Raw genomic sequence first — 112,170 nt, 5'->3', positions numbered from 1 at the left:
TGCGAGCCCGCTTTGGCCTCATGCGAGGCTTGGTTTTGGCTTTGGCCAGAGGCTGATTGCGATCTTTTTCATGTTTTGGGCGGCGGCTGCGATCAGGCACTGGCAGGCGACGCGTGTTCGCCCTCGGAAGCGTGCATAGCGATGGCCGAAGAGCTGCTTGGCATCGGCGAAGGATCGCTCGACCGTCTCCTTGCGGCGTCGATAGATCGCCTTGCCCCATGCGGTTAAGCGGTTGGCATCGACCCGCTCGCGGACATCCTGCCAGACATGGCGCGTGATGGTGCGCTCGGCCTTGGCGTTTGATGTGCAAGACGCCAGCAGCGGACAGTTGCGGCAGATCGTCGGGTCGCTCCTGTAGTGGCGATAACCGCCGCGATCTGTGGTGGCGTAAGTGAGCAACTGGCCCTGCGGGCAACGATAGCCGTCAAGGTCCGGCTCATGGACGAAAGCGCCCTTCCTCATCTTGCCAGGCTTTGGCCGGGGCGGGTTGCGATAGCCGACGACACCCTGGATGTTCCTGTCCTCCAGGCCCTTGGCGATGCCTGGCGTGGCATAGCCGGCATCCAGCCCCGCCGCCGTGACGTCGAAGCCGAAACGCTCCACCTGGCGGTCGAGCCGGTCGAGATAGACGATCGAGTCATGCACGTTGGCCGGCGTGGCAAACGTGTCGGTGATGATGCCGAAGCCGCCATCCACCGTGCGGTGATCGAGATAAAAGAAGCCCTTCGGCTTGCCCTCGCGCACCATATAGCCTGCCTCAGGATCGGTGCGCGAGACCTTCGTCTCTTTCACCGCAGGCTGCCGCTCCTGCTCCTTCAGCGCCTTCTGGCCGTGCAGCGCCCGTTCGGCATCGATCGCCCGGTCGAGTTCGCCCCAGTAGTCGGCACGCGACTTGGCGACCATGGCAAGGTCGTACTTGCCCTTGTTGGCATTGGCCTTCAGGTGCGTGCTGTCGGTGTAGAGCACCGTGCCGTCGACCAAGCCTGCCCCGATCGCCTGCTCGACAATGCGGTCGAAGATCGCCTGCGCGATCGTCTCGTCCTGGTAGCGCCGGCGGCGGTTCTGCGACAATGTCGAGGCGTCGAACACCTTGTCCGTCAGCTTCAGCCGCAGGAACCACCGGTAGGCGACATTGACCTCGATCTCTCGCACCAATTGCCGCTCCGAGCGCACCCCGAACAGGTAGCCGATGAACAGCGCCTTGAACATCAAGGTCGGATCGAGTGGCGGGCGACCCGAGTGGCGGGCGACCATTGTCGGCGCAGTAAAGCGGCGCTGTCAGATCGTGGATGAACGAGAAATCGATAACACCATCGATCTTGCGCAGAAGGTGATCAACTGGAACCAGTTGATCAAGCGTGACGATCTCAAGTGCGGTTTGTTCAGGGCCAGCTCGCTTCAACATCACCCACTGAATCACAAACCCCCAACTCTCGCCAGGGGTTTGTCAGCAGTCTGAAGGCGCCGGTCAGACCGGCGCCTTTTCGATTTTGCAACCGCGTTTTGGCGATCAGGCGTTGACGGCTTTCTTCACTGGAGTCGGTGCGCTCTTGCGGAGCAGTTCCGACACGAGGAAAGCGAGCTCGATCGCCTGGTCGGCATTGAGGCGCGGGTCGCAATGGGTATGGTAGCGGTCCTGCAGTTCCTCGGCCGTGATGGCACGGGCGCCACCGGTGCATTCGGTGACGTTGTTTCCGGTCATCTCGACGTGGATGCCGCCCGGGTGCGTGCCCTCTGAGCGGTGGATGTCGAAGAAGCTCTGCACTTCGCTCAGGATGCGGTCGAATGGACGCGTCTTGTAGCCGGCAGCGGTGATCGTGTTGCCGTGCATCGGATCGCACGACCAGACGACCTTGCGGCCTTCCTTTTCGACGGCGCGGATCAGCTTCGGCAGGTGCTCATCGACCTTATCGTGGCCGAAGCGTGCGATCAACGTCAGGCGCCCAGCCTCGTTCTCCGGGTTGAGCAGGTCGATCAGCTTGAGCAGGTTGTCAGGCGTGATCGACGGGCCGCATTTGAGGCCGAGCGGGTTCTTCACGCCGCGGCAGTACTCGACATGCGCGTGGTCGACCTGGCGCGTACGGTCGCCGATCCAGATCATGTGGCCCGAGGTGGCGTACCAGTCGCCCGAGGTCGAGTCGACGCGGGTCAGCGCCTGCTCGTAGCCGAGCAGCAGGGCTTCATGGCTGGTGTAGAAGTCGGTCTCGCGCAGCGCGTAGTTGGTCTCCGAGGTGATGCCGACGGCCTTCATGAAGTCCATCGTCTCGGTGATGCGGTTGGCCAGTGCTTCGTAGCGCTCGCCCTGCGGACTGTTGGAGACGAAGCCGAGCATCCACTTGTGCACGTTCTCCAGGCTGGCATAGCCGCCCTGGGCGAAGGCGCGCAGAAGGTTCAGCGTCGCCGCCGACTGGCGGTAGGCCATCTCCTGGCGCGCCGGATCGGGAATGCGCGACTTCTCGTCGAAAGCCGGGCCATTGATGATGTCGCCGCGGTAGCTCGGCAGCGTCACGTCGCCCTTGGTCTCGTTGTCGGACGAGCGCGGCTTGGCGAACTGGCCGGCGATGCGGCCGACCTTCACCACCGGCTGCGCGCCGGCGAAGGTCAGCACGACCGACATTTGCAGGAAGACGCGGAAGAAGTCGCGGATGTTGTCGGCACCGTGTTCGGCGAAGCTCTCGGCACAGTCGCCGCCCTGGAGCAGGAAGGCTTCGCCATTGGCAACGGCAGCAAGCTGTTTCTTCAGCTTGCGCGCCTCACCTGCAAAAACCAAGGGGGGAAAAGATGCGAGACGAGCTTCCGTTTCCACGAGCGCCGTAGCGTCCGGATAAGCCGGGACCTGCTGGATCGGCATGCTTCTCCAGGAATTCGGGGACCATTTCGTCATGTTCGCACCTAATAAAGTTCGCTAACGGGCACCTCACCCGCGCCACAACCCGCCATTGCGGGAACGCGGCTCTTTACACGATGAGGAGCCCCTAATCTACCCCGGAACACGTCCGAGATCGAACGTTTCCCTGCGGCAGGTCCGAGAGGCGACCACGTCAGTTGTCGACGCGGACGCCGTCCTTCACCAGATAGGTCGGCTTGTACATCGTCACCAGCTCTTCAGCAGCCGTCGGATGCACGGCCATGGTGCGATCGAAGTCGTCCTTGGTGAGCCCTGCCTTGAGCGTAATGCCGAGTAGCTGCGCCATCTCTCCGGCGTCGGGGCCGAGCACGTGAGCGCCCAGGACAAGCCGCGTGTCGCCGTCGACGACCAGCTTCATCAGCATCTTTTCCTGCCTGCCCGACAGCGTGTGGCGCATCGGCCGGAAGCTGGTGCGATAGATCTCCAGATGCCTGAACCGCTTGGCGGCGTCTTCCTCGGAGAGACCGACGGTGCCAATCTCGGGCTGCGAGAACACAGCTGTCGGGATGCAATCGTGGTCCGGCTCAGTCGGATTGTCCTTGAACGCCGTTTCGACGAAGCACATTGCCTCATGGATGGCGACAGGGGTCAGCTGGACGCGATTGGTGACGTCGCCGACGGCCCAGATGTTGTCGGCGCTGGTGCGCGAATACCGGTCGACGACGATCGCGCCCTGCTTGTCCATCTCAACGCCGGCGGCCTCGAGGCCGAGGTTCTCGGTGTTGGGTGTGCGGCCGATCGCGAGCAGAACCTGGTCGACGGTGAGCATCTGGCCGGTGTTCAGTGTGACGTCGAGACGGCCATCGCCGCGCTTGCTGACGTCCTGCGAAACCGAATGCAGCAAGATCTTGATGCCCTTCTGCTCCATCGTCTCGTGCAAGGTGCGGCGCAGGTCCATGTCGAAGCGGCTGAGGATTTCCTTGCCGCGATAAACCAGCGTGGTGTCGACACCGAGGCCATGGAAGATGTTGGCAAATTCGACAGCGATATAGCCGCCGCCCTCGATCATGATCGCCTTGGGCAGTTCGGGGAGGTCGAACACTTCGTTCGAATAGATGCAGTGCTCATGCCCCGGCAGTGCGGGATGCACCGCAGCCCGTCCGCCGGTTGCGATCAGGATCTGATCGGCGGTGACGGTGCGGTTTTCATCGACGATCCGGATCGTGTGGCTGTCGACCAGTTCGGCACGCGAATGGATCGTCTCGCCGCCGGAACCTTCGACATTGCGCTTGTAGATCGCCTCGAGCCGCGAAATCTCGCGCTCCTTGTTGGCTACAAGCGCCTTCCAGTCGAACTTGGCCTCGCCGACCGTCCAGCCGTAACCGGCAGCATCTTCGAAATGCTCGGGAAATTGCGAGGCGTAGACATAGAGCTTCTTGGGCACGCAGCCCCTGATGACACAGGTGCCGCCGAAACGGAACTCTTCAGCAAGTGCGACGCGCTTGCCGAGTGCGGCCGCAACACGTGCCGCACGCACACCGCCCGAGCCGCCACCGATGACGAAGAGATCGTAGTCGTACTGGGCCATGGGTGTCCTTCCTGCGGGAGAGCAGCACGCCAACGACGCGCGCCGCTCTTCTAAGTCCTTGAAACTGCGCACCGCACGGGATGCGCCTGTGATGCGGTCACAGGTAGTGGCAGAGACATCAAAAGAAAAGCCCGGCGAATGCCGGGCTTTTGCATCGTGACCGTTGGTCGCGGCGGATCAGTTCGCCGGTGCTGCCGGGGCTGCAGGCGCAGCACCCTCGGCCGGAGCCTTGGTACCGATGACTGCCTTGAGCTGCTCACCCACCTGCTCGGCGAGATCGCGCGCGATGCCGTTCTGCCAGATCTCGGCAGCCTTGACCAATTCGCGCGAGGCGATCGGGCCGTTCTCGATCAGCTTCTTGCCGGCTTCCGAATTGTAGAAAGCAGCAATGTCGTTGAGGTTCTGTTCGGAGAACGACTTTGCGTAGGCGAGCGCCGATTCCTTTTCGAGATCGGCACGGCGGGCGGCCAGCGCCAGCGTCTTTTCGTCGACGGTCTGGGTGATCACTTCCTGCATATCCGGATTCTGCTGGATCAGCTGCTGCTTAAGTGCCGCGGCTGCCTGCGGCAGGATCGAATCGAAAGAGTCGGTCGCGTGGATCGAAGCGATCGCAGCATGTGCTGCCTTGAGGTGGGATTCGCTGATTTCCTGCGCCTGGGCCGAGAATGCGACGGCCGCGAATGCCGAAGCCGCCACCATGACGGAGAAGCGGCGAAGCCGGTTTGTCGAAATCATGATGAATAGAACTCCTGTTTAGCGTGCCGGATGAACGGTTCTGACCCCGTCCGAGCCGGCGATGACGGCAACGGTGGCCAGCCCCAGAAAGAGACCGTGCTCCACGACGCCAGGAATGGCGTGCAGGGCATCCGAAAGCGCTCTTGTATCTGGAATGCGGCCAAAAGATGCATCGATAATGAAATGTCCACCGTCGGTTACGAAGGTCTCGCCGCCGACTTTGCGCAGCACCAAAGGCCCCGAAAGCCCGAGCTTTTCCGCAGCTCTCGCGATAGCGATCTCGGTGGCCTTGAGGCCGAACGGATTGACCTCGATCGGCAGCGGGAAGCGCCCCAGCGTGTCGACGAGCTTGGTCTGGTCGGCGATGACGACCATGCGCGTCGACGCCGCGGCCACGATCTTCTCGCGCAGCAGCGCGCCGCCGCCGCCCTTGACCAGCGTCAGCTGCGGATCGATCTCGTCGGCACCGTCGATGGTGAGGTCGAGCTCAGGCGTCTCGTCGAGCGTCGACAGCGGAACCGACAGCTCGCGGCAAAGGGTTGCGGTGCGTTCAGACGTCGGCACGCCGATGATCTGCATGCCGTCAGCTACCTTCTCGGCCAGCAGCCTGACGAACTCCTCGGCCGTCGAACCGGTACCTATGCCAAGCCGCATTCCGCTCTCGACATACCCCAAGGCAGCGCGCGCCGCCTCGATCTTCAAAGCCTTGGCATCCATGACTTGTTCGCAAAATCCTCGAATATCAGGCTTGGCTCCTAGCATTTTTGCCCGTTGGGTCAAAGGCTTTATGGCCGGGCTTGCGTCCTGCCGGGTCCAAGGCTATCGCCTCTTGCAATGCACAACTCCACAAAAGGCGGAGCCATGTCCAAGCCGATCATCGTTTTCGACCTCGACGGGACGCTCGTCGACACCGCCCCCGACCTTTTGGACAGCCTCAATCACACGCTCGTCGCCGGCGGCCTCGCCGAAGTCGACGACCGGGCGTTCCGCCGCTTCGTCGGCCAAGGCGGCCGCATCATGATCGAGCGCGCCTACAACGCCCAGCAAAAGCAGCTGGCCAGCGTGGAGCACGACCGCCTGCACGACATCTTCCTCGATCACTACACGGTCAATATTCCGGGTCGCTCGCTGCCTTATCCCGGCGTGGTCGCCGCGATGGACCGCTTCACTGATGCCGGCTACCTGCTCGCCGTCTGCACCAACAAGTACGAAAACCTGGCCAAGGGGCTCATCCATGCGCTCGGCCTGTCCGATCGTTTCGCCGCCATCACCGGCCCGGAAACCTTCGGCATCCGCAAGCCCGATCCGCGGCACCTTACCGAAACCATTGCCAAGGCCGGCGGCGACGCGTCCCGCGCCGTCATGGTCGGCGATTCGGTCACCGACATCGACACGGCAAAGGCCGCCGGCATTCCTGTGGTTGCCGTCGATTTCGGCTACACCGACCGTCATGTCAGCGAATATGAGCCGTCGGTGGTCATCTCGCACTACGACGAACTGACGCTTGGCATGGCCCAGAAGCTGATAGAGGCGGCAAGTCGCTAAAGCCGCCTTGACACCACTCCCACCCCTCCCCTATATCGCCGTCACGTTCGGCTCTCGGGCCTCGGACGGGCGATTAGCTCAGCGGGAGAGCACACCCTTCACACGGGTGGGGTCATAGGTTCAATCCCTATATCGCCCACCATTACCTTGGCCCCTCCGCAGCCGTCTCCAAGCAATACGCACAGTCATGCCAAACGATGCCGGAACGTGTACGATTCTGGCATCGAATTGATATGGCCCGTTCTCCTTCCGCAGATCTATCGACGCGCAAGGAGATGTCATGAGCGAAGATTGGGAAGTGTGACCCGAGCCGCTGGCTGAAAACGTGCTGTTGGCCGAGGGCCATACGATCATCTGGCGACCGAAGGTCAAGCTACCCTGGCGATTGCCAGCACGGCCGTCCCGCGTGTTGATCGAACATGATGTGTTCTGGCCGGCTGCAAGTGCGAGAGGGACCGCACGCGGTTACACTTACCACGTGAAGGCGGTCGGTGATCAGGCGGACGATCCAGTTGAGCGTGCCGTCGAGCCTGGCCGCCGCCGCGCCTGGCGGACTGGGAGCCTGAACCAAGCTGGCGCTATGGAAAAACCGGTCCCTCTGGTTCGGGCTCAGTCGGCGTCACAGGCTTTTCCCTGACCTGCCTCTCCGGCCGATCGCTGCCTTCAGCTGGCTTTGCCGCACGCCCGCAGTTATCGCTCTTTCGATAGGTGGCAGCGCCGCCCGTTTCGGTTTCGCACCGCCGCCTATCGGTCTGGCAGGCCGTCAACAGCATAAGTGACGCAAGGACGAGAATAATCTTCAGTACAGAAGGCATGCATTCCTCCAGACATACAGCGAACCCTTGCCGGCACCTTAGGTACAGCACATTACCACAAGATTATATTGTCACATAATTTTCAAATAACATCACGTAATACGCATAAGAATATTTTCCACTGCATCTTTACTCCCAGTCAGAACGCCAAATCACAGTTCGATATCCGAATACATAACCGAACAACGGCAATGCCGCTCTCCCTTACACGTCCCGGATCACTGGCGACGAACACTACGCTACCTGCCCCGATCAGGAGACAAACGCAGTCTCCGACAAGATGGGACCAGAATTCGTCGTTTCGCCGTTACGATATTCGTGTCATTTGCCGTGCGACGGTAACCAATTCAACTACCTGGACTAAACATCGAGACCGGCCAATACATTGCCACGTGCGATTCGAATAACCTGAGAGACTCTGTTTTTTGATGTGATTTTCCAGACGACCTGCAGATGAAATTTACAGATATTCTTTTGAAGCGAAGCTACGCGCTCTATTTCGTGGTTATCTACGTTTTGTATCTCGCCCTCCTGCTGATTGCCCTGCGAGAGCGGAATCCGGCATTCACCGTCGACGTCACCACAATCTTGCTGCCGGCGATCGAGCTCGCGTTCTTTTGCGTGCTGGGACTTGTTGCCTGGCATGCCCAGCGCAGCGGCTGGGTGGCCTTGCCGGCGTTGTTCGTCTCTCTCGCCGTGCCCCTGCTGGTGATGCTGATCTATCTGGTGCAGGGATTTTCCGCCTATCTGTCGGGGCACTACATCTCCGTTCTGGCGTTGGAAAACCACACCGACGGCAGCCAGTTTGCGGCAAAGCCCCTGTTCTTCGTCATCGCAGCCCTTGGCTTCGGAAGCTGGATCTGCCTTTCGTTGTTCGCCCTCAAGGCGCGCAAGCAAGCGGCGCTCCACCGGCCCGGAAAGAGCTTCGTTTTCGCCGCGACACTTGCCTGCCTGCTCTTTGCCGGCATGTTCGACAGCTCTTCCTTCACCGAAAGAACCCTCGATCTCCGTCCGGATATGGCTCCGGCCACATCTCTTGCCCGCAAATTTCGCGATCTGCGCAGGGCCCGCAACAACCTCTCTGACATGGCCGACACGCTGGATCGGCAAGGCATCAGCCTGCCGATCAACGAGCACTACCCTCTGTTGCGGGATCAGGCCTATTCCAGCCCTTTGTCGTTTGGCGCCGCACAATCGGCGTCAGACAGGCCCAACATTATCGTGGTCTTTGCCGAAGGGCTGTCTGCCCGCTTTCTGGGAACCTATGGCGGCAAGCATCAGGGATTGATGCCCAACATCGACCGCTTTGCCGCGCGTTCAATGACTGTCTACAACTACTTCAGCCACACTGCGGCAACCTATCGAGGAATCCAGGGACAGCTGGTTTCCGGATATCCGAGGAATGGCGGCGCTGAAAGCGGCGGCTGGGAAGCCGAAGGGGAAAACAACACAGCGCTGCTCACCAGCATCAACTACCGGACGATACCAGACATCCTGCTGGACCGAGGCTACAAGACGGCATTTCTGTCCTCCAGCCCGCAGGGCGCCAGTTTCAACGCCATGCTGCGATCGCTCGGCGTTGACACCGTCTACGCCGTGGAGACGCTCCCTGAACTGTTGGGTGATAGACCTGCAGCACTCAGTTCCGGCACGTCTGACGCAGCCGACGCGGAGATATTTTCAGGCCTGAAAGGCTTCCTGGAGAAACAAGCCTTAAGCGGCAACAAGCAGCCGTTCTTCGTTGCGACCTACAATGTCGGCACCCATGCCTTCCTGGATTCCGACAGCGCCGGCGTGACCTATGGCAGCGGTGATAACCCCGCTCTGAACAGGATGCACAATTTCGATGCGCAGCTTGGAAAATTTCTGGACTACTTTCAGAGCTCGAGCTTTTCCGACAACACGATCCTGATCATCACTGCCGATCATGCGACCTATCCTGAGCCCGCCGTGGTCGAGGCCCTGCAGGGGGACGACTACCAAGCCTATTTCGTCGACCGCATCCCTTTGATCGTTCATCACAGGGGATTGGCACTGCCGGCGACCTTCGACGCCGACTATCGCACATCGGTCGATTTCGCGCCCACGCTGCTGCACTTGCTTTCATTGCAGGACGCCAGGAACGCCTTCATGGGATTTTCGATTTTTGAGCATGCGCCCGCGCACCATGTGCCGTTGGCCGCGATGGGAGAGGAGTATTATTACATCGGCCCGCATGGGATTTCGAAGGCGACAGGGACGGTAGATGAGGATGCGAAGCACTTGGCCTATCAAAACTACGTCCGGATGTATTACTGGCTCGAAAGCCAGAACCGGGTGTTCCCGCCTGAAGAAACTGCATCGAATTGACCGGCACCGACCGTTCTGCGATCAGCAGGCGAGCGGGAAGATATCCAATGCGGTGCTTCGTCATCAACCTTGATCGGGAGACTGGACAGCTGGCCTGGATGACCACGGCCTTCCGCGGGATGGGCCTGGGCTTCGAGCGCTTCAGCGCCATCGACAAAACCGCAATTGATGACGACATCATCAACCGGCTGGTCCTGCGCGATCATCACAATTGGTCGCCGGGCGAAGTTGCCTGCTTCATGAGCCATGTCGCTGTGTGGCGACGGATTGCCGAAGGCAGCGACTCGCATGCGGTCGTGCTCGAAGACGATGTCTATTTCAGCCGGGATGCCGCCGATTTTCTGAGCGACGACACGTGGATTCCTGCAGGCGTCGACCTGATCAAGCTCGAAACGACGCTGAATCCCGTGTTGGTCGGCCGGCGCGGCGGCACGATCAGGACACACCGCCTGCTGCCGCTGTTCAGCTTCCACAATGGCGCTGCCGCCTATGCCATCTCCAGGCGCGTGGCCGCGCAATTGGTGACGCTGGCCGGCAGGATCGACCGCCCGGTGGACGATTTTCTCTTCGACATGACCAGGCACGAGACGCCCTGCTGGCAATTGTCGCCCGCCATCAGCATCCAGGAAATGTTCCTGCCCGACCAGGAGATCACGCTGCCGAGCGACCTCGAGCCGGAACGGTTGGCGACACCGCGTCTGCCGCGACCGAAAGTGCGGCTGTCGCGATCCGAAAAGGCAATCCGCGAAATCCGGCGGCTGTTGTGGAGGACCCGGCACCTTCCCCGCCGCGCCATCATTCCGATGGGCGCGCGGGACCGGCAATCCGGTCAGGGCACGCGGACGCCTGGCTGAAACAGATGCTCGGCTGACCCGGACCTTGTCCTGAGCCTGCATGCAGCCGATCAGATGCTCGGTGCCCTCGCCGCATCTGTACGAGCCATGGCGTCCTTGAGCTTGGCGTCGCGGTCATAGACGTCGCCGAAATACTCGACCTTGCCGTCGAGATCAGGCCAGGCGGTGAAATAGGCGACGTAGACCGGGATCTTGCGCGTCACTTTCTCGAAGGAATGGCCCTGCTTCAGCTTGGCCGCGATGTGATCTACGTCGGTGCCAAGCACGGCGGCGGCCATGCCGCGCGGATCGGCCAGGCGGATGCAGCCATGGCTGAAGGCGCGGTTGTCGCGGTCGAACAGCGCCTTCTGCGGCGTGTCGTGCATGTAGATGGCGTGCTTGTTGGGGAACAGGATCTTGAGCTCGCCCAGCGCATTGGCCTCGCTCGGCGCCTGGCGCACGCTGTAGGGCACCTTCGAGCCATACTGGCCCCAATTGATCGCCGACGACGGAATGCGCTGGCCGCGCGAATCGGTGACTTCGTAACCGGCGCGGTCGAGATAGCTGGGATCGTTGCGCAGGCGCGGCAGCATCTCGTTGACGATGATCGACTGCGGCACGCCCCAATACGGGTTGTAGTCGACCTGCTCGATTTCGTCCTGGAAGAAGCTGGTCTGGTTGGTGGTCTTGCCGATCACCGTCCGCATCTTGAGCTTTTCCGTGCCGCCGTCGATGTAGCTCGCGGTATAGGCCGGCTGGTTGATGAAGACGCGTGGGCTGCCGAGCTCGGATGGCAGCCAGCGCAGCTGTTCAAGCGCGACGACGACCTTGTCGAGGCGATCTGCCTTCGACGTGCCGGCAAGGGTTGCCACCGTGCGCGGACCGACGACGCCGTCGGCCTTGAGCCCGGCACGCTTCTGCACCGCCTCGATGACCGGCACCAGTTCGGGTGTATAGGTTTCGCTGCTGCCGAGCCTGGCCAGCGTTTCGCCGAATTCGCCACCCATCTCGTCGTCGAGGTCGCGGGCGATGAGATGCAGCAGCTTGGGCAGCTCCGGGCTGGTCTCGCCGGGCTTCAGCAAAAGCTTGGCGTCAACGACGATGTCGTTTTCCTCGCTCGCCTTGAGCGCCTCGAGTTCGACGCGCAAAGCCTTGTATTCGGGATTCTGCGGATGGAATGCCTCAAGCAAGGCCCGCGTGTCATTCGACTGGCTGAGGCTCTTCAGCACGCCGGCCATGTCGAGCGGCTTGGCGGCGAAATCATAGTAGCCGGAGATGCGGTTCGGATCGATGCGGCCGCCTTGTGCATCATGCACGTAGCGCAACACGCGTGCCGACATCGCCATCTCGAAACGGATGAGCGTCTTCATCCGGCCGACGGTGTCGTCAAGCGCATAGGCTGCCGGCGGCACGGAGACCGCATAGTCGGCCGGCATCAGCCCGTGGCTGGCGGCGTCGCTCAACGTCCTGATCGCCTCTTCAGCGCGGCTGTTGGCGGTCTGGCCGGTGACCCAGATGAAATCGGGATTGGCCGTATAGTAGTCGAGCAGCCCCTTGGCGATGTCCTTTTCGGCAACAAGGTCGAAGGCATCGAGCCCGGCCAGCGCCTCGCGGAACGCCGTACCGGCAAGCGACGGCTCCAGCGACACCGACTGCGTGCCGGCGATCAGCTTGGCAAAGTCGACCGTCACCATCGCGTCGGTCTTGTAGGTATAATAGGACGGCGCGCTGATCTTGGCCGCCGCTACGGGTGCCCGCTTCTTCTGCACCGGAGCCGGCGGAAATTCGCCCTGCTGCTGCTGGCGCGGGGCGCGGTTGCCACCACCGAACAGGATGTCGAAGAAGTTCTGAGCACCAGCCTGCGGCGCGCCAAGCGACACTGTCGCAGCCAATGCAGCCAGCGGAAGCGAGATCGGCCTGCTCAGGAGAGAAAATTTCATAAAGACACCATCCCTGCCCGGAAACTGCTCTGGAATCGCCATGCGCCGGTGGAAGAATTCCTGTCCACAAATGGCTGATGTAAGGCGCTGCTCTCTCGATTCATACCGATAACGTTAAGCTTTCATAAATTTCCTGGCAGCTGTTGCCGAACAGTTTCACATCATCGTGAGACAAGCCGGCAGGTGGCACAATTCATCGGCGATGACAGCCTCGCCGCTTCATGCGATCACTTGGCCTTGCAAGCTGAATTTGGGCAGGATTGACGCGAGGGCAAGGTGAAGAAGGGCTACAGGGAACTGCTCGACGAGGCCAATGCAGTGGTCGAGGTGGTGTCGCCCGAGGAAGCGGCAACCCTGCTCGACGACACCGAGACCATCTTCGTCGACCTTCGCGATCCGCGTGAGGTCGAGCGCGAAGGCAGGATTTCGGGCGCCCAGCATTGCCCGCGCGGCATGCTCGAATTCTGGATTGACCCCGACAGCCCCTATCACAAGCCGTTCTTTTCCAGCGGCAAGAACTTCGTCTTCTTCTGCGCCGGCGGCTGGCGCTCGGCGCTCGCCGCCAAGACCGCGCAGGAGATGGGGCTGGAGCCGGTCCGGCACATCCTTGGCGGGTTCACTGCGTGGCGCGCGGCGGGCCTGCCTGTAGTGCCAGGCAACAAGAAGGGCTGATCGGCGGGCGGCAGCGACAGCAAATCGCGCGCTTGACCTCGCCCCTGGGGCCAGCCCTAGACACGGCGTTATGACCGATTCCTATCTCCTCGCCGGCCGTTTCGGGGCCGCCACGCGGCTGTCGCCAAAGGCATTGCGGCTCTATGCCGAGCAAGGCCTGCTGGTGCCGGTCCACGTCGATCCGCAGACCGGCTATCGCTATTATGCCTCCTCGCAGGCGCCACGGGCGCGTATGATCTCGCGGCTGCGCCAGCTGGGGCTGCCGATCGCCCGCGTCACGCAGTTGCTGGAGTTCACACCGGAAGCACGCGTCGTAGAACTGCAAAGCTGGCTAAGCGCGCAGAACGACAGGCTTGCCGACCAGGCCGAACTCGTGCGCGCGCTTTCCCGCCAAGCCGAAGGCGGCGAACCGGCATTGACGGCGACGATCGGCCTGCGTGAGGTACCGGCCGCGAAGGTCGTGTCGCGACAGCGCCAGATCGGCGTCGAAGGGCTGGACGATTTCATCGCCGCAGCCGAAGCCGACATCCGGACGCATTTGCGCGCCTCGGGATCGGCTTGCGACGGATTGATGAGCGTGCATTTTCACGACCTTGTCAGCCGCGACAGTGAAGGTCTCGTCGAGGTCGCCATCGCCTGCGCGGGAAAGCTCGAGCCGGTGGGCGACCTGCTCATCAGACTGCAGCCAGCGCGGCGCGAGGTCTATCTGCCGGTTCCCAAGGTCTATGAGGATTTTCCCCGGGTCATGCACGTCTACGACGCCCTTGAAGCGTGGCTCGACGCGCGGAGCGAGCTGAGTTGCGCCGGCAGCCCCTGCGAAACCTATCCGGGAACCCAAGGCGCCCGTTTCGACGTCGCCTATCCCCTCATCTGACAAGAGGTTAAGACATGACGCACTTTGCCTACACGGGCTCGGGCCCGTATTGCTATGCCAATTCCTTCGCCATGATGTTCGGCGCCGATGGACCGTCGACCGCCGTCATCGAGGTGGCCATTGGCGGCCCGTTCGGCATGCAGCTGATCGGCAGCACGTTGCCCTTCTTCGACCCCTATGGCTGGGACCCGGAGAAAGGTTTCGAAGTCGCGCTTTCAGCGCTCGGCTGGACATCTGATGTCACGCAAGGGGGCGAAGCCGAAGAGGCCCTGGCGCGCCTCAAGGCGGCATTGGCCGCCGGCCCGGTCTGGATCGGTCCCGTCGAGATGGGGCATCTCAGGCATCAGCCACGCATGCGCGGCCCGATTGAGGCCGATCATTACGTCGTGGCGCTCGAAGTCGACGACGAGAGCATTCTGATGCACGATCCGCAGGGCTATCCCTATGCCCGCCTGCCCCTCGCCGACTTCATGGCCGCCTGGAGCGCAAAAACGCTGATCTACGGCACGCCCTATACGATGCGCACCGCCTTCAGGCGGATCGCCGACGTCGCCGAAGTGGACATGATCAGGGCGTCGATCCCTTCGGCGATCCGCTGGCTGTCGATGGCGGGTCAGCACGACATGCCGGCGGGAAGCTCGGGCAACGCCGCCGCCGCCGAAGCGCTGGCGCGGCTGATCGAGCGTGGTTGCGGCGACGACCTTCGTGGCCACATGATCCGTTTCGCCGTCCGGGCAGGCGCTCGCCGCGCGACAGACGCCGCGACCTGCCTGGAACGCGCGGGATATGTCGAGGCGGCTCGGATTGCGGGACGACAGGGCCGACTCATCGGCGCGCTGCAATACCCCCTTGTCGCGGGCAAGGATGGCGAGGCCGCGGCATCGCTTCGCGAACTGGCGCCGACCTACGACATGCTGAGGGCCGCGCTGGAGGGCCAGGACTGAGCCCTGGCGATCGGCGTGGCGCGCCTAGTGGACCGTGTCGAGTTCGCGCGCGGCCTGGAGAAAGCCAACTGCCTCGGCCACGACCTTGGCGCTCGACAGGATGCGGCGGTGACCGAGGCCGTCGGCCCAGAACAGCCTGACATGGCCGCCGGCGCCGGCCATGGAACGCGCTTCGTTGGCCGACACTTCCCTGTCGTCGGGGGCGTGAATCACAAGCGTCGGGGTGGCCAGGCGCATCAGCAGCCTGGAACCGACGAAGTGGCCGATCGGGGTGCCGGTCACACGCTGCACCTGCCCCGAGATCGCACGCTGCGTCCTGGGGCCAAGGTTCAGATAGCGGCCGAAATCGTCGAATAGCTTGGGCATCGAATCGGGCGCGGCCACCAGCACCAACCGCTTTGCTGCAACCGGCTCGAACCCCACTGGTTCCGGCAGCAGCGTTGACTGCAACCGCGCCGCCGAAGGAATGGCCGACGATCGCTTCGAACGGCCCGAACCATTGGCCGGCAAGGGTTGCCGCCTCGACGGCCTTGGCCATGTCGAGCGCGCGGCCAAGCGAGCCACCATGGCCCGGCAGGTCGAGCGAGATCACGCGCATGCCGGCATTCCTGTAGCCTTCGATCAGCGCCTGCATGTATTCGGTACGCGAGCGCCAGCCGTGGATGACGAGCACGGTCCCCCTGCTTGCTCCCTCAGGGCGAAACTCGTGCATCGCCACGCAGCTCTTTTGCGTCTTGATTCGATGATGACGCGCCTCGGCCATGAAGCTCGACGCGTTGCCGATGGCGCGCTTTTCACCTGACGTCAGGGAGCGCTGGCTCGGCGTTCGCCGGAAAAGCTCGAATGCGGCGCGACCGGCGAGACGTGGCGAAACCAGTTCGGCCGCACCGAACAGCCGCCGGATGACCTTGAGCCCGATTGATGCCATAGTGATTGTCCATCCATAAGTTCAATCATGAACAATAATAGTTCAATCATGAACAATAAGCAAGATTTGCCGTGGGATAACCCGCGGTTCCGCAACTGGGTTGCCGTGGCCAAGGCGTGCCACTCGATGGAGCGTGCCCTGGCGAGCGCGCTGCAGCCGCACGATCTCAAGCCGGCGCAGCTCGATGTCCTGATGAACCTCTATCGCCATCCCGGCATTTCGCAGCACGACCTGGCGCGCAAGCTGCTGGTCGGCCGCTCGAATATCACCATGCTGCTGCCGCAGTTGGAAAAGCGTGCCCTGGTCACGCGGGAGGGCGACGCCAAGGACCGCCGGGTGATGCGGCTGACGCTGACCGAAGACGGCGCCGCACTGCTGATGCGGGCGCTGAAAGCCTATGGCGCTTTGATCGAAAAGGCGATGAGCGCATCGACCCCCGAACAATGCGACCTGATCGGCGCGCACATGCTTCGCGTCGCAGACGCACTGAAGGAATAGCCGCTCAGGCTGCTGCCCTGGCAGCTCGCCTGCCCCGCGGCGCCTCCGCCTTGCCCATGGACCTGACGAAGCCGAGCAGGGCTACGGCAAGGCCGGTCGCCAGCACCCACCAGCCCGGCCGGATCGTGTAGGAAAACTGCAGGTTGGCCCACAGCACGCGGGCGGGCGGCACGCCGGTCGCCAGCCCGTACCAGGCCGCCTCGACTATCACTGTCGACAATGCGGCGACGACCGCGATCGCGACAAGCACGACAGGCGATGTCAGGCTCAACCCCCGCCAATGCGCCAGCCGGTAGAACATCAGGAGCATGAACAAGCCCGCCATCAGCGTCGGCTCATAGACGTCTGCCTTGGACTGCATGAAAAAATGCAATGCCGCGAGAATGCCGATGGCGTAGACGATCTTGTGCAGCCGGTTCCAGTTGCGCCCGAGCTTCCTGATCGCTGCGTCCGTCGACGTCAGCCCGAGAGCGACAAGCCCGAGCAGCGCAACGAATCCGATGGTGAGATAGATCCGAAGCGCGATCTCGCTGACAATCCGGACAACATCCCAGTTCTGGTCGAAGAAATAGAGCACGAGATGACCAATGGCGTAGGCAAGCGCGGCAATGCCGAGCATGCGCCGGATGAGTATCAGCTTCGGCCATTGGCCGATGCGGCGCAGCGGCGTCACTGCCAGCGACATCAACAGGAAGCGGATCGCCCAGTCGCCGGTTTCATGGATGGCGGCGGTGAAGGGCCGCGGGCCGAGCAGCGTGCTGGCGCCGGCACCTTGCGGAAAGCCTTTCACCGCGTAGTAGCCAAGCAGCAATGCCGGCACCAACGTTCCGGTAAAGGCCAAAGCCTTGAGCGGCGAGAGTTTTCCGGCGCGGTCAGTCCAGGGCGTCATTCCATCCAGCTCCAGCAGTTTTGCCGGTATACGCGGAGAACGGCCGCTGAGTTACATCAGCACAATCACTTTGTTTTGAGCCGGGCAACGTCGCAAGTCGCGTCACAACTGCTGTCGAACCATCCGTTCGACGGCCTACCACATCGACTTCCTGGCGCGCTCCGGCCATTCGCGGTCATAGGTTTCGCCATCGATGCTGGCTCGGCTGGTGACGGCAAGGATCTGTCCCGGCGTCGGCAGCGCCTTGGGATCGACATGGCGCTCGGGGTTCCACAGTTCCGACCGCACGATGGCGCGCGCGCACTGGAAATAGACGGCATCGATGTCGATCACCGTGACCGAACGCGCTGGTTTGCCTTCGACGGCGAATGACGCACACAGCTCGGCATCGACACTGATATGGGCTCGCCCATTGACGCGTAGCGTCGTGCCGGAACCCGGCACCAGAAACAGCAACGCGACGCGCGGATCGCGGATGATGTTCTTCAGCGAGTCGGCGCGGTTGTTGCCGCGGCGGTCCGGCATCATCAGCGTGCGTGGGTCATGGATGCGGACGAAGCCCGCGAGATCCCCGCGCGGCGAGCAGTCGAGCCCCTCGGGCCCGCTGGTCGCCAGCGAGACGAAGGGCGAGGCCTCGATAAAGACGGCATATTCAGGAATGACGTGATCGAGCTCCTTCACCAGCGAGGTTTCGCCTGGAACGCCGTACAGCGCCTCGAGCTGTTCTACCGTTGAAATGAGCGACATCGTCAGTCCCCTCTTCCTGCGTCCATGCTGCTGCGCTTAGCCGGCCCACGTGAACAGCCCAAGACAACGTGAACGGCCAAAGACAATCAGCGGTCGCGGCTCAATCCTTTTTGCGCCAGCTCGTCGAGATATTCCTGCCAGCGCTTGTCCTTGTCATGGCCAAGCGTATGCAGATAGTTCCAGGTGAAGATGCCGGTGTCGTGGAAATCGTCGAAGGTGATGCGTACGGCATAATTGCCGACCGGCTCGACCTTGAGGATGGCGACCTCCTTCTTGCCAGGCACCGTCACCCGCTGCTCAGGCGAATGGCCCTGCACCTCGGCGGAGGGCGAAAGCACACGCAGCAATTCGGCCGAAAGCTCGAACGGACGGTGGTCCGGGAACGTCACCGTCAACAGCTTGCGGTCCTTGGAGACCCTCAATTCCTTCGGTGCCGTCATGATCCGTCCTGCCGTTATGAGATGCCATTCACTACTGCGCTTCGGACGTCGCGGAAAGCGTTAAGACGGCCTCGGGACGGCAAACCAAGGAGAGTCACTCCGGGGCAACAAACTTTCATCTTGATTGACATGCACAAGCGTACAACATAGCCGTAATATGACAGTGCCGGCCAAGGCACCACGGAACGGGAAACGGAAGCGCAGTCCATGGATATGATCGATCCTTTCGGTCGCTCGATCAGTTATCTGCGCGTGTCGGTTACCGACCGCTGCGACTTCCGTTGCACCTATTGCATGGCCGAAGACATGGCCTTCCTGCCCAAGAAGGACCTGCTGTCGCTCGAAGAGCTCGACCGGCTGTGCACCGTCTTCGTCGAAAAGGGCGTCAAGAAACTGCGCCTGACCGGCGGCGAACCTTTGGTGCGCAAGAACGTCATGCATCTCATTCGCCAGTTGTCGCGCCATCTCGACAGCGGCGCATTGGAAGAATTGACGCTGACTACCAACGGATCGCAGCTGTCGCGTTTCGCTGCCGAACTGGCCGATTGCGGTGTCAAGCGCATCAACGTCTCGCTCGACACGCTCGACCCCGACAAGTTCCATGCCATCACGCGCTGGGGCCACCTGGCCAAGGTGATGGAAGGCATCGATGCCGCCCAGGCGGCGGGCCTGCACATCAAGATCAATGCGGTTGCCCTCAAGGGCTTCAACGATCTCGAAATTCCCGGGATCCTGCGCTGGGCCAATGGTCGCGGCATGGACCTGACGGTCATCGAGACGATGCCGATGGGCGAGATCGATGCAGATAGAACCGACCAGTACCTGCCGCTGTCGCTACTGAGGGCAAATCTCGAGCGCCAGTTCACGCTGACCGACATCCCGTTCAAGACCGGCGGTCCGGCGCGCTACGTCAATGTCGCAGAAACCGGCGGCAAGCTCGGCTTCATCACCCCGATGACGCATAATTTCTGCGAGAGCTGCAATCGCGTGCGCCTGACCTGCACCGGCACGCTCTATATGTGCCTCGGCCAGGAGGACGCGGCCGACCTCAGGGCGCCGCTGCGCGCCTCCGAAGGCAACGAGCTTCTGTCCAATGCCATCGACGAGGCAATAGGACGCAAGCCGAAGGGCCACGATTTCATCATCGACCGCCGCACCAATCGTCCGTCCGTATCGCGCCACATGAGCGTGACAGGCGGCTGAGCGCTATCGACCTTCGCCACCCCGACAACGTCCTCGTGAGGCCATGAGCATGCTTACCGGCTCGCCGCGACGTTCTCCGCCCCGACCTTCTCCGCAATGACGCTGGCGAAGCGTGTCGCCCGCAAGCTGCAAGCGCTGTGGCGCCGTGTGTTTCCGCTTGCGCCGGCGTGCTGCGTCGAAACCGTCGGCCGTGCACGGCTTGCATACGATCCGCGGTATCCGGCGTTCGTGCGGGAATACTATTTGTACTGTGTCGCATTGTTCCGTGAGACGCTGGCCGTGCGCGACGCGCCGGTCAATCTCGTGTTCGGCGACTGCGAGGTCGACTGCGGCAACGCGAACCGCACGCACCGCGTCGATGTCCAGTGGGAACATACGCTGGTCAAGCCGGGCGGGCGCGACAGCGACGGCGCGCCGACCGGTACCGTGCCATTGCCGGACGGCCAAGGACACTATCTCGCGCGCGTGGTGAACCGCGCGGTGATCGAATCGGCCGACGTGATCGTCGACTACAGCCGGCCGAATGTCGAAAACCTGCGTCGCGCCGGCGGCTTCGATGCGTATCTGGCCAAGACGATCGTGCTCGCGCCGCTGCTGTATGACACCGACGTCACCCCAGGCACGCGGCGGCGCGACGCGATCACGCTGTTTGGCGACGTCGCGCAACCGCGCCGCGCGGCGTTTCTTGAAGCGGCCCACACGGCGCGCCTGTCGCTGCTCAATGTCAGTGGTGTCTACGCGGGCGCCGCGTTGTGCAGACTGTACCGCGACACGCGCGTGCTCGTGAACGTGCATCAGACCGGCCAGCACCACACGTTTGAGGAATTGCGCGTATTGCCGGCGCTGCTGTGCGGTGTGGTCGTCGTCAGCGAAGACGTGCCGCTACGCGAGTCGATCGCGTATCACCCGTTCGTGGTGTGGGCGCGCTACGGCGAACTCGCCGACACGGTGCGCGCGGTGCTCGCCGACTACGCGGCCTATCGCGAACGGATCTTCGGCGACGGGCGATTCGAGGCGGTCGTCGAGCGAATGAGGCGGGACAATCGCGATGCGGTGAAGACCGCGCTGCAGCGGTTGTGTTAGCGTCGCGACGCGGCCGACCTCCGGCCGCCGCTGCGCGCCTCCGAAGGCAACGGGCTTTTGTCCAACGCCATTGACGAGGCGATCGGGCGCATCATCGACGCCGCACCAATCGCCCGTCCGTCTCGCGCCATATGAGTGTGACAGGCGGCTAAGTTGCAGCTATCGTCGCCACCCGACAACGTCCTCGTGAGGTAATGGGCATGGCTTACCGGTTCGCCAGGACGTTCTCCGCAATGGTGCTGGCGATGGTGCTGGCCGCGCCTGCTTTTGCCAAGCCATTCATCTACACCAATGCCCGCTTCGGCACGTCGGTGACTTTTCCGCATGAAATCTTCGTCAGCAGGGCCGAACCGCCCGAGAACGGCGACGGCATGACATTCCTGGCGGCGGACGGGGCGAGCCTCGCGATCTACGGCTCCAACAACGCGCTCGAGCAGACGCCCAGGCAGCTTGCCGACATGAGTTCCGAAGGCGTGGAGGTCACCTACCGCAAGCTGGGCAAGGACTGGATCGTACTGTCGGGCCATGACGGCAACGACATATTCTACCACCGGCTCGAATTTGGCAGGGGCGGCGTCATTCATGCCTTCCTGCTCAAATACCCAGCGTCGTCCAAGGCCAAATACGACCCGCTGGTGAGCGCCATCGCCGAGAGCCTCAACGGCCCGTGAGGCCAATCGACATGTCTGGTCCATCCGATTGGCATTGCTGTTTCACGCACCGGTGCTAAAGCCGTAAGCAACAGCAGCAACGGAAAGCCGAAGTGCCACTTTCCTCGAATGTTCGCGGCGCCACCTTCATGGTCGTCGCGATGGCAGCCTTTACCTTCAACGACACGTTGAGCAAGCTCGCCGCCCAGACGATCAATCCGGGCCAGCTGATGCTGGTTCGCGGGCTGTTCGCCACCACGCTGATCAGCCTTCTCGCCTGGCAGCAGGGTGCCTTGAAGGGCTACCGGAACTACTGGCATCCGATGGTGTTCCTGCGCCTTGTCGGCGAGGTTGGCGGTACGGTTTGCTTCCTCGCCGCCCTGCCCCATCTACCGTTGGGCAATATCTCGGCCGTGCTGCAGGCGCTGCCCTTGGCGGTGACGATGGGGGCAGCCCTTTTCCTCGGCGAAGCCGTCGGCTGGCGCCGCTGGCTGGCCATCGCCTCGGGCTTCGGCGGCGTCCTGATCATCGTCCGGCCGGGGTTCGAAGGCTTCAACGCGTTTTCGCTGCTGGCCCTGCTTTCGGTCGCCTTCTGCGCCGTGCGCGATCTGGCAACGCGCAAAATCCCTGGGCACATCCCGTCGCTTTTCGTCTCGACCACCACCACCGTCATCATCACCGTCACCGGGGCGCTGACCATCGTGCCGTTCGGCGGCTGGGTGCCCATGTCGGTCAATCTTGTCGCGTTCCTTGCCGGAGCCGCAGTGCTGGTGCTGTTCGGCTACCAGTTCGTCATCATGGCGATGCGCGAAGGTGAAATCTCCTTCATCGCGCCGTTCCGCTACACCGCCCTGATCTGGGCGCTTTCGCTTAGCGTCTTCGTCTTCGGCGATATCCCCGATCTGGCCATGATATCAGGCGCTGCCGTCATCGTTGCGTCCGGCCTCTATTCGCTTTATCGCGAACGCGTTGTCGGCAAGGGCCGGCCGGCAGCCGAGAGCACCAGTGCCTCGATGGCGCCCGACGGGATCTAGGTATGGCAGAGCACATCGCAGGGCTTATCCTAGCCGGCGGCCGTTCCAGCCGGATGGGCGGCGCAGACAAGACGCTTCTTGCACTTGCCGGCCATCCCCTGACCGGCCTGGTGCTCGATCGCCTGCGCCCGCAGGTCGGTCGGATCGCCATCAACACCAATGCCGACCCCGCAGGTTTCGTCGGCTTCGGCGTCGACATCATCAGCGACACGATTGCAGGTTATCAAGGACCGCTGGCCGGCATCCTGGCAGGCATGGAGTGGGCGGCAGGCAAGCCTGATGTCACGCACATCCTCAGCGTTGCCGGCGACACGCCCTTCTTCCCTGAAGATCTCGGCAAGCGACTGGCCGCGCACGCGGTCGCCGGACGGGTCGCCGCAGCCGCCTCGAACACCCGTGTGCACCCGACATTCGCGCTGTGGCCGGTTTCGCTGCGCAAGCCGCTTGCGGCCTTTCTGGAAAATGGCGATACCCGCAGGGTGATGACGTTTCTCGAGCAGGCAGGTCTCGACGTGGTGGATTTTCCGGTGACACAACGTGGTTCCGTTGAAGTCGACCCGTTCTTCAACATCAACACGCCCGACGACCTTGCCCAGGCTGCACGTATGGTCGACGAGGCCAAGTGATGACGCATCGCGTGTTCGGCATCACCGGCTGGAAGAACTCCGGCAAGACGACCTTGACCGAGCGCCTGGTGACGGAGCTGGTCGGACGCGGCTGGCGGGTCTCGACCATCAAGCATGCTCACCACGATTTCGACATTGACAAGCCGGGCGCCGACAGCTTTCGCCATCGCGAGGCCGGCGCTACGGAAGTCGCAATCGTATCGGGTCGACGCTGGGCGCTGACGCATGAATTGCGCAACGAAGCCGAGCCGACGCTCGACGACGTCCTCAAGCGAATCGCCGCTTGCGACCTGGTGCTGGTCGAGGGCTACAAGCGCGAGCATCATCTCAAGATCGAGGCACGTCGGCTGGAGGCCAAGGACCGCACCCCGCTTTCGGCGAAAGACCCCTCGATCGTCGCCATTGCCGCCGACCATCCGGTCGAAGGCGAGCAGCTTCCTGTCTTCGGCATCGACGACATCAAGGCCATCGCCGACTTCGTTGAAGCGCGGACAGGCCTCGCCGCGCACTGACGCTGCGTCACCGCGCTCACCTGCTCCCTGCGTCGCAAAACCCCTTTTCGCGATTGATTTTTAACTGAAAACAGTGGGAGTATCGCCGCCAGCGGCGGAGTTCATCCGCTCAACGGCCGCCATGGACGGGAACCGGCCGAAGCGAACAGAGAGGAACATCATGGGTATTTCCAAGCGTATTGCCCTGGCTGCGACCGCGGCCCTGGCGCTCACCATCGGTATGGCGCAGGCGCAGGAAAAGACAATCAAGATCGCCACTGAAGGCGCATACCCTCCCTACAACAACCTGACATCAGACGGTAAGCTGGTCGGCTTCGACGTCGACATCGCCAACGCGCTCTGCGAAGAGATGAAGGTCAAGTGTGAGATCGTCGCCCAGGAATGGGACGGCATGATCCCCGCGCTCCAGGCCAGCAAGTTTGACGCCATCATCGCCCAGATGTCGATCACGCCCGAACGCAAGGAAAAGATCGACTTCTCCAAGAAGTACATCAACACGCCGGCCGTCATCGCCGCCGCCAAGGACAGCGACATCAAGGGCGTGACCAAGGAAGACCTCGCCGGCAAGACCATCGGCGTCCAAGGCTCGACCATCCATTACAACTACGCCGAGAAGGTGTTCACCGACAGCACGATCAAGTCTTATCCGACGGCTGACGAGTATAAGCTCGACATGGCCAACGGCCGCCTCGACGCGGTCAGCGATGACGCTGTGACGATGGGCGCCTGGCTGGAAACCCCGGATGGCGCGTGCTGCAAGATCGTCGGCACCATCCCGAACATGCCCGAGATCCATGGCGACGGCGCCGGCGTCGGCGTGCGCAAGGGTGACCCGCTCGCGGATCAGTTCTCGGCAGCCATCGACGCCATCCGCGCCAACGGAAAATACAAGGAAATCAACGACAAATACTTCAAGTTCGACGCTTACGGCAGCTGAGCCGTCAATGCTGTGAAAACTGAACAAGCGGCGGGACAAGTTCCCGCCGTTTGGCTAACATAAGCTCAACGACAAGCCGTCGACAAAGACGGCGGCACTCCCGCCAAGGGAGGCCGATGGGGGCAGCATACCGATGCAAAGCGCGTGGACGCTTCTGAGTTTCGGGCCTGACGGATGGGGTGACGATCTCGCTCATGGCGTGCTCGTCACGGTTTCGCTCGCCCTCGTGACATTGCCGCTGGGGCTGCTTATCGGCTTTCTGGTCGCCCTCGCCAAGCAGTCCGGCGAACCTTCGATGCGGCTCGCCGGCAATATCTACACCACCATCTTCCGCGGCCTGCCGGAACTGCTGACGCTGTTTCTGGTGTTCTACGGCGCCCAGATCGGCATCCAGCAGGTCGTTCGGCTTGTGAAGCCCGACGCGGTTGTCGAGATCAACAGCTTCGTCGCCGGCATGGTTGCTCTCGGCGTCGTCTTCTCGTCCTACGCCAGCGAGGTTTTCCTCTCGGCCTTCCGCGCCATTCCGCGTGGCCAGTATGAAGGCGGCTATTCAGTAGGCCTGTCGCCGCGCCAGACGATGCGGCTGGTGATCCTGCCGCAGCTCGTACGTATCGCCCTGCCCGGCCTGTCCAATCTCTGGCTCATCCTGCTCAAGGACACGGCCCTGGTCTCGGCCGTCGGCCTGACCGACATCGTGCGCCAGAGCAGCATCGCAGCCCGCGTCACCAAGCAAGCCTTCATGTTCTTCGGCGTTGCCTGCCTCATCTATCTGGCGCTCGCCATCATCTCCTCATTCGGCATCGGCGCCATCGAGCGCTGGGTCGGCAAGCGGGCGGCCCAGCGATGAGCGCGACTGACGGAACCACTGTGAAAGTGCAGCGCCCGGCAGCACCGCCGCGCGGTTGGTCGCGTGAACGCATAGTTGGCTGGGTCCTGGTCTGTCTCTGGATCGCGCTCGGCGCCGGCCTGGCCACCTATCTGTTCAGCGCCTGGAATCCCGAACTATTCGCCAAATATGCGCCGTCCTATCTCTCGGGCCTGCGTGTCACCCTTGTGCTGGTGGCGATATCCATCGTCCTCGGTGCCATCCTGTCGGTTCCGATCTGCTACGCCCGCATGTCGAAGAACCGCGTGCTGAACGCGATTTCCTACGGTTATGTCTATTTCTTCCGCGGCACGCCGCTGCTCGCTCAGACCTTCCTGATCTATTACGGCTTCGGCTCGTTCCGGCCCCAGCTCGAGGCCATCGGCCTGTGGGGCTTCTTCCGCGAAGCCTGGTATTGCGCGGTATTCGCCTTTGCCCTCAACACCGCCGCCTATCAGGCCGAGATCCTGCGCGGGGCGATCGAGAGCGTCGGCAAGGGCCAGTGGGAGGCAGCATCCGCGCTTGGCCTGTCCAAACTGCAGACGCTCTACAAGATCATCCTGCCTCAGGCATTGATCGTCGCGCTGAGGCCATATGGCAACGAGATCATCCTGATGATCAAGGGTTCGGCCATCGTCGCCATCATTACGGTCTACGACCTGATGGGCGAGACGCGCCGCGCCTTCTCGCGCACCTTCGACTTCCAGACCTACCTTTGGGCTGCCCTGCTCTATCTGTCCTTGGTCGAAACCTTGCGCCATCTGGTGGACTGGATCGAAAGGCGCATTACCCGCCACCTGCATCGTTGATCTCAGGCGCTGGTCCAACCATCGTCGTCTTGACGAATCCGTTCCATGGCATAGACCACGGACACCAGAGCATTTTGCACTTCGAAAGGGTAAGCCATGGCATCGGTCGCGTTCCTTGGTCTCGGCGTCATGGGCTACCCCATGGCCGGCCATCTCAAGAACAAGGGCGGCCATGACGTCACCGTCTACAACCGCACCACCGCCAAGGGCGAGAAATGGGCAACCCAGCACGGCGACGCATTTGCCGTGACGCCGGCTGAAGCAGCAGACGGCAAGGACTTCGTCTTTGCCTGCGTCGGCAATGACGACGACCTGCGCGAAGTCACGACGGGCGCCAAGGGCGCATTCCGCTCGATGAAGAAAGGCGCCATCTTCATCGACAACACCACCGCCTCGGCCGAGGTGGCGCGCGAGCTCGACGCCGCGGCCAAGGCAGGCGGTTTCCATTTTCTCGACGCCCCGGTCTCCGGCGGCCAGGCCGGCGCCGAAAACGGCGTCCTGACCGTCATGGTCGGTGGCGAGCAGGAACCCTTCGAGCGCGCCCGGCCGGTGATCGATTCCTTTGCCCGCATGGTTGGGCTGATGGGGCCTGCAGGCGCTGGCCAGTTGACCAAGATGATCAACCAGATCTGCATCGCCGGCCTCGTCCAGGGCCTCGCCGAGGGCATCCATTTCGGCAAGAAGGCCGGCCTCGACATCGAAAAGGTCGTCGACGTCATCTCCAAGGGTGCCGCCGGCTCCTGGCAGATGGAAAACCGCCACAAGACGATGAATGCCGGCAACTATGATTTCGGCTTCGCCGTCGACTGGATGCGCAAGGATCTCGGCATCTGCCTGGAAGAGGCCGACCGCAATGGCGCCAAGCTGCCGGTGACCGCCCTTGTCGACCAGTTCTACAAGGACGTGCAGGGCATGGGCGGCAAGCGCTGGGATACCTCGTCCCTGCTCGCCCGCCTCGAGAAATAGAGCGGCAGCATGGCGCTTTCGTCGGCTTCGACCGTCGATGAGATCATCGCGCATCTGCGCACGCTGGCCTCGCAAGAGAATCTCGCCGGCATGGCCCGCTTCGGCATCGCCACCGACCGCGCACTCGGCATCCCCAATGCCGTGACCAATCCCATAGCCCGCCTGCTCAAGCGCGATCACACCCGCGCTCTGGGCCTATGGGCGACGGGCATTCGCGAAGCGCGCATCCTGGCGGCCGCGACCGACGAGCCGGCAAAGGTGACCCGCGGCCAGATCGACGCGATGGCCGCCGAGTTCGACAGCTGGGAGATCGTCGATCACGCAGCTCATCTCATCTGCGCTGCAAATCTGGCTCACGAGATCATCCCGGCCTATGCCGCCGATGGGCGCGAATTCGTCCGCCGTGCAGCCTTCTCGACGATCGCGACCGCCGCGGTACATCTCAAGAAGGAGCCGGACGAGACCTTCCTCGGCTGGCTCGGGCTTGTCGAGGCACAGGCGGGTGACAGCAGGAACTTCGTCAAGAAAGCCGTAAACTGGGCACTGCGCCAGACCGGCAAGCGCTCGCCTGCTCTCCACGCACCCGCCTTGCGGCTGGCGGAGAAGCTGGCGGCGTCGACTGACAAGACGGCGAAATGGATCGGCAAGGACGCCGTGCGCGAACTCACCGATCCCAAGATTGTCGAACGCGTGAGCGCGAAAGCTTGATCAAGCCGCCGACGCGCCGCTCTCCTTGTCGAGGATCATGTAATCGAGCGGCATTTCGGTCGTGTACTTGATCTGCTCCATGGCGAAGGACGACGACACGTCGCGGATCTCGATCTTGGCGATCAGCCGCTTGTAGAAGGCGTCATAGGCGCCGATATCGGGCACCACGACACGCAGGAGATAATCGACGTCGCCGCTCATGCGGTAGAACTCGATCACTTCAGGAAACTCCTGGATCACCTCGGAGAAGCGGCGCAGCCATTCATGGCTGTGCGAATTGGTGCGGATCGCCACAAACACGGTGACGCGCGCATTGATCTTCTCAGGATCGAGCAGCGCCACGCGGCGCTTGATGACGCCCTCTTCCTCAAGCTTCTGGATGCGGCGCCAGCACGGTGTGGTGGACAAGCCGACTTTCTTTGCGACGTCGGCCACGGCCAAGGTCGCGTCCTCCTGGAGGAGGCGGAGGATTTTCCGGTCAAGGCGGTCCATATCTGGGCTCCGTTAGAAAAGGTTCGCCATAATCCTGTCATTTACGCCATCATACAAGAAAGGAATTCTCCGCACACCCTGTATCTTCGGTATCGAATTCCACTACACTTGGGAAAGGCGACGTTGGATTTCCGCCTTGAGAAAAGGCAGCAATTCCATTTCGAACCAGGGATTCCGCTTGATCCAGCCGGTGTTGCGCCAGGACGGATGCGGCAAAGGCAGCACATGCGGCGAAGACGAACGCGCCCAGACAGCCCGCCAGTCGGCAACGGTGTCGGTCAAGGACGCCGCGCGCGCCGCGCCCATGTGCCAGCGCTGCGCGTACTGACCGATCGTCAGCACGAGATCGATCTGCGGCATCAGCTTCATCAGCCGGGCACGCCAGGCCATTGCGCATTCCCGCCGCGGCGGCAGATCACCGCCCTTGGCGTCCTGGCCCGGGAAGCAAAAGCCCATCGGCACGATGGCAAAGGCGTCCGGGTCATAAAAGGTCTCCGACGGCACACCCAGCCAATCGCGCAGCCGGTCGCCTGATGCGTCGGTGAAAGGCGCTCCGCTCAGATGCACCCTGGTGCCCGGCGCCTGCCCGGCAATCAGAATGCGCGCAGTGGAAGACGGCACCACCACCGGCCGCGGCTCATGCGGCAAGGACTTGCCCAGTGGTTGCTCGACGCAGATGCGGCAAGCCTTGATCTCGGCGACGAGGCTGTCGAGTTCGGCCGACATGATCAGGCGACAGCGCTCGGGCGTGCCGCCAGCGCGCGATACCAGCGCTGCACGTTGGTAAACGCCTCCGGCATCACGATCTTCGCCGGCTTCATGAAGTCGATGGCGCACAATCCGGTGATGTCGGCGATGGAGTAGTCGTCCCCGGCGACGAATTCGCGCGCGGCGAGTTCCTTGTCGAGCAAGGCCAGGAACTCGATGGCCTTCGGCCGGTTGACCTCGCCCCATTCCGGCACCTGGGGGATTTCCCACTCCTTCATCGCCGGATGCGTATGGCGGAAGGCGAAGGCCACCGGCTGGAACAGGTTCTGCTCGATCCGCCTTTGCCACATCTCGACCTTGGCCTTGCCGAGCGCACTGCTGCCGAACAAGGCGGGCTCGGGATAAAGCTCCTCGAAATAGCGGCAGATGGCGACCGTTTCGGTGAGGATCGTGCCGTCGTCGAGTTCGAGCACCGGCAGTCGCTGCAGCGGATTGCGCGAGGACACATCAGCCTTCTTGTGTTCCATCGCTCCCATGTCGATGGAAACCCTGGGCACATCAATGCCTTTTTCGGCCAGGAACACGCGCACGCGCCTCGGATTCGGCGCCCTTCCCCCGTCAAACAGCTTCATATCTGCCTCCTCAGACTTGTACCGATCTTGCAAGCATAAGCCGCAAGCTACGAGAACCGAAAGATTTCCCGCAGCCAGTTGAGTATGCGCCCATAGCTGCCATGTTCGATTTCAGCCATGTCGCCATGCATGTTGCGCCAATCGCGCGGACGGTCGAAGTCGCCGCCCCACACGCCCTTTCGGCCAAGCCGCGCTGTGGCTTCCTCCGCTTCATAGCCACCATAGGCAACAGCCCAGCCGGCTTCCACCTGCGAACGGTTGAGATCGGTTCCGGCAGCCGTGCACTCGCCAAGCAAACGACCGTAACGGTCGCGCTCCCAGCCGGCGCAACGCACCTGGCGCCCAGCGACAAGTTTCGACAGCGCCTCGCGCGAACGCCGGCCGCAGGGATAGTCAGCGCCGTCCTTCCGGCAAATCTGGGAATATTCCGGCGCATCGATGCCGCGCAGGCGGATGCGCTCGCCGCCGAGCGTGATCGAATCACCGTCACTGACGACGGCGACCCCTTCCGTCCTGCGCGTTTCCACCCGGTCGAGGCGCGCCGAAACCAGGATCAGCAGTCCGAGGACGGCAAACGCCAGCGCATAGTCGAAAAGCTTGCGCCAACGACTGCGCGGGCGCCTGAAATACCGCTGCCGCGGCCTGCCCGACCACGAACGGCTCATATGGCAAACAATCCCTTAATCATTCGGACGTAGCGTGCGGACTTGAAGACAAGCGCGCGCGAAAACTGAATTATCACATGCCGTTGCAACGCTCTAACACGGCGGACAAGATCATTGTGGACCGCAGGAAACGCCATCGCAACAGCGATGTCGCTCGTGCTGTGCGCAAGACACGCGATCAATTGGCCCAGCAGCCGGGCGGCCTGGCTTTCGACCGCGAACTGCTGAAGCTGCACGCTCGTTCGATCAGGGCCAATTCGGCAACCCTGCCGCTTCTCGTCGTCATCTTCGCCGGCATCGGGTTCTTGCTCGGCGCTGACGATGCCATCCTCAAATGGTCGCTGGTCGCGATGATGGGTTATGTCGGGTTGGCCTTGCTTGCCCGCCGCGCCGACGAGGCAGCGCCTGCGGCGATGACGCCGTCGGCCATCCGGCGCAATTTCTTCATTGGCCATTTCGTCTCCGGCCTCGCCTGGGCCTATCTCGCCGCCATGACCTGTGCGGCCTGCGAACCCGGCCTTCTGTCGGTCGTCAAAGGCGTCTTCCTGCTCGTCGCCATGGCCGCGACCGCAATCGTCGCGTCGTCGCTGCGCGGCGCACTGGCCGCAACTTTCGTCGTTCCCGTCGCCGCCTATGCCGCCTTCGGCGTCAAGCTGTCCGAGCCGCTTGGCATCGTCATGGTCGCGCTGCTGGTCGCTGCCTTGCCCTTCTTTTCGCTCGTTGCCGGGATCAAGAAGCGGTCAGCGCTGCTGCTGATGGCCGCCCGGTCCGAAATGGACGCGCTGATTGCCGAATTGGAGACGGCAAAATCGATGTCGGACGAGGCCCGCCGCCGTGCCGAGGACGCCAATCTCGCCAAGTCGCGATTCCTGGCCACGATGAGCCATGAGCTGCGCACGCCACTCAATGCCATCCTCGGCTTTTCGGAAGTGATGGCCGGCGAAGTTCTCGGCCCGATCAACAGCCCGACCTATCGCGAATATTCCCGCGACATCCACCAGTCGGGCCAGCACCTGCTCGACCTCATCAACGAGATCCTCGACCTGTCGCGCATCGAGGCCGGCCGCTATCAGCTCAACGAGGAGCCGCTGATGCTGCTCCAGGTGGTCGAGGATTGCTGCCACATGATGGAGCTCAAGGCACGCAACAAGGATCTCAAGATCGTCGAGCAGTTCGAGCCGACGCTGCCGCGCCTGCTCGGCGACGAACGCGCCATCCGACAGATCACGCTCAACCTTCTGTCCAACGCCATCAAATTCTCGCCGACGGGCAGCGAAATCCGCGTCCGCGTCGGCTGGACCGCCGGCGGCGGTCAGTACATCTCGGTCAAGGACAAGGGCCCGGGCATTCCCGCCGACGAAATCCCCGTCGTGCTGTCGGCCTTCGGCCAGGGCTCGATCGCCATCAAGAGCGCGGAACAGGGAACCGGCCTTGGCCTGCCCATCGTCCAGGGCCTGCTTGCCTTGCATGGCGGCGAGTTCGAATTGCGCTCGAAGCTACGCGAAGGCACCGAGGCCATCGCGGTCTTCCCGCCGGCCCGGGTCATCGACGACCTGCCTTCGCTGGCGCGCAGCACCGCCGGCCGCCGCTAGGGCAATTCAGGGAAAGCGGGAAGCGGGTTTCCCCCTAGGGAATCGCGCGGAATCAAGAAGCTGGAGCCTGTTCGAGGAAGCGTGGAAATGGGCGATATCAGCGGATAGCTGCTGCCATTCCCGAGCTGATCTGCGCCGCCGTCCTGACCAGGCCTGCGGCAAGCCCAGCACCAACCGCCTCGCCATGGTCGATGCCAAGCCCGAGCAAGGGCCGCGCGCCGAGCTTGGCCAGCAGGCGGGCATGGCCCGGCTCGGTCGAGACATGCGAGAACATGCAATGGTCGAGCGCCGTCCGGTCGACTGCGTAAAGCACGGCGGCGGCAGCGGTCGTGGCGAAGCCGTCGAGCAGCACCGGCATCTTTTCCATGCGCGCCGCAAGGATGGCACCGGCAATGGCCGCGAATTCACGCCCGCCGACCCGACGCAAAGCATCGAACGGGTCCTTGATGTGAGGGCCATGCAGCGCCAGCGCGCGGTCGACCATTTCGGCCTTGCGCGCCTGCATGGCGGCATCGGCACCGGAACCCGGCCCGACCCAGTCGGCGCCCTTGCCGCCGAACAATGCCGCGCAAAGGGCCGCGGCAACCGTCGTGTTGGCAACGCCAAGGTCGCCGATGCAGAACAGATCGCTGCCGCCGGCAATCGCCTCCATGCCGAAAGCCATGGTGGCGGCGCAGCCGCGTTCGTCCAGCGCCGGCTCGACGGTGATGTCCGATGTCGGCAGGTGCAGCGCCAGGTCGAGCACCTTCAGCCCGAGATCGTTGGCAAGGCAGATCTGGTTGATCGCAGCACCGCCGGCAGCGCACAGCTCGACGCGCTGGGCCGTCGCTTCCATGGCTCGCGGCGACACGCCCTGTGCGGCGACACCGTGATTGCCGGCAAAGATCGCGACCATCGGCTTGAGCACCGAGGGTGGCGCGCGGCCCGTCCAGCGCGCCAGCCAGGCCGCGATGTCCTCGATGCGGCCGAGCGAGCCTTTCGGCTTGTCTGTCTTGGCAAACAGCGCCCAGACCTTGCCTGCCTGGGCGACATCGCCCTCGGGCAGATGCGCAAACAGGTTGCGGAAATCGTCAAAGGGGGAAGCGCTGGTCATGGGTGCTGCCTGCCGTTCGTCATGGTCATGCGCGGCATAGCCGCCCCGACGAGCGAAAACAATCGCGAGATCGCTTCAAGGCGGCGAGACGTGACGTCGCGGGATAGCGCTTGCAATGACGCGCAGGCTACATCATCTGTGGCGGGCCGATGTTATACATCGGCAAGAGGCCCATGGACGAGACGATGACGGCAATAGAAACCCCTTGCATCATGTTGTGCTCGATTGACGATGCGACGGGCTATTGCTTCGGTTGCGGCCGTACCCGCGACGAGGTCGGCGCCTGGTACAAGATGACGCCGGAAACGCGCCGCGCCGTCATGGCCACCTTGCCCGCCCGCCTCGAGACCATCGAGCGCAAGCCGCGCCGCGAAACGCGCCGCGCGCGGATGGCGCGCGAAAATGCGCCCAGCTGAGGATACCAGACAGAGATGAGCCGGCTTTACTGGGTCGTCATTGCCGTACTCGGCGGCGGGCTGCTGCTCTTGCTGCTCAACCATTCGTCGGGCGAAACGCTCGGCCTCAACAATGACAGCTTCGGCCAGTTGATCTACGCCGGCGCGCTGCTGCTGGTCATCGGCGCCGGCGTCCTGCGCCGTGGCACGCGCTTCGGCGACACGGTGCGCGGCCTGGCAATGTGGGTGGTGATCGTTCTGGTGTTTGTCGCCGGCTATCAGTACCGCTACGAACTGCAGGATGTCGCCAGCCGCGTCACCGCCGGCCTCGTGCCGGGAAGCCCGATGTCGGCGCTGGATGGCGATGGCCGCGCGACCGTCACCCTGGACAAACTGACCAACGGACATTTCGGCGCGCGCATGCAGGTCAACGGCCAGACCATCGATGTCATGGTCGACACGGGCGCCACAACCACCGTCCTAACCGTGGCCGATGCCCGCCGCGCCGGCTTCGATCTCGAAAGCCTGAGCTTTACCGTACCGGTCTCGACTGCCAACGGCATTGCGCATGCGGCACGGGTCACGGCGGCGAGCGTCCAGCTCGGCACCATCGAACGCAGGAACCTGCCGATGCTCGTCGCCGACCAGGGGCTCGAGCAGAGCCTGCTCGGCATGAATTTCATCGGCTCGCTGTCCGGCTTCGACGTGCGTGGCGACAGGATGATCCTGCGCGACTAGGGCTCTAGTGGCCGATCGACCATTTCTTGCGTGTCGGCACGGGTTTGTTGCCGATCTTGCACAAGGCGCAGCCACAACCGGCAAGATGCGCCTTCTTCACCACTTTCGGTTCGCTTCCGCTGGCCTCCGACCGGGCCAATGCGCGGCGCAGCTTGCCGTTCATCAGGCTCAGGCGCGGCGCCGCCACATCCCGGCTGCTCTGTTCCTCACATTGCGGGCACGCGCATGCCCGAAGCGCGTCCTGCATCGGCACCCATTCTTCAAACGGTCCGCAATCGTCGCAAACATAATTGTAGAGCGGCATGACCAGTCTCCAGAAAGCATCAATTGAAACGGTATGGCGGGCAAAACAGCCCTCGCCCGCCCGCACGCGGCCAGACGCACCGCCGCCTTGCCGGAAAAGCCGGCGTCAGAGCTTGCCGTCGAGCAGCAGGAAGCCCGGCACCCAGCCGGTGACGATGCCGGCAAGCAGCGTGACCACCGCCGTCAGCCGCAGGATCGGACGCTGCAGCGCCAGCAGCAGGAAATACAGGAACCACAGCACGCCCCAGATCACCCAGTTGGACGCGAGCCAGAAATCGGTCGACGTCTGGGCGGTGGAAAGTCCTTGTACCGCGACCGGGATGGTGGTGATGGCGACGAACAGGCTGAACCAGCCCAGGCCGCGCCCGTCGACCTTCACCACCCTGTTATAGGCCACCCAAAAATAGGTCGCCGAAAACAGGATCGTCAGCGCCGCCCCCTTGATCGAGGCAGCATCGGCAGCGGGTCCGAACGCCCAGGCGAGCGACGCGCACAGCGTGACGACACCCGAGACCACGTTGATGACGACGATTTCCCGGTCTTCGATCTTTCCGAGAAGCCAAAGTCCGTTCAGAAACAGGACGGCACCGACATAAAGCAAAGCAAATCCAAGCAGCATGAATCCCTCCCAGGAGAGCGCCGGCCAGGACCGGGCCTGACCGTCGCTTCATTGTTGTTGTGCAGCCTGATCAGCTCGTCTTGGCGACGTCGGCCTTGAAGTCCTGCTTCTTGGGCCCGAGCGCATTGGGATTGATGTCGAAGTCGAAGATCGCCGTAGGAATGGCCAGGGTGGCGCAGACGTTGGGGATGTCGACGATGCCGGCGATGCGCCCCTCGACCGGTGCCGTGCCGAGGATCATGTAGGCCTGTTCGCCCGAGTAGCCGAATTTCTTGAGGTACTCGATGGCATTCAGGCAGGCCCGGCGATAGGCGACATGAGCGTCGAGGTAATATTGCTCGCCGGTATGCTCATCGACAGAGATGCCCTCGAAGATGAGATAGTCGTCGAAATGCGGGTCGATCGGGCTCGGCTTGAAGATCGGGTTGATGACGCCGTATTTCGCCATGCCGCCCTTGATGACGTCGACGCTGATATCGACCCAGCCAGCCATTTCAATGGCGCCGCAGAAGGTGATTTCGCCGTCGCCCTGCGAGAAGTGGATGTCTCCCATCGAGAGGCCGCCACCTTTCACGTATACCGGGAAGTAGACCTTCGAACCGCGCGACAGGTTCTTGATGTCGCAGTTGCCACCGTGTTCGCGCGGCGGCACCGTGCGCCAGGCTTCGGCCGCGGCCGTTCGAGCGGCATCGCCCTTCATCTGGCCCATCAATGCCGTTTCGGCATATGGCAGGGCTGCCAGAGGCGGCACGCGAGCCGAATCGGTCGCCACCAACGCGGCTTCGCGCCGGTTGGCTTCGGCAAGCAGCTTGTGGTCCGGCAGGCAGCCGATCAGGCCGGGATGGATGATGCCGGGGTAGCGCACGCCAGGAATGTGGCGCGACGTCGTGTAGATGCCGTGGAAATCCCAGCAGGACTTGCTGGCCTCCGGATAGTGCTCGGTCAGGAAGCCGCCGCCATTTTCCTTGGCGAACAGGCCGTTGAAGCCCCATTCCGAATCGGGCTTCGCGCCGAGATCAAGAATGTCGACGACCAGCAAATCGCCGGGTTCGGCGCCGTCGACGCCGAACGGGCCGCTGAGATAATGCACGCGCGTCAGGTCGACGTCGCGGACATCGTTGGCGCTGTTGTTGTTGCCGATCTGGCCTCCCGTCCAGTCATGGCACTCCACCCGGTAGGTGCGCCCGGGCTTGAGATACTCGACCATCGGGATATCGGGATGCCACCGGTTGTGGGTCTTGATGGCATGGTCTTCGGGCGCCTTGTTCAGATCGACTGAGAATACTGTCTGTGGCATGCGGCTGTTCCTCCTCAATGCCGGCGTGCAGGAGGGCGGCTTGCGCGCCGTCCCCGTTGCTGCGCCGGGCAGCGCGACGCCGCCCGGCATCACCGTGCGCCGCCAAGCTAGGAGCGGCATGTAATCGCCATGCATCGGAAAGCGGGCCGTATTGTAATTTTTTGTAACCAAACGGACGGCTGCAGGCATGGGCCGCGCAAGCCAGACCGTCAATTTTAGCTAGAATTTTCAGTGTATTAGACAAACATTTCCGCGCAGGAAGGATGCCGATCTGCCCGCACCCGCGGATCCGCGGCACCGACCGCGACCAATGGCCATCTTCCCTTCTCGACCGGGCCCATGAATTGCGATTATCGTAGCTGCCATGTCAGTTGCCGAGCCAAGACCACGCATTCTCATTGTCGATGATGATCGTCGGCTGTGCAGCTTTCTGGAAAAATTCCTGACCAGCGAAAGTTACGCCATCGTCAGCGTCCATGACGGACGTTCGATGCGGCGGGCGCTGGCCGACGAGGCCTTCGATCTCGTCATCCTCGATCTCGGCTTTCCCGTCGGCGAGGACGGTGTGACGCTGGCGCGCAGCATGCGCTCGCAATACGACCTGCCGCTGATCATGCTGTCGGGCAAGAACAGCACGATCGACAAGGTCGTCTGCCTCGAACTCGGGGCCGACGACTACATCACCAAGCCTTTCGAACCGCGCGAGCTCCTGGCGCGGGTGCGCACGGTGATGCGGCGTTTTGCCAAGCGCATCAACCTGCCCGAGCAAGTGGAGACGGATCGCTCGGCGGCGGTCTGTTTCGATGGCTGGCGGCTCGATCCCGCACGCTACAAGCTGTCGTCGCCGAACGGCGAAAACGTGCGGCTCACCAGCCAGGAGTTCCAGATCCTGTCGGCGTTGATCGAACGGCGCGGCCGGATCCTGTCGCGCGAACAGATCCTCGACATCGTCGCCAACCGCAACTGGACGCCTTACGACCGCAGCATCGACGTGCTGATCGGCAAGATACGCCGCAAGTTGCGGGACAATGCGCGCGACACCCAATTCATCAAGACCATTCGCGGCGTCGGCTACATGTTCGCCCCTCAGGGCCGGGACTGAACTGCCCGCGGCAGATAGAGATTGATCCGGGTGCCCTCGTCCGGCTTGCTGGAGATGCCCAGGCGCCCGCCCGACTGTCGCACGAAGCCATCGACCATCGGCAGGCCGAGGCCACTGCCCTTTCCCGCTGCTTTGGTGGTGAACAGCGGTTCCAGCGCCCGGCGCCGCACTGCCACCGGCATGCCGTGGCCGGTGTCGATCACCGAAATGACGACATATTGACCGGGCAACAGGCCCGAGGCGACGCGGGCGTCATCGGGCCGGACGACAAAATTGCAGGCCTCGAACCGAAGCAGGCCGCCATCCGGCATTGCGTCGCGCGCGTTGAGCGCCAGGTTGAGCAGGCTGGTTTCCAATTGTGCCGGCTGAACTTCGACCTCATGCAGATCGTCCGCCAGTTCGAGCGACAGGCCGATCTTGTCGTCCAGCGTGCGACGCAAGACGCGCATCAGGTCGGGCAGCGCCTCACCCGGATCGACACGGGCCGTGTCACCGCCCTCGCGGCGGCCGAAATTGAGCAGGCGCGAGGTCAGCTCCGTCCCTGCCTTCACCGCCTCCAGCGCATCGTCGACCATCTGCGCCAGCTGAGGCTCGGTCTGCACGTGCTCCTGCAGCCAGCGCAGATTGCCGAGCAGGACAGCCAGGATGTTGTTGAAGTCGTGCGCGATGCCGCCGGTCAGCTGTCCCATCGCCTCGATGCGCTGCATCTGGCCGAGCCGCTCGGCGACCAGGCGCTTTTCCTCCATCAGGCGCGTGCGTTCGAAGCAGCGCTCCAGCGTCGCCAACAGATCGGCACTGTGGAACGGCTTGCACAGATAGTCGTAGGCGCCGGCCTGCAACGCCTCCACCGCCGTTTCGACCGAGGCATAGGCTGTGACCATCAGGCAGATGAGATCGGGGCTTTGCTGGCGAAACGCCTTGACCAGTTCGACCCCGTTGCCGACGCCCAACCGCACGTCGACAAGGGCCACCGCGGGCAGGTGCAAGGCCAAAGCGCGCTGGGCTGACGGCGGATCATGCGCGATGATCGCCTGATAGCCTTCGAGCTCGAGCAATCCGGCGAGGCTTGCGGCAAAATCCTCGTCGTCGTCGACGATGAGAACACGCTTCTTCTCGGTCGGCTCGGCTGCATGCGGAATGACGTCGTCGCCGATGAAATCGGTCTGCAGATCGGTCTGGTCGGTCATGACGAACCAGCGCCCGCGCGCGGCAACACGATCGAGACGCGCGTGCCGGCGCCCTGCTCGCTGTCGATCAGCACCGAGCCGCCATGCTGCTCGACGATGCGCTTGACCAGCGGCATGCCCAATCCGACGCCGAACGCCTTGGTGCTGAACAGCGGCTCGAACACCCGCGCCGCCGTCTCGCGCGACATGCCGGTCCCATTGTCGGCAACGCAGATGATGGCGTTGTTGCCCTCGCAGCGGGTCGAGACGACGATTGCCGCGTCATCCGCCGTCTCGCAGGCCTGCAGCGCGTTGGCCAGGACGTTGGAAAAGGCCTGCCGCAACCGCTCGCCGTCGGCCGATATCCTGCATCCGGCGGCAAGTTCCAGCTGTATCGGTCGCGCAGCCTCCTGTTCGGCGACATGCTGGGCCACCCATCGGTCGATCAGGATCGGCGAGACGACCAGGGCGTGCTTGCGCGAGAAATCGAGCAGGTCCTCGATGATCCGCACACAGCGCCAGGCGTTTCGCTGCAGCCGTTCCAATTCCGAGAGTACCGGTGCGTCCGCGCTCTTCAGCGAGCGGCGCAACACGTCGGCTGACGTCACCAACGTGCCAAGCGGATTGCGCAGCTCGTGGCTGACGGTTGCCGTGATCTGACCGATGGCGGCGAGGCGCTCGTTGCTCGCCAGGTCTCGCTGCGTCTGCCGCAACTTTTCCAGCGAGGCGACAAGATCGCGCTCGGCAAGTTCCCGACTCTCCTGCGACAGCACGATCCACCAGGCGCCGATGCCGAGCAGCGGCAGCAGCGCGAGAAAGACCCTGAGAAGCAACTGGCCGCTTGCCAGATGCGGCTGCTCCGCCCCGGGCTCGATCAAGCGATAGGTCAGCAGAAACACGCCGCCCGATATCACCGCGAGCGCAAACAGCACACCCGCCACCTTGAGCAGGCGCTGGCCCATGCGCGGGGCGATCTTGTCGCGAATATGCGGCAGCGCCTGGCCGAAATAGCGCGAGCGCGACGTCTGCAACTCGCCCCCCGGCGACTTGCAGACATCATGGCAATGCGAATCCAGGCTGCAGCACAGCGAACAGATCGGCTGCTCGTAGAAGGTGCAATGCACCATGTCGGAGCCTTCGTAGGTGACGCCGCAGATGGCGCACAGATTGGCGTCCGACGGCGCCGCCGGCAGATCGACGGGCTGGCGCGCCAGATAATACCGCCCCTTGGTGGCAACACCGATGGCCACAGCGGAGCCGAGTGCCGTGACAAAGGCGATCGGCGCGGCATAGGCCTGCGCCATGACGCCGAAAATGCCGGAAAAACACAGCAGGGCAACGAACGACGCCAGCGCCATCGAACCGCAGCCGACGGGGTTGAAGTTGTAGAGATAAGCGCGCTTGAACTCCGGGAATGCCGGGCTGACTCCGATCGGCTTAAGGATGGCGAGGTCGGCAAAGATCGAGCCTATCCAGGCAGCGGCGATGATCGAATAGACCGCCAGCACCAGCTCCAGCGTCTGGAAAATGCCCAGCAGCATCAGAAGCAGCGAGATCAGGATGTTGAACACCAGCCAGACGACCCGGCCGGGGTGGTAATGGGTGACACGCGAGAAGAAATTGGACCAGGCCAGCGAACCGGCATAGGCATTGGTGACGTTGATCTTGACCTGCGAGATCAGCACGAAAACAGCGGCCAGGGCGAGCACGACGCGCGGGTCGGCGCTGACATATTCATAGGCGATGATGTACATGTGGATGGGTTCGAGCGCCGTCGAGCGCGACAGCCCGGCCTGGATGGCGAGCACCGCAAGCAGGCTGCCGCACAGGATCTTGAAACCGCCGACGACGATCCAGCCCGGCCCTGCGGCAATCACCGCCGCCCACCAGCGGAAACGGTTCTCACGCGTCCTGTCAGGCAGGAAGCGCAGATAGTCGACCTGTTCGCCGATCTGGATCGACAGCGCGCACAGAACGCCGATGGCCGAGCCGAAGGCCAGGACGTTGAACCCCTCGCCTGCCACATCGCTGCCGACGAAAGCCGCCCACTCGTTCAGCGTGTCGGGATGGGCAAACAGGATGTAGGCGAAGGGCGCCAGATGCATGGCGATCCAGATCGGCTGCGACAGCAGCTGCAGCTTGCTGATCAGCGTCACGCCCATGAAGGTGATGGGGATGATGACCACCGAGGAGATGACATAACCCAGCACCAGCGGCACATCGGCGAACAGGTGGAGCGCCTGCGCCATGATCACGCCTTCGAGGGCAAAAAAGATGAAGGTGAATGTCGCGTAGATCAGCGAGGTGATCGTCGACCCGATATAGCCAAAGCCCGCGCCGCGCGTCAAAAGGTCCATGTCGATGTTGTGGCGGCTGGAATAATAGGCGATCGGCAGGCTCGTCACGAAAACGAACAGGCAGGTCACCAGGATCGCCGGAAAGGCGTTGGCGAAGCCGTAGCTCAGCGTGATCGCGCCGCCGATGGCCTCAAGGGCGAGAAATGAAATGCCGCCGAGTGCTGTGTTGGCAATGACGAATGGCGACCAACGGCGAAACGACCGGGCCGCGTATCGGAGTGAATAATCCTCCAGCGTCTCGTTGGCGATCCAGGAGTGGTAGGATCGCAAGGCCGGCAGTTGCGGCGTTTCCATCACGCAAAGCCTTCATGCGCCATAGCTCCGCCCGGCAATCGGCACATGAAAACGCCCCTCCTCGAACATGCCCCCGCCAAATGATCACACAAACCAAATGGCGAGGCCAGCCCGCCCGGCAACGTTGGAGCGGCCGTCGCAACAAACGGGCTGGATGGCGCATCGACGCGCTGCTGCGGAAATCGGCGTCATCGCGCCGCCCGGCTGGCCGGACAAAGCAAAGCGATCCTGAACCTGCCCTCGCCGGACCAGGCTAACGCCGTCGAGACTATGCCGCTTCGCTGCGGCTCGTAAGATCGACCGCAGCGAAGGCATCGCGCAAGACCTGCGGCCCGGCACCCGGCTTGTTGGCGTCGGTCGACAGGATCTGGCGATAGCGCCGCGCGCCGGCGAGGCCATGGAACAGCCCGACCATGTGGCGGCTGACATGGCCGAGGCGACCTCCGCCGGCGATATGCCTGCCGGCATAGTCGGCCATGACCTCGATCAGCCCGGCAAAGTCGAAATCCTGCGCCGGCTCGCCCTGCAGCACGGCGTCCGCGCCGGTCAACACACCAGGCGTGTGATAGGCGGCACGCCCAAGCATCACGCCGTCGACATGCTCAAGATGCGCGCGCGTTTCCTCGAGCGTCGGGATGCCGCCATTGATGCCGATGTACCGATCGGGCATGCGGGCCTTCAGGCGATAGACACGTCCATAGTCGAGCGGCGGGATGTCGCGGTTTTCCTTGGGACTCAGCCCTTCCAGCCAGGCCTTGCGCGCATGCACCCAGAGTGCGTGCGCACCGGCGGCAAAGACGCCATCGGCAAGCACGTCGAGCGCCGGCTCGGGATCCTGGTCGTCGACGCCGATGCGGCATTTCACCGTGACAGGGATCTTCACCGCGTTCTTCATCGCCGCCAACCCTTCGGCGACGAGATCGGGCGTCTTCATCAGGCAAGCGCCGAAGGTGCCGGACTGGACACGGTCCGATGGACAGCCGACATTGAGATTGATCTCGTCATAGCCGAATGCCTCGCCGATGCGCGCGGCCTCCGCCAGCTTGGCTGGATCGGAACCGCCGAGCTGCAAGGCAACCGGATGCTCGCAGGCATCAAAGGCAAGCAGCCGATCCCGCGCACCGTGGATGACGGCATCAGCCACCACCATCTCGGTGTACAGCAGCGCCTTGCGCGTCAGCTGGCGGTGGAAGAACCGGCAATGCCTGTCCGTCCAATCCATCATCGGTGCGACGGCGACGATTTTCGCGCCGTCGGCGTAGAGCTTGGTCATGAGGTCTCGAATGTATGTGGGGCGGCAATCGCCCTTCAGATAAGACCGCTCCCTACCACAACAAGGCACGGAAGGCCAAATCCGACCGGTCCCGCCCAAAAGGCGACGCGACAGTCTCGGACGTCAGTCGTCCGCTTGGCTTGGTTTGGGCTCGGGCCGCGTGCCGACATAAACGGCGCCAGCGACAAAGACCAGTGACACGCCGACCGCCACCCACGGGCCAGGCTTGCTCAACCAGAACAGGCCGTAGCCGAGGGCCATGCCTGTCCAGGCCATGATCTTGGCCCGGCGCGGGATGGCACCCTGCTCGCGCCAGGCGCGTAAGGGCGGGCCGAAAGTCGCATGGCCGAGCAGCCATCCCTCGAAGCGCGGCGACGAGCGACCAAAGCACCAGGCAGCCAGGATAATGAAGATCGTGGTCGGCATGACAGGCAAGAAGGCGCCGACAATGCCGAGCGCCAGCATCAGCAGACCGAGCGCGAAATAGACGCCGCGCTTGGCGCTCGAACTCATCGCACCAGCGCGTCGCAAAAGCTGCTTCATCGCGTAGCCGCCAGCCCAGCCGAACCCTCAGCGCCGGGCGATGATGCGGCTGTCGACGTCCTTGATGTCGCGCAGGCCGCAGAAGGCCATGGTGACATCGAGCTCCTTGCGGATGATGTCGAGGCACGCGGTCACGCCCGCCTCGCCGCCGGCGCCGAGGCCATAGAGGAACGAGCGGCCGATGAACACGCCCTTGGCGCCAAGGGCCACGGCCTTGAGCACGTCCTGGCCGGAGCGGATGCCGCCATCCATCAGCACCTCGATGCGGTCGCCGACCGCATCGACAATGCCGGGCAGCGCCGAGATCGAGGAAACCGCGCCGTCGAGTTGGCGGCCGCCATGGTTGGAGACGATCAGCGCATCCGCACCGCTTGCCACGGCCTTCTCGGCGTCCTCGGCATCGAGGATTCCCTTGAGGATCAGCTTGCCGCCCCACTGGTCCTTGATCCACTTCACGTCGTCCCAGCTGAGCGCCGGGTCGAACTGTTCGGCGGTCCATGACGACAGCGACCGCAGATCGGTGACGCCCTTGGCGTGACCGGCGATGTTGCGGAAGGTGCGCCGGTTGGTGCGCAGCATGTTGAGGCACCAGCGCGGCTTGGTCGCCAGATTGATGATGTTGGCAACCGTCATGCGCGGCGGCGTCGACAGGCCGTTGACAATGTCCTTGTGGCGCTGGCCGAGAATCTGCAGGTCGAGCGTCAGCACCAGGGCCGAGCATCTGGCAGCCTTGGCGCGACGGATCAGGTTCGAGACGAATTCGCGGTCGCGCATCACATAGAGCTGGAACCAGAACGGCTTCGACGTATTCTCGGCGATGTCCTCGATCGAGCAGATGCTCATCGTCGACAGCGTGAACGGAATGCCGGCCTTCTCTGCAGCGCGTGCGCCATGAATCTCGCCGTCGGCATGCTGCATGCCGGTAAGCCCCGTAGGCGCGATCGCCACCGGCATCGACACTGTCTCGCCGGCCATCGTCGTTTCAAGCGTGCGGTCGCGCAGGTCGACGGCAACGCGCTGGCGCAGCTTGATCGGCACGAAGTCGCTCTCATTCTCGCGATAGGTGCTCTCGGTCCAGGAGCCGGAATCGCAATAGTCGTAGAACATGCGCGGCACCCGGCGCTTGGCGATGGCTCGAAGATCGGCGATCGAGGTAATCGGACGCGCCATTCCACTATGCTCCAGGATGCTGATGACCGGCGGCATGTAAGCCGCCTTCGCGACCGATGCCAAGGCCTGACCGGCAAGATGTCTGTCCTGCTGTCGCAGACTTTCGTTCTATGCCTGGTGTTCGAGGATGTTGACGATGTTGCCTAGGGGATCGCGGACAAAAAACCGCCTGACGCCCCAGGGCTCATCGGCAAGATCGTAGACGATCTCATGGCGTGCAGCCTTCACCCTGTCATAGAGCTCATCGACATTGTCGACCTCGATCGAAAGCACCGGCACCGGCGTACCCGCCCCACCCTCGCTGGCAACGCCGAGCTGCGGTGTCATCGAGCCGCCGGTGCCGAAGGTCAGGATCCAGCCGTGATCCATGAGAATGTCGAGCCCGAGCAGGTCGCCGTAGAATGCTTGTGCTGCACTGGGCTCGGCTGCGTGGAGATTGGCGACGATGCGACGAACAGCCATGTCTTGTTTCCTTTCTGACGTCAAAAGGGGCCCGGAGGCCCCTCTCGGCATTTTGCGTTTGCTGGCTCAGGCGTTGGCGGCCATGACCGCACGTTTGGCCATCACCACCACCAGGTTGGCGCGATACTCCGGTGTGGCATGGATGTCACCCATCAGACTGCCTGATGGAACCGTCACCCCCTCCAGCGCCGATGCCTCGAACCTCCTGGTCAGCGCCGCCTCGATCTCCTTGGAGCGGAACACGCCATCGTCGCCTGCCCCGGTGACCGCCGCGCGCACGCCATCCTTGCCCTTGGTCACGAACACGCCGGTCATGGCATAACGCGACGCCGGGTTCGGGAACTTGGCGTAGCCCGACCTGGCCGGCGCGGTGAAGGTGACGGCAGTGACGATCTCGTCGTCCTTGAGCGCTGTTTCGAACAGGCCCTTGAAGAACTTGTCGGCGGCGATCTGGCGCTTGTTGGTGACGATGGTCGCGCCCAGCGCCAGCAGCGCCGAGGGGTAGTCGGCCGCCGGATCGTTGTTGGCGACCGACCCGCCGATGGTGCCGCGATGCCGGACGGCGGGATCGCCGATGTGGCTGGCGAGATGCGACAAGGCCGGGCAGACCTTTTTCAGCTTCTCGTCATTGGCGACGTCGAAATGCGTCGTCGCCGCACCGATGGTGACGTTCTTGCCCGAGACCTTGACGCCCTTGAGGTCGGCGATGTGGTTCAGGTCGACCAGGTCCGAGGGCGCTGCGAGCCGTGTCTTCATCGCCGGGATCAGCGTCATGCCGCCGGCGAGATATTTGGCGTCACCGCTCTTGATCTTCTTGGCGGCGTCCGCGACCGAGGTGGCGCGATGATAGCTGACGGAATACATGGTGCGTCCTCCTCAGTGCTTCGTGCCGGCGCGCAGGGCAGCCCAGACCTTGCCCGGCGTCGCCGGCATGGTCAGGTTGTCGTGGCCGAGCGCATCGGTGATGGCGTTGATGACCGCCGGCGGCGAACCGATGGCGCCGGCCTCGCCGCAGCCCTTGATGCCGAGCGGATTGCTCGGACAGGGCGTGTTCGACGTCGATATCTGGAATGACGGCAGATCGTCGGCACGCGGCATGGTGTAGTCCATGTAGCTTGCCGTCAGAAGCTGGCCGCTGGCGTCATAGACAGCGCCTTCCAGCAGCGCCTGGCCGACGCCCTGGGCGATGCCGCCATGCACCTGCCCTTCGACGATCATCGGATTGATGATGTTGCCGAAATCGTCGGCGGCGACGAACTGGACGATATCGGTCTCGCCGGTCTCGGGATCGATCTCGACCTCGCAGATGTAGCAGCCGGCCGGGAAGGTGAAGTTCGACGGATCGTAGAATGCCGTCTCCTTCAGGCCGGGCTCCATGCCTTGCGGCAGGTTGTGTGCGGTATAGGCGGCAAGCGCCATCTGGAACCACGGCACGTTCTTGTCGGTGCCGGCCACCTTGAGCTGGCCGTTCTCGATGACGATGTCACCCTCGTCGGCCTCGAGCAGATGTGCTGCGATCTTCTTGGCCTTGGCCTCGACCTTGTCGAGCGCCTTGACGATCGCCGACATGCCGACGGCGCCGGAGCGCGAGCCATAGGTGCCCATGCCCATCTGCACCTTGTCAGTGTCGCCATGGACGATGGAGACACTGTCGAGCGGCACGCCGAACCGTGAGTTGACGAGCTGGGCGAAGGTCGTCTCATGGCCCTGGCCATGGCTGTGCGAGCCGGTCAGAACCTCGATGGTCCCGACGGCATTGACCCGTACCTCGGCGGATTCCCACAGGCCGACACCTGCGCCGAGCGACCCCACCGCCGCTGACGGCGCAATGCCGCAGGCCTCGATGTAGCAGCTCATGCCGATGCCGCGCAGCTTGCCTTTCTTGGCCGCCGCAGCCTTGCGCTTGGCAAAGCCGGCATAGTCGGCCTGCTTCATCGCAGCGTCGAGCGAGGCGCCGTAATTGCCGGCGTCGTAGCACATGATGACGGGCGTCTGGTGCGGGAACTGGGTGATGAAGTTGGTGCGCCTGAGTTCGGCCGGCGACACGCCGAGCTCGCGCGCGGCAATCTCCATGGTGCGCTCGAGCACAAAGGTGGCTTCAGGCCGGCCTGCCCCGCGATAGGCATCGACCGGTGCGGTGTTGGTGTAGACGGTGCGCACATTGCCGTAGATCGCCGGGATGTTGTACTGGCCCGACAGCAGCGTGGCGTAGAGATAGGTCGGCGTCGCCGAGGAAAACAGCGACATGTAGGCGCCGAGATTGGCGACCGTGTCGACCTTCAGCCCAACGATCCTGTTGTTCTTGTCGAAACCCATCTCGACAGTGGTGTGATGGTCGCGGCCATGGGCGTCGGTCAGGAAACTCTCGGTGCGGTCGGCCACCCACTTGACCGGCACGCCGGTCCGCTTGGAGGCCCACAGGCAGACGATTTCCTCGGGATAGATGTAGATCTTCGAGCCGAAGCCGCCGCCGACGTCAGGTGCGATGACACGCAGCTTGTTTTCCGGCGCGACATTGTAGAACGCGCTCATCACCAGCCGGGCGACATGCGGGTTCTGCGAGGTCGTCCAGCAGGTGTAGTGATCCTCGGCCTTGTCGTAGTGGCCAAGGGCCGCGCGCGGCTCCATCGCATTCGGAACCAGCCGGTTGTTGACGATGTTGAGCCGGGTGATGTGGGCAGCCGACTTGAGGGCAGCGTCGGTCGCTGCTTCGTCGCCGATGCCCCAGTCGAAGATCAGGTTGCCGTCGGCTTCGGGATGAAGCTGCGGCGCGCCCTTGGCGAGCGCATCGACCGCATCGGCAACCGATTTGCGTTCCTTGTAGGTGATCTCGACAGCTTCGGCGGCGTCGCGCGCCTGGCCCTTGGTGTCGGCCACCACCACCACGACGGCATCACCGACATAGCGCACCCGGTCGACCGCCAGCGGCGACCACGCACCCATCTTCATCGGCGAACCATCCTTGGAATGGATCATCCAGCCGCAGATCAGGTTGCCGATGCCGTCGGCCTTGATCTGCTTGCCGGTCAGCACGCCGATGACACCCGGCATCGCCTCGGCCTTTTTGGTGTCGATCTTCTTGATGTCGGCATGGGCGTGCGGGCTGCGCACGAATGCCGCGTGTTTCATGCCCGGCACGACCATGTCGTCGACATAACGTCCGGCGCCGGTGATGAATCTCTTGTCTTCCTTGCGCGCAACCCGCGCGCCGATGCCTTGGATTCCCATTTCAGTTCCTCCCGAACTCAAAAAGCAGATGGCGAATGGTGGCTATGGAGGGAGACCGCGACGGCGTAAGGGACCATGTCCCTGCTCGCCCTGCGCTCCCCGGTCCCTATGCCGCCTTTTTCGCCTTGCTCTTGGACGCCTTCGACATCGTTTTCGAAGCGGCGAGGATCGCCTTGACGATGTTGTGGTAACCGGTGCAGCGGCAGATGTTGCCTTCGAGCTCCGCGCGCACGGTCGCCTCGTCGAGGCCTTCGGGATGCCTGCGGATCATGTCGGTCGCCGTCATGATCATGCCCGGCGTGCAAAAGCCGCACTGCAGGCCATGATGTTCCTTGAACGCCGCCTGGACGGGATGAAGGTCGGCGCCGTCGGCGAGGCCTTCGATGGTGGTAACGGTCGAACCCGAGGCCTGTACCGCAAGCATCGAGCAGGACTTCATCGCCTTGCCGTCAATGTGGACGACGCAGGCACCGCATTGCGACGTATCGCAACCGACATGCGTTCCGGTCAGCCCCAAATGCTCACGCAGGAAATGAACGAGAAGCGTGCGGTCCTCCACCGCGCCGCTGACCTTTCGGCCATTCACGACCAAAGATACCTCCGACATGAAACCTCCCATGTTGCCGCGACCGGCTAGGCAGACCCCGCACCAGTCAGGTGAGCAAATCCTATCTGTGCAAATGCAGGCTGCAAGCGCCTTTTTGGATCCAGACACGCAATGCGTGCATGCCAGCGCAGAAAAGACGCCTGATCGCGGCCGCTTCGACTTCAGCCAGCTTGCAGCTCAGCCAGCAACGGCCACTTCCCAGGCTGCAGATTGCAAGTGGCCAGACTTCAGATTGCAAGTGGCCAGACTGCAGATTGCAAGTGGCCAGACTGCAGATTGCAAGTGGCCAGACTGCAGATTGCAAGTGGAATGCGCGCGCGGATCGTGCCAAAAGCCGTCATCACGTTTGCGGGAGGCCCTGCTTGGTCAACTTCGTCATCTCTCCGCCCGAGCCAGCTTCGGTCGCCATTTCAGGATCTTCGCAGCGGTTTCCGGTACGGCGCATCTTCTGCGTCGGCCGCAACTACGCAGCGCATGCCCGCGAAATGGGCAAGGATCCCGATCGCGAGCCGCCGTTCTTCTTCGGCAAGCCGGCAGATTCTGTCGTCGACAGCGGCACGACGATCCCCTACCCGCCGCTGACCGGCGACCTGCACCATGAGATCGAGCTTGTCGTCGCCATCGCCAAAGGCGGATCGAACATCGCCGCGGCCGACGCGCTCGACCACGTCTGGGGCTACGGCGTCGGCATCGACCTGACCCGCCGCGACCTGCAGGACGCCGCCAAGAAACTCGGTCGCCCCTGGGACTGGGGCAAGGGTTTCGACCGCTCGGCACCATGCGGACCGCTGGTACCGGTGTCCGACATCGGCCACCCCGACAAAGGCCGGGTGTGGCTCGCCGTCAATGGCGAAACCAGGCAGCAAGGCGACCTCTCCGAACTGATCTGGTCGATCCCCGAAGTGATCGCCATCTGCAGCCAAGCGATGGAGCTGAAGGCCGGCGACCTGATCTACACCGGCACGCCGGCGGGCGTCGGCGCGGTCAAGCCAGGAGACCGCATGACAGGCGGTGTCGACGGCGTCGGCGAGATCGAGATTTCGATCGCTGCACGGTAACTGGCGGGCGGCGGCTCAGGCCGTCGCCTTCTTGCGCTTTTCGTAGAGCATGACGAGCGTTTCGGCGACGAGCGCCGGCTTGTCCTCGCCTTCGATCTCGATGGTGTTTTCGGCCTTGAGCAGATATTGGCCCGGGCCCTTGTCGTCCATCGACATCAGTACGGTACGCAGGCGCACCCGCGAGCCGACCTTCACCGGCGAGATGAAACGCACCTTGTCGAGGCCATAGTTGAAGGCGGCAAGCGTATTCTCGGGCACCACGCCGATTTCCTGGACCAGCGCGCCAATCAGCGACAACGTCAGGAAGCCATGCGCAACCGTGGTGCGGAACGGGCTGCGCCGCTTGGCCCTTTCGGGATCGACGTGGATCCACTGGCGGTCGCCGGTGCAGTCGGCAAAGGCGTCGATGCGGCTCTGGTCGACAAGCACCCAATCGGAAACGCCGAGTTCCTGCCCGATGTTTGCGCGCAATTCCTCATAAGTCTCGATCGGCTTCCGCACGCTTCCCTCTCCTGACATAAGCTGGCCAAGTGGGCGTTGGGGACCATAAACGAGGCGCGCTTGTCAACCTCCAAGGGCTGTGGAAAGGGCTATTCCGCCGCCTCGCGCTCGGGCAGATCGTCGGTTCGCTCCGGGTCGCCAGGGGCTGTTTCGCAGCCGAGCTCGGGGAACGCCACTGAGCGTTTGCCGTGGAAATCGGTGCGCACGACAACCAGCCCCTGCTCCTCGAAATAGGTGAGCAGCCGCCGCGCCCGCCGCGCCGAATGGCTGCCATAGGCATGTGCGATCGCGGCGTCGGATGGGCAAGGCGCGCCTTTGACCGCGGCCTGGGCGACGATCAGGAACACCGCCTGCAGATCCTCGGGAAGCGCAACCGACATGCCGAGCGCCTGCTGCCAAGTGTCGCTCGACGCGGTTTCTTCATCGATGCCCGAGCGTGCCACGGCGTAGCGGCGGCGGAACATCGACAGCGCCGGCGGCTCGCCCTGCATGCGCTTGATGCGGCAGCGGACGAGAAAATCCTGATAGAGCACGGCATCGGTGCGGAACGCCGCATCGGGATCCTCGACCATCTCGCGCACGATGGTGTCGATCAGCGCCTCGCGCTCGGCTTCATCGAACAGCGGGAAGATCGGCTCGGCAACGGGCGCCGAGGCCTCGGCGCGTACCTGGGAAAGCTGGGCGATGATGTCGGCCGTGGGCGTCGGCGCAGGCGGTGCCGTGCGCCGGACCGTCTGGCGCGTTTCCAGCGGCGCCGGCGCAAAGATCAGGTCGCGCGTGTCTTCGCTGGCGTCGGGCAGTGGCATCAGCTTGGGGCTAACCGAACGTGCCGAGGTCTCGACCGGGCCGATGGCGACCGGCAGCGGCCGGCGCGACATCGCCGGTCCAAGCGCGATGAAATTGCCGCGCGCCAGATCGCGGAACATTTCGGCCTGGCGCCGCTCCATGCCGAGCAGGTCGGCGGCACGCGCCATGTCGATGTCGAGAAAGGTGCGCCCCATCAGGAAGTTGGACGCCTCGGCGGCAACGTTCTTGGCAAGCTTCGCCAGGCGCTGGGTGGCGATGACGCCGGCCAGGCCGCGCTTGCGGCCGCGGCACATCAGGTTGGTCATCGCGCCAAGCGAGATTTTGCGGGCCTCGTCCGACACCTCGCCGGCGATGGCCGGCGCAAACAGCTGCGCCTCGTCGACGACGACCAGGACCGGGTACCAGAAATCACGCTCGGCATCGAACATGCCGTTCAGGAACGCTGCGGCACCACGCATCTGCTGCTCGACGTCGAGGCCCTCGAGATTGAGCACGACCGATACGCGATGCTGGCGGATTCGGCCGGCAATGCGGGTCAGTTCGGCTTCGGTGCGCTGGGCATCGACGACGACATGTCCGAACTTGTCGGCGAGCGTGACGAAATCACCCTCGGGGTCGATGACGCACTGCTGCACCCACGGCGCGCTCTGTTCGAGCAGGCGACGCAACAGATGCGACTTTCCCGAGCCCGAATTGCCTTGAACCAGCAAACGGGTCGCCAACAGTTCTTCGAGATCAAGCTGAGCCTTCGTCCCGCCGGACGCCGCCCCCATCTCGATGCCTACCTTCATCCTCTACCCCAGTTGAACCCTGCTGCGCCGGTCCGCGAATCCGTATCGATTCGCGGAAGCCACAATAGCCGGATTCAAAGTGTTAAAGCGTCTTTGTGCGCCCGGACGGACGCACCACGCTCCGATGGTGATCGCCCTTCAATAGCATCCGACCGTGGACAATGCGCGAGCGCTCTCGCGAAACCCACAGGAGAGCTGAGGTCAGGACTGGATCGGCACGGCTACTTCTTCTTGTCGAAGCTGTCGCGGATTTCCTCGATCGATTCATGGATGCGGCTGCGCAGGATATCGACGGATTCCGTGCCCGACTTGCGTACGATGGAGGCTACCTCGCCGGCATTCTTGACGGCAGCCTCGAATGAGCGCTTGGCGAAGTCGGCCTGCCTGGAAATCAGCTCCTGCGGATTGCCTGGAGCCCTAAGCCCCTGGGCGGCCTCGGTGATCTCATGCAAGGCTTCCTGCAGCATCTCGCGCTGCTTCGCCACCAGCGACGAGGCTCCGGAGGCCGTCGCCTTGACCGATTGTTCCAGCGCTTCGAGATTCTTGCGGTGATGGCCGATGATCGTGTCGACATCGACCGCGGGCATCTTCAGGTCGCGCCCGAATTTCGAAAACATGTCCATGAAGGATTCCGGTTCCGGCTTCTTCGCCATGGCTCGCTCCCGTTTGGCTCCGGGCGTCCCCCGGAGGTCGCCAGGTCAGCATAGACGAGCAAGGCTGCCGGTCAATTCGCAAGCACCAGCAACTCGAGTGAATACAGCGCCAGACCGGCGAGACCGCCGATCAGCATGCCGTTGAAGCGGATATATTGCAGGTCGCGGCCGATGTTGATCTCGATCAGCCGGGTCAGCTGGCCGAGATCCCAGCGCTTGACCTGTTCGGAGATGAAACCGGAAACACCGCTTTTCTGGCTTTCGACGAACGAGGCGAGTGCCACGACGAAACCGGCATTCATGTCGGCGCGGATATGGGGGTCGCGCGCCAGGTTCTGGCCGACTTCAACGAACAGACTGGTCAGGTGCCTTCGCGTCATCGAATTGGGCGACGCGACGTCCTGCTCGATGAAGCCACGCATGCTTTTCCAGACATCCTGCGCCAGCCCGCGCAACTCCGGTCGGGCGAGGAAGTTGCGCTTCAGCTGCTCGGCGCGCCTGGCATAGTCAGGCGAATGGCGAAGCTGGTCGATGAAACCGTGGACGAACTGGTCGAACTCGCCGCGCAGCGGATGGTCGGGATCGCCCCTGACATCTTCAAGCAGGGTTGCAGCCGACGCCACGATCCGCTTGAGCAGATAGGCATCGGCCCGGAACAGATTGAACACCGACGGCAGCTCTTCCCTGATCTTTTCGCGCAGCACGGCCAGAGCCTGCTCGTCGCTGAGGAAATTGCCGATGATCTTGGTGAACTCGTCGAGCAGGCGCTGGTGGCGGCGGTCTTCGGTGAAGGCTGTCAACAGCTCCGCCGCCAGCGGCGCGACCTCGACCTTGCCGATGCGCTCCAGCATACGGCGCGTCGCGAAATCCCGCAGGCCCGAGCCTTCGATCGCCTGCAGCATCTGCGGCACCAGCCGGCCGACAAAAACCGACAGCCCCTCCGCCCTTTGGCGGTCCGACAGCCAATCGGCGACGAGCGCTGCGAAATCCACTTCCTTGAGCTTCTGCCGCACCGGCTCCGGCGCCAGGAAGTTGGATTCGATGAAACGGCCGAGATTGTCGGCGATCCGGTTCTGGTTGGATGGAATGATTGCCGTATGCGGGATCGGCAGCCCGAGCGGCCGCTTGAACAGCGCCACGACCGCATACCAGTCGGCGAGGCCGCCGATCGTCGCCGCCTCAGCAAAGGCGGCGACAAAACCGAGCCACGGCCAGCGCCCCTGCAGCGACTTGGCGAGGGCAAAGATCGCAACGCAGACAACCAGTGCGCCCGTTGCGATGAACTTTGTCCGCCGCAGGGCGGACAGTTTGGCAGTCTCATCGGAACTCAACGCGCGAACAGCCGCGGGCATGACGTCGCCGTTTGCTGCAGCCATTGCAGGTCCATCCTTGCTCATGTTCCGCCCTCGCATGCGGCGGCCGGGTCGACGCGACAAACATGTATCATGCCGGTCAGATATCGAGACGGCGCGCCCGATTACAACCCTTCCGGCAAATCAGATATCCTCATCCTGAAAAGCCTGTGCTTGAAAGGGTGATGCCGGGAGCGCGCAAACCCAGGCGACCGGGATCGCCGATCTGCGACGCATCGCTGAGCGCAGCCGCGCCTCGTCGAGGCAGGTCAGGCAGCAATGGCCTTGCCGGCACCGCGCCTGCTGAGACCGGCAGGCCAGTCGGCATCGAGACCTGCCTCGCCGTCGAGTTCGATGATGCCGTTGGTCTCGCCCTGCTGGAAGCTGAGCTTGGCATCGAAACGCCGGGCCAGGGCCTTCATGGCGCTGTTGTTGGCGTGAGTCGTCACCTGCAGCCTGAGGTAGCCGAGCCCCCTCGCCTGGGCAACGAGGCGCTGGAACAACCGTCCGCCGATGCCCCGGTTCTGGATTTTGTGCTCGACGCTGAAGGCGATTTCGGCCGTCGGCTCGCTCTCTTCGGCGCGTTCGTGCAGCTCGGCGGCGGCAAGTACCTTGTCGCCCTCGACATAGCCGATGACCGTCGCCCCCTCGCGAAAGCTGCGTTCGGCGTAGGCTTGGAGAAAGCCGTCATGGGTCAGGCCGTTGAAGCGGTCGCGCCGGCTCTGGTCGTCAAGTCTCAGCAGATGTTCGGCAAAGCGGGGCAGATCGGACGGCCGCAACTGACGGATTACGCCCGTCAATGGCCTTTGTGTGCGTACGATCTGTTCCATGTCGCAGTCCTCATGGGTTCCTCCCTGAGTCTCCCACTCCCGACACGGCCAATATTGTGCAGCGCAGCATCAAAATCAACCGTTTTGACCTTTACGTAAATGCAAGGCTGCTATGCGCCACAAATATGACTATCGTCGTCATATATAATTTGAAACCCTGTCTGGAATTGTTCTAAGGTATGGGCCATATTAGCCGGACTCGCGGACTCAACGCAGAGCAAGGAACACGCAATGCGCCTCACACGCCAGACCAACTACGCCATGCGCATCCTGATGTATTGCGCGGCCAACGAAGGACGGCTGAGCCGCGTTCCTGAAATCGCCGCTGCCTACACGGTGTCGGAACTGTTCCTGTTCAAGATCCTGCAGCCGCTGGTCGAAGCCAAGCTGGTCGAGACGGTGCGTGGCCGCAATGGCGGCGTACGCCTTGCCAAGCCGGCCGACCAGATCTCGCTCTTCGATGTCGTCCGCGTCACTGAAGAGAGCTTCGCCATGGCTGAATGCTTCGAAAACGACGCCGCCGAATGCCCGCTTGTCGACAGCTGCGGCCTGAATTCCGCTCTGCGCGAAGCGCTCAACGCGTTCTTCGAGGTGCTGGCGCGCTACACCATCGCCGATCTGGTTGCCGCACGTCCCAACATGCGTGACCTGCTCGGGCTGCACTTCCCCGAGCCCAGCGCCCTGGCGAGCTGATACGGGCTCAGGCGACGGCCGACTGCGGCAGCACGAACGGGATGTTTTCCTGAGGCACGGCGCCGACGCGCAGTCGGCAGCCAAATACTTTTTCGATCAGACCATCGGTGAGCACGGCCTGCGGGGCACCCGCGGCCGCAAGCTTGCCGCGATGCATGACGCAGATCTGGTCGGCATACATCGCCGTCAGATTGAGGTCGTGCAGGATCGCGACAACGCCGCCGCCGCGTCGCGCGAAATCGCGGGCGATGTTCATGATGATCAGCTGGTGCTTGATGTCGAGGCTGGACACCGGCTCGTCGAGGAACAGATAGCGCGGCTGCCCGTCCAGCACCGGCGCCCACACCTGGCACAAGACACGGGCAAGCTGCACACGCTGCTGCTCGCCGCCCGAAAGCTCCTGATAGAAGCGTCCGGCAAAGCCTTCGAGATCGACCCGGGCCAACGCCCGCTCCGGCAACCTGTCGCCCTCGCCCGCCAATGCGCCTGAGCGGCCGCCCGTCACGCCAAGCTTGACGATCTCGCGGACGGTGAACGGGAACGACAGAGCCGTCGACTGCGGCAGCACCGCCCGGATGCTTGCCGATTCCCATGGCTTCAGCTTCGCCGCATCGCGGCCATTGAGCGACACCTGGCCCGAATAGGCCAGTTCGCCCGTCAGCGCTCTCAGGAAGGTCGTCTTGCCGGAACCATTGGGTCCGACGATCGCTGCCAGTTCACCCGGACGCACGGTGAAATCGACATCGCTGACGATGCGCGTGCTGCCGATCGACACCGAAACCTGGCGTGCTTCGATCATGAGTACCTCACAGTTCGCCGCATCAGAGATCGACGACGCCGCGCTTGCGCAGCAATATCCACAGGAAGAACGGGCCACCGACGGCCGCGGTGATGATGCCGATCGGCAACTCGGCGGGTGCTACTATGGTGCGGCTCACCGCATCCGCCAGCAGCAGCAGGCATGCGCCCAAAAGCGCCGACGCCGGCAAAAGGTAGCGGTTGTCGGGTCCGATCGCCAAGCGCAGCAGATGCGGCACGACGATGCCGACAAAGCCGATGCCGCCGCTGACCGCCACCGAAGCGCCGATTGCCGCCGAAACCGCAACGATCGCCACATATTTCAGCCGCTGGACCGGAACGCCGAGATGGCTTGCCGTCGCCTCGCCCAAGGCAAGTGCATTCAGCCCCTTGGCCATGAAAGGTGTCGTCGCCAGGGCCAGGACGATGATCGGGCCGGCACCCGCGATCTTCAGCCAGGTCGCGCCGGCGAGCGAGCCGAGCTGCCAGAATGTCAGGTCGCGAAGCTGCCTGTCGTCGGCGATGTAGACCAGCACGCCGGTCAGCGCCATGGCCATCGCGCCCAGTGCGATGCCGGCCAAAAGCATGGTGGCGATCGAGGTGCGGCCCTGTCGCGTCGCGACATTGTAGAGGATGATGGTGGTGAGCAGGCCACCGCCAAATGCCGCAAATGGCAGCGCGTAGCTGCCGAGCAGGGCCGTGAACGGTGCAAGCACGGTTGCGCCCAGCACGATCACCGAGACGGCGCCCAGGCCCGCGCCGGCCGATACACCGACCAGGCCGGGATCGGCCAGCGGGTTGCGGAACAGGCCCTGCATGACGGCGCCGGAGACGGCAAGCGCGGCCCCCACGAGCATGCCCAGCACGATGCGCGGCAAGCGAATGTCGTAGACGATGACGCTGTCGCGCATCGACAGCGCCTCGTTAACCGGCGTCGCGCCGAACAGCCAGCTGCGGACAAGCCCCAGCGCCGAGGCGTCGGAGGCGCCCCATGTCAGGCTGAACAGCGCCGTTGCCGCCAGCGCCAGGGCAAGCAGGCCGATGACCAGCAAGGCACGAGCGGAGCGGTCGCCGTCGACACGGCGACCTCTCTCCTGCACGCCGGCGCCGCCGACGATCGTTTCATCCACCACTGTCCCGGCCTTACTTCTTGACCGCGTCGCCATAGAACGCAACGGCGAGATCCTTGATTGCGGCTGCCGTGCGCGGGCCAAAGCCGAGCAGATAGGCACCGTCCATGCGGATGACGCGTCTGGCCTGGCCAGCAGGCGTCGAGGCGATCGCCGGATGGGCGAACAGCTCGGCATCCGGAACGGCGCTGCCGCCGCCACGATCCATCATCAGGATCACGTCGGGCTTTGCCGTGATCGCGGCCTCGTCGGTCAATTGCTTGTAACCGGGGTAGCCCTCGACCGCGTTGACGCCACCCGCAAGTGCGATGATGCCATCGGCAGCCGTATGGTTGCCCGACGCCAGGATCTTGCCGCCCTGCATGCTGAGAATGAACAGCACGCGCGTGCGCTTTTCCTGCGGAATGTCCTTGGTGAGCGCCTCGGCATCGGACAATTGCTTGCCGACGTCGGCGGCGAGCGCCTCGGCCTTGGCGTCGGCGCCGAGCGCCTTGCCGACGATACGGATCTTCTGGAGGATGCCGTCATGGCTGAAGCCTTCAGGCACCTGGATGTAGGGAACGCTCGCCTTCTTGAGGACGTCGATCGCTTCCTTCGGCCCACTGCCTTCGAGCGCCAGGATGCCGGTCGGATTGACCGACAAGACGCCTTCTGGCGACAGCGCCCGCATGTAGCCGACGTCGGGCAGCTTGAAGACTGCTTCCGGATAGACGCTGGTTGAGTCGCGGGCAACCAGTGCCTTCTCTTCGCCGAGCGCATAGACGATCTCGGTGATAGATCCGCCGACAGAGGCGACGCGAGCGCGGTCAGGGAAAACAGTGGCGCCCTCGACCGCCATGCTGGCGGTCCCGGTTGCCAGCAAGACCGACAGGCTGAGTGCGGCCGAGCGAAGCAGCCGTTGGGGTGTCGACATCTTGTGCTCCTCAGGCCGCGTTCTGCTGCGCAACAGGCAGGGCTTCGACCAGCTCGCGCCAGTCGGCGCGCTCGTCGTGGCCTTCCTTACGCTTGCCGAAGAACTGGATGATCATCTCGCCGTTTTCGTCATAGGCCTCGACCGAGGTGACATGGCCATCCTTGGTCGGCTTGCGAACCGCCCAGAGTTCCTGGACGTGATCGGTTCGGAGATGCAGGTGGAACGTCTCGTCCATCACATTGAGCCACGGGCCCATCGGCTTGATGTTCTTAACCGAGCCGGAATGGATCTGGATGCAGCCATGATTACCGACGAAGCACATGATCAGCTGGCCGCTTGCCGCCGCCTTGTCGAAGACGGCCGGCAGCGCGTCATGTTCCAGCCTCCAGGCATAGTCCTGGCCAACCATGCGCATGGCCTGCTGGCGGCCGAGCTTGAGCGACTTCAGCATACCGAAGAACTCATGCGTGTCGGTCAGTTTGCTCCAGCGGTCGCGCAACTCCTCAACACCGGTCGACGTCTCCTCGTCCGGCGACTTCACCATTGAAGGAACCGTCACGATCGACGGGTCCTGATTGTCGCTGATCAAGGTTTCGACCAGCTTCTGATATGCATAGAGGTTGGAGGCCGGACGCAGGTGGATCTTGTGCACCGCCGTGCCGGCGGCGTCGAAGAACTGCAGGCTGCGGCGGATGTCGTCGCCATCGCGCTTTTCGACGGCGAAGCCGTGAACCCAGGCCCTCGGAAAGATCCGGAGGTCGATCTGTTCTCCGAGCACCATTGCGGCCTGGGTGCCGGGCACGACCTTGTCGTAGATGCCGATCTTCTCATGGACCGCGCTTTCGTTGCGGGTCAGGGCCATGACCTCGCCGACGGCCTCGATGCCGGCGAGCAGGTCATTGACGCGCGGTTCGATGCGAACGACACCCTCGCCGCAATGCGCGGCCACCAGTTCAGCTTCGGAAATGCCGAGCTGGCTGGCGAGATCGCGCTCGCGCATCTTGGGGTTGTCAGTTCGCGCCCGCCTGATTTCGTGTGGGTTGGGCCTTACGCGCTGGTCCATTTGAAAACACCTACTTGTTGAGAATGAGTTTGCCCTGACGGGTGATCTTGAGGCGGTAAAGCGCACCGCCATGGTCGATGCCGATCTCGAAATCACCGAGGAACAGCGACTCGCTGGTCAGCGTCCTGGCAGCCGATCCGGCGATCGGACGCGGCGCCACCTGGGCGTCCGGCCGGCGATAACCCTGCCGGAACTGACCAGAACGGAAATGGTTCGGATTGTGTGAATTCATCTCATTCCACTCCTTCATCCGTCCGCCGCGCCGGAAAAGTCCGGTCGAGGCCGTCATGTTTGAATCTATTAGTTGACTCGTACATTCATGTTTACTAGTCAGTGCAATACCGGAGTGATCAAGTCAAGATTTAAGACGTGGCCGGCGAGCGAAAAATTGCTAGCGAGCGAAAAGCAAGCCAGCACGGGACATTTTTGGAGTGGGACATGGGGCTAGTGGGTCGGAATAAGGCAGCTCTGCTGGGCGGAGCTGCAATGGCGGTGTTCGTGGGCGCGCATGCGGGCTACGCGCAGGAAGCCAAAACCACTGAGCAGGACAAGAAGCCGCGCGTCACCGTCCTGCAACGCCTCGTGGTCAGCGCCGGCGTCGCCAAGGTCGCCATCGACACGCCACAGGCGGTGACCGTCGTCGAGCAGGAAGACATCGACCGCCTTCAGCCCGAGACGATCGGCGAGATCATTCGCGCGACGCCCGGCGTCAACGTGACCGGCTCCGACAGGCTGCTTGGCCAGAGCTTCAACATCCGTGGCATCGGCGCGCCCGAAAACACCGGCGACGGCGGCCGCATCATCGTCAATGTCGATGGCGCGCAGAAATTCTACGAGCAATATCGCCTGGGATCGTTCTTCTCGGACCCGGAACTCTACAAGCGCGTCGAAGTGCTCCGCGGGCCGGCCTCCTCGACGCTCTACGGTTCGGGCGCCCTCGGCGGCGTCATCAATTTCGAGACCAAGGATGCCTCCGATTTCATCGCCGAGGGACAGACCGGTGCCCTGCGCCTGAAGAGTTCCTGGAACAGCAACGGCAATGGCTACCTGGTGAATTCCGTGCTTGCCCAGCGGCTTGGCGACAACGCCGAGTTCCTTTTGACCGGCAACTACCGCGCTTCCGACCCCTACGAATCCGGTAACGGCAAGGAAGTCATCGGCACCAATTTCAAGGCCTGGTCCGGGCTCGCCAAGGGCACGTTCAATGTCGGCGACGAGGGCAAGCTTCGGCTTTCCTACCAGCAGTGGGATTCCGACCTCGAAGATCAGCAGCTGTCGCAGACGAGCGCCGCCGCGTTCTTTGGCCTCATCGACCGTCACATCATCGACCGCACGGCCGTGGCGTCTTACGAGAATCCATTCTCCGACAACGACATGCTCGACGTGAAGGTGTCGGCATCATATTCCAATACCTACAACGAGCAGCGCAACGCGGACCTGCGCAACCCGGGCCCGGGAAACCCGGGCTGCGGCACCGGCTCGTTCGCAGTCGTCTGCGACTCGAACTACGGCTATGAAACCTGGCAATTCAATGCCCAGAACACCATGGAGTGGGCTGGCAACAATTGGGAAAACCACCTGACGCTCGGTTCGCAGTCGAGCTACCAGACCCGCAAGGCCGAGGCTTTCCGCAATGATGGAACGCAGTTCCCGGTCACCTTCCATCCCCAGGGCACGGACCTCAAGACAGGTGTGTTCGTTCAGAACGAGTTCGTCTGGGACGATCGGCTGACCGTCATCCCCGGCATGCGCCTCGACTGGCACAAGCTGACACCGGACGATGCCTTGAACGCGCCATCAAGTGACGACACCGCCTTCTCGCCAAAGATCGCCGCCCACTACAAGATCAATGATACCCTCGCCGTGTTCGGTTCCATCGCCCATACGGAGCGGTTCCCGACCATCGACGAAGTGTTCTCCACCGCAAGCTCGTCATCGACGTTCCTGCCAAGCCTTGGGCTAAGGAAAGAACAGTCGAACAATTTCGAGGCCGGTATCGCCCTGTCCGGGTTCGACCTCGCGCAGACTGGTGACAGCGGCCAGTTGAAAGTCACCGGCTTCTACAACGACGTGAAGGACCTTATCGCCCTGAACCGTCCCTTCCTGCCAGGATTCAACAACAAGCAGGGTTTCACCAACATCGACCAAGCCGAGATTTATGGCTTCGAGATCGAGGCGGCATACGATTCCGATTATGTTTTCGCCAATGCGGCCTATTCCTACGTGGTCGGCAAGAACAAACTTACCGATGCCTATCTGACGACCGTGGCGCCACACGAGCTGGCGTTGACGCTTGGAGGCAAGCTGCCTGATTACGACCTTTCGTTCGGCTGGAAGGCACGCATCGTGGCCGGCCCGCAGGATGCCGCCCGCGACGGAACCTCCGCCCCAGTCAGCGATCCCACCTCGACACGCTTCGCCAAGGCCTTCAACACCCACGATATCTTCGTCACCTGGAAGCCGCAGGACGGCCAACTCGCCGGCTGGGAAGCCAATTTCGGCGTCGATAACATCTTCAACAAGCAGTACAAGGAGTTCCTGATGAACGACGATGCCAAGGGCCGTACGTTCAAGGTCTCCCTGTCCAAGCAGTTCGGGTGGTAATCGTGCGCTTTGGCGTGAACGCGTTGTCGCCTCTGGTCGCGGCAGCACTGGTTGCCGCCACAGGAATGGCGGGCGCCCAGAGCGCCCCGCCGGCCCCGGCACTTGTGCTTGAGCTCAACGCAGCCCAACCGTCCGACAAGGGCTGCCGCTTCACCTTCATCGTCACCAACAATCTCGGCGCCGAGCTGTCCAAGGCGGCGTTCGAGATTGCGCTGTTCAACGAGGCGGGCGTCGTCGACAGGCTGACGGTGCTCGATTTCAAGGACCTGCCGGCCGGCAAGACCAAGGTCACGCGCTTCGACCTGTCAGGCACCGACTGCGCCAAGGTCAGCCGTGTCCTGATCAATCAGGCCACCGATTGCACCGGCGGCGGGATCGACGCGGCGGCCTGCCTCAAGGCGCTGCGGACCGAAACCAGATCCGGCATCGCCTTCGGCATCTGAGACCAGCCTTGCCCAGACTGCTGTCCCCCGGCGCCCGCCGCATCGAAAGGCATAAACGCATGTTCGGACTGAACAAATTCGATCAGATTGTGAAACGCCGGGGCGACGGCCTGCTGACCGAGATGCGCGAGCTGTTCGACCGCCTGGCGGCGATCAGGGCAAGTGAAAACGTAACTGACCTGGCCAGCTACCGCGCCCAGTCGCCGGTCCAGGCCGGCCCGAGCCCAAGAACCGCCGGTGATGGCACCGGCGCCAATGTTGTGTCGCTACGCAGCGCTCAAAGGACTACAACAGCGCAACGCAAGGCCCGTTGAAAGGAAGACAATGTACATCGCAATGAACCGCTTCAAGGTACAGACCGGCTCCGAGACCGCCTTTGAAGACGTCTGGAAGAACCGCGACTCGTCGCTCAACGAGATGACGGGCTTTCGTGAATTCCACCTGCTGCGCGGCCCGGTGAACGAAGCCGAAGGCTATACGCTCTACGCGTCGCACACGACCTGGGCGAGCCAGGACGACTTCGTCGCCTGGACCAAGTCGGAAAACTTCCGCAACGCCCACAAGAACGCCGGTTCGTCCAAGGCATCCTATGTCGGCCATCCGCAGTTCGAGGGTTTCTCGGTCGTCGAAGGCGCCTGACGATTGACCGACCTCGCCCGCAGCATTCCGGTCATGCCCTCGCCCGACATCGGCGAAAGCCGCGATTTCTATCGCGACAGGCTCGGTTTCGAAGTCATCGCTCCCGAAATGGACGACTATCTGATCGTGCGGCGCGGCGAGATCGAAATCCATTTCTGGAAGTCGGACGACCGCAAACTGCCGGAGGTGACATCCTGCTACATCAGGGGTGGCGAGGTTCCCGCCCTTCACGCCGAGTTTTCGGCGCGCGGCGTGGAACGGCTCAGCCCGTTCACCGTGCGGCCATGGAACATGAAGGAATTCTACGTCCACGACCCGCATGGCAATCTGCTGCGCTTCGGCTGCGCGCCGGAAGAATTATGAAAAAGGGGCAGGCCCACGCCTGCCCCTTTCGTATTGTGCGAGCGTGATCCTGCTCGGCTTTAGGCAGAGGCCAGCAGGCTGGCATTGCCGCCGGCGGCCGTGGTGTCGACGCAGACAGCGCGTTCATGGGCGTAGGCAGCCGGGTAGATCACCTCGCTGATCAGCGGAACGATCGGCCCCTTGCGCTCGGCGATGACCTTGCGGACGATGCGCGTGCTTTCTTCCGTGCCCGAATAAGCCACGACATCGACATCAAGTGCGCGCGCTTCCACCGGGTCGGGGCGACCGTCGATCGCGGCGATCGGCAGATCCTTGCCCATCAGGGCATGGACGGCGGCCGGCGCACCGGGCGCAACGGCCAGGACCGCATTGCCGGCGGCCAGCGCCTGGATCGCCTGGGCAAGCAGGGTCTCGGCGTCAGGGCCAAGGCACAGAACGCGCCCGCGCGGGTTGAGCGACAGCGTGTTCGCCTCGCCGGTCGGTCCGGGCAGGTCGACCTGGCCGAAGTCGATGCTCGCCGCAGCCGCGATGGCCGCCGCACCCTTGCCGCGCAGATGCTTGCGCAGCACGGCGATGCGATCGGTGCGCGTCGCCCACTCGCCGGCATCGACGAGATTGTCGACCAGCTCGGTCGCCGTGACCTTGCGGCCCTCCGGCAGCACAGCGCCCGCCTCCGGCGACTTGCGGAAACGGCGGAGATAATGCGGTCCGCCGGCCTTGGGCCCGGTGCCCGACAGCCCCTCGCCGCCAAAAGGCTGCGAGCCGACGACGGCGCCGATCTGGTTGCGGTTGACATAGATGTTGCCGGCATGGATGCCGTCGACGATGTGCTGGACGCGGCCCTCGATGCGGGTGTGCAGGCCGAAGGTCAGGCCGTAGCCCTTGCGGTTGATCGCCGAAATGATGTCGTCGATCTCATCGGCCTCGAAGGTCGCGACATGCAGCACCGGCCCGAAGACCTCGCGCTCCATCTCCTCGATGCCTTTCACCTTGAAGACATGCGGCGCGACGAAGCGGCCATCGGCCGGCGCGTCGAGCTTGGCGATCAGCTTGCCCTTGGCTTCCATCGCAGCGCAATAGTCGCGGATCGAGCTCTGCGCTTCTTCGTCGATGACTGGGCCAACGTCGGTCGACAACTGCCACGGATCGCCGATGGTCAGCGCATCCATCGCGCCTTTCAGCATCTCGACCATCTTCTTTTCGACATCGGTCTGGACGTAGAGCACGCGCAGGGCCGAGCAGCGCTGGCCAGCACTCTGGAACGACGAGGCCAGCACGTCGCGGATGGCCTGCTCGGGCAATGCGGTGGAATCGACGACCATCGCGTTGAGGCCGCCGGTCTCGGCGATCAGCATCGCATCGGGCGCCGCCGTCTCGGCCAGCTGCTTTTCGATCAGCTTGGCAACGTCCGTCGAGCCGGTGAAGCAGACACCAGCGATGCACGGATCGGCCGTCAGCGGTGCGCCGACGGTCGGGCCGTCTCCCGGCAGGAGCTGGATCACGTCTTCCGGCACGCCGGCCTCGCGCATCAGGGCCACCGCACGCGCGGCAATCAGCGGCGTTTGCTCGGCCGGCTTGGCAATGACCGAATTGCCGGTGACCAGGGCCGCCGCGATCTGGCCGGTGAAGATGGCGAGCGGGAAATTCCACGGCGAAATGCAGACGATGGCACCGCGCGCCTCGGTGCCGGCCTCGGTCTTCTCAGCCTCGGCAGCGTAGTAGCGCAGGAAGTCGACCGCCTCGCGCACCTCGGCGACGCCGTCCGACAGCGACTTGCCGGCCTCGCGTGTGGCGAGCGCAAAGAACTCGGCGGCATTGGCCTCGTAGAGATCGGCTGTGCGGCGCAGGATGGCAGCGCGTTCGGCAACGGGCTTCTTCGCCCAGGCCGGCTGTGCTTCGATGGCAAAACGCACGGCCGTCGGCACCTGCTTGGCCGCAGCCTCGGTCACCGTGCCGACGATGTCGTCGGGCCTGGCCGGATTGGTCACCTTGCGCGACGCGCCGTAGCCGGCGGCGCGGGTAACCGGCTTGGCGCTCCAGCGGTCCGGCCCCTTGAATTCCGCCTTGGCCTTGTCGAGCGCTGCCAGCGTCACCGGGTCGGTGATGTCCCAGCCCTTGGCGTTGATGCGGCCAGCGCCGAAGATCGCCGAAGGCGTCGGGATCGACGGATTGGATGCCGTCCCTTGCGTCTCCACCGTGTCGAGCGGGTCGCGGGCGATGTCCTCGGGGGCGACGTCCTCGTCGGTCAGTTGGTGGACGAAGGACGAGTTGGCACCGTTCTCCAGCAGGCGGCGGACCAGATAGGCAAGCAGGTCGGAATGGGCACCGACCGGCGCATAGATGCGGCAGCGCGTGCCCTCTGCCTTGCGCACCGTCTCGTGCAGCGCCTCGCCCATGCCGTGCAGGCGCTGGAACTCGAATGAGGTGCGATCCGTGGCCATCGACAGGATGGCGGCAACGGTGTGGGCGTTGTGGGTGGCGAATTGCGGGTAGATGCGGTCCGTCATCGACAACAGCTTGCGGGCACAGGCCATGTAGGAGACGTCGGTGTTGGCCTTGCGGGTGAACACCGGATAACCCGGCAGACCCATCGTCTGGGCGCGCTTGATCTCGGTGTCCCAATAGGCGCCCTTGACCAGGCGCACCATGATGTTGCGGTCGAGCTTGTTGGCGAGCGCATAGAGCCAGTCGATGACAAAGGCCGTGCGTGGGCCGTAGGCCTGGACGACGACGCCGAAACCGTTCCAGCCTTCGAGCTGCGGACTGGCCAGCACGCCCGCAATGACGTCGAGCGACAGGTCGAGCCGGTCAGCTTCCTCGGCATCGATGTTGAGGCCCATGCGCGCATGCTTGGCGGCGAGGCACAGCGACAGCAGGCGCTCAGTCATGACAGGCAGCATCTCGTCCTTGTGCGAGACCTCGTAGCGCGGATGCAGCGCCGACAGCTTGACCGAAATGCCGTGATTGTAGCGGATGTCGGGGCCGTTGGTGCCATTGTCGAGCGACGAGATCGCCTCGGCATAGGCACGGTGATAGCGCAGCGCGTCAGTCTCGGTGCGGGCAGCCTCGCCCAGCATGTCGAAGGAATAGAGATAGCCCTTCTGGATCATCGAGCGGCCGCGCTTGACCGCCTCGGTGATGGTGCGGCCAAGCACGAACTGTTCGCCCATCTCGCGCATTGCGGCTGCAACCGCGGTACGGATCACCGGCTCGCCGAGGCGGCGGACCATCGAGCGCAAGGTGCGTTCGATCGAACCCTCGCCTTCGTCGAGCACGCGCCCTGTCAGCATCAGCGCCCAGGTCGACGCATTGACGAAGATCGAGCTCGAACCGCCCGAATGCGACGACCAGTCATGCGGCGCGATCTTGTCCTTGATCAGGTCGTCCATCGTCTCGGTGTCGGGCACGCGCAGCAGCGCCTCGGCCAGACACATCAACGCCACGCCTTCCTTGGTCGACAAGCCGTAGGCGGAGAGGAAAACCTCCATCAGCCTGGGATCGGTCGAGCCGCGCACGGCACGCACGAGATCGGCGGCACGGGCCGAGATCGCCTTGCGGTCGTCCTGGGAAAGGTTGGCGAGAGCTGCCAGCCGCTTCACAGCGGCGGCTTCGTCGGGGAGATAGTTGGCGCGGATTTCCTGGCGGATGGCGTCGAGCGCGGGCATGGCGATCCTGTAGAGCTGTTGCGGCTGCGCCGGGCGAACCATCGCTCCCGGCATTTGGTCGAAAACTACCACATCGTCGTGAAACCAGCCGGTCCAAACAATTCGACTCTGCAGACCAAAACGCCTAGTGTTGGCGCAATTCATTCGCCAAACGAGCCGTTATTTTCATGCCTGAAGACCAATTGGACCGCATCGACCGCAACATCATGTTCGCCCTTTCGCGCGACGGCCGCTTGTCGATGGCAGAGCTTGCCACAAAAGTGGGACTTTCCAAGACCCCCGTACAGGCGCGCGTCAAGCGGCTGGAGAAAGAGGGCTTCATCCGGGGCTACCAGGCGGTCATCGACAGCGAGCGCATGGGCGAAGGCCACGTCGCCTTTGTCCAGGTCAAGCTGTCCGACACCCGCTCGGCTGCCCTCGACGATTTTAACCGCGCCGTGCATGCGGTGCGCGAGATCGAGCAGTGCCACATGATGGCGGCAAGCTTCGACTATCTGCTCAAGGTGCGAACTCGCGACATCGCTGCCTACAGGCGCGTACTCGGCGAGCGCATATCGGCCCTGCCCCATGTCGCCCAGACATCGACCTTCGTTGCCATGGAAACGGTCAAGGACCGCTGACTAGTCGCTGAGCGTCTTCAGGAACGCCACGAGTGCCGCCCGCTCCCCCTCGGACAGCGCCACGGCATGTATCTCGCTCTCGCCTTCTACCGATTTCGGCGCTGTCGCGTAGTGGTTCACGACCTGCTCCAAAGTGGCGAACTGCCCCGCATGCATGTAGGGCGGGCGCCCGGCGACATTGCGCAGCGATGGGGTCTTGTAGGCGCGGACGAGCTCGGGCGACCTCTTCTGCATGAAGCGCAGCTCACCGCAGGCCTCCTCGCCGCCGTCGCGAAATTTTCCCACGCAATTGAACGGATCGGCCAGAACCTCGTCGACAACTGCGATGCGTCCACGATCGGCGGGCAATCCGGCGACTGGCGGCACAGCGGTGTTGTGGAAGTGATTGTCGGTGAAACGTGGCCCGGTATGGCAGGTCGAGCAATTGGCCTTGCCGATGAAAAGCCTGAGGCCTTGCCGTTCCTCGGCCGACAGAGCGTCTTCGGAGGACGGCGCCCCTCCCTGCGCCACGGCATCGGCGAAGCGGTCGAAGCGGGTCTTGCCGTGGACCAGCGAGCGCTCGAAGGCAGCGATGGCTTTGCCGATGTCGGAAAAGATGCGGTCGACACCCTCGCGCTGCGCATCGCTCATCCCGGCCCAGGCGGCCTTCTCCGCCGGCGTGCCGAACGGCCCGGCACTGGCCGGCAATGTCGACAGGTCGGGCAGAGGCCGGAAAATGCGTTCGTAGCGCTCGCCGAAGCGGCGCTTGAGATAGTGCACATAGGCGGTGCGCGTGCCGGCATGCTCGAGCACATTTTCCAGCGGCACCAGCGCCTGTGACCACAGGCTGTCGCGCCGGCCGTCCCAGAAAAAGAACGGATCGCGCGCCACACCGGCCAGCGGCATGGTCCGTCGATTTGTCTCGCCGACTCCGACACCGCGCGGCAGGTCGTCCTGGAACTGTCTGTCGATCTTGTGGCAGGTGCCGCAGGCGACATTGCCGTCGCGGCTCATGCCGGTGTCGAAGAACAGCGTTGCACCCAGCGCGGCAGCCCCGGGATCGTCGGCGAAGCTGTTGGTCGGATCCGGCGCCAGGGGGGCAAGTGCAGACAGCGACATCGATGCGATGGTGCGCTTTTCGGCGTCGGTGAAATCGGCTTCGCTGCAGCCTGCCAGCGCTGCCGTTATCGTCGCAGCGGCGATCAGCTTGGTGAGCAGGCCGCGCGCCATCGCCTCACAGCACCAGGTTGAATGTGGCTTCGTCGGCGCCGGCAGGCGCGCTGACGCCGAGTTTCAGCTGCCACCAGCCGGTCATGGAAAACTTCATCCCTTCGATACGGTAGCGGCCATCGCCGAGATAGGCCGTCGCTTCGGGGCTCGTCGGCAGGCCATGCGCATGCTCGGGCATGCCGCCGCCGACGCGGATCGCAGCCCCCTCCACCGGCGCACCTTGCCGCGTCTTCACCGTCACCACCCAGGCATGCAGCTCGCCTTGCCTGGGCTCACCGGCCTCTGGCGCGATGGACAATGCATAGAGGCCCTTGGCCGAATTCTTGGACCTCGCGAGGTCGGGCCCCGGCGCCGCAGGCGCCGTCAGGAAAACGACCGACAGAAAGCCGATGGCCAGCGCCACCAGCCCGAACGCCCCGACGACCATGCGCCACGCTGAAACCATTCCTGTTCCTCCCGCCTGCCGACAACGTTTTTCCGACAGCGCGCCTTCCCGGCGACATCAGATTCTCGGGACCGCAAGATGGCCCGTTCTCGAGCACTTGGCCATTCCAAACGCGACACCGAAACCGAACCAGCCGAACTTAACGATTACAGCACGTTATGCCGATTTCCGGATTCTTCCGGTCAAAGACCCAAGAGAAAACGCGCGCCCCCTTCGGAGCGCGCATTCGATCATTCCAGCGGCCAGATGGATCCGGAGCCCCTTAGAGGCCCAGCCCGCCGATGCAGACATATTTGGTGTCGAGATAGTCCTCGATGCCCTGATGCCCGCCTTCGCGGCCGAGGCCGGACTCCTTGACGCCGCCGAACGGCGCTTCCGGCGTGGTGATCAGGCCTTCATTGACGCCGACCATGCCGTATTTCAGCCCTTCCATGACCCGGAAGGCACGGCCGAGGTCACCGGTGTAGAAATAGCTGGCGAGGCCGAACTCGGTGTCGTTGGCGAATGCCACCCCCTCCTCTTCGGTCTCGAATTTGAAGACCGGAGCGACCGGGCCGAAGATCTCGTCCTTCATGAACAGCATTGCAGGCGTCGCGCCCGAAATGACCGTCGGCTCGAAGAACGAGCCGCCGAGCGCGTGGCGCTTGCCGCCGGCAACCACCTTGCCGCCCTTGGCGGTGGCGTCGGCGATGAATTCCTCGACCTTTTCGACGGCCTTTTCGTCGATCAGCGGGCCCTGCTGCACGCCGGCATCGAGACCCGAGCCGACCTTGAGCTTGCTGGACGCCTCGGCCAGCTTGGCCACGAACCTGTCATAGATGCCGGCCTGGGCGAAGAAGCGGTTGGTGCAGACGCAGGTCTGGCCGGAATTGCGGAATTTTGCAGTGATCGCACCTTCGACGGCACGATCGATGTCGGCGTCGTCGAAGACCAGGAACGGCGCGTTGCCGCCCAGTTCCATCGAAACCTTCTTCACCGTCGAGGCCGACTTGGCGATCAGCATCTTGCCGACTTCGGTCGAGCCCGTGAAGGTGATCTTCTTGACGAGCGGGTTGGCGCAGATTTCGTCGCCGATCTCGCCGGCCGACCCCGTCAGGACGTTGACCACGCCCTTGGGGAAGCCGACTTCCTCGCACAGCGCACCCCAGGCCAGGCCCGAATAGGGCGTCTGCGACGCCGGCTTGACCACGGCGGTGCAGCCCGCGGCAAGGGCCGGTCCAAGCTTGCGCGACAGCATCGAGGACGGGAAATTCCACGGCGTGATGGCGGCAATGACGCCCACCGGTTCCTTCGTGACGAGGACACGGCGATCCGCCCAAGGCGATGGCACGACGTCGCCATAGGTGCGGCGCGCCTCTTCGGCAAACCACAGCACATAGGCGGCCGACGAGCCGATCTCGCCCTTGGCTTCGGTCAGCGACTTGCCCTGCTCGATGGTGAGCAGTTCGGCCAGTGCGTCCTGATTGTCCATGATGGCGTCGTGCAGCTTGCGCAGCAGCTTCGAGCGCTCGAGCGCCGAGGTCTTGCGGAAGGTCTTGAACGCCTCGTTGGCCGCTTCGATGGCGCGACGCGTCTCGGCCGCACCCGAACGCGGCACGGTGCCGATCTTGAGACCCGTCGCCGGATTGGTGACGTCGATGGTCTTTCCGGAATCGGCCTGGACCCATTCGCCGTTGATGAGATTGGCCTGCCGCATGAAATGACTGGTTTTCTGAAGCATGGCTTCACCTCCTGAAATGGCGTCCGTTGCGACGCAGGCTACTCTGAAAATCGTCGAAAAGCGCGCGTCCGGGACAGCTTACGGCCCGATGCGCCAGGCAGTTTAGTAGCGTGCCGCCGGGTCGGCGATCAACCGCATTATGGCACAGATGCGTTGGTCCAGCCTAACCGCATACCCGGCTGCCCTTCTACCCGAACACCGCCCATCTACCCGAAGACCATCGTCGCAATCGTCAGCCAGAATGCGGTCGTGACCACGGCGCAGGCGGTGGCGATCGTCATCTGGTTGGAGGCCAGGGCTTGGCCGGTGCCGAACTGCGTGGCGATGAGATAGGAATTGACGCCCGAAGGCAGGCTGGCGGCCGCCACGGCCACCTTCGCCGACAAGGGCGGCAGACCGAACAGCCAGGCAAACAGCAGCGCCACGGCCGGCATCAGCATCAGCTTGAGCACCGACAGCGCCAATGCCGGCTTGATGTTGCCCGAAATGCCGAACTTCTTGAGCCCAAGCCCCATCGCAAACAATGCGACCGGCCCGGCAATGTTGGCAAGCGCGTCGACAAAGCGGGTGGCAAGGCCCGGCAATGGCACCCCGGTCGCCCGCCAGGCAAGCCCGGCCACGATGCCGACGATCAGCGGATTGGTCAGGATCTTGCGCAGGAAATCACGAATGATCACAACAGGATGCATAGGTTCGCTGCGTCGTGGCCCGAATATCTCGAACAGGATGATCGACGCCATCATCATGGTCGGCAGGTGGACCGAGACGATCAGCGACAGGACCTCGAACCCCTCCTGGCCGAAGACGCCGAGCATAAAGGGAATGCCGAGCAGCACGAGATTGGAAAAGGCCGAGGACACGCCGCCGACCACGCCGGCCTGCCCGTCGCGGCCGAACATGCGCGTCGTCACCAGATGTCCCGCTGTCCAGGCGACCGTAACCGCAATGAAATATGTCGCCCATAGCGACCAGGGCGCCGAACCGTGGAAATCGGCGCCAATCATGGTCCGAAACAGCAAGAGCGGCAGCGCCACGCCGATGGCGAACTCGGAAAGCGCGTCCCCGGTTTCGCTGCGCAGATAGCCGCTGGCACCCGTGAGATAGCCCAGTGCCACCAGGCCGAAGACGAAGAGCACGGTTTCTACGAGAGGTGACATCGGCACTCGGCAAATGGGAATCGGCTTACCCGAGCATTGCCCCGCGGTCACGTTCGATCAAGTCACGACACAAGTTCAGCAGTCGGCGCACGGTATTTGGCGTCGCCTTGCCTTTCAATCCACTTTGGCCTCCCTATATCCGCATCGCCTGTTCGGGATCATTCATGCTCAGATTCATCATTGCGATCATGCTGTTGCTCGGCGCCCTGCCCGCCCAGGCCACGGAAGCCGGCTGGGCGCTGCTGCGAAATGGCGGCCATGTCGTGCTGCTGCGCAACGCCATGACAACCGGCACGGTCGAGCCGCCCAATTTCGACATCGAGAAATGCGCGACCCAGCTCAACCTGTCCGACCGCGGCCGCCAGCAGGCGCGCAAGATCGGCGCGCTGTTCGACGCCCGCGCCGCGCCGGTCGAGCGCATCCTGGCCAGCCGCTATTGCCGGACGCTGGAAACCGCCCGCCTCGCCTTCGACGACCGCAAGGTCGAGCCGACTGCGGCCCTCGACAAGCCGACGGATGCCACCCGCGAGGCCGACGTCGCCGCCGTGCTGGACATCATCCGCAACTATTCCGGCTCCGACAACATCGTGCTCGTTACCCATCTCGAGAACATCCAGGCATTGACCGGTGCGGCCGCACGCGAAGGCGAAGCGCTGATCGTCGGCCTGCAAGGAGAAAAGCTGCATGTGCTTGGCCGCATCGTCTTCTAGAGCTTCAGGCGGCCTGCCTTCCCTTGCGTTCGGGGCCGGACGCCTTGACGAAAGCGCAGGATTTGGCCTTTTCCTGTCCGGAAAAACCGATTAGACAGCGCCTCAAAACTATGCGCGTAGAATCTGTCCCGGGTTCATGATCGCCCTCACCAAAGGAAAAACCGTGTCCACGACCTTCGACAAAGTCGCCAAGATCATTGCCGAGACCAGCGAGATCGACATCGACACCATCACACCCGAGAGCCACACCATCGACGACCTGGGCATCGACAGCCTCGACTTCCTCGACATTGTCTTTGCGATCGACAAGGAATTCGGCATCAAGGTGCCGCTCGAGAAGTGGACGCAGGAAGTCAACGATGGCAAGGCTTCGACCGACGAGTACTTCGTCATGAAGAACCTCTGCGCCAAGATCGACGCGCTCGTCGCTGCGAAGAACGCCTGAGCACGCTGAAGCCGCCCATGGCCAATCGCGACGTCGTCATCACAGGCATCGGCCTCGTCTCCTCGCTCGGAGAAGGCGGTGCAGCCCACTGGGACAAGCTGACAACAGCGGGCACCGCCCCGGTGATCGACGCCGAGCGCTTCCAGCCCTATGCCATCCATCCGCTTCCCGAGATCGACTGGGGCCTGCAGATCGCCAAGCGCGGCGACCAGCGCCAGATGGAAACCTGGCAGCGGCTTGGCACCTATACGGCCGGCATGGCGCTGGATGATGCCGGCATCAAGGGCAATGACGAACTCAGCGCGACCATGGACATGGTGGTGGCTGCAGGTGGCGGCGAACGCGACGAAGCGGTCGACGCCGGCGTGCTTGCAGCATCCGAAAATCGCGCCGACCGCGATGTGCTGATCAATGAGAAGCTGACGACGGAACTCCGCCCGACGCTGTTCCTGGCCCAGCTTTCCAACCTGCTCGCCGGCAACATCTCGATCGTCCACAAGGTCACCGGCTCTTCGCGCACCTTCATGGGCGAGGAAGGTGCCGGCGTTTCGGCGATCGAGACGGCAGCGGCCCGCATCCGCTCCGGCCAGTCGACGCATGTGCTGGTCGGCGGCGCCTTCCAGACCGAACATTCCGACATGCTGCTTGGCTACGAACTCGCCGGTTATCTCCATCGCGGCCCGTGGAAGCCGGTATGGCAGCGCCAGGGCTCGGAAGGCGGCGGCGTCGTCACCGGCTCCGGCGGCGCGTTCCTGGTGCTTGAATCGCGCGATCATGCCGAAGCACGCGGCCAGAAGATCTATGCCGAGCTCGGCCCGGTCCTTTCCGGTCGCACCAGGCGCCGGAATGGCGGCCTCACTGAGAACATTGCCGAACTGTTGGCCAAAGCCGAGTTGCCGGACGGCGACCTGCTCGCGATTTCGGGTGCATCGGGCGCACATGCCGCAACGGCTGCCGAAAAATCGGCACTCGACGGCAATCCGGCGATTGCGGCCCGCGCCCTTTCGTCGCTGACCGGCCACATGAAGGAAGCACAGTTTCCGTTCGCGGTGGCGCTTGCCGCCCTGGCCGTCGACCGTGGCGCCGGCTATCCGGCGTTCGAGGTGGGCGAAAGAGATTTCTCCGGCCAGCCACTCAATGTTCTCGCAACGGCGATCGGCTATCACCAGTTTGAAGGCATGGCGCTCGTCTCCGCGCCGCGCTGAAGGGTGTCAGGACAAAACATGGCCAATCTGAAGGATCACCTCGGCAGACCCGTCGTCGCCGTCACCGGCATCGGCGTCGTCACCTCGCTTGGCGTCGGCAAGGCCGACAACTGGGCCGCGCTGACCGCTGGCAAGTCGGGTATTCATCCGATCACCCGCTTCCCCACCGATCTGCTCAACACCCAGATTTCCGGCATGGTCGACTTCCTGCCGTCGAGCACCAAGGGTGCCAGCGCGCTGACTTATGAGCTGGCCGAGACGGCCGCACTCGAAGCCGTCGAGGAGGCCGGTTTTGCCGGCGCCGACTTCGACGGGCCGCTGTTCCTCGCCTCGCCGCCGGTCGAGCTCGACTGGCGCGACCGCTTCACGCTCTATGCCGGCGACGATGAAGGCTCGGCCTCCGAGCGCCTGCTCAAGGTGGCGCGCAGCCAGAACTCGCTCGACATGTTCGACACCTCGCAATTCGGCTCGATCGCCGACCGCCTCGCCGACCGGTTCGGCACGCGCGGCCTGCCAATCACCACCTCGACCGCCTGTGCATCGGGTGCCACCGCCATCCAGCTCGGCGTCGAGGCCATTCGTCGCGGCGAATGCGACCGCGCATTGTCGGTCGGCGCGGACGGTTCGGCGACGGCCGAAGCGCTGATCCGCTTCTCGCTGCTGTCGGCGCTGTCGACCAACAACGACGTGCCGGAAAAGGCCTCCAAGCCTTTCTCCAAGGACCGCGACGGCTTCGTGCTGGCCGAAGGTTCGGCAGCCCTTGTGCTCGAATCGCTGGAAAGCGCGCTTGCCCGTGGTGCCGAGGTGCTCGGCATCCTCAGGGGCTGCGGCGAAAAGGCCGACGACTTCCACCGCACCCGCTCCAAGCCCGACGGCTCGCCGGCGATCGCCGCGGTCAAGGCCGCCCTTGCCGATGCCGGCCTCGCCGAAGACGAGATCGATTACGTCAATGCGCATGGCACCTCGACGCCCGAAAACGACAAGATGGAGCATCTGTCGCTGTCGACGGTGTTCGGCGAGCGCATCCGCAAGATTCCGGTGTCGTCGAACAAGTCGATGATCGGCCACACGCTGTCGGCAGCAGGCGCCATCGAGGCCGCCTTCTCGTTGATGACCATGCGTGAAGGCGTCATTCCGCCGACCATCAACTACGACAATCCCGACCCGTCGATCGAGCTCGACGTGGTGCCGAATGTGAAGCGGAAGGCCGAGGTTCGCACCGTGCTTTCCAACTCCTTCGGCTTCGGCGGTCAGAACACCTGCCTTGTCATGGCGCGGGAACCGGTCTAAGCGACCGCCTACACGAAATCAGGTACTGCGACGCCGCGCGCATCGAATGCGATGCGCTGCGCCGCAGCGACAAGGATTAGCGACACCATGCGCGCATTGCAGCTCGTTGAGGACCGCCGGCTCGAGCAGGTCGACATCGCCCCGCCTCCCCCTCCCGGCCTCGGCGAAGTCACCTTGCGCATCAAGGCCGTGGCGCTCAACCACATCGACGTCTGGGGCTGGCGCGGCATGGCATTCGCCAAGCGCAAGATGCCACTGGTCATCGGCGCCGAGGCCTCCGGCGAGATCGACGAAGTCGGCCCCGGCGTCACCGGACTTACGCCCGGTCAGCTCGTGTCGATCTACGGCGCCCGCACCTGCGGGCTTTGCCGCCCCTGCCGCGAAGGCCGCGACAATCTCTGCGAGCACGTCTCGGGCGTGCACGGCTTCCACCTCGACGGTTTCGCCCAGGAAAAGATCAACCTGCCCGCGCGACTTCTGGTCCCCGCCCCGCCCGGCGTCGACGCTATCGGTGCTGCGGTCGCGCCCGTCACCTTCGGCACTGTCGAACACATGCTGTTCGACAACGCCAGGCTCGAGCCGGGCGAGACGATCCTGGTCCACGCCGGCGGCTCGGGCATCGGTTCGGCCGCGATCCAGCTCGCCAAGAAGATGGGCTGCACCGTCATCACTACGGTCGGCTCCAACGACAAGATCGAGAAGGCCAAGGCGCTCGGCGCCGATCACGTCATCAACTATCGAGAAGACCGCTTCGAAGGCGTCGTCCGTAAGCTGACCAAGAAGAAGGGTGTCGACGTCGTTTTCGAGCATGTCGGCAAGGACACCTGGGCCGGCTCGATGTTCAGCCTCAAGCGCGGCGGCCGCCTCGTCACCTGTGGTTCGACCTCGGGTGTGTCGACCGAAATCAACCTGATGATGCTGTTCCAGCAGCAGCTCAAGCTGCTCGGCTCTTTTGGTTGTCGTATGGAAAACATGGCCGACGCGATGCAGAAGATGGCCGCCGGCCTGGTCAAGCCGATTATCGACACCGAGGTCGACTTTGCTTCCATCGACACCGCGCTGAAGCGGATGGAAGGTCGCGACGTGTTCGGTAAGATCATCCTGCACATCGACTGAGGACGCCAGCGAATTGCCCCGCAGGAAGGCCAGCAAGATCCCAAGCCCCACAATGATGCGCATCATGGGGCGGCTGCGCATGCTCAACTACTGGCTGGTGGCCCAGGTCGCCCTGGTTGCGCTCAAGCTGCTGCGCCTGCTGCCGGTCGACAAGGCCCTCAATTTCGCCGATCGCGCCGCCCGCACCGTTGGTCCGTGGTTTGGCCGTCACCGCGTTGCACTCTCCAACCTGCGCGCCGCCTATCCGGACAAGAGTGAAGCCGAAATCGAAGCCATTGCCTTGGATATGTGGGGCAATATGGGCCGGCTTGGCGCGGAATACATCTTCCTCGAGCAGATTTTCGACCACGATCCTGAGGCCAAGACGCCTGGTCGCATCGAGGTGACCGGCCGCGACCATTTCCTCAAGATCGCCAGCGAGGCCAGGCCGCACATCGTCTTCACCGGCCATCTCGGCAATTTCGAGCTGCTGCCGATCGCCGCCGCCACCTTCGGCATGAAGATCACGTCGCTGTTCCGCCCGCCGAACAACCCCTATCTGGCCGAATACATCTTTTCGACACGTGCTTCGAACATGGGTGACCTGCTCGCCTCGCAGCGCGGCGCGTCCTTCGCGCTCGCCGGCATTCTCGACCGCGGCGGCAATGTCGGCGTGCTCGTCGACCAGAAGTTCAAGCGCGGCCTCAGGACGACCTTCTTCGGCCGCGAATGCGAGACCAATCCGGTGCTCGCCATGCTCGCCCGCCATTATGATTGCGACGTCTATCCGGCGCATTGCATCCGCCTGCCCGGCGGGCGCTACAGGCTGACGATCGAAGACAAGCTGGCACTGCCGCGCCGCGACGATGGCGCCGTCGATGTCCAGGCCACCACACAGATGCTCAACGACACCGTCGAGCGCTGGATTCGTGAGGATCCGGGCCAGTGGATGTGGTTCCACAAGCGCTGGGGCTTGACCGAAGGCCGACGCCGCAAAGTCAACAAGTCAGGCAAGCTCGCGGCCGATAGCTGAAGCCCCTATCTGCCGTAATAGGTCATGACCGCATGGCGGGCTTCGGCGAAAAACAGCCAGCGCTCGACGACAAGGCCCAGCGCATAGCAGAACACGGCCAGCAAGACAGCCGGCACGGCGGCCGACCCGCCGGCAAGGATCGCCACCAGCAGCAGCAGAACAGGCACCAGCCCGCCAGACAGGATCGCCAGCCTGGACAGCTTGAGCGCGTGCTTGCGCGCGACCTTGAAGCCCATTTCACGGGTCAGGTAGTTCTCATTGACATGCGGCCGCTCGAACAGCCTGACATGGCCGATATGGCCAAGCCCGGTGGCGCTCTCGGGCGTCGACAACGGCGCGAGTGTCCGCAGCCTTGTCCACCACTTTTGCTTGGCGGTCCATGCCGCCACGACAAACAGGATGGCGATTGCGGCGCAAACCGGGCCGCCGCTGCCGGATGAATAGCCGGCGACGGATGCGAGCAGTAAGCCCCCGGCTGCGGCGAACAACAAGTAGCAAAGCGGCGTTAGCCCTGTATTCCAGGCCTGGATCGAGCGCAGCGAACCGTAGATCATCGCCGTGCAGTAGACGGTGACGCCACACATGACCGTGCCTGCCAGGCCCGCAACCGCGAGGTAACGCCCCTCGACGATCGCAATCCATGCCGTGACAGTCAGCGGCACGAAGCTGGCGATTGCCATCACGCCTTCGCGCGACAGCCAGCTCGAGCGCCATTGCGACAGCGCCCGCCATGCCCGTTGCGGGTTGCCGAGATGCAGCGTCGACGCCAACAGGCCGGCTGCGATCATTGCCAGCGCGCCGATGTGCGCAAGCTTGACCGACAGGGTCGAGGCATCGAGCAGGCCAAGGCCGAGCACAGCCGCCAGGCCGTAGCCGAGCCCGGAAAGCGTGGTGAACACGATGATGGAGAAGGCGGGATGCATGGTTCAGATCCGGTCCAGCATGCCGTCGAGCCAGGCAAAGAACCCTTTGGCGCCGTCGGTGTTCTCGGCCAGCACGGCAGAACCGGCACTTGCGGCCAGCGGCTTGCGCGGGCGTGGCGGCAGGTACTTGTTGGTCGGGCGCGTGCCCTGCTCCGGCATCAGTTCGTAGCCGCCGCGCTCGGCCACCATGCGCGAGACCTCTGAAGAGGCATCGCCGAGATCGCCGAAATGCCGGGCATTGGCCGGGCATGTGCGGACGCAGGACGGCACCCGGTCGACCTCCTTGAGCGTCTCGTTGTAGATGCGGTCGACGCACAAGGTGCATTTCTTCATCACCCCGGCGGCCAGATCCATCTCGCGCGCGCCATAGGCGCAGGACCAGGCGCACAGGCCACAGCCGATGCACTTGCTCTCGTCGACAAGCACGATGCCGTCTTCGGCGCGCTTGTAGGAGGCGCCTGTCGGACAGACGGTGACGCAGGGCGCGTCGTCGCAATGCAGGCATGACTTGGGGAAATGCACGATGCGTGCCTCTCCCGCCTCGCCGATCACCTGCCCGCCCTCCGGCACGACCTCGAAGGTGTGGATGCGATTGAGGAACGTGCCGGAGACATCGGCCCCATACGGGTCCTGGTCGGACAGCGCCGCGCCATAGCCGCCAGTATTCCACTCCTTGCAGCTGATGACGCAGGCATGGCAGCCGACGCAGACGTCGAGGTCGATGACCAGGCCAAGCTTCTTCGGTGTCGGCAGCGACGGCAGGCTGGTCATTTCGCCCACTCCTGGCCGTAGCGCAGCTCGTCGACATGCGGACGCACTCCGCCGGGTTGCGCGACGGCGGCAAGATGCGGCTCGCTGACCTCGGCCGGTTCGGCTTTCTCGATGCGGACGCGCAGGTCGTACCACGCCGCCTGGCCGGTGACCGGGTCCGAGTTCGACCAGCGCATCCCGTCGCCCTTCGGCGGCAGAAGTTCATGGATCAAGTGATTCATCAGGAAGCCTTTTTTGGCTTCGGGCGCATCCTTGTCGAGCGCCCAGGCGCCTTCGCGCTTGCCGATGGCATTCCATGTCCAGATCGTGCTCGAATTGACCGCCTCCATCCGCGCGACCTCGACCTTGATGCGGCCGTGATGCGAAATCACCCAGGCCCAGTCGCCGTCGACGAGCCCGATCTCGTCGCAGATCGGACCAGGCACATAGAGCGGGTTCCGTGTATGGATCTGCCTGAGCCAGGCATTCATCGAGCCCCAGGAATGGTACATCGCCGCCGGCCGCTGGGTGATGGCATGATAGGGATAGTCCTCGCGGCTGACCGCCGCCTCCTCGAACGGCCGATACCACATCGGCAGCGGATCGAAGGTTGCGAGGATGCGCTCACGATGCGTCTCGGGCGCAACCGGTTCACGCAGGCCTTCGGCCGAGAGCCGGAATTTCTGCAGTGATTCCTGGTAGAGCTGGAAGGTCACCGGATTCGGCTCGTCGAAGAAGCCCATGCGCACGGCAAAATCCTGATAGGCCTTGTTGGCGTGCTTGAAGAACTGCGCCTCGAGCGGAATATGCGCAGAGAAGAACGAGCCGTTCTCGATGTAGCGATCGAGCTGGTTACGGTTGATCGCCCCGCGCCCGGCACGGTCGCCATTGCTGCCGCGGAAGCCGGCAAGCGGACCGATGCCCGGCCGCCTTTCATGGCGCACGATGTAGTCGGCATAGTCCTGATAGAGCGCCTTGCCGCGGCTGTCGACGAACCCGGGCAGCTTGAGCCGCGCGCCAAGGTCGATCAGCACGCTCTGGAAGCCGCGCACATCCCGATCCGGCTCTACCACCGGCCAACGGATGGCGTCCTGGACCGCATCCGGCTCGGAGATCGGCCGGTCGAGCAGCGAAATGCAGTCGTGCCGCTCGAGATAGGTCGTGTCGGGCAGCACCAGGTCGGCATAAGCGACCATTTCGGAGGAATAAGCATCCGAATAGATGATCTTCGGGATGCGGTACGCGCCCGTCACAGGGTCCTTGTCCTCGAGCATCCTGATGACGCCCGCGGTGTTCATCGACGAGTTCCACGCCATGTTGGCCATGTAGAGGAACATCAGATCGATCGGGTACGGATCGCCGGCGTGCGCATTGGCGATCACCATGTGCATCAGCCCATGGGCAGAAATCGGCGCATCCCAGGAAAACGCCTTGTCGATGCGCATCGGTTTGCCGTCGGCGTCGATCAGCAGATCTTCCGGCCCACGGGGAAAACCGAGATGCGGGCCGGACAGCGGCTTGTTGGAGCCGAAATGCTCGGCCTTGCCGTGCGGCGTCGGATGCGCCTCGATCGGCTTGGGATAAGGCGGCTCGAAGCGGAAGGCTCCGGGGCAGTCGACAGCGCCGATCAGCACCTGCAGCATGTGCAGGGCGCGCGCCGTCTGGAAGCCGTTCGAATGCGCCGAAAGCCCGCGCATGGCATGGAACGACACCGGACGCCCGACAAACGCCTCATGGCGCTCGCCATTCATGTCGGTCCAGGGCTGGTCGATCGTGATCGCCTCGTCGAAGGCGACGCGCGCGATCTCGGCAGCGAGGCCCCGGATGACGTCAGCAGCGACGCCGGTTTCCGCGGCGACCGCCTCCGGCGCATATTGCGGGTCGAGGTATTTTTCGGCGAGGAGTTGGAACGACGGCACGGCAAAGCGGCCGTCGGGCAGCTCGACACGCCCGGAAAGTGCGGCCCGCGCGCCTTTGCTGCCCAATGCCACGACCTGTTCGGTGACGGATTCGAAGATCTGCGGCTTGCCCTCGGCATCGCGGACGAAAAGTCCGTGCTCGGCGGTTCCGGGCGCATCGACGACCAGCCAGGTCGCGTTGGAATAGCGCACGATGTAGTCGACATCGATTTTCCGGGCTTTCAGCAGTTCATATATCACGGCGAGGATCAGCAGGCCGTCGGTGCCGGGCCGGATGCCGATCCAGTTGTCGGCGACTGCCGAATAGCCGGTCCGCACCGGATTGACCGAGACGAAGCGCGCGCCGCGCTTCTTGAGCTTCGAAATGCCGATCTTGAGCGGGTTGGAATCGTGGTCTTCCGCGACGCCGAACATCACAAACAGCTTGGTACGGTCCCAGTCGGGCGCACCGAATTCCCAGAAGGCGCCGCCGATGGTCATGATGCCGGCGGCCGCCATGTTGACCGAGCAGAAGCCGCCATGGGCGGCGTAGTTGGGCGTGCCGAACTGCTGGGCCCAGAAGCCGGTCAGCGACTGCGACTGGTCGCGGCCGGTGAAGAAGGCCAGCTTCTTCGGATCGGCCTGGCGCACGCCGTCCAGCCAGCCGGTCGCCAGCTCCAGCGCCTCGTCCCAGGAAATCTCCTTGAACTCACCCGAGCCGCGCGGCCCGGTCCTGAGCAGCGGCACGCGCAGCCGCGCCGGCGCGTAGTGCTGCATGATGCCGGCCGAACCCTTGGCGCACAGAACGCCGCGATTGACCGGATGGTCCCGGTTGCCCTCGATGTAGCGGACCTTGCCGTCCTTGAGATGGACGTCGATGCCACAGCGGCAGGCGCACATGTAGCAGGTGGTCTTGCGGACCTCGTCGGAGACGGGTTCCGAAAGCGCTACATGCGGTTCTGACTTCATCCGGCGGCCTCCCTGAACAAGAGTCCTAGCGAGGCAGCGGCTGAAAGGAAATGCCCGAAAACGGCTCTCTACGGCAAAATTTGTCTATACCGAGACAAGAACTTAGACCAGACGGCTAAAGTCACGCCAGAAATGAAAAGGCCGAGGAGCCCCCACTCCCCGGCCTTTTCGCAGGCACGTCGCCCCGAAACTCAGTTGGCGGTCACATTAGCACCGTCTTGATCGACGGCAATTCTTGAGCCGTTCAGCTCAAGCTCTTTCATCGCGGCATGAAGCAATTCTGCAACAGAAATGCCGATATCGGCGCAAATGGCATGTATGTTTCCGCCAGCAAACGCTAGTTGGTGACGACGATCCGCGTGTTGCTCGCACCGACTTCCCTGACCAGCGAATAGAACCTCGCGGCATTCGCCGTCTGCAGCCGGACGCAGCCATGTGATGCCGGACGGCCCAGTTGCCTGACCGCACCCGTGCCATGGATGGCGTAGCCGCCATTGTAGAACACCGAATAGGGCATCGGCGAATTGTCGTATTTCTGCGAATACCACATCCGATGCAGGCGCTTCGGCCGCCAGCTGCCGCGCGGCGTGACATATCCCCTGCGTGCCGTCGAAACCGGCCATTGATGGATCACCCGTCCGTCGAAGCTGACGGTCATGGTCTGCGTCGCGATACTGACCCGCGCGACAAGAACATCTGCAAGTGCCTGAGTTGGAACGCCAGCAAAGCCCAATGCGGCGACCATGAAGAGAGCCTTGTACATTCTTCGCACACTCCCCGAACCGGCAGTATTTTCCCTGCCCACCGAAGATGGGAGCACGAAAAGCTGTACGGTTGGTAAAACTGAACGCGGAAGATGAATACAACCAGACCGGCAACCTGAGATAGAAGGCGCGAATTTTCGTCGGCTTTCAGGTGGCCCAAGTCAGCGCCCCTCGCCGCCCCGTCTGGCCCAGTTGACTCGACCCGGTATGGGCATAGGCTGCCCGTCGCAGCTGGAGCCACGTTCCAAGATGCTCCAGCCGGATAACGTGCGGCCCACGGCGGACCGTCGCCCGGAGGATCTCAAAAATGCAACCATCCCAATATTTTAGCGGCCAGTACTTGAGTGGAATGAGCAGGCGAAACCTGCTGTCGTTGATCGGCCTCACGGCAGGTACTGCCGCGATGTACCAGGCGATGACCAGCCTCGGTCTCGCGGTCGAGTCAGGCTACAAGGGACCGGTCAAACTGGAGGGCGATCCGAAAGGCGCCACCGTACTCATTTTGGGTGCAGGTCTTGCCGGCATGACGGCCGCACTCGAACTTCGACAGGTCGGATACAAGGTAAAGATCCTCGAATACAACAACAGATCGGGCGGACGGAACTGGACGCTGCGCGGCGGCGACACCTACACCGAACTCGGCGGAGCGACGCAGAAATGCGAATTCGACGAGGGCCTCTACATCAATCCCGGCCCATGGCGCATTCCTTATCACCACAACGGGCTTCTGGCCTATTGCCGACGCCTCGGTGTCACGCTGGAGCCGTTCCAGCAGCTCAACCACAACGCCTTCCTGCATTCGTCCAAGGCGTTCGGCGGCAAGCCGCAGCGCGTGCGCGACATCAAGATCGACTTCCAGGGCCATGTCTCCGAACTGCTCGCCAAGGTTGCCCACACCGGCAAGCTCGAAGGCGGCGTCACCAAGGAAGACCAGGAGATGCTGGTCGAGGCCCTGCGCTCCTGGGGTGCGCTCGACAAGGACTATGCCTACACCAAGAGCGTGGCGACCTCCGAATTCCGCGGTTTCGCCAAGGATCCCGGCGGCGGCCTCGGGGCTGCCCCCGTTCCGAGCGATCCAATTGCGCTGACCGACATATTGAGCTCGGGCCTGTGGGGCAGCCTCGCCAATTTCGCCCTCTACGAGTTCCAGACGACGATGTTCCAGCCGGTTGGCGGCATCGACATGATCGGCAAGGCCTTCACCAAGGAGGTCGGCGACCTGATCACCTACAATGCCAAGGTGTCGAAGATCCATCAGGACGACAAGGGCGTCACCGTCACCTATGAGGACGTCCAGAAACCGGGCACGATGGCCGAGGAGAAGGCCGATTGGTGCATCTGCACCATTCCGCTGACCATTCTCAGCCAGATCGAGATCAATGTCGGCGCCCCGATGCAGGCGGCGATCGAGGCCGTGCCTTATGCCTCGTCGGTCAAGGTCGGCCTGCAGTTCAAGCGGCGTTTCTGGGAACAGGACGAGCTGATCTTCGGCGGCGTCAGCTACACCGACCTGCCGATCACCCAGATCTCCTATCCGAGCACCAGCTTCAACACCAACGGCAAGGGCGTGCTGCTCGGCGCCTACACCTGGAACGGGCCGCATTCCTATGAGTTCACCTCGATGGCGCCGGAGGAGCGCGTCAAGCGCGCCGTCGAATACGGAACGATGATCCACCCGCAATACAAGGACGAGTTCGAGAACGGCATCTCGATGGCCTGGCACCGCTCGCCGTTTACGCTCGGCTGTGCCGGCGACTGGACCGAGGAAGCGCGCAAGGAGCACTACGACAATCTTTGCCAGATCGATGGCCGCATCGTGCTCGCCGGCGAACACGCCTCCTACATCCCGGCGTGGATGGAGGGTGCGATCCTGTCGTCGCTCGATGCGATCACCAGGCTGCACCAGCGCGTCGTGGCCGGATGACGGCCGCCGCCGCTCATCCTTCATCCTCATTTTTCGCAAGGCATGTCGACATGACCCAGCAATCGAAACTCTTAACCGGCCAAATCGCCGCCGCCGTCATCTTCGCTACATTCCAGGCAAGTGCTGCCCTGGCCGACTCGGCCGGCGCAACCTTCAGCGACGGTGACAATTTCTCCGAAAAAACCGGCCAGGAACTCTACGCCAACGTCTGCCAGGCCTGCCACATGGACCAGGGCCAGGGCGCGGTCGGGGCCGGCAAATATCCGGCACTTGCCAAGAACGAGAATCTGGAATCGGGCGGCTACCCCGTCTACGTCATCCTGCATGGCCAGAAGGGCATGCCGCCCGTCGGCAGCATGATGAGCGACGACCAGGTGGCTGCCGTGGTCAACTATGTCAGGACCAATTTCGGCAACGACTACAAGGATCCGGTGACGGCGGAAGACGTCGCCGGGGCACGCTGACGGATCGACGCCGGATTGGCCACCAGACGGCCTGGATCCACCAGGTTTGGAGCGCCAGCTCCAGCGACCGAAGCAGCCGGTGATCCTGCTGGCTGCTTCATTTCATGCGGCAAAAGGAGAAAGACATGACAACACTGCGGATCTGCGCCGCCACGCTCTTGGCCAGCCTGTTGCTCTCGGGCAGCGCGCTGGCTGAGGATGTGGTGCGCCACAAGAACCCCAATTCGGACTTTCCGATCGCCCAGGCCGTCGAAGTCCCCGCCGACAAGACGACGGTCTATGTCAGCGGCGCGGTACCCTCGGTCATCGACGAGAAGGCCGAGAAGGGCAGCCTTGCAGCCTATGGCGACACCAGAACGCAGACGGAATCGGTGCTGAAATCGATCGAGAAGACCCTCGAAGGGCTCGGCCTCAAGATGGGCGACGTAGTCAAGATGCAGGTCTTCCTCGTCGGTGATCCAGCACAGGGCGGCAAGATGGATTTTGCCGGCTTCATGGACAGCTACACCAAGTTTTTCGGCACCAAGGAACAACCGAACCTGCCGGCTCGCTCGGTCGTGCAGGTCGCCGGGCTCGTCGCGCCCGGCTGGCTGGTCGAGATCGAGGTCACCGCCGTCCGCCCGTGAGTGCTACGGCTTGCGCGGGTTGCCCCGAAACAGGCAGCCTGCGCGCTCGACAGCAGCTGACGGATGCGCAAGACTGGCAACGATCCGGGCAAGGTGAAGCCAGACAAAGTGAACAATGTCGACCGCATGTATGACAAGCTTTTCAAGATCATAGACGACCGTCGTGAAGAACTGGCGGAACTGACTGCGGAGCTGATCCGTTTTCCCACCATCAACCCGCCCGGCGACGCCTATCGCCCTTGCGCGGAATACCTCGGCAATCGACTGGCCAGGCGCGGCTTCGGCGTCGAATACATCAGAGCCGAAGGCACGCCAGGCGATACTGATCGCTATCCGCGCATCAATGTCGTTGCCCGTTTCGACGGTCGGGTGGCCGGACCCACCGTCCATTTCAATTCCCATATCGACGTCGTCGAGGCGGGCGAAGGCTGGTCGGTTGATCCATTTGCCGGCACGATCCGCGACGGCCGCGTCTATGGCCGCGGCGCCTGCGACATGAAGGGCGGGCTGGCGGCCTCGATCATCGCCGCCGAAGCTTTCATGGACGCCAACCCGGATTTTCCCGGCGCCATCGAGATATCAGGCACTGTCGATGAGGAGTCGGGCGGTTTCGGCGGCGTCGCCTATCTCGCCGGCAAGGGATATTTCTCCAGGCCCAGGGTTGACCACGTCATCATTCCCGAGCCGCTCAACAAGGACCGTATCTGCCTCGGTCATCGCGGCGTCTGGTGGGCGGAAATCGAGACCAAGGGCGAGATCGCACATGGCTCCATGCCGTTCCTCGGCGACTGCGCCGTCCGCCACATGGGGGCCGTGCTCGAAGCCTTCGAGCGGGAGTTGTTTCCCGCGCTCGACCGCAAGACGACGCGCATGCCGGTGGTGCCGGAAGGCGCCAGGCGCTCGACGATGAACATCAACTCGATCCATGGCGGCCAGACCGACGATTTTCGCCCCGGCCTGCCCTCGCCCAACGTGCCCGATTCCTGTCGCCTGACCATCGACCGTCGCTTCCTGCTGGAAGAAGACATCGTCGACGTAAAAGGCGAAGTCACCAGCATCCTCGACCGCCTCAAGCGCGAGCGGAAGAAGTTCGACTACGAGATCCGCGACATCATGGAGGTCCAGCCGCTGATGACCGAGCGCGACGCGCCGGTGGTGTCGGCCATCGCCAGCGGCATTCGCGAGATCTTCGACAGGGAGCCGGAATATGTCATCTCGCCCGGCACCTACGACCAGAAGCATGTCGCCCGTATCGGCCATTTGTACGATTGCATCGCCTATGGCCCGGGTATTCTCGACCTCGCCCATCGGCCGGACGAATGGGTCGGCATCGACGACATGGTCCAGTCGGCGAAAGTGATGGCAATAGGCCTCGACATCTTGCTGCGCGGCCAGTTCAACGGCTGAGCGGGCAAGCAACGGCTGTTGGGCGGTGAGAAAATCATTTCCGCAGCACTGCTGCAATTGTAACAAACGCGATTTACTCGGCCGGGAAATCACGCTTCTATCCGGCCCGTCGAAGTCGAAGCGGGGAGATCTGAGCATGAAACAATGGAAAACCATACTGGCAGCCGCAGCGCTGGCGCTGGCCTCCAGCACTGCCGCGATGGCCGCCCGCACCGACCTCGTGCTCGGCATGCCTTTGGAGCCGCCGCATCTCGATCCGACCGCAGGTGCGGCCGCCGCCATCGACGAAGTCTTCTACGCCAACGTCTTCGAAGGCCTGACCCGCATCGGGTCGCGCGGCGAGGTGCTGCCCGATCTGGCCGAGAGCTGGACGATTTCCGACGACGGCAAGACCTACACCTTCAAGCTGCGCTCCGGCGTGAAATTCCATGACGGCAGCGTCTTCGACGCCTCCGACGTAAAGTTCTCGCTCGACCGCGCCCGTGGCGAAAACTCGGTCAATGCGCAGAAAGGCCTGTTTGCGCCGATCGACACCGTCGAGGTCGTCGATCCGGCCACCGTCAAGGTGACGCTCAAGAACCCGCTCGGCTCGTTCCTCTACAATCTCGGCTGGGGCGACGCGGTGATCGTTGCGCCGGAGAGCGCCGAGACCAACAAGGAAAAGCCTGTCGGCACCGGCCCGTTCAAGTTCCAGAACTGGGCCAAGGGCTCGTCGATCACGCTGGTCAAGGCCGAGGGTTACTGGGGCGATCCGGTGGCGCTCGACAAGGCCGAGTTCCGCATCATCCCCGACGCCGCCGCCGCCATCCCTGCCCTGCTTTCCGGCGACGTCCAGGCTCTGCCCAACTTCGCGCTCGGCGACGCTCTTGCCCAGGTCAAGGCCGACCCACGCTTCAAGGTCGTCATCGGCACGACAGAGGGCGAAACGGTGCTGTCGACAAACAATAAGAAGCAGCCCTTCGACAACCTCAAAGTGCGCCAGGCGATCGCGCATGCCATCGACCGCAAGGCGCTGATCGATGGCGCGACGGGTGGCCTGGGCACGCCGATCGGCTCGCATTTCGCGCCGCATAACCCGGCCTATATCGACCTGACCGGCACCTATCCGCACGACATCGCCAAGGCCAAGGAACTGCTCAAGGAAGCCGGCTTCGCCGATGGCTTCAAGGCGAAGCTCAAGCTGCCGCCCGTCGGTTATGCCCGCCAGGGCGGCGAGATCATAGCCTCGCAACTGCGCGAGATCGGCATCGATCTGCAGATCATCCCGGTCGAATGGGCGGATTGGCTCAAGCAGGTGTTCACCGACAAGGACTACGACCTCTCGATCGTCTCGCACACCGAGCCCAACGACATCGATATCTATGCCCGCAAGGACTACTACTTCAATTACGACAACCCGGCCTTCAACAAGGTCATCGACGAGCTCAACCTGACCTCCGACGAGGCCAAGCGCACCGAGCTCTACAAGCAGGCGCAGAAGATTCTCGCCGACGATGCCGTCAACGGTTTCCTGTTCGAACTGCCCAAGGTCGGCATCTGGGACGCCAAGGTCGAAGGCCTGTGGGAAAACTCGCCCATCCAGGCCAACGACCTCACCAAGGTGAAGTGGGTCGACTGATGACAAGGTGGCGCGCCTTCGGGTGCGCCACCACCCGCTTCGCGGAAGCACGGCATGTCGTCTGCCGATATGAAGGCACTCGCGACGAACTGCGTCGCCGTTATTTCTGGGAGCATCGCAAGAGTTCTGTGAACTGCGCCCGTCCGCAACCCTGGCGAGCTTTCGAAGCGGCATTTTCTCGGGCAGTTTGCGCTTGATGACGATCTATCTGCTCAAACGCCTGTTGATCGGAATTGCGACCCTCGTCGTCGCCTCGCTCGTCGTGTTCCTGATGCTCGAGGTTGTCCCCGGAGATCCGGCTCGGCTGATGCTGGGCATGAACGCCAGTGACGCGCAGGTCGACCTGCTGCGCGAGCAGATGGGGCTGAACCAGCCGCTGATCCTGCGCTACCTCGACTGGATCCGCGGCCTGCTTCGGCTGGATTTCGGCAAGTCCTACACCTATTCGGTGCCGGTGATCGACCTGATCAGGGAGCGGCTTGTCGTCTCCTTCCCGCTTGCGGTGATCTCTCTGACGCTCTCGACGCTCATTGCCATCCCGGTCGGCCTGTTCGCCGCCGCGCGCCGTGGCAAGGCCGGCGACGCCGCTGCCATGGCCGTGGCACAGGTCGGCGTCGCCATGCCCAATTTCTGGTTCGCGCTGCTGCTTGTCTATGTTTTCGCCGTCTGGTTGCGGCTGGTGCCCGCCGGCGGCTTTCCCGGCTGGGGCAACGGCATCTGGCCGGCGCTCAAGGCGCTGATCCTGCCTGCCCTCGCCCTCGCCTTGCCGCAGGCGGCGATCCTGGCCCGCGTCGCCCGCGCCGCCTTGATCGAGGTGCTCAACGAGGACTACATCCGCACCGCACGCGCCAAGGGCATGCCGATGCGCGCGGTGCTGTGGCGGCACGCGCTGCGCAACGCCATGATCCCGGTGCTGACCATCATGGGCCTGCAATTCGCCTTCCTGCTCGCCGGCACCATCATCATCGAAAACGTCTTCTATCTGCCGGGCCTGGGACGCCTTGTCTTCCAGGCGATCACCCAGCGCGACCTGATCGTCGTCGAAAGCGTGGTGATGCTGCTGGTCGCCGCCGTGGTGCTGGTCAACCTAATCGTCGATCTGTCCTATGCGCTGGTCGACCCGCGGCTGAGGGCACGGCAATGAACGAAGCGACACCTCACGGCGAAGGTTTCGGCGAATTCGTCGGCCGCGCGTTCGGCAACCGCTCCTTCGTCATCGGCCTCGTCATCACCTTGGTTGTCGCTGCCATGGCGGCCGTCTCGTTCTTCTGGACCCCCTTCGACGTCACCAGGCTCGTCGTCGCCGACCGCATGCAGCCGCCCTCCGCCGAGCACTGGTTCGGCACCGACCATTTCGGCCGCGACGTGCTGTCGATGATCATGATCGGCGCGCGCAACTCGATCGCCGTGGCGCTTGTCGCGGTCGTCATCGGCATGGGCATCGGCGTGCCGCTCGGCTGCTGGGCGGCAGCGCGTGGCGGCTGGGTCGACGAGGCGCTGATGCGCTTCAACGATCTCGTCTTCGCCTTTCCCGCATTGCTGTCGGCGATCATGATCACCGCTGTCTTCGGACCGAGCGCGATCAACGCGATCATCGCCATCGGCATCTTCAACATCCCGGTCTTCGCCCGCGTCGCGCGTGCCGGCGCGTTGTCTATCTGGCCGCGTGAATACATCCTTGCCGCCCGTGCCGCCGGCAAGAACAAGACCCGTATCACCGTCGAGCATATCCTGCCCAACATCGCCAACTTGCTCCTGGTGCAAGGCACCATCCAGTTCGCGCTCGGCATCCTGGCCGAGGCCGCCCTGTCTTATGTCGGGCTCGGCACGCAGCCGCCGATGCCGAGCTGGGGACGCATGCTGTTCGACGCGCAGACGCTGATGATGGTGTCGCCATGGCTGGCATTGTTCCCCGGCTGCGCGATCCTGATCACCGTGCTTGGGCTCAACCTGCTCGGCGACGGCATCTCAGATATCTTTGATCCGCGGTCGAGGCGCCGCCCATGAGCCTGCTCGAGATCGAAAAGCTGTCGCTCAGGATCGGCCGGACGCAGGTGCTGAAGGAGATCGACCTCGCCATCGAACCCGGCGAGGTGATGGGGCTCGTCGGTGAATCCGGGTCGGGAAAATCCATGACGGCACTTGCCGTCATGCGCCTGACGCCTGCGGCAACGCAGATGAAGGGGCGTGTCACCTTTGACGGCATCAACATTCTCTCAGCCGCCGAGGCCCAGATGTGCGCGCTGCGCGGCGACGACATCGGCATGGTGTTCCAGGAGCCGATGACAGCGCTCAATCCGGTCAAGACGATCGGCGAGCAGGTCGCCGAAGGCATCAGGTGGCACACACGGGCAAACCGCGCCGAGGCCGAGGCGCAAGCGCGGAAAATCCTCGACCGGGTCGGCCTGCCGGAGCAGAAATTCCCGCTGTCGCGCTATCCGCACGAATTGTCCGGCGGCCAGCGTCAGCGCGTCGCCATCGCCATCGCCTGCGCGCTGAAGCCCAAACTGCTGATCGCCGACGAGCCGACGACCGCACTCGACGTCGTGCTGCAGGCGCAGATCCTCGACCTGCTCAAGGAACTGGTCCGCGAAAACCGGATGAGCCTGCTGTTCATCTCGCACGACCTGGCCGTCGTCACCGAAATGGCCGACCGGATCACCATCCTGCGCCAGGGCATGGTGACGGAGTGTGGCGACACCGCACGCACTCTGTCGGAGGCAACCCATCCCTACACCCGCCAACTGGCACTGGCCTCGATGCACGTGCCGGCCCGCGTCAGGCCTCATATCGACGAAACCGCACCCGACATCCTGCTCGACGTCGCCAACCTGACCAGGGACTATCCCGGCCGGCGACGGTCGCTGTTTTCGAAGCCGGAACCCGTCCGCGCCGTCGACAACGTCTCGCTGAAGATGAAGCCGGGTGCTTCGGTGGCGCTTGTCGGCCGCTCCGGCTGCGGCAAGTCGACCCTTGCGCGGATGATCCTTGCGCTCGACACCCCCACCGATGGAACCATCAAGTTTCGCGGCATGGACATCACCCGCGCCGACGAGGCCGCCATGCGCCGCGCCCGCCGCAACATGCAGGTGGTGTTCCAGGACCCTTACGGCTCGTTCGACCCGCGTCACACGGTCGAGCGGCTTGTCGGCGAACCGCTGCATCTTCTCGAGCGCAAGCCAGACCGCAAGGAGCGCCGCGACATGGTCGGTCGCGCGCTGCATGAAGTCGGCCTCAGCCGTTCCGACATGGAGAAATACCCGCACGAGTTTTCAGGCGGCCAGCGCCAGCGCCTGTCGATCGCCCGCGCCATCATCACCCGGCCCAAGCTGGTGGTGGCGGACGAGCCTGTGTCGGCGCTGGATGTCTCGATCCGCGCGCAAATCCTCGACCTGTTCGCCGAGCTCAACCAGAAGCTGGGCGTGGCCTATCTCTTCATCACCCACGACCTGACCGTCGCCCGCGCCATAACAGACGACGTTCTGATCATGCATGAAGGGCGGATCGTCGAGCGCGGCAAGACGTCCGAGGTGCTGGACCATCCGCAGACGGAGGCCGCGCAGGCACTTGTCTCGGCAGCACCCGACCTGCACCGGGCAATCGCCCGGCGGCTGCAGGAACAAGGGTGAGCAGCCGGTTCGCGCAGCGAATTCATCGTGCCAGTGGCACGATGAAAGGCTAGCGAACGCCGGGACGATGCGAAGCAGCGGGGACCCGGCGATCAAGCCTGGAAAAAACCTAGGTCGCCGGCTTCACCACATCGACAGGGCTGATGCCAAGCAGATCGAGCGTGCGGCGCAGCAGCTTGACCTCGTTTTCCGCCAGATGGGCGTCGGCCTTGGCGATCTCGGCCATATGGCGGGCCAGTTGCCGGCGTCGTTCGACGTCGAGATCGCGGAACATGGCGATGGCCTGCGAACCGTTGGTCTCGTAGCCGAACTCGTTGAGATATTCGATGACGCCATCGATGCTGCTCTCGGCGATGCCGAAAGCTTCGGTGCAGATCCGGCGAAAGGCGATCATCTCGGCTTCACTGGCGACGCCGTCGGCAAGGATCATCCGGAACAGCAGCAGCAGTTCGGCCGAAAGCACGGGGTCGTCGGCGACCTTGCGGACGCCGGGGTCGCCCTCGAACATGTTCAGAATCTGGGTCAGCAATCCTGTCACCATGCGAATCCCTTCCGTCGAGGCAACTGCAGTTCCGATATAGAGCAATGCACGGCGAAAAACACTTGGCCCAATGGCTGGGCCAGCATTGCCGCCGACGCGCACTTGCGCAAGCGGGGGCGCTGTGGTCGAAGGCCTCATCCTCCTGGACAGATCTCCGCACCGATGTTCGACATAGCCACCGAAACCCTGCTGATCCTGATCGCGGCTGCCTTCATCGCCGGCTTCATCGATTCCATAGCAGGCGGCGGCGGCCTGATCGCCATTCCGGCACTGCTGCTCGCCGGCCTGCCGCCGCTTGAGGCGCTCGGCACGAACAAGCTGCAATCGCTGTTCGGCTCGGGCTCCGCCACCATCAGCTACGCCGCCAAAGGCCATGTCGACCTGCGCAAGCAATTGCCCTTCGCTGCCATTTCATTCGTCGGCGCGATGCTCGGCGCCATGCTGGCGACGGTCCTGCCCGGCGACATCCTGCGCATCTTTCTGCCGTTCCTGCTGATCACGATTGCGCTGTACTTCGCGTTCAAGCCCAACATGGATGACATCGATCGCGTCGAACGCCTGCCGCCCCTGCTGTTCGGACTGACAGTGGTGCCGCTGATCGGCTTTTATGACGGCGTGTTCGGCCCCGGCGCCGGCTCGTTCTTCATGCTCGCCTTCGTCACCTTGGCCGGCTACGGCGTGCTCAAGGCCACCGCCCATACCAAGCTGCTCAACTTCGCCTCCAATGTCGGCAGCTTCGTCATGTTCGCCCTTGTCGGCGTCGTCGCCTGGAAAATCGGGCTGCTGATGGGGGTTGCCCAGTTCCTCGGCGCTCGCCTTGGCGCGCATATGGCGATGCGCAACGGCGCCAGGCTTATCAAGCCGCTGCTGGTCTGCACCTGCGTCGCACTGGCCATCCGCCTGCTCATTGACCCCACCAACCCGCTAAGGGTGATGATCGGTTTCTGACCACGCATTTTGACCGTGCGTGACAAGGCTGGTAGCGTTCTGCCGCCCAGTGGAGCCAGCATCATGGCAAGCGGCCAAGCAGCCAGCGAACCGTCGACCCCGCAGTTCGAGTTCGTGCGGCGAGCACCATCGCTGGCCCTCGCGGGCATCGTCACCCACCTCATCGGCTTCCGCGAACTCACGCCCGTCTATGTCAGGCAGACCGAAGCCGCTTCGCTTGATGTCCCTCTGGTCATCAGCTTCGGCGAACCCTTCGCCATCGGCCTGAGCCGGGCGCCCGGCGACAATGATCGTTTTGCTAGCTTTGCCGCGGGTATCCATGCAGGGTCGGTGGTCATCGATTCCTTCGGCCGGTCTTGCTGCATCCAGGTCAATTTCACGCCGCTCGGCGCGCGCCGCTTCTTCGGCATGCCGATGAGCGAACTGGCCGACCGCATGGTGCCATTCGACGAATTGCTTGGTGCCTCGGGTCATCGCCTGCGCGAACGGCTTGGCGAACAGGCAGACTGGCATCGCCGCCTCGACATCGCCGAGAGCTTCATCGTCGAGCGCATGATGACCGCAAGGCTGCCGTCGGCCGAAGTCAGCTGGGCTCTTGAGCAAATCATGGTGAACGGTGGCCGCAGCCGTATTGCAACACTTGCCAACGAGATCGGCTGGAGCCGGAAGCACCTGGCCGCCCGCTTCGCTGACCAGGTCGGTGTCGGGCCGAAAGCCATCGCGCGCATCGTCAGGTTCAACCGCGCCGCAAACCTGTCGAAACGGGCAGATCGCACGAGCTGGGCCGATCTCGCGGCCGAGTGCGGATATGCCGACCAAGCGCACATGCTGCGCGAGTTCCGCGAGCTCGCCGGCACAACACCGACCGGGCTCGTCTGACCCGGTTACATTTGTTCAATACCACCATCAGGCACTCGGCCAGACTGGGTTATCGTTCAACGCCACAGGATGCGCCAGATGCCCACCTCGGAAGCTCCCCGCATATTCCCGACACTGCGCTACACCAATGCCGCCGGCATGATCGACTGGCTCGGCAAAGCCTTCGGCTTTTCCGTCCACGCCAAATACATGGATGGAATAGATGTCGGCCACGCCGAACTGGCGCTGGGCACATCGATGATCATGATCGGCTCGGTACGCGCCGACGCCTATGGCAGGATCGTCGGCGAGCCCGGCCAAAACGGCGGCAAGTCGATCTATCTCGCGGTCGAAGATGTCGACGCCGTCCATGCCAGGGCCAAGGCGGCAGGCGCCGACATCGTCCAGCAACTCACCGATCGCGATTACGGCAGCCGCGAGTTCATCTGCCGCGACCCCGAAGGCAATGTCTGGAGCGTCGGCACCTACTGGCCGAAAACAGGCGAACCGGCAGCCTGACAGCGGTCAACGCGCGGCAGCAAAAATCGCGTCGCAGTCGAGGTGGCGTTCGAGCTGTTCGGCAATCTCGTCGAGGGCGCGCTCGACTTCGGCGCGGTAGTCGATGCCGCCGCCCCTGATGCCGAGACTTTCGAGGAACCGCCCGCGGAAACCGTCTGCGCCGAACAGGCCGTGCATATAGGTGCCGAACACCTTGCCGTCGGCCGAGGTCGCACCATCGTCGACGCCGTTGATGACGGCTGTCGGCCTCACGCAATCGGCGCCCGTGGTCTTGCCGAGATGGATTTCGTAGCCGGACAGTGGCTCGCCATAACGCACCGAGCGCGCCTCGACATTGCGCACGGTCTTTTCCGGCGCCATCACCGTCTCGACGTCGAGCAGGCCGAGACCCTCGGCCCTGGTAACGCTGCCTTCGATGCCCAGCGGGTCGTGCACGACACGGCCGAGCATCTGGTAGCCGCCGCAGATGCCGACGACATGACCGCCGCGCCGGCGATGTGCCTCGAGGTCACGGTCCCAGCCATTGTCGCGGAATAGCAGCAGGTCGCCGATCGTCGATTTCGAGCCCGGAATGACCACCAGCCCGGCATCCTCTGGCAACCGCTGCCCTGGCGGCACGAACACCACTTCGACCTGCGGTTCGGCACGCAGCGGGTCGAGATCGTCGAAATTGGCGATGCGGCCGAGCATCGGCACGGCAACCTTGAGCGCCCGCTCTTCCCCGCCAGCCAGCCTTTCGAGGATCACCGAATCCTCAGAGGGCAACAGCGCCGCCGCCTTGAGCCACGGCACGACGCCGAAGCAGGGCCAGCCGGTGAACTGCCCGATCGCCTTGATGCCGTCGTCGAACAGGCTGGCATCGCCGCGAAACTTGTTGATCAGATAGCCGACGATCATGCGCCGATCGTTTTCCGGCAGGATCAGATGTGTGCCGGCAACCGAGGCAATGACGCCGCCGCGATCAATGTCGCCGACGAGAATGACGGGGACGTCGGCACGGGTGGCAAAGCCCATATTGGCGATGTCGCGCGGACGCAGGTTGATCTCGGCCGGCGAACCGGCGCCCTCGACGACGATCAGCTCGGCGCCCTCGCCCAGCTTCTGCCAGGAATCGAGCACGGCGCCCATCAGCTTGGGCTTCAGTTCCTGATAATCGCGCGCCTTGGCGTGACCAAAAACCTTGCCCTGCACCACAACCTGGCTGCCGATGTCGCTCTGCGGCTTGAGCAGCACCGGGTTCATGTGGATCGACGGCTTGACCCCGCAGGCTATCGCCTGAAGCCACTGTGCGCGGCCGATCTCGCCGCCGCCTGCTGCGCCGGGAATGTCGGCGACAGCGGCGTTGTTCGACATGTTCTGCGGCTTGAATGGCCGCACCTGCATGCCGCGATTGCGCGCCGCCCGGCACAGGCCGGCCACCAGCACCGTTTTGCCGACATCCGAGCCGGTGCCCTGCAGCATGATCGCCTTGGCCATGGTTCAGGCCCTTCCGCCAGCGGCTTTTCCTGAAACCGTCGACCTGGCCGCCAGCGGCCCGCCGCGCCAGAGATAGAGCGCCAGCAGCGGCTCGCCGCCGGTGCGCATGGCGTGGTTCACATTGGCGGCGTGGTGGATCACTTCGCCTGCATCGCGCGGGCCAAACGGCGCATCGCCCATTCGCCACGCCGTGCCGCCGGTCAGCGGGATGTAGATCTCTTCGGCAAGGTGGTGGTGGTCGGGATATTCGACATCAGGGCCAAGCACGAGGAAGCCGCCCGCCACCGTGTCGTTGGCATAGTGGCCGCGCGTGCCGAACATCTCCGCCCAGCCGTAATTGTCGAGGAAGCGCTGCCCGAAATCCGCTGCCGTGTAGGTCTGCCCCCAGTGCAGTGCGCCGCGATGCAGCGCCAGAAGCTCAGCCAACGGACGGCAACCGGCAGGCGCCAATTCGACGGCCCGGTCGAGAAGGCGTGCGCACGCGACAGCATGCGGCCTCAACGGACGCACGGGCATGTCCCAGTCGATGTCGCCGAGGAATTCGCCCACTGGCGCCACCGAATCGGTTGCCTCGAGAAAGCCTCTGAAGGCCTGCAGCAGCCCATCAAAATTTGTCGCCACGTTCGTTCTCGCCCATGCATTTGCGCACAGCCGCTCTGTTGAAGGTCGGGTTGCGCAGCCGCATCATTGGTCTAGATTGAGCCCCGCGCATAGCCAAAAAAACGACAGGGAGGCCGACATGGACGCCGCAATCGACGCGACCGCCGGTCAGTTTGAGCTCAACGAAGATCAGCTGGCCATCCGCGAAATGGCGGGCAGTTTCGCCGCCGAAAAGGTGGCGCCCTTTGCCCTTGAATGGGACAAGGCCAAGCACTTCCCCGAAGACGTCATCCGCGAAACCGGCCAGCTCGGTTTCGGCGGCCTCTACGTCAAGGAAGATGTCGGCGGCTCCGCCCTCACCCGCCTCGACGCCGTGCTGGTTTTCGAACAGCTGGCGCATGCCTGCCCGGGCTTCTCGTCCTTCATCTCGATCCACAACATGGCGGCTTCGATGATCGACCGCTTCGGCAACGAGGAGCAGCGCCAGCGCCTCCTGCCCAGGCTGACATCGATGGAATGGCTCGCCAGCTATTGCCTGACCGAGCCGGGTTCCGGTTCGGACGCAGCAGCACTCAAGACCAAGGCGGTACGCAGCGGCGGCAATGGCAGCGACTTCGTCGTCAACGGCACCAAGCAGTTCATCTCGGGCGCCGGCGACAGCGACGTCTATGTCGCCATGGTCCGCACCGGCGCCGACGGCCCCAAGGGCATTTCGACGCTTGTCATCCCCAAGGATGCGCCCGGCCTGTCCTTCGGCGCCAACGAGCACAAGATGGGCTGGCACCTGCAGTCGACCCGCCAGGTCATCTTCGACGATTGCAAGGTGCCGGCCGAAAACCTGCTTTCCGATGAGGGTGCAGGCTTCGGCATCGCCATGGCTGGCCTCGACGGCGGCAGGCTCAACATTGCCGCCTGCTCTGTCGGCGGCGCCCAGTCGGCGCTGGACAAGGCGCTGGCCTACACCGCCGAGCGAAAGGCCTTCGGCCAGACCATCGACCGCTTCCAGGCGCTGCAATTCCGCCTCGCCGACATGGAAACCGAGCTCCAGGCCGCCCGCCTGTTCCTTTATGCCGCCGCATCAAGGCTCGACCGCAAGGCGCACGACGCCTCGAAATGGTCGGCCATGGCCAAGCGTTTCGTCACCGACACCGGCTTCGACATTGCCAACGACGCCCTGCAGCTGCTCGGCGGCTACGGCTATCTGCACGACTACGGCATCGAGAAGCTGGTGCGTGACCTCAGGGTCCACCAGATCCTCGAAGGCACCAACGAGATCATGCGTGTCATCATCGCCAGGCATCTGATCGGAAAGTAGAAGGTCGAGGGCAGTAGGGGAGTAAGGCAATGAGGCAGTCGCTCAACCTTCACCACCTACTGCCCTATTCCCATACTGCCTCACTGCCCTACCCCCTTCCCACCGGAGGAACCAACCAATGACCACCATCGCCTTCATCGGACTGGGCAACATGGGCAATCCCATGGCCGCCAATCTCGTCAAGGCCGGCCACGCGGTGCTCGGCTTCGACCTGATGCCTGAGCATCTCGAGACGGCGCGCAACAACGGCGTCACCGTCATGGCCAATGCCGCCGCCGCCGCCAAGGACGCCGATGTGGTCATCACCATGCTGCCCGCGGGCAAGCATGTGCTTTCGGTCTATGAGGACATTGCGCCGAAGCTGAAGAAGGGCGCGCTGCTCATCGATTCCTCGACCATCGACGTCGATTCAGCCCGCAAGGCACATGCGATTGCCGCCAGCAATGGCCTGCTGTCGGTCGACGCGCCGGTCTCGGGCGGCACCGGCGGTGCCGCGGCCGGCACGTTGACCTTCATGGCCGGCGGCGCGCAGGCGGCGTTCGACGTGGCCGAGCCGGTGCTCAAGCCGATGGCCGGGCGCATCGTGCATTGCGGCGACGCCGGCGCCGGCCAGGCAGCCAAGATCTGCAACAACATGATCCTCGGCATTTCGATGATCGGCGTTGCGGAAGCCTTCGTGCTCGCTGAAAAGCTCGGCCTGTCGCATCAGGCGCTATTTGACGTCGCCTCGACCTCTTCGGGCCAGTGCTGGTCGCTGACATCCTATTGCCCGGTCCCCGGCCCGGTGCCGAATTCGCCTGCCAACCGCGACTACCAGCCCGGCTTTGCCGCAGCCCTGATGCTGAAGGACCTGAAGCTGTCGCAGGAAGCGGCGCAGCAGGCCGGTGCGGTCACCCCGCTCGGCGCCGAGGCAACCCAGCTCTATGCCCTGTTCACGGCTCTCGGACATGGCGGCACGGACTTCTCCGGCATCATCAGGTTCTTGCGTGGCGAGACGGCCTGACCAATCCAAAAAAGTTCAAAATTTAGGTTTGCTTAAGCTCTCGATAACCACGCGGTAACGATGTCCAGCTAAAACGGTTTGCAAGGGCGGGCTTCGCAGCCGCCTCTGGCTCCGGATCAGGTCTCGCGTACCGGAGCTGTAAACCTTCGCTGGTCAAGCGTCGCGAAGGGCCATGCGTAATAGTGGCAAAGCCGCGTTCCCGTCCGGGACGCGGTTTTTGCGTTGTGCCCGCCCTCATGTCCCGGATTTCGTCGCCAGCCGGCGAAAATTGGCGCGCACGCGCTTGCTGGCCGGCTTCAACGCGGCTGCAACGGACTTTTGCGCGGCAACGCCGTTCAGCACCGAGGGTGTGCGGCCCGACAGCACTTCCGGCCAGAACTGCAGCGCCGACTGGAAGTAGGATATCTGTGCTGCCACCATGCCTTCGGCCATGGCAGTCGTCTTTTCGGTTACCGCCGCCAGGCTTTCGCCATGCAGTGGCCCACCCTTGCGCGCTTCGGTCGCCATCATCGGCAACCGCATCGCCATGACCATCGGCGCCAGCATCAAATTGCCGGCAATGGCGCCGGATTGGCGCGAGGCCCTTGCCAATCGTCTATTCTTCATCTCGCGCACTCCGGTTTGCCCGGCCGATTATGCGCGCGAGCTTATTGTGCAGTGCACAATATAGACCTCGGCACTGTCATGAACAAGCCGAGCGCATCAGTCCCTTGGTTCGAACTGCACGTCGACCGGCGGCCGCAAGCCATTGGCGAGGCGGTTTGTCTCGTTGGCCATGCCGACAACGGCGAGCAATTCCATCAGCTGGGCTTCACTCATGCCCTTGCTGCGCGCCGCCGCCGTATGGGAGTAGGTGCAATATTCGCAGCCATTGGTCGCCGAAACGGCGATGTAGATCAGTTCCTTGGTCAGCGGATCGAGCGCGCCAGGCGCCATCACCTCACGAACCGACTCCCAGGTGCGCTTGAGCAGCGCCGGGTCATGCGCCAGCACCTTCCAGAAATTGTTGATCCAGTCGACCTTCCTGAAAGCCATGATGTCGTCATAGACGGCGCGGACCGCCTCGTTTGCATCCTCATACTGGATCAAAGGCACGATCGGCTTGCCGCTCATCTGTCGCTCCTGGGGTAGGCCGGGCAGAAATCCCCTGCCCGGCAATCTGGCATCAGGCTTTCCTGAGATCGGCTTCGGCAAGGTCGAGCGCCTTCAGCATACGGTCGCCGGCCATGTCGATGGTGGCGCGGGTCCATATCAGCGGCGGCGACAGGATCATCGAGTCACCGGTTGCGCGCATCATCATGCCGTTGGCAATCGCATGGTCGCGCACCACGACCGCGGCACTGCCGCCGGGTAAGAAGCGCTGCTTGGTCGCCTTGTCCTTGACGATCTCGATGGCGCCCATCAGGCCAACCGAACGGACTTCGCCGACGAGGCCGTGGCGAGCGATACGCTCCTTGAGCATCTCAGCGAAATACGGGCCGGTGTCGGTCTTCACCCGCTCGACCAGCCCTTCACGTTCGATGATCTCGAGGTTCTTGAGCGCCACCGCACAGGCCACCGGGTGACCGGAATAGGTGTAGCCGTGATAGAACTCACCGCCCTTCTCGACCAGCGTCGAGGCGATACGATCGCCGACAAGCAGCGCCGAAAGCGGCTGGTAGCCCGAGGTCAGCGCCTTGGCGGTGGTGATCGTGTCGGCCTCGATGCCGAAGGTCTGGGCCGCGAACCACTCGCCGGTGCGTCCATAGCCGGTGATGACCTCGTCGAGCATCAGGAGCACGTCATATTTGCGGCAGATTCGCTGGATCTCCGGCCAGTAGCTTGCCGGCGGGATCTTGACACCGCCCGCTCCCATGATCGGCTCGCCGATGAAGGCGGCGACATTGTCGGCACCGGCCTCCAGGATCGCATCCTCGACCGACCTGGCGGCACGCAGGCCGAAATCATCATCGCTCTCGCCGGGCAGCGCCAGTTCATAGGCGTAGGGCATCATCACATGGACGATGTTGGGCACCGCACCGCCAAGCTGCTGGTGCATGCCATCCATGCCACCGAGCGACGTGCCGGCGACAGTCGAGCCGTGATAGGCCATCTTGCGCGAGATGATGCGGTTCTTCTCGGGCTTGCCCTCGAGCGCCCAGTAGTGGCGTACCAGGCGTAGCGCCGTGTCGTTCGATTCCGAACCCGACGAACCATAGAACACCTGGTTGATGTTCCTGGGCGCCAGTTCCGCGAGCTTCCTGGACAGCAGCACCGGCGTCGGCGTCGAGCATTTGAAGAAGGAATTGTAGTAGGGCATCTCCTTCATCTGGGCGTAGGCCGCCTCGGCCAGCTCGTCACGGCCGTAGCCGACATTGACGCACCACAGGCCGGCCATGCCGTCGAGCAGTTCCATCCCTTCCGAATCGTAGATGAAAGGCCCCTCTGCGCGGGTGATCATGCGCGAGCCCGCCTCGCGCAGTTCCTTGTGGTCGGTGAACGGGTGGAGATGATGCGCGGCATCGATCTGCTGAAGCTGCTTCAGCGAATAGTTCTGATAAGTCATTGGCTTGTGCCTTTCTCTTGAATCAATCCGGCAGGCGCCGGGGCGGATTCGAGTTCAGGCGGGTGGCGAGTAGCCAATGCGCGCGCAAAGCCGCAGAAGCTCGGTGTGCCGCGTCCGCGGCGACGGCTTCGATGCGGCGTCCGCTGCCGGGGTATGAGCATGAAATGCGCACATGCCGGCACTCTAACCCGGCGTTTCGCCAATCTACAAGCGCCGGCCACAAGCCTGCCACAAGTGCTGGAAAAATCCTCTTTGCGCCTCATGGCGGGAATAGATCGGCCATGGCGAACGTTGACTGCCCGTGTGGCCGGCATTTTGCGGCCAACCCAGGGAGAACCATCATGAAGACCGTATTGTCCGCATTCGCCCTCCTGCTTGCGAGCTCAGCCCTCTCCTTCGCCGCCGAACCGGCCAAGATCGCCGAAGGCGCCGGCGGCAAGATGTACACCGACGCCAACGGCATGACGCTCTACACCTATGACAAGGACAGCGCCGGCAAGTCGGCCTGCAATGGCGACTGCGCCGTCAACTGGCCGCCGCTGATGGCTGCGGCCGACGCCAAGGACGAAGGCGACTGGACGGTCGTCACCCGCGACGACGGCTCCAAGATGTGGGCCTATGAAGGCAAGCCGCTCTACACCTTCGTCCAGGACAAGAAGGCCGGCGACGTCACCGGCGAGGGCAAGGGCGGCGTCTGGCACATCGCCAAGGCCGACTGACCTTTTGCTGCGCGACGGGGCCACCCCGTCGCGCAGCCCGCCCAAGTCCGCCCGGCCCTAATCCGTCTTGTGTCGCCGGACTGCAGCGCGATAGAGGGCGAAGGCCAGCAGGGTGACATTCAGGCTCGCCAGTACCGCCGGCAACCCGATCGGCCCGAAGGCCTGCATCACCAGCCCCGAACTTGGCGGCCCGACGATGCCGCCCATGCCCCACATCAGCGCAAACGCCGCGTTGCCGGCAACGAGCACGCTGCCGTTGAAGCGGTTGCCGAGCTCGACCAGGGCCATGGTGTAGACGCCGTAGCCCACGGCCCCCATCACCACGAGCACGGGCCAGATCAGCCTCGTCTCGATCAACAGCGGCAAAAGCACGGCGCAGATGGCCGTCGCCGCAGCGCAAAACAGGATCATGGCACGGCCGCCGACCCGTTCCGCCATCAGGCCAAGCGGAATTTGCAGGAGGATGTTGCCCATCGACAGTGCCGTCAGCATCGCGGCAAGCATTGCTTCGGGCAGCCCGTGACCGGCGCCGAAAACCGGCAGCAGCGAATAGGTGCTTTGCTGGTTGGCCGCCGAAACCAGCACGGCAAACAGCAGCGCCGGCGCAAGCGCCGCAAAGCCCAGAACGCCGCCCTTGGACTGGCCGTCATCCTCGAAGCCCGACAGATCCGACAAGATGCGCAGCACGGTGGCACAGGCGAGGAAGCCGACGATTGCAATGACGAAAGGTGTCCAGCCGGCAGTGCCGACGAAGGTCAGCACCAGCGGCCCGCTGGCATAACCGACCCCCATCAGCGTGTTGAACACGCCCATGACCCGCCCGCGCCGCGATGGCGGCGCCATCGACAGCGCCCACACCTCGCCGAGGATGTAGAGCGGGTTGATGACCACCCCGATCATGAAGCGCAGGACGAACCAGGCGAACCAGTCCTGGAGATAACCGATGAGCAGGAAGCAGATGGCAGCCGCGATCGAGCAGCCGACCGCCAGGTTTCTCGCGCCGACGAGGCGCACGGCCGCAGGCACGAAGGCGGCGGAGGCGATCAGGCCCAGCGGCATCATCGCCGCCGACAGGCCGATCATCGCCGGCGGCATGCCCTGTTTCTGCATCAGCAGCGAAAACAGTGGATAGCTCAGCCCTTGCGCTGCGCCAAACATCGCAAGTGCTGCGGTGACGCCGACAAGCGGTGCCCACCTGAGAGGCGGTTCGGCGGCGGTGGAAGCGGGAGCGGTCAAAGCAGTCACCAGGAGAATCGAATGACGGCGATCCTATAGATGATGCGCCCTGTGCCGGATGCTTCACCACGACGGAGAACGTCGGTCCAGTCCCATTCGGTCGCAGTCCCCACGGCACCCGTCGACGATGTCGTTTCCCTCGCGCTACTTGTCGCCACCTCCGCAATGAGCAGCACTGCCCCGGTCCATTATGCCTCCCGACACTGAAGCTTGCCGTGAGGATTCCATGACCGTGGCCCTGCAAACAGCCGAACAGGCTCCTGCCTCCGACCGCGCTCGCCGCGGCGGTCGTGCCGGCAAGCGCGCCGGCGGCGCCCAGGCATTCGAGCAGCCGCCTTTCCGCCAGCTCAAGATCCCGTTTGCACCGACCAGGCTGATCTCCGACGACGAGCTGGAGTCCATCCACCTTGCCTCATTGCGGGTGCTCAAGGAGATCGGCGTCGACGTGCTGCACGACGAGGCACGCCGCATCATGAAGGCCCATGGCGCCGACGTGCGCGACGGCACCGAGCGCGTCCGCTTCGATTCCGACATGATCCTCGAGTTGATCTCGCATGCACCGGCCGAGTTCACCCTGCATGCCCGCAATCCGGCCCACAATGTGCGCTTCGGCGGCAACAATCTCGTCATTTCGCAGATGGCGTCGGCGCCCAACTGTTCCGATCTCGATCGTGGCCGTCGCCCGGGCAACCAGGCCGACTACCGCAACTTCCTCAAGCTCGCCCAGATGCACAACATCCTGCAGACGACGGGCGGCTATCCTGTCGAACCGGTGGACATCCACCCCTCGATCCGCCATCTCGAATGCATCCGCGATCTGGCGACTTTGACCGACAAGGTGTTTCACATCTACTCGCTCGGCAAGGAGCGCAACGTCGACGGCATCGAGATCACCCGCATCGCCCGCGGCATTTCCCGCGAGCAGATGATGGCGGAGCCCTCGGTCTACACCATCATCAACACCAACTCGCCGCTGAAGCTCGACGTGCCGATGATGGAAGGCATCATCCAGATGTCGTCGATGGGCCAGGTGGTGATCGTCACCCCCTTCACCCTGTCAGGTGCGATGGCGCCCGTCACCATCGCCGGTGCTCTGGTGCAGCAGAATGCGGAGGCGCTCTCCGGCCTCGCCTTCACCCAGATGGTCAGGAAGGGCGCGCCGGTCGGCTATGGCGGCTTCACCTCCAACGTCGACATGAAATCGGGCGCCCCGGCCTTCGGCACGCCCGAATACATGAAGGCCCAGCTTGTCGGCGGCCAGCTCGCGCGCCGCTACAACATCCCCTACCGCACCTCCAATGTCTGCGCCGCCAACGCCGTCGACGCTCAGGCAGCCTATGAAAGCGTCTTCTCCTTGTGGGGCGCGATCCAGGGCGGCGCCAACTTCATGTTGCACGGCGCCGGCTGGCTCGAGGGCGGCCTTCGCTGCTCCTACGAGAAGATGATCCTCGACATCGACATGCTGCAGATGGTGGCCGAGTTCCTGACCCCGCTGGACCTGTCGGAAGACGCGCTCGCCGTCGACGCGATCCGCGACGTCGGCCCCGGCGGCCACTTCTTCGGCACCGCGCACACCCAGTCGCGCTACAAAAATGCCTTCTATTCGCCTGTTATCTCCGACTGGCGCAATTTCGAGACCTGGGCCGAGGCCGGCAGCCCGACGGCGGTAGAAAAGGCAAATCGTGTCTGGAAGGAGCGCCTTGCCTCCTACGAGGAGCCCTGGATGGACCCCGCCATCCGCGAGGAGCTCAACGCCTTCGTCGACAAGCGCAGGGCCGAAGGCGGCGCCCCGACTGACTTCTGATCGCCATCAAGCCGATTCAATTTCTTACAACTCGGACATAACCTTATGAAATCCCATGTGAAAGCAGTTGTCATCGGCGGCGGCGTTGTGGGCTGCTCGGTGCTGTATCACCTCGCCCGCGCCGGCTGGACCGACATCATGCTGATCGAGCGCTCGGAATTGACTTCCGGCTCGTCCTGGCACGCGGCCGGCGGCTTCCACACACTCAATGGCGACCCCAACGTCGCCAAGCTGCAGGCCTACACCGTCCAGCTCTACAAGGAGCTGGAGGAGATTTCCGGCCAGTCCTGCTCGCTGCACCTGACCGGCGGCGTCATGCTCGCCGACAGCCCCGAGCGCATGGACTTCCTGCGCCTGGCCCATGCCAAGGGCCGCTATCTCGGCATGGACACCGAACTCATCACGCCGTCCGAAGCCAAGAAAATGTTCCCGCTGATGGACGAAAAGCATTTCGTCGGCGCGATGTGGGATCCCGTCGAAGGCCATCTCGACCCGTCAGGCACAACCCATGCCTACGCCAAGGCGGCGAAGAAGCTCGGCGCCGAGATCGTGCTGCGCAACCCGGTCAAGGAACTGACGCAGGATCCCGACGGCACCTGGAACGTCGTCACCGAGCAGGGCACCGTCAGGGCAGAGCACGTGGTCAACTGCGGCGGCCTGTGGGCACGCGAGGTCGGCCGCATGGTCGGCGTCGAACTGCCGGTGCTGGCCATGGAGCACATGTACCTGCTGACCGAGCCGATGCCGGAGGTCGAGGCCTTCAACAAGGAAACCGGCCGCGAAATGATCGGCGTGCTCGATTTCAAGGGCGAGATCTACACGCGCCAGGAACGCAACGGCATCCTGCTCGGCACCTACGAGAAGGCCTGCAAGCCGTGGTCGCCTGTCAACACGCCGTGGGACTTCGGCCATGAGTTGCTTGCGCCCGACCTGGACCGCATCGCGCCGTCGCTGGAGATCGGCTTCCAGCACTTCCCCGGCATTGCGAACGCCGGCATCAAGCAGGTCATCAACGGTCCCTTCACCTTCGCCCCCGACGGCAACCCGCTGGTTGGCCCGGTCCAGGGCCTGACCAATTTCTGGGTCGCCTGCGGCGTCATGGCCGGCTTCAGCCAGGGCGGCGGTGTCGGCCTCGCTCTGTCGAACTGGATGGTCAACGGCGACCCGGGCTTCGACGTCTGGGGCATGGATGTCGCGCGCTGGGGCGAATGGGCCAGCCTGCGCTACACCAACGCCAAGGTGCGCGAAAACTACTCGCGCCGCTTCTCGATCCGTTTTCCGAATGAAGAACTGCCCGCCGCCAGGCCGGCCCAGACCACCCCGCTCTACGACACCATGGTCTCCAACAACGCCGTCATGGGCGACAGCTGGGGCCTGGAAACACCGCTGTGGTTCGCGCCTCAGGGAACCGAGCCCAAGGACATCGTCTCCTTCCACCGCTCCAACGATTTCGAGCATATCGGCAATGAGGTTCGTGCGACCCGCGACCGCGTCGGCGTGACCGAGATCGCCAATTTCGCCAAATACGAAGTGTCAGGCCCGGCATCGGAGGATTTCCTCAACCGGCTGATGACCAACCGCATGCCGAAGAAGGGCCGCATCGTGCTGACGCCGATGCTGAACCAGTTCGGCCGGCTGATCGGCGACTTCACGATTGCCAAGACTGGCGACGACAAATTCATGATCTGGGGCTCGTCGGCGGCGCAGAAGTATCACATGCGCTGGTTTGAACAGCATCTGCCCAAGGACGGATCGGTGCGCATCCACCGCTTCGACCAGACGCTCGTCGGCCTGTCGATTGCAGGCCCGAAGTCGCAGGCGTTGCTGGCCAAGCTGGTCGACGAGGACGTCTCCAGCAAGGCCTTCCGCTTCATGGATTTTCGCGAGATGGCCGTCGGCGGTGCACCCTGCTTGGTCAACCGCATCACCTATACCGGCGACCTCGGCTACGAGATCTGGATGGCGCCGGCCTACCAGCGCCTCGTCTACAAGGCGATCAAGGACGCCGGCGAAGAGTTCGGCATCGTCGATTTCGGCATGCGGGCACTTTTGTCGATGCGCCTCGAAAAGAACTTCCCGACCTGGTTCCGCGAGCTTCGCCCGATCTATGGGCCGTTCGAGGGGTCGATGGAGCGCTTCATCAAGCTCGAAAAGAACGACTTCATCGGGCGCGAGGCGGCCGCCAGGGAGCACGCCGAGGGGCCAAAGCTGCGCCGCGTCTCCTTCTATGTCGACGCGCAGGACGCCGATGTGATGGGCGACGAGCCGATCTGGGCCAAGGTCGGCGCCAAGGATTTCGGCACGATCGAAAAGCCGCACGGCTATGGCGCACCGCGCTTCGATGAGACCGGCAAGGAAGTGCGCGGTTCGGACGCCGCATCAGGCGCATCCGCCGTGCGAGGCATCGTCGACGGCGACTGGCGTGTGGTCGGCTGGGTGACGTCGGGTGGCTATGCCCATTATGTCCGGAAGTCGATGGCCCAGGGCTACGTGCCCGCTGCGCTTGCCGAAAACGAGGCGGAAGGTCTGTTCGAGATCGAGATCCTCGGCCACCGCCGCCCCGCCCGCATCAATGTCGAGCCGCCGTTTGATCCGAGCGGTGACAAGATGCGGGGATAGTTCGGCCCCAAGCAAGAGACTGGGAACGCACATGCTCTACGTTGCCCCCCTCTGTCCTGCCGGACATCTCCCCCACAAGGGGGGAGATTGGCTGTCAGATGCCTCTCGCCCGAATTCGAGCGATCCAAGAAGAGCGCCAAAACCTCAACTGCTGATCTCCCCCCTCGTGGGGGAGATGTCCGGCAGGACAGAGGGGGGCGCGAAAGGACCATACATTCGGCCACTTGCGGGGCATTGATGGATACCCCTGCGAAAAACGGCAATTTCGGCCGCCACCGCAAGATCATGCCGTTCGAGCCGGGTTCCGTGGACGATTTGCGCGAGCAGGCACGCACCAAGGCGGCTGGGCTCAACAGCCACGTTCTGGGTTATGGAGCGCAGGCCGAGGCCGAATGGGCGACGGCGGGCATTGCTGCACCCGACATGCCGGCCCTGCGAAAATACCGGCTGGAGCGCATCCGCGCCGAGCTCGTGCGGCGAGGTTATGCCGGCGCCCTGCTCTACGATCCCGTCAACATCCGCTACGCCACCGACTCGACCAACATGCAGCTATGGGTGGCCCACAACCCGACCCGTCACTGTTTCGTCGCCACCGACGGCCCGGTGGTGCTGTTCGACTATTTTTCCTGCGAGCACCTTTCCGATCATTCCGAAGTCGTCGACGAGGTTCGCCCGGCAGTGTCGTGGATGTATCTCTACGGTGGCGAACTGACGGAAATGAAGGTCGAGCGTTGGGCGCAAGGCATCGCCGATGTCGTTCGCCAGCACGGCGGCGGCGTCACGCGTATTGCCGTCGACCATCTCGACCATGAGGGCGTCGACGCGCTGGCACGGCTTGGCATTTCGGTCGGCAATGGCGAGGCGGTGATGGAGAACGCCCGGCTGATCAAGTCGCCTGACGAAATTCTCTGCATGCGCCGTTCGATCGTCGCCTGCGAAGCGGCGATGGGCGAGATGGAAGCGGCGCTCCGGCCGGGCATCTCCGAGAACGAACTCTGGGCCGAACTGCATCGCGGCAACATCGCCCGCGGCGGCGAATGGATCGAAACACGGCTCCTGGCATCCGGACCGCGCACCAATCCATGGTTCCAGGAGTGCTCGTCGCGTGTGGTCGAGGCGGGCGATCTCGTCGCCTTCGACACCGACCTCATCGGCCCCTACGGCTTCTGCGCCGACCTGTCGCGCACTTGGCTGTGCGGCGACGGCGCGCCCACCGACGAGCAGCGCGACCTATACCGGATCGCCGCCGACCAGATCGCTCAAAACACGGCACTGCTGAAACCCGGCATCGGCTTCCGCGACCTCGTCGAACGCGCGGCCGTGCCGCCGCCCGACTGCTACCCGGCGCGTTATGGCGTTCTCTTCCACGGTGTTGGCCTCGCCGACGAATATCCCACCCTGCCCCACGCCTCAGACTGGACGGCCGATACGCCGGACGGCGTGCTCGAGCCCGGCATGGTGGTCTGCGTCGAGAGCTATATCGGCCGCCTCGGCGGGCATGACGGCATCAAGATCGAGGAGCAGATCCTGATCACCGAGACAGGCTACGAGCAGTTGTCCAGCTATCCCTTGGACAAATGCCTGCTCGGCCAATGAAAAACGCCGGGGCGAACCCCGGCGTCGACCTTTTTCCGATTGGACTGAGGATCAGGCCTTTTGCGAGGCCGGCTTGGCCGCAGCCTCGTCCTCCGTCATGCGTGAAAAGTAATTGGCGACGAGCGCGCCCGAAATGTTGTGCCAGACGCTGAACACCGCACTCGGAACGGCGGCCAGCGGCGAGAAATGCGCGTTGGCGAGAGCGGCGCCCAGTCCGCTGTTCTGCATGCCGACCTCGATGGCAATCGCCTTGCGCTTGGCCAGCGACAGGCCAGCGGCGCGCGCGGCGAAATAACCGAGCAACAGACCGAAACCGTTGTGCAGCACGACGACGGCGAAGATCATCAGGCCGGATTGGGCGATATTGGCCTTGTTGACGGCAACGACGGCCGACACGATCAGCACGATGCCGGCGACGCTGACGAGCGGCAGCATCGGCACGGCCGCCTTGACCAGCGACGGCGCCAGCTTCTGCAACACGAAGCCAAGCGCCAGCGGCACCAGGATGACCTTCACGATCGACAGGAACATGCTCATCGCGTCGACCGGCAGGTACTGGCTGGCAAACATCCAGACGAGGAACGGCGTTATGACAGGCGCGAGCAGCGTGGTCACGCTGGTGCAGGCGACCGACAGAGCGACATCGCCCTTGCCGAGATAGGTCATGACGTTGCTGGCGGTACCGCCGGGGCAACAGCCGACGAGGATCACACCGGCGGCGACTTCCGCCGGCATCGGGACGACCATCGTCAGCAGCACGGCCAGAAGCGGCATGATGAGAAACTGACCGAGCACGCCGATGGCGACGTCGAACGGACGGCGGGCGACCTCGGAAAAGTCCTTGGCCGAGATGGTCAGGCCCATGCCGAACATGATGATGCCGAGCAGAACGACGATCCACGGCGCGAAGATGCTGAAGGTCGACGGCAGCAAGAAGCCGAGCACGGCGAACACGATCACCCAGATGGCAAAACTGCGGCCGATGAAATTTGAGAATGCGGCAATTGTTTTCACGGCGGGTCCTTGGGAGGATTCTCCTTGAGGGGTGAACTTTTGTCGTCAGGAACGACACAAAGTTGCGCCCTTTTCCCGCCAAAGCGCATGATTGGCAACCAAAATCGACCGCTTGCGACTTTTTCCCAATGACGTGACGTCACTGGGTTCGCATCCGGGCGACGGCATGGTCCATTTCAAATTTGATGATCGATGCCTAGGCCGGCATCCAGGTCAGTGGCGACGACAGCGCGGTAATGTAGGGCAGGCCCTTGCGCTTGGCCGTCCAGCCGACCACGATCATCTCGCGTGACGCCGGCTCGAAACGTTGCGCCAGCGCCCAGCTCTGGCAGTCAATGGTGGCAACATCTGCCCGACCTTCGGCGATCGCGACGATCGAATTGCGATGCCCGCCGCTTT

108 protein-coding genes, 1 tRNA gene and 2 pseudogenes (1 of these 111 cut by a window edge) are annotated in these 112,170 nt (G+C 63.6%); 56 read left to right on the top strand and 55 right to left on the bottom strand.

Annotated elements, in window-relative coordinates; all coding sequences use genetic code 11:
• Positions 1-18 precede the first annotated feature (18 nt).
• From SLT36_RS14550 to rpiA, 5 genes and pseudogenes are all read right to left on the bottom strand, one after another.
• Positions 19-1,405, bottom strand: a pseudogene (locus SLT36_RS14550) (IS1182 family transposase).
• 105 nt (positions 1,406-1,510) lie between these two features.
• Complete coding sequence (locus SLT36_RS14545; RefSeq protein ID WP_432283292.1) at positions 1,511-2,884, bottom strand: class II 3-deoxy-7-phosphoheptulonate synthase; 1,374 nt, start codon at positions 2,882-2,884, stop codon at positions 1,511-1,513.
• A gap of 157 nt (positions 2,885-3,041) precedes the next feature.
• Positions 3,042-4,436 carry a glutathione-disulfide reductase gene (gene gor / locus SLT36_RS14540; protein WP_067961298.1) on the bottom strand — a complete coding sequence of 465 codons (1,395 nt, stop codon included), beginning with the start codon at positions 4,434-4,436 and terminating at the stop codon, positions 3,042-3,044.
• A 177-nt stretch (positions 4,437-4,613) separates the two neighbouring features.
• Positions 4,614-5,171 (bottom strand): DUF2059 domain-containing protein, encoded by a 558-nt coding sequence (locus tag SLT36_RS14535; protein WP_432283291.1) that lies wholly within the window; start codon positions 5,169-5,171, stop codon positions 4,614-4,616.
• A gap of 18 nt (positions 5,172-5,189) precedes the next feature.
• Positions 5,190-5,888, bottom strand: coding sequence for a ribose-5-phosphate isomerase RpiA (gene rpiA, locus SLT36_RS14530; protein WP_432283290.1), 699 nt, complete (start codon positions 5,886-5,888; stop codon positions 5,190-5,192).
• Between the two features lie 144 nt (positions 5,889-6,032).
• Here rpiA and SLT36_RS14525 point away from each other — a divergent pair, with 144 nt between their 5' ends.
• The 4 genes from SLT36_RS14525 to SLT36_RS14510 all read left to right on the top strand — a co-directional run bounded on the left by SLT36_RS14525 (position 6,033) and on the right by SLT36_RS14510 (position 10,734).
• The gene (locus tag SLT36_RS14525; RefSeq protein WP_432283289.1) at positions 6,033-6,716 is read left to right on the top strand and encodes a phosphoglycolate phosphatase; all 684 of its coding nucleotides are present in this window, start codon (positions 6,033-6,035) and stop codon (positions 6,714-6,716) included.
• A 67-nt stretch (positions 6,717-6,783) separates the two neighbouring features.
• Positions 6,784-6,858 (top strand) — tRNA-Val (locus SLT36_RS14520).
• Between the two features lie 1,126 nt (positions 6,859-7,984).
• Complete coding sequence (locus tag SLT36_RS14515; protein ID WP_432283288.1) at positions 7,985-9,880, top strand: LTA synthase family protein; 1,896 nt, start codon at positions 7,985-7,987, stop codon at positions 9,878-9,880.
• A gap of 47 nt (positions 9,881-9,927) precedes the next feature.
• Complete coding sequence (locus tag SLT36_RS14510; RefSeq protein ID WP_432283287.1) at positions 9,928-10,734, top strand: glycosyltransferase family 25 protein; 807 nt, start codon at positions 9,928-9,930, stop codon at positions 10,732-10,734.
• 50 nt (positions 10,735-10,784) lie between these two features.
• Here the strand turns inward: SLT36_RS14510 and SLT36_RS14505 are convergent, their stop codons facing one another.
• Positions 10,785-12,653, bottom strand: coding sequence for a L,D-transpeptidase family protein (locus tag SLT36_RS14505; RefSeq protein ID WP_432283286.1), 1,869 nt, complete (start codon positions 12,651-12,653; stop codon positions 10,785-10,787).
• Positions 12,654-12,929: 276 nt separating this feature from the next.
• Between SLT36_RS14505 and SLT36_RS14500 the strand changes: the two genes are divergently transcribed.
• The 3 genes from SLT36_RS14500 (at position 12,930) to SLT36_RS14490 (ending at position 15,143) form a co-directional block, all read left to right on the top strand.
• Positions 12,930-13,325 carry a rhodanese-like domain-containing protein gene (locus SLT36_RS14500; protein WP_432283285.1) on the top strand — a complete coding sequence of 132 codons (396 nt, stop codon included), beginning with the start codon at positions 12,930-12,932 and terminating at the stop codon, positions 13,323-13,325.
• A gap of 70 nt (positions 13,326-13,395) precedes the next feature.
• Positions 13,396-14,199, top strand: a complete 804-nt coding sequence (locus SLT36_RS14495) for a MerR family transcriptional regulator (RefSeq protein ID WP_432283284.1) — start codon at positions 13,396-13,398, stop codon at positions 14,197-14,199.
• 14 nt (positions 14,200-14,213) lie between these two features.
• Positions 14,214-15,143, top strand: coding sequence for a hypothetical protein (locus SLT36_RS14490; RefSeq protein WP_432283283.1), 930 nt, complete (start codon positions 14,214-14,216; stop codon positions 15,141-15,143).
• Here SLT36_RS14490 and SLT36_RS14485 read toward each other — a convergent pair.
• The gene (locus SLT36_RS14485; protein ID WP_432288344.1) at positions 15,025-15,777 is read right to left on the bottom strand and encodes an alpha/beta fold hydrolase; all 753 of its coding nucleotides are present in this window, start codon (positions 15,775-15,777) and stop codon (positions 15,025-15,027) included. The genes SLT36_RS14490 and SLT36_RS14485 overlap by 119 nt on opposite strands.
• A gap of 342 nt (positions 15,778-16,119) precedes the next feature.
• Here SLT36_RS14485 and SLT36_RS14480 point away from each other — a divergent pair, with 342 nt between their 5' ends.
• Complete coding sequence (locus SLT36_RS14480) at positions 16,120-16,569, top strand: MarR family winged helix-turn-helix transcriptional regulator (RefSeq protein ID WP_432283282.1); 450 nt, start codon at positions 16,120-16,122, stop codon at positions 16,567-16,569.
• Between the two features lie 4 nt (positions 16,570-16,573).
• On the opposite strand, the gene SLT36_RS14475 is transcribed toward SLT36_RS14480, so the two are convergent.
• The 3 genes from SLT36_RS14475 to SLT36_RS14465 all read right to left on the bottom strand — a co-directional run bounded on the left by SLT36_RS14475 (position 16,574) and on the right by SLT36_RS14465 (position 18,645).
• Complete coding sequence (locus tag SLT36_RS14475) at positions 16,574-17,458, bottom strand: sulfite oxidase heme-binding subunit YedZ (RefSeq protein WP_432283281.1); 885 nt, start codon at positions 17,456-17,458, stop codon at positions 16,574-16,576.
• 135 nt (positions 17,459-17,593) lie between these two features.
• Positions 17,594-18,205, bottom strand: a complete 612-nt coding sequence (locus SLT36_RS14470) for a pyridoxamine 5'-phosphate oxidase family protein (RefSeq protein WP_432283280.1) — start codon at positions 18,203-18,205, stop codon at positions 17,594-17,596.
• An 86-nt stretch (positions 18,206-18,291) separates the two neighbouring features.
• Complete coding sequence (locus SLT36_RS14465) at positions 18,292-18,645, bottom strand: gamma-butyrobetaine hydroxylase-like domain-containing protein (RefSeq protein WP_067961257.1); 354 nt, start codon at positions 18,643-18,645, stop codon at positions 18,292-18,294.
• A 207-nt stretch (positions 18,646-18,852) separates the two neighbouring features.
• Here SLT36_RS14465 and moaA point away from each other — a divergent pair, with 207 nt between their 5' ends.
• The 12 genes and pseudogenes from moaA to SLT36_RS14405 all read left to right on the top strand — a co-directional run bounded on the left by moaA (position 18,853) and on the right by SLT36_RS14405 (position 28,038).
• The gene (moaA, locus tag SLT36_RS14460) at positions 18,853-19,848 is read left to right on the top strand and encodes a GTP 3',8-cyclase MoaA (RefSeq protein ID WP_432283279.1); all 996 of its coding nucleotides are present in this window, start codon (positions 18,853-18,855) and stop codon (positions 19,846-19,848) included.
• 96 nt (positions 19,849-19,944) lie between these two features.
• Positions 19,945-20,931, top strand: coding sequence for a hypothetical protein (locus SLT36_RS14455; RefSeq protein ID WP_432283278.1), 987 nt, complete (start codon positions 19,945-19,947; stop codon positions 20,929-20,931).
• 6 nt (positions 20,932-20,937) lie between these two features.
• Positions 20,938-21,083, top strand: a pseudogene (locus SLT36_RS14450) (GTP 3',8-cyclase MoaA); the annotation flags it as partial.
• Positions 21,084-21,131: 48 nt separating this feature from the next.
• On the top strand, positions 21,132-21,602 hold the full coding sequence (locus tag SLT36_RS14445) for a hypothetical protein (RefSeq protein WP_432283277.1): 471 nt from the start codon (positions 21,132-21,134) through the stop codon (positions 21,600-21,602).
• 92 nt (positions 21,603-21,694) lie between these two features.
• Positions 21,695-22,615, top strand: a complete 921-nt coding sequence (locus tag SLT36_RS14440) for a DMT family transporter (RefSeq protein WP_432283276.1) — start codon at positions 21,695-21,697, stop codon at positions 22,613-22,615.
• Positions 22,616-22,617: 2 nt separating this feature from the next.
• On the top strand, positions 22,618-23,241 hold the full coding sequence (gene mobA, locus SLT36_RS14435) for a molybdenum cofactor guanylyltransferase MobA (protein ID WP_432283275.1): 624 nt from the start codon (positions 22,618-22,620) through the stop codon (positions 23,239-23,241).
• Positions 23,241-23,753 (top strand): molybdopterin-guanine dinucleotide biosynthesis protein B, encoded by a 513-nt coding sequence (gene mobB / locus SLT36_RS14430; protein ID WP_432283274.1) that lies wholly within the window; start codon positions 23,241-23,243, stop codon positions 23,751-23,753. The genes mobA and mobB overlap by 1 nt, the downstream gene beginning before the upstream one ends.
• A gap of 160 nt (positions 23,754-23,913) precedes the next feature.
• Positions 23,914-24,690, top strand: coding sequence for an ABC transporter substrate-binding protein (locus SLT36_RS14425; RefSeq protein ID WP_432283273.1), 777 nt, complete (start codon positions 23,914-23,916; stop codon positions 24,688-24,690).
• Between the two features lie 133 nt (positions 24,691-24,823).
• Positions 24,824-25,537 carry an ABC transporter permease gene (locus SLT36_RS14420; protein ID WP_432283272.1) on the top strand — a complete coding sequence of 238 codons (714 nt, stop codon included), beginning with the start codon at positions 24,824-24,826 and terminating at the stop codon, positions 25,535-25,537.
• Positions 25,534-26,364 (top strand): ABC transporter permease, encoded by an 831-nt coding sequence (locus tag SLT36_RS14415; protein ID WP_432283271.1) that lies wholly within the window; start codon positions 25,534-25,536, stop codon positions 26,362-26,364. Before SLT36_RS14420 ends, SLT36_RS14415 begins: the two co-directional genes overlap by 4 nt.
• 96 nt (positions 26,365-26,460) lie before the next feature.
• Positions 26,461-27,330, top strand: a complete 870-nt coding sequence (locus SLT36_RS14410; RefSeq protein ID WP_432283270.1) for an NAD(P)-dependent oxidoreductase — start codon at positions 26,461-26,463, stop codon at positions 27,328-27,330.
• A gap of 9 nt (positions 27,331-27,339) precedes the next feature.
• On the top strand, positions 27,340-28,038 hold the full coding sequence (locus SLT36_RS14405; RefSeq protein ID WP_432283269.1) for a DNA alkylation repair protein: 699 nt from the start codon (positions 27,340-27,342) through the stop codon (positions 28,036-28,038).
• Here SLT36_RS14405 and SLT36_RS14400 read toward each other — a convergent pair whose 3' ends face one another.
• The 4 genes from SLT36_RS14400 to SLT36_RS14385 all read right to left on the bottom strand — a co-directional run bounded on the left by SLT36_RS14400 (position 28,039) and on the right by SLT36_RS14385 (position 30,535).
• Entirely contained in the window at positions 28,039-28,530 is a 492-nt protein-coding gene (locus SLT36_RS14400; RefSeq protein ID WP_067961212.1) for an Lrp/AsnC family transcriptional regulator, read from the bottom strand.
• Between the two features lie 102 nt (positions 28,531-28,632).
• A complete protein-coding gene (locus tag SLT36_RS14395) occupies positions 28,633-29,256 on the bottom strand; it encodes a uracil-DNA glycosylase family protein (protein WP_154383958.1) in 624 nt (207 codons plus the stop codon).
• A gap of 2 nt (positions 29,257-29,258) precedes the next feature.
• On the bottom strand, positions 29,259-29,870 hold the full coding sequence (locus SLT36_RS14390) for a glutathione S-transferase (protein ID WP_432283268.1): 612 nt from the start codon (positions 29,868-29,870) through the stop codon (positions 29,259-29,261).
• 47 nt (positions 29,871-29,917) lie between these two features.
• On the bottom strand, positions 29,918-30,535 hold the full coding sequence (locus SLT36_RS14385) for a thermonuclease family protein (RefSeq protein ID WP_432283267.1): 618 nt from the start codon (positions 30,533-30,535) through the stop codon (positions 29,918-29,920).
• Between the two features lie 77 nt (positions 30,536-30,612).
• Here SLT36_RS14385 and SLT36_RS14380 point away from each other — a divergent pair, with 77 nt between their 5' ends.
• On the top strand, positions 30,613-32,127 hold the full coding sequence (locus tag SLT36_RS14380) for a sensor histidine kinase (protein WP_432283266.1): 1,515 nt from the start codon (positions 30,613-30,615) through the stop codon (positions 32,125-32,127).
• Positions 32,128-32,224: 97 nt separating this feature from the next.
• Here the strand turns inward: SLT36_RS14380 and SLT36_RS14375 are convergent, their stop codons facing one another.
• Positions 32,225-33,220 (bottom strand): nicotinate-nucleotide--dimethylbenzimidazole phosphoribosyltransferase, encoded by a 996-nt coding sequence (locus SLT36_RS14375; RefSeq protein ID WP_067961200.1) that lies wholly within the window; start codon positions 33,218-33,220, stop codon positions 32,225-32,227.
• 185 nt (positions 33,221-33,405) lie between these two features.
• Here SLT36_RS14375 and SLT36_RS14370 point away from each other — a divergent pair, with 185 nt between their 5' ends.
• Both SLT36_RS14370 and SLT36_RS14365 read left to right on the top strand, forming a co-directional pair.
• Positions 33,406-33,636, top strand: a complete 231-nt coding sequence (locus SLT36_RS14370; RefSeq protein ID WP_432283265.1) for a DUF1289 domain-containing protein — start codon at positions 33,406-33,408, stop codon at positions 33,634-33,636.
• Positions 33,637-33,651: 15 nt separating this feature from the next.
• Positions 33,652-34,353, top strand: a complete 702-nt coding sequence (locus SLT36_RS14365) for a TIGR02281 family clan AA aspartic protease (RefSeq protein ID WP_432283264.1) — start codon at positions 33,652-33,654, stop codon at positions 34,351-34,353.
• Between the two features lie 4 nt (positions 34,354-34,357).
• On the opposite strand, the gene SLT36_RS14360 is transcribed toward SLT36_RS14365, so the two are convergent.
• From SLT36_RS14360 to fmdA, 3 genes are all read right to left on the bottom strand, one after another.
• Positions 34,358-34,657, bottom strand: coding sequence for an FmdB family zinc ribbon protein (locus SLT36_RS14360; protein WP_432283263.1), 300 nt, complete (start codon positions 34,655-34,657; stop codon positions 34,358-34,360).
• Positions 34,658-34,762: 105 nt separating this feature from the next.
• The gene (locus SLT36_RS14355) at positions 34,763-35,275 is read right to left on the bottom strand and encodes an AmiS/UreI family transporter (protein ID WP_432283262.1); all 513 of its coding nucleotides are present in this window, start codon (positions 35,273-35,275) and stop codon (positions 34,763-34,765) included.
• 70 nt (positions 35,276-35,345) lie between these two features.
• The gene (fmdA, locus tag SLT36_RS14350; RefSeq protein ID WP_432283261.1) at positions 35,346-36,572 is read right to left on the bottom strand and encodes a formamidase; all 1,227 of its coding nucleotides are present in this window, start codon (positions 36,570-36,572) and stop codon (positions 35,346-35,348) included.
• Here fmdA and SLT36_RS14345 point away from each other — a divergent pair.
• Together SLT36_RS14345 and SLT36_RS14340 are read left to right on the top strand one after the other, a co-directional pair.
• Positions 36,571-36,696 carry a hypothetical protein gene (locus SLT36_RS14345; RefSeq protein WP_432283260.1) on the top strand — a complete coding sequence of 42 codons (126 nt, stop codon included), beginning with the start codon at positions 36,571-36,573 and terminating at the stop codon, positions 36,694-36,696. The genes fmdA and SLT36_RS14345 overlap by 2 nt on opposite strands.
• Positions 36,697-36,936: 240 nt before the next feature.
• Entirely contained in the window at positions 36,937-37,674 is a 738-nt protein-coding gene (locus tag SLT36_RS14340; protein ID WP_432283259.1) for a response regulator, read from the top strand.
• On the opposite strand, the gene SLT36_RS14335 is transcribed toward SLT36_RS14340, so the two are convergent.
• The 9 genes from SLT36_RS14335 to SLT36_RS14295 all read right to left on the bottom strand — a co-directional run bounded on the left by SLT36_RS14335 (position 37,659) and on the right by SLT36_RS14295 (position 48,774).
• A complete protein-coding gene (locus tag SLT36_RS14335) occupies positions 37,659-38,861 on the bottom strand; it encodes a sensor histidine kinase (RefSeq protein ID WP_432283258.1) in 1,203 nt (400 codons plus the stop codon). The two genes, SLT36_RS14340 and SLT36_RS14335, sit on opposite strands and share 16 nt — an antisense overlap.
• Positions 38,858-41,491, bottom strand: a complete 2,634-nt coding sequence (locus SLT36_RS14330; protein ID WP_432283257.1) for an ATP-binding protein — start codon at positions 41,489-41,491, stop codon at positions 38,858-38,860. The genes SLT36_RS14335 and SLT36_RS14330 overlap by 4 nt, the downstream gene beginning before the upstream one ends.
• Positions 41,492-41,759: 268 nt before the next feature.
• Positions 41,760-42,764, bottom strand: coding sequence for a tRNA dihydrouridine(20/20a) synthase DusA (gene dusA / locus SLT36_RS14325; protein WP_432283256.1), 1,005 nt, complete (start codon positions 42,762-42,764; stop codon positions 41,760-41,762).
• Between the two features lie 123 nt (positions 42,765-42,887).
• Entirely contained in the window at positions 42,888-43,307 is a 420-nt protein-coding gene (locus SLT36_RS14320) for a YbaN family protein (RefSeq protein ID WP_432283255.1), read from the bottom strand.
• A 27-nt stretch (positions 43,308-43,334) separates the two neighbouring features.
• On the bottom strand, positions 43,335-44,477 hold the full coding sequence (locus tag SLT36_RS14315) for an alpha-hydroxy acid oxidase (RefSeq protein WP_432283254.1): 1,143 nt from the start codon (positions 44,475-44,477) through the stop codon (positions 43,335-43,337).
• A gap of 108 nt (positions 44,478-44,585) precedes the next feature.
• Entirely contained in the window at positions 44,586-44,939 is a 354-nt protein-coding gene (locus SLT36_RS14310; protein WP_432283253.1) for a VOC family protein, read from the bottom strand.
• A gap of 66 nt (positions 44,940-45,005) precedes the next feature.
• Positions 45,006-45,803, bottom strand: coding sequence for an FAD binding domain-containing protein (locus SLT36_RS14305; protein WP_432283252.1), 798 nt, complete (start codon positions 45,801-45,803; stop codon positions 45,006-45,008).
• 12 nt (positions 45,804-45,815) lie between these two features.
• Positions 45,816-48,167, bottom strand: a complete 2,352-nt coding sequence (locus SLT36_RS14300) for a xanthine dehydrogenase family protein molybdopterin-binding subunit (RefSeq protein WP_432283251.1) — start codon at positions 48,165-48,167, stop codon at positions 45,816-45,818.
• A gap of 106 nt (positions 48,168-48,273) precedes the next feature.
• Complete coding sequence (locus SLT36_RS14295) at positions 48,274-48,774, bottom strand: (2Fe-2S)-binding protein (protein ID WP_432283250.1); 501 nt, start codon at positions 48,772-48,774, stop codon at positions 48,274-48,276.
• A gap of 362 nt (positions 48,775-49,136) precedes the next feature.
• On the opposite strand from SLT36_RS14295, the gene SLT36_RS14290 reads away from it, so the two are divergent.
• Entirely contained in the window at positions 49,137-49,832 is a 696-nt protein-coding gene (locus SLT36_RS14290) for a fumarylacetoacetate hydrolase family protein (RefSeq protein ID WP_432283249.1), read from the top strand.
• Positions 49,833-49,847: 15 nt separating this feature from the next.
• Here SLT36_RS14290 and SLT36_RS14285 read toward each other — a convergent pair whose 3' ends face one another.
• The 5 genes from SLT36_RS14285 to SLT36_RS14265 form a co-directional block, all read right to left on the bottom strand.
• Entirely contained in the window at positions 49,848-50,351 is a 504-nt protein-coding gene (locus SLT36_RS14285; protein WP_432283248.1) for a MaoC family dehydratase, read from the bottom strand.
• 71 nt (positions 50,352-50,422) lie between these two features.
• Positions 50,423-51,931, bottom strand: a complete 1,509-nt coding sequence (locus SLT36_RS14280; RefSeq protein WP_432283246.1) for a helicase HerA domain-containing protein — start codon at positions 51,929-51,931, stop codon at positions 50,423-50,425.
• A gap of 221 nt (positions 51,932-52,152) precedes the next feature.
• Positions 52,153-52,584: a phasin family protein gene (locus SLT36_RS14275; RefSeq protein ID WP_067961147.1), complete on the bottom strand. Its 432-nt coding sequence runs from the start codon at positions 52,582-52,584 to the stop codon at positions 52,153-52,155.
• Between the two features lie 71 nt (positions 52,585-52,655).
• Positions 52,656-53,960, bottom strand: coding sequence for a DUF445 domain-containing protein (locus tag SLT36_RS14270; protein ID WP_432283245.1), 1,305 nt, complete (start codon positions 53,958-53,960; stop codon positions 52,656-52,658).
• A gap of 245 nt (positions 53,961-54,205) precedes the next feature.
• Positions 54,206-54,766, bottom strand: coding sequence for a GNAT family N-acetyltransferase (locus tag SLT36_RS14265; RefSeq protein ID WP_432283244.1), 561 nt, complete (start codon positions 54,764-54,766; stop codon positions 54,206-54,208).
• Positions 54,767-54,997: 231 nt separating this feature from the next.
• Here SLT36_RS14265 and rirA point away from each other — a divergent pair, with 231 nt between their 5' ends.
• A complete protein-coding gene (rirA, locus tag SLT36_RS14260; protein WP_067961133.1) occupies positions 54,998-55,459 on the top strand; it encodes an iron-responsive transcriptional regulator RirA in 462 nt (153 codons plus the stop codon).
• Between the two features lie 7 nt (positions 55,460-55,466).
• On the opposite strand, the gene SLT36_RS14255 is transcribed toward rirA, so the two are convergent.
• From SLT36_RS14255 to hemP, 5 genes are read right to left on the bottom strand one after another with little or no spacing between them, the layout of a single operon-like run.
• Entirely contained in the window at positions 55,467-56,258 is a 792-nt protein-coding gene (locus tag SLT36_RS14255; RefSeq protein WP_432283243.1) for a heme ABC transporter ATP-binding protein, read from the bottom strand.
• Positions 56,259-56,280: 22 nt separating this feature from the next.
• Positions 56,281-57,390 (bottom strand): FecCD family ABC transporter permease, encoded by a 1,110-nt coding sequence (locus SLT36_RS14250; RefSeq protein ID WP_432283242.1) that lies wholly within the window; start codon positions 57,388-57,390, stop codon positions 56,281-56,283.
• Between the two features lie 10 nt (positions 57,391-57,400).
• Complete coding sequence (locus SLT36_RS14245) at positions 57,401-58,300, bottom strand: heme/hemin ABC transporter substrate-binding protein (RefSeq protein ID WP_432283241.1); 900 nt, start codon at positions 58,298-58,300, stop codon at positions 57,401-57,403.
• A 10-nt stretch (positions 58,301-58,310) separates the two neighbouring features.
• Positions 58,311-59,363, bottom strand: coding sequence for a hemin-degrading factor (locus tag SLT36_RS14240; protein ID WP_432283240.1), 1,053 nt, complete (start codon positions 59,361-59,363; stop codon positions 58,311-58,313).
• Positions 59,364-59,373: 10 nt separating this feature from the next.
• Entirely contained in the window at positions 59,374-59,595 is a 222-nt protein-coding gene (hemP, locus tag SLT36_RS14235) for a hemin uptake protein HemP (RefSeq protein ID WP_432283239.1), read from the bottom strand.
• 254 nt (positions 59,596-59,849) lie between these two features.
• Here hemP and SLT36_RS14230 point away from each other — a divergent pair, with 254 nt between their 5' ends.
• The 5 genes from SLT36_RS14230 (at position 59,850) to SLT36_RS14210 (ending at position 63,412) form a co-directional block, all read left to right on the top strand.
• Positions 59,850-61,967: a TonB-dependent hemoglobin/transferrin/lactoferrin family receptor gene (locus tag SLT36_RS14230; protein WP_432283238.1), complete on the top strand. Its 2,118-nt coding sequence runs from the start codon at positions 59,850-59,852 to the stop codon at positions 61,965-61,967.
• 65 nt (positions 61,968-62,032) lie between these two features.
• The gene (locus tag SLT36_RS14225) at positions 62,033-62,410 is read left to right on the top strand and encodes a hypothetical protein (RefSeq protein ID WP_432288342.1); all 378 of its coding nucleotides are present in this window, start codon (positions 62,033-62,035) and stop codon (positions 62,408-62,410) included.
• Positions 62,411-62,469: 59 nt separating this feature from the next.
• Positions 62,470-62,724, top strand: coding sequence for a hypothetical protein (locus SLT36_RS14220; protein ID WP_432283237.1), 255 nt, complete (start codon positions 62,470-62,472; stop codon positions 62,722-62,724).
• A gap of 10 nt (positions 62,725-62,734) precedes the next feature.
• On the top strand, positions 62,735-63,049 hold the full coding sequence (locus SLT36_RS14215; protein ID WP_432283236.1) for an antibiotic biosynthesis monooxygenase family protein: 315 nt from the start codon (positions 62,735-62,737) through the stop codon (positions 63,047-63,049).
• A gap of 3 nt (positions 63,050-63,052) precedes the next feature.
• Positions 63,053-63,412, top strand: a complete 360-nt coding sequence (locus SLT36_RS14210; RefSeq protein WP_432283235.1) for a bleomycin resistance protein — start codon at positions 63,053-63,055, stop codon at positions 63,410-63,412.
• A gap of 59 nt (positions 63,413-63,471) precedes the next feature.
• Here the strand turns inward: SLT36_RS14210 and putA are convergent, their stop codons facing one another.
• Positions 63,472-67,077 carry a bifunctional proline dehydrogenase/L-glutamate gamma-semialdehyde dehydrogenase PutA gene (gene putA / locus SLT36_RS14205; RefSeq protein ID WP_432288340.1) on the bottom strand — a complete coding sequence of 1,202 codons (3,606 nt, stop codon included), beginning with the start codon at positions 67,075-67,077 and terminating at the stop codon, positions 63,472-63,474.
• 167 nt (positions 67,078-67,244) lie between these two features.
• On the opposite strand from putA, the gene SLT36_RS14200 reads away from it, so the two are divergent.
• On the top strand, positions 67,245-67,697 hold the full coding sequence (locus SLT36_RS14200) for an Lrp/AsnC ligand binding domain-containing protein (protein ID WP_067961104.1): 453 nt from the start codon (positions 67,245-67,247) through the stop codon (positions 67,695-67,697).
• Here the strand turns inward: SLT36_RS14200 and SLT36_RS14195 are convergent, their stop codons facing one another.
• The 4 genes from SLT36_RS14195 to SLT36_RS14180 form a co-directional block, all read right to left on the bottom strand.
• A complete protein-coding gene (locus tag SLT36_RS14195; protein WP_432283234.1) occupies positions 67,698-68,906 on the bottom strand; it encodes a cytochrome-c peroxidase in 1,209 nt (402 codons plus the stop codon). It lies immediately after the preceding gene.
• A 4-nt stretch (positions 68,907-68,910) separates the two neighbouring features.
• Positions 68,911-69,351, bottom strand: a complete 441-nt coding sequence (locus SLT36_RS14190; RefSeq protein ID WP_432283233.1) for a FixH family protein — start codon at positions 69,349-69,351, stop codon at positions 68,911-68,913.
• Between the two features lie 262 nt (positions 69,352-69,613).
• Entirely contained in the window at positions 69,614-71,071 is a 1,458-nt protein-coding gene (locus SLT36_RS14185; protein WP_432283232.1) for an NAD-dependent succinate-semialdehyde dehydrogenase, read from the bottom strand.
• A 206-nt stretch (positions 71,072-71,277) separates the two neighbouring features.
• The gene (locus SLT36_RS14180) at positions 71,278-72,228 is read right to left on the bottom strand and encodes an AEC family transporter (RefSeq protein WP_432283231.1); all 951 of its coding nucleotides are present in this window, start codon (positions 72,226-72,228) and stop codon (positions 71,278-71,280) included.
• A gap of 164 nt (positions 72,229-72,392) precedes the next feature.
• Here SLT36_RS14180 and SLT36_RS14175 point away from each other — a divergent pair, with 164 nt between their 5' ends.
• The 6 genes from SLT36_RS14175 to SLT36_RS14150 all read left to right on the top strand — a co-directional run bounded on the left by SLT36_RS14175 (position 72,393) and on the right by SLT36_RS14150 (position 78,006).
• Positions 72,393-72,938: a histidine phosphatase family protein gene (locus tag SLT36_RS14175; protein ID WP_432283230.1), complete on the top strand. Its 546-nt coding sequence runs from the start codon at positions 72,393-72,395 to the stop codon at positions 72,936-72,938.
• 136 nt (positions 72,939-73,074) lie between these two features.
• Positions 73,075-73,383 carry an acyl carrier protein gene (locus SLT36_RS14170; RefSeq protein WP_154383938.1) on the top strand — a complete coding sequence of 103 codons (309 nt, stop codon included), beginning with the start codon at positions 73,075-73,077 and terminating at the stop codon, positions 73,381-73,383.
• Between the two features lie 17 nt (positions 73,384-73,400).
• Entirely contained in the window at positions 73,401-74,588 is a 1,188-nt protein-coding gene (locus SLT36_RS14165) for a beta-ketoacyl-ACP synthase (protein ID WP_432283229.1), read from the top strand.
• 18 nt (positions 74,589-74,606) lie between these two features.
• Positions 74,607-75,878 carry a beta-ketoacyl-ACP synthase gene (locus SLT36_RS14160; protein WP_154383936.1) on the top strand — a complete coding sequence of 424 codons (1,272 nt, stop codon included), beginning with the start codon at positions 74,607-74,609 and terminating at the stop codon, positions 75,876-75,878.
• A gap of 87 nt (positions 75,879-75,965) precedes the next feature.
• A complete protein-coding gene (locus SLT36_RS14155; RefSeq protein ID WP_432283228.1) occupies positions 75,966-76,994 on the top strand; it encodes a zinc-binding dehydrogenase in 1,029 nt (342 codons plus the stop codon).
• 52 nt (positions 76,995-77,046) lie between these two features.
• Positions 77,047-78,006 carry a lipid A biosynthesis lauroyl acyltransferase gene (locus SLT36_RS14150; protein ID WP_432288339.1) on the top strand — a complete coding sequence of 320 codons (960 nt, stop codon included), beginning with the start codon at positions 77,047-77,049 and terminating at the stop codon, positions 78,004-78,006.
• A 5-nt stretch (positions 78,007-78,011) separates the two neighbouring features.
• Here SLT36_RS14150 and SLT36_RS14145 read toward each other — a convergent pair whose 3' ends face one another.
• From SLT36_RS14145 to SLT36_RS14130, 4 genes are all read right to left on the bottom strand, one after another.
• Positions 78,012-78,929 (bottom strand): dimethyl sulfoxide reductase anchor subunit family protein, encoded by a 918-nt coding sequence (locus SLT36_RS14145; RefSeq protein ID WP_432283227.1) that lies wholly within the window; start codon positions 78,927-78,929, stop codon positions 78,012-78,014.
• A gap of 3 nt (positions 78,930-78,932) precedes the next feature.
• Positions 78,933-79,700 carry a 4Fe-4S dicluster domain-containing protein gene (locus SLT36_RS14140; protein ID WP_432283226.1) on the bottom strand — a complete coding sequence of 256 codons (768 nt, stop codon included), beginning with the start codon at positions 79,698-79,700 and terminating at the stop codon, positions 78,933-78,935.
• Positions 79,697-82,546 carry a molybdopterin oxidoreductase family protein gene (locus tag SLT36_RS14135; RefSeq protein WP_432283225.1) on the bottom strand — a complete coding sequence of 950 codons (2,850 nt, stop codon included), beginning with the start codon at positions 82,544-82,546 and terminating at the stop codon, positions 79,697-79,699. Before SLT36_RS14135 ends, SLT36_RS14140 begins: the two co-directional genes overlap by 4 nt.
• Positions 82,547-82,883: 337 nt before the next feature.
• Positions 82,884-83,309, bottom strand: a complete 426-nt coding sequence (locus tag SLT36_RS14130; protein WP_184767362.1) for a L,D-transpeptidase — start codon at positions 83,307-83,309, stop codon at positions 82,884-82,886.
• A gap of 350 nt (positions 83,310-83,659) precedes the next feature.
• On the opposite strand from SLT36_RS14130, the gene SLT36_RS14125 reads away from it, so the two are divergent.
• The 8 genes from SLT36_RS14125 (at position 83,660) to SLT36_RS14090 (ending at position 92,978) form a co-directional block, all read left to right on the top strand.
• Positions 83,660-85,234 (top strand): flavin monoamine oxidase family protein, encoded by a 1,575-nt coding sequence (locus SLT36_RS14125; protein WP_432283224.1) that lies wholly within the window; start codon positions 83,660-83,662, stop codon positions 85,232-85,234.
• Positions 85,235-85,284: 50 nt separating this feature from the next.
• Positions 85,285-85,698, top strand: a complete 414-nt coding sequence (locus tag SLT36_RS14120) for a c-type cytochrome (protein ID WP_432283223.1) — start codon at positions 85,285-85,287, stop codon at positions 85,696-85,698.
• Positions 85,699-85,823: 125 nt separating this feature from the next.
• Positions 85,824-86,324 (top strand): RidA family protein, encoded by a 501-nt coding sequence (locus SLT36_RS14115; protein WP_432283222.1) that lies wholly within the window; start codon positions 85,824-85,826, stop codon positions 86,322-86,324.
• Between the two features lie 126 nt (positions 86,325-86,450).
• Complete coding sequence (locus SLT36_RS14110) at positions 86,451-87,731, top strand: acetylornithine deacetylase/succinyl-diaminopimelate desuccinylase family protein (protein WP_432288338.1); 1,281 nt, start codon at positions 86,451-86,453, stop codon at positions 87,729-87,731.
• A gap of 136 nt (positions 87,732-87,867) precedes the next feature.
• On the top strand, positions 87,868-89,349 hold the full coding sequence (locus tag SLT36_RS14105; RefSeq protein ID WP_432283221.1) for an ABC transporter substrate-binding protein: 1,482 nt from the start codon (positions 87,868-87,870) through the stop codon (positions 89,347-89,349).
• A gap of 196 nt (positions 89,350-89,545) precedes the next feature.
• Positions 89,546-90,493, top strand: a complete 948-nt coding sequence (locus SLT36_RS14100) for an ABC transporter permease (protein ID WP_432283219.1) — start codon at positions 89,546-89,548, stop codon at positions 90,491-90,493.
• A complete protein-coding gene (locus SLT36_RS14095) occupies positions 90,490-91,356 on the top strand; it encodes an ABC transporter permease (protein ID WP_432283218.1) in 867 nt (288 codons plus the stop codon). The genes SLT36_RS14100 and SLT36_RS14095 overlap by 4 nt, the downstream gene beginning before the upstream one ends.
• Positions 91,353-92,978, top strand: coding sequence for an ABC transporter ATP-binding protein (locus tag SLT36_RS14090; RefSeq protein ID WP_432283217.1), 1,626 nt, complete (start codon positions 91,353-91,355; stop codon positions 92,976-92,978). The genes SLT36_RS14095 and SLT36_RS14090 overlap by 4 nt, the downstream gene beginning before the upstream one ends.
• 109 nt (positions 92,979-93,087) lie before the next feature.
• On the opposite strand, the gene SLT36_RS14085 is transcribed toward SLT36_RS14090, so the two are convergent.
• Positions 93,088-93,519, bottom strand: a complete 432-nt coding sequence (locus SLT36_RS14085) for a TerB family tellurite resistance protein (RefSeq protein ID WP_067961052.1) — start codon at positions 93,517-93,519, stop codon at positions 93,088-93,090.
• Between the two features lie 162 nt (positions 93,520-93,681).
• On the opposite strand from SLT36_RS14085, the gene SLT36_RS14080 reads away from it, so the two are divergent.
• The 3 genes from SLT36_RS14080 to SLT36_RS14070 all read left to right on the top strand — a co-directional run bounded on the left by SLT36_RS14080 (position 93,682) and on the right by SLT36_RS14070 (position 95,844).
• Entirely contained in the window at positions 93,682-94,467 is a 786-nt protein-coding gene (locus SLT36_RS14080; protein ID WP_432283216.1) for a TSUP family transporter, read from the top strand.
• 63 nt (positions 94,468-94,530) lie between these two features.
• A complete protein-coding gene (locus tag SLT36_RS14075; protein ID WP_432283215.1) occupies positions 94,531-95,346 on the top strand; it encodes a helix-turn-helix domain-containing protein in 816 nt (271 codons plus the stop codon).
• A 78-nt stretch (positions 95,347-95,424) separates the two neighbouring features.
• Positions 95,425-95,844 (top strand): VOC family protein, encoded by a 420-nt coding sequence (locus tag SLT36_RS14070; RefSeq protein ID WP_432283214.1) that lies wholly within the window; start codon positions 95,425-95,427, stop codon positions 95,842-95,844.
• A 6-nt stretch (positions 95,845-95,850) separates the two neighbouring features.
• Here SLT36_RS14070 and SLT36_RS14065 read toward each other — a convergent pair whose 3' ends face one another.
• Both SLT36_RS14065 and SLT36_RS14060 read right to left on the bottom strand, forming a co-directional pair.
• Complete coding sequence (locus tag SLT36_RS14065; RefSeq protein ID WP_432283213.1) at positions 95,851-97,320, bottom strand: cobyric acid synthase; 1,470 nt, start codon at positions 97,318-97,320, stop codon at positions 95,851-95,853.
• A 3-nt stretch (positions 97,321-97,323) separates the two neighbouring features.
• Positions 97,324-97,941, bottom strand: a complete 618-nt coding sequence (locus tag SLT36_RS14060; RefSeq protein ID WP_432283212.1) for a dimethylsulfonioproprionate lyase family protein — start codon at positions 97,939-97,941, stop codon at positions 97,324-97,326.
• Between the two features lie 118 nt (positions 97,942-98,059).
• Between SLT36_RS14060 and SLT36_RS14055 the strand changes: the two genes are divergently transcribed.
• Positions 98,060-99,235, top strand: a complete 1,176-nt coding sequence (locus SLT36_RS14055; RefSeq protein ID WP_432283211.1) for an isobutyryl-CoA dehydrogenase — start codon at positions 98,060-98,062, stop codon at positions 99,233-99,235.
• Positions 99,236-99,353: 118 nt separating this feature from the next.
• Entirely contained in the window at positions 99,354-100,238 is an 885-nt protein-coding gene (gene mmsB / locus SLT36_RS14050; RefSeq protein WP_432283210.1) for a 3-hydroxyisobutyrate dehydrogenase, read from the top strand.
• 234 nt (positions 100,239-100,472) lie between these two features.
• Here mmsB and SLT36_RS14045 read toward each other — a convergent pair whose 3' ends face one another.
• The 3 genes from SLT36_RS14045 to SLT36_RS14035 form a co-directional block, all read right to left on the bottom strand.
• The gene (locus tag SLT36_RS14045; protein ID WP_263006746.1) at positions 100,473-100,844 is read right to left on the bottom strand and encodes a hypothetical protein; all 372 of its coding nucleotides are present in this window, start codon (positions 100,842-100,844) and stop codon (positions 100,473-100,475) included.
• A 96-nt stretch (positions 100,845-100,940) separates the two neighbouring features.
• On the bottom strand, positions 100,941-101,351 hold the full coding sequence (locus tag SLT36_RS14040) for a carboxymuconolactone decarboxylase family protein (RefSeq protein ID WP_115731674.1): 411 nt from the start codon (positions 101,349-101,351) through the stop codon (positions 100,941-100,943).
• Positions 101,352-101,403: 52 nt separating this feature from the next.
• Positions 101,404-102,783, bottom strand: a complete 1,380-nt coding sequence (locus SLT36_RS14035; protein WP_432283209.1) for an aspartate aminotransferase family protein — start codon at positions 102,781-102,783, stop codon at positions 101,404-101,406.
• 341 nt (positions 102,784-103,124) lie between these two features.
• Here SLT36_RS14035 and SLT36_RS14030 point away from each other — a divergent pair, with 341 nt between their 5' ends.
• Positions 103,125-103,502 carry a COG4315 family predicted lipoprotein gene (locus SLT36_RS14030; RefSeq protein WP_067961015.1) on the top strand — a complete coding sequence of 126 codons (378 nt, stop codon included), beginning with the start codon at positions 103,125-103,127 and terminating at the stop codon, positions 103,500-103,502.
• Positions 103,503-103,559: 57 nt separating this feature from the next.
• On the opposite strand, the gene SLT36_RS14025 is transcribed toward SLT36_RS14030, so the two are convergent.
• Complete coding sequence (locus SLT36_RS14025; protein ID WP_432288336.1) at positions 103,560-104,660, bottom strand: MFS transporter; 1,101 nt, start codon at positions 104,658-104,660, stop codon at positions 103,560-103,562.
• Between the two features lie 304 nt (positions 104,661-104,964).
• Between SLT36_RS14025 and SLT36_RS14020 the strand changes: the two genes are divergently transcribed.
• From SLT36_RS14020 to SLT36_RS14010, 3 genes are all read left to right on the top strand, one after another.
• A complete protein-coding gene (locus tag SLT36_RS14020) occupies positions 104,965-106,542 on the top strand; it encodes a trimethylamine methyltransferase family protein (RefSeq protein WP_432283208.1) in 1,578 nt (525 codons plus the stop codon).
• Between the two features lie 45 nt (positions 106,543-106,587).
• Positions 106,588-109,161 carry a GcvT family protein gene (locus tag SLT36_RS14015; protein ID WP_432283207.1) on the top strand — a complete coding sequence of 858 codons (2,574 nt, stop codon included), beginning with the start codon at positions 106,588-106,590 and terminating at the stop codon, positions 109,159-109,161.
• 237 nt (positions 109,162-109,398) lie between these two features.
• A complete protein-coding gene (locus SLT36_RS14010) occupies positions 109,399-110,757 on the top strand; it encodes a M24 family metallopeptidase (protein WP_432283206.1) in 1,359 nt (452 codons plus the stop codon).
• A gap of 51 nt (positions 110,758-110,808) precedes the next feature.
• On the opposite strand, the gene SLT36_RS14005 is transcribed toward SLT36_RS14010, so the two are convergent.
• Both SLT36_RS14005 and SLT36_RS14000 read right to left on the bottom strand, forming a co-directional pair.
• Positions 110,809-111,771 (bottom strand): bile acid:sodium symporter family protein, encoded by a 963-nt coding sequence (locus SLT36_RS14005; RefSeq protein ID WP_432288202.1) that lies wholly within the window; start codon positions 111,769-111,771, stop codon positions 110,809-110,811.
• Positions 111,772-111,967: 196 nt separating this feature from the next.
• Positions 111,968-112,170, bottom strand: partial view of a phosphate/phosphite/phosphonate ABC transporter substrate-binding protein gene (locus SLT36_RS14000; RefSeq protein WP_432288201.1) — the end only. 580 nt of this gene lie beyond the right edge of the window; 203 of the gene's 783 nt are visible here — the last part of the coding sequence; its start codon lies beyond the right edge, outside the window; the stop codon is at positions 111,968-111,970.

The organism is Aminobacter sp. BA135 (genome assembly GCF_050859125.1).
Lineage (GTDB): Bacteria > Pseudomonadota > Alphaproteobacteria > Rhizobiales > Rhizobiaceae > Aminobacter > Aminobacter ciceronei.
This window is presented reverse-complemented; position numbering and strand designations above follow the sequence as displayed.

What these genes read in the sequence shown, in the direction of transcription:
- mmsB (WP_432283210.1), top strand. Translation starts at nt 99,354, where the DNA reads ATGACCACCATCGCCTTCATCGGACTGGGCAACATGGGCAATCCCATG.
- SLT36_RS14040 (WP_115731674.1), bottom strand. Translation starts at nt 101,351, where the DNA reads ATGAGCGGCAAGCCGATCGTGCCTTTGATCCAGTATGAGGATGCAAAC.
- SLT36_RS14195 (WP_432283234.1), bottom strand. Translation starts at nt 68,906, where the DNA reads ATGGCGCGCGGCCTGCTCACCAAGCTGATCGCCGCTGCGACGATAACG.
- SLT36_RS14535 (WP_432283291.1), bottom strand. Translation starts at nt 5,171, where the DNA reads ATGATTTCGACAAACCGGCTTCGCCGCTTCTCCGTCATGGTGGCGGCT.
- moaA (WP_432283279.1), top strand. Translation starts at nt 18,853, where the DNA reads ATGGATATGATCGATCCTTTCGGTCGCTCGATCAGTTATCTGCGCGTG.
- dusA (WP_432283256.1), bottom strand. Translation starts at nt 42,764, where the DNA reads ATGACCAAGCTCTACGCCGACGGCGCGAAAATCGTCGCCGTCGCACCG.
- SLT36_RS14470 (WP_432283280.1), bottom strand. Translation starts at nt 18,205, where the DNA reads ATGTCGCTCATTTCAACGGTAGAACAGCTCGAGGCGCTGTACGGCGTT.
- SLT36_RS14110 (WP_432288338.1), top strand. Translation starts at nt 86,451, where the DNA reads ATGTATGACAAGCTTTTCAAGATCATAGACGACCGTCGTGAAGAACTG.
- SLT36_RS14510 (WP_432283287.1), top strand. Translation starts at nt 9,928, where the DNA reads ATGCGGTGCTTCGTCATCAACCTTGATCGGGAGACTGGACAGCTGGCC.
- SLT36_RS14275 (WP_067961147.1), bottom strand. Translation starts at nt 52,584, where the DNA reads ATGGCGAAGAAGCCGGAACCGGAATCCTTCATGGACATGTTTTCGAAA.
- SLT36_RS14125 (WP_432283224.1), top strand. Translation starts at nt 83,660, where the DNA reads ATGAGCAGGCGAAACCTGCTGTCGTTGATCGGCCTCACGGCAGGTACT.
- SLT36_RS14415 (WP_432283271.1), top strand. Translation starts at nt 25,534, where the DNA reads ATGAGCGCGACTGACGGAACCACTGTGAAAGTGCAGCGCCCGGCAGCA.
- SLT36_RS14360 (WP_432283263.1), bottom strand. Translation starts at nt 34,657, where the DNA reads ATGCCGCTCTACAATTATGTTTGCGACGATTGCGGACCGTTTGAAGAA.
- SLT36_RS14295 (WP_432283250.1), bottom strand. Translation starts at nt 48,774, where the DNA reads ATGTCGGAGGTATCTTTGGTCGTGAATGGCCGAAAGGTCAGCGGCGCG.
- fmdA (WP_432283261.1), bottom strand. Translation starts at nt 36,572, where the DNA reads ATGCCACAGACAGTATTCTCAGTCGATCTGAACAAGGCGCCCGAAGAC.
- SLT36_RS14010 (WP_432283206.1), top strand. Translation starts at nt 109,399, where the DNA reads ATGGATACCCCTGCGAAAAACGGCAATTTCGGCCGCCACCGCAAGATC.
- SLT36_RS14120 (WP_432283223.1), top strand. Translation starts at nt 85,285, where the DNA reads ATGACCCAGCAATCGAAACTCTTAACCGGCCAAATCGCCGCCGCCGTC.
- SLT36_RS14265 (WP_432283244.1), bottom strand. Translation starts at nt 54,766, where the DNA reads ATGGAACAGATCGTACGCACACAAAGGCCATTGACGGGCGTAATCCGT.
- SLT36_RS14170 (WP_154383938.1), top strand. Translation starts at nt 73,075, where the DNA reads ATGATCGCCCTCACCAAAGGAAAAACCGTGTCCACGACCTTCGACAAA.
- SLT36_RS14140 (WP_432283226.1), bottom strand. Translation starts at nt 79,700, where the DNA reads ATGACCAGCCTGCCGTCGCTGCCGACACCGAAGAAGCTTGGCCTGGTC.
- SLT36_RS14400 (WP_067961212.1), bottom strand. Translation starts at nt 28,530, where the DNA reads ATGGACCGCCTTGACCGGAAAATCCTCCGCCTCCTCCAGGAGGACGCG.
- SLT36_RS14380 (WP_432283266.1), top strand. Translation starts at nt 30,613, where the DNA reads ATGCCGTTGCAACGCTCTAACACGGCGGACAAGATCATTGTGGACCGC.
- SLT36_RS14465 (WP_067961257.1), bottom strand. Translation starts at nt 18,645, where the DNA reads ATGACGGCACCGAAGGAATTGAGGGTCTCCAAGGACCGCAAGCTGTTG.
- SLT36_RS14385 (WP_432283267.1), bottom strand. Translation starts at nt 30,535, where the DNA reads ATGAGCCGTTCGTGGTCGGGCAGGCCGCGGCAGCGGTATTTCAGGCGC.
- SLT36_RS14105 (WP_432283221.1), top strand. Translation starts at nt 87,868, where the DNA reads ATGAAACAATGGAAAACCATACTGGCAGCCGCAGCGCTGGCGCTGGCC.
- SLT36_RS14280 (WP_432283246.1), bottom strand. Translation starts at nt 51,931, where the DNA reads ATGAAGGTAGGCATCGAGATGGGGGCGGCGTCCGGCGGGACGAAGGCT.
- SLT36_RS14155 (WP_432283228.1), top strand. Translation starts at nt 75,966, where the DNA reads ATGCGCGCATTGCAGCTCGTTGAGGACCGCCGGCTCGAGCAGGTCGAC.
- SLT36_RS14220 (WP_432283237.1), top strand. Translation starts at nt 62,470, where the DNA reads ATGTTCGGACTGAACAAATTCGATCAGATTGTGAAACGCCGGGGCGAC.
- hemP (WP_432283239.1), bottom strand. Translation starts at nt 59,595, where the DNA reads ATGAATTCACACAATCCGAACCATTTCCGTTCTGGTCAGTTCCGGCAG.
- SLT36_RS14085 (WP_067961052.1), bottom strand. Translation starts at nt 93,519, where the DNA reads ATGGTGACAGGATTGCTGACCCAGATTCTGAACATGTTCGAGGGCGAC.
- SLT36_RS14455 (WP_432283278.1), top strand. Translation starts at nt 19,945, where the DNA reads ATGACGCTGGCGAAGCGTGTCGCCCGCAAGCTGCAAGCGCTGTGGCGC.
- SLT36_RS14160 (WP_154383936.1), top strand. Translation starts at nt 74,607, where the DNA reads ATGGCCAATCTGAAGGATCACCTCGGCAGACCCGTCGTCGCCGTCACC.
- SLT36_RS14245 (WP_432283241.1), bottom strand. Translation starts at nt 58,300, where the DNA reads ATGTCGACACCCCAACGGCTGCTTCGCTCGGCCGCACTCAGCCTGTCG.
- SLT36_RS14095 (WP_432283218.1), top strand. Translation starts at nt 90,490, where the DNA reads ATGAACGAAGCGACACCTCACGGCGAAGGTTTCGGCGAATTCGTCGGC.
- SLT36_RS14180 (WP_432283231.1), bottom strand. Translation starts at nt 72,228, where the DNA reads ATGTCACCTCTCGTAGAAACCGTGCTCTTCGTCTTCGGCCTGGTGGCA.
- rpiA (WP_432283290.1), bottom strand. Translation starts at nt 5,888, where the DNA reads ATGGATGCCAAGGCTTTGAAGATCGAGGCGGCGCGCGCTGCCTTGGGG.
- SLT36_RS14330 (WP_432283257.1), bottom strand. Translation starts at nt 41,491, where the DNA reads ATGGAAACGCCGCAACTGCCGGCCTTGCGATCCTACCACTCCTGGATC.
- SLT36_RS14270 (WP_432283245.1), bottom strand. Translation starts at nt 53,960, where the DNA reads ATGGCTGCAGCAAACGGCGACGTCATGCCCGCGGCTGTTCGCGCGTTG.
- SLT36_RS14365 (WP_432283264.1), top strand. Translation starts at nt 33,652, where the DNA reads ATGAGCCGGCTTTACTGGGTCGTCATTGCCGTACTCGGCGGCGGGCTG.
- SLT36_RS14370 (WP_432283265.1), top strand. Translation starts at nt 33,406, where the DNA reads ATGACGGCAATAGAAACCCCTTGCATCATGTTGTGCTCGATTGACGAT.
- SLT36_RS14285 (WP_432283248.1), bottom strand. Translation starts at nt 50,351, where the DNA reads ATGTCAGGAGAGGGAAGCGTGCGGAAGCCGATCGAGACTTATGAGGAA.
- SLT36_RS14055 (WP_432283211.1), top strand. Translation starts at nt 98,060, where the DNA reads ATGGACGCCGCAATCGACGCGACCGCCGGTCAGTTTGAGCTCAACGAA.
- gor (WP_067961298.1), bottom strand. Translation starts at nt 4,436, where the DNA reads ATGGCCCAGTACGACTACGATCTCTTCGTCATCGGTGGCGGCTCGGGC.
- SLT36_RS14525 (WP_432283289.1), top strand. Translation starts at nt 6,033, where the DNA reads ATGTCCAAGCCGATCATCGTTTTCGACCTCGACGGGACGCTCGTCGAC.
- SLT36_RS14190 (WP_432283233.1), bottom strand. Translation starts at nt 69,351, where the DNA reads ATGGTTTCAGCGTGGCGCATGGTCGTCGGGGCGTTCGGGCTGGTGGCG.
- SLT36_RS14390 (WP_432283268.1), bottom strand. Translation starts at nt 29,870, where the DNA reads ATGAAGCTGTTTGACGGGGGAAGGGCGCCGAATCCGAGGCGCGTGCGC.
- SLT36_RS14200 (WP_067961104.1), top strand. Translation starts at nt 67,245, where the DNA reads ATGCCTGAAGACCAATTGGACCGCATCGACCGCAACATCATGTTCGCC.
- SLT36_RS14310 (WP_432283253.1), bottom strand. Translation starts at nt 44,939, where the DNA reads ATGGCTGTTCGTCGCATCGTCGCCAATCTCCACGCAGCCGAGCCCAGT.
- SLT36_RS14375 (WP_067961200.1), bottom strand. Translation starts at nt 33,220, where the DNA reads ATGACCAGCGCTTCCCCCTTTGACGATTTCCGCAACCTGTTTGCGCAT.
- SLT36_RS14175 (WP_432283230.1), top strand. Translation starts at nt 72,393, where the DNA reads ATGCTCAGATTCATCATTGCGATCATGCTGTTGCTCGGCGCCCTGCCC.
- SLT36_RS14020 (WP_432283208.1), top strand. Translation starts at nt 104,965, where the DNA reads ATGACCGTGGCCCTGCAAACAGCCGAACAGGCTCCTGCCTCCGACCGC.
- SLT36_RS14150 (WP_432288339.1), top strand. Translation starts at nt 77,047, where the DNA reads ATGATGCGCATCATGGGGCGGCTGCGCATGCTCAACTACTGGCTGGTG.
- rirA (WP_067961133.1), top strand. Translation starts at nt 54,998, where the DNA reads ATGCGCCTCACACGCCAGACCAACTACGCCATGCGCATCCTGATGTAT.
- SLT36_RS14255 (WP_432283243.1), bottom strand. Translation starts at nt 56,258, where the DNA reads ATGATCGAAGCACGCCAGGTTTCGGTGTCGATCGGCAGCACGCGCATC.
- SLT36_RS14485 (WP_432288344.1), bottom strand. Translation starts at nt 15,777, where the DNA reads ATGCAGGCGCTGATCGAAGGCTACAGGAATGCCGGCATGCGCGTGATC.
- SLT36_RS14340 (WP_432283259.1), top strand. Translation starts at nt 36,937, where the DNA reads ATGTCAGTTGCCGAGCCAAGACCACGCATTCTCATTGTCGATGATGAT.
- SLT36_RS14345 (WP_432283260.1), top strand. Translation starts at nt 36,571, where the DNA reads ATGCGGCTGTTCCTCCTCAATGCCGGCGTGCAGGAGGGCGGCTTGCGC.
- SLT36_RS14165 (WP_432283229.1), top strand. Translation starts at nt 73,401, where the DNA reads ATGGCCAATCGCGACGTCGTCATCACAGGCATCGGCCTCGTCTCCTCG.
- SLT36_RS14240 (WP_432283240.1), bottom strand. Translation starts at nt 59,363, where the DNA reads ATGGACCAGCGCGTAAGGCCCAACCCACACGAAATCAGGCGGGCGCGA.
- SLT36_RS14025 (WP_432288336.1), bottom strand. Translation starts at nt 104,660, where the DNA reads ATGTTTGGCGCAGCGCAAGGGCTGAGCTATCCACTGTTTTCGCTGCTG.
- SLT36_RS14070 (WP_432283214.1), top strand. Translation starts at nt 95,425, where the DNA reads ATGCCCACCTCGGAAGCTCCCCGCATATTCCCGACACTGCGCTACACC.
- SLT36_RS14355 (WP_432283262.1), bottom strand. Translation starts at nt 35,275, where the DNA reads ATGCTGCTTGGATTTGCTTTGCTTTATGTCGGTGCCGTCCTGTTTCTG.
- SLT36_RS14100 (WP_432283219.1), top strand. Translation starts at nt 89,546, where the DNA reads ATGACGATCTATCTGCTCAAACGCCTGTTGATCGGAATTGCGACCCTC.
- SLT36_RS14230 (WP_432283238.1), top strand. Translation starts at nt 59,850, where the DNA reads ATGGCGGTGTTCGTGGGCGCGCATGCGGGCTACGCGCAGGAAGCCAAA.
- SLT36_RS14420 (WP_432283272.1), top strand. Translation starts at nt 24,824, where the DNA reads ATGCAAAGCGCGTGGACGCTTCTGAGTTTCGGGCCTGACGGATGGGGT.
- SLT36_RS14185 (WP_432283232.1), bottom strand. Translation starts at nt 71,071, where the DNA reads ATGCTTCAGAAAACCAGTCATTTCATGCGGCAGGCCAATCTCATCAAC.
- SLT36_RS14130 (WP_184767362.1), bottom strand. Translation starts at nt 83,309, where the DNA reads ATGTACAAGGCTCTCTTCATGGTCGCCGCATTGGGCTTTGCTGGCGTT.
- SLT36_RS14425 (WP_432283273.1), top strand. Translation starts at nt 23,914, where the DNA reads ATGGGTATTTCCAAGCGTATTGCCCTGGCTGCGACCGCGGCCCTGGCG.
- SLT36_RS14300 (WP_432283251.1), bottom strand. Translation starts at nt 48,167, where the DNA reads ATGGGAATCCAAGGCATCGGCGCGCGGGTTGCGCGCAAGGAAGACAAG.
- SLT36_RS14505 (WP_432283286.1), bottom strand. Translation starts at nt 12,653, where the DNA reads ATGAAATTTTCTCTCCTGAGCAGGCCGATCTCGCTTCCGCTGGCTGCA.
- SLT36_RS14035 (WP_432283209.1), bottom strand. Translation starts at nt 102,783, where the DNA reads ATGACTTATCAGAACTATTCGCTGAAGCAGCTTCAGCAGATCGATGCC.
- SLT36_RS14080 (WP_432283216.1), top strand. Translation starts at nt 93,682, where the DNA reads ATGTTCGACATAGCCACCGAAACCCTGCTGATCCTGATCGCGGCTGCC.
- SLT36_RS14495 (WP_432283284.1), top strand. Translation starts at nt 13,396, where the DNA reads ATGACCGATTCCTATCTCCTCGCCGGCCGTTTCGGGGCCGCCACGCGG.
- SLT36_RS14215 (WP_432283236.1), top strand. Translation starts at nt 62,735, where the DNA reads ATGTACATCGCAATGAACCGCTTCAAGGTACAGACCGGCTCCGAGACC.
- SLT36_RS14065 (WP_432283213.1), bottom strand. Translation starts at nt 97,320, where the DNA reads ATGGCCAAGGCGATCATGCTGCAGGGCACCGGCTCGGATGTCGGCAAA.
- SLT36_RS14135 (WP_432283225.1), bottom strand. Translation starts at nt 82,546, where the DNA reads ATGAAGTCAGAACCGCATGTAGCGCTTTCGGAACCCGTCTCCGACGAG.
- SLT36_RS14090 (WP_432283217.1), top strand. Translation starts at nt 91,353, where the DNA reads ATGAGCCTGCTCGAGATCGAAAAGCTGTCGCTCAGGATCGGCCGGACG.
- SLT36_RS14335 (WP_432283258.1), bottom strand. Translation starts at nt 38,861, where the DNA reads ATGACCGACCAGACCGATCTGCAGACCGATTTCATCGGCGACGACGTC.
- SLT36_RS14545 (WP_432283292.1), bottom strand. Translation starts at nt 2,884, where the DNA reads ATGACGAAATGGTCCCCGAATTCCTGGAGAAGCATGCCGATCCAGCAG.
- SLT36_RS14315 (WP_432283254.1), bottom strand. Translation starts at nt 44,477, where the DNA reads ATGGCGCGTCCGATTACCTCGATCGCCGATCTTCGAGCCATCGCCAAG.
- SLT36_RS14030 (WP_067961015.1), top strand. Translation starts at nt 103,125, where the DNA reads ATGAAGACCGTATTGTCCGCATTCGCCCTCCTGCTTGCGAGCTCAGCC.
- SLT36_RS14075 (WP_432283215.1), top strand. Translation starts at nt 94,531, where the DNA reads ATGGCAAGCGGCCAAGCAGCCAGCGAACCGTCGACCCCGCAGTTCGAG.
- SLT36_RS14115 (WP_432283222.1), top strand. Translation starts at nt 85,824, where the DNA reads ATGACAACACTGCGGATCTGCGCCGCCACGCTCTTGGCCAGCCTGTTG.
- SLT36_RS14015 (WP_432283207.1), top strand. Translation starts at nt 106,588, where the DNA reads ATGAAATCCCATGTGAAAGCAGTTGTCATCGGCGGCGGCGTTGTGGGC.
- SLT36_RS14305 (WP_432283252.1), bottom strand. Translation starts at nt 45,803, where the DNA reads ATGTATTCCGTCAGCTATCATCGCGCCACCTCGGTCGCGGACGCCGCC.
- SLT36_RS14445 (WP_432283277.1), top strand. Translation starts at nt 21,132, where the DNA reads ATGGCTTACCGGTTCGCCAGGACGTTCTCCGCAATGGTGCTGGCGATG.
- SLT36_RS14395 (WP_154383958.1), bottom strand. Translation starts at nt 29,256, where the DNA reads ATGTCGGCCGAACTCGACAGCCTCGTCGCCGAGATCAAGGCTTGCCGC.
- putA (WP_432288340.1), bottom strand. Translation starts at nt 67,077, where the DNA reads ATGCCCGCGCTCGACGCCATCCGCCAGGAAATCCGCGCCAACTATCTC.
- SLT36_RS14405 (WP_432283269.1), top strand. Translation starts at nt 27,340, where the DNA reads ATGGCGCTTTCGTCGGCTTCGACCGTCGATGAGATCATCGCGCATCTG.
- SLT36_RS14480 (WP_432283282.1), top strand. Translation starts at nt 16,120, where the DNA reads ATGAACAATAAGCAAGATTTGCCGTGGGATAACCCGCGGTTCCGCAAC.
- SLT36_RS14475 (WP_432283281.1), bottom strand. Translation starts at nt 17,458, where the DNA reads ATGACGCCCTGGACTGACCGCGCCGGAAAACTCTCGCCGCTCAAGGCT.
- SLT36_RS14320 (WP_432283255.1), bottom strand. Translation starts at nt 43,307, where the DNA reads ATGAAGCAGCTTTTGCGACGCGCTGGTGCGATGAGTTCGAGCGCCAAG.
- SLT36_RS14225 (WP_432288342.1), top strand. Translation starts at nt 62,033, where the DNA reads ATGGCGGGCGCCCAGAGCGCCCCGCCGGCCCCGGCACTTGTGCTTGAG.
- mobA (WP_432283275.1), top strand. Translation starts at nt 22,618, where the DNA reads ATGGCAGAGCACATCGCAGGGCTTATCCTAGCCGGCGGCCGTTCCAGC.
- SLT36_RS14045 (WP_263006746.1), bottom strand. Translation starts at nt 100,844, where the DNA reads ATGAAGAATAGACGATTGGCAAGGGCCTCGCGCCAATCCGGCGCCATT.
- mobB (WP_432283274.1), top strand. Translation starts at nt 23,241, where the DNA reads ATGACGCATCGCGTGTTCGGCATCACCGGCTGGAAGAACTCCGGCAAG.
- SLT36_RS14145 (WP_432283227.1), bottom strand. Translation starts at nt 78,929, where the DNA reads ATGCATCCCGCCTTCTCCATCATCGTGTTCACCACGCTTTCCGGGCTC.
- SLT36_RS14515 (WP_432283288.1), top strand. Translation starts at nt 7,985, where the DNA reads ATGAAATTTACAGATATTCTTTTGAAGCGAAGCTACGCGCTCTATTTC.
- SLT36_RS14410 (WP_432283270.1), top strand. Translation starts at nt 26,461, where the DNA reads ATGGCATCGGTCGCGTTCCTTGGTCTCGGCGTCATGGGCTACCCCATG.
- SLT36_RS14490 (WP_432283283.1), top strand. Translation starts at nt 14,214, where the DNA reads ATGACGCACTTTGCCTACACGGGCTCGGGCCCGTATTGCTATGCCAAT.